This window comes from Vibrio paracholerae (assembly GCF_037672085.1).
GTDB lineage: Bacteria > Pseudomonadota > Gammaproteobacteria > Enterobacterales > Vibrionaceae > Vibrio > Vibrio cholerae.
The window spans coordinates 1,048,373-1,163,715 of sequence record NZ_JBBHLM010000002.1; the positions used below are offsets into that span (position 1 = coordinate 1,048,373).

Below are 115,343 nucleotides of genomic sequence, written 5' to 3' on the forward strand. Positions count from 1 at the left end.
CAGCATTATTTTTTACTTATTATGCAAACAGAGCGTAATGGTTTTTCACTCCAACAACAGGATGAATTGTATGCTTTGTTTGATGTTATGAAAAGTGCTCTTTACTCCATGTTGCAATTTCGAAGAGTGGTTGTCGATAAACATCAAGTACAACAAGAAGAGAAGCTCGCATCATTAGGTAAGTTAGCGGCTGGGGTGGCGCATGAAATTAATAATCCTCTTGGGTTTGTGATGAGCAACTTTAGTTTTCTTGATGAATATATCACTCAAATTAAACAGCATCCGAAGATTCATGCCATTGTTGATCCGAAATTGCATGAGATGATCGCAGATAGTGAAGCCATTCTAATGGAGAGTTTTGAAGGGTTGTCGCGCATTAAAAATATAGTATCCAGTTTGAATGTATATTCACACAGCGAGGAAAATATGGCCTATATTGATATGAGAGACGTACTTAACTCTACTTTAGCGCTGATTGTTGGAGATTTGAAGTTTCGCGCCCAGATTATTTATCCGGAACCTGATAGACCTTATTACATTCGTGGAAGCTACAACAAATTACAACAAGTGTTTCTCAATCTGATCATAAACGCAGTTCAGTCTTTTATGAATCAGAAAGATGGTGTGATACGCATTGAAATCAATGATATCCCTTCGCAAGGTAAGAGTACTGCACAAATTCAGGTACTGATTGAAGACAATGGAAAAGGAATCAGCTCAGAGCACCTTGGAAAAGTTTTTGATCCATTTTTTACTACTAGGGATGTGGGCGAGGGAGCGGGCTTAGGACTGTCCGTTGCGCGTGAAATCATCAGCGAACATCATGGCAAAATCAAACTCCGCTCTACAGAAGGATTGGGTACATGCGTCTTCGTTACTTTGCCGCAGGCGGCTCATGCACAAGGAGGATCCTGATGCCAACCAACCGATCTATTTTATTAGTCGATGATGAGCCTGCGGTATTGAATGCTCTGAAACGGTCACTGCGCTCTTATTTTCCACATGTTTATACTGCCAATAATGGCCAACAAGCACTAGAGCTTCTAGCGAAGCATCCGATCCAACTCGTGATTTCGGATTTTCGTATGCCGGGAATGAATGGCGCGGACTTAGTTATTGAGATTAATCGACGTTATCCGCAAATAATGTCACTCATACTGTCTGGCCAGGCTGATATCAGTGGGCTGTCTCGAGCCTTAAATGAAGGGGGGCTGTATAAATTCTTACTCAAGCCTTGGGAGCCGGATTATTTATTACAAACAATCTTGCAGTGTTTCAGTGAAAAAGAGCATCGAGAGGAGTTCGATCCTGTTTCTGGTTTGAAAACGTTACAAGCACTAAATAAGCAAATTTCTCTGCTTCAGTCATTGGCGGATCATCCCTATTTAGTATTAGTTATTGAGTGGACGTTGCCCTTTGATGATCAGCAACGGATTGATATCTCTCAACATATTACCCAACAGATTTCAGAGTCAGAGAGTCTTTATCAACAAGGCTCTCGCTGGTTTTGGGTGACACATCGTCTCACCTTTTGGTATCAGTATTTATTTCGACTTCACAAAAGCTTCCAAGTTACCTCATTTATGGGGAGTGGGATTACCGCAGCACCCGTTTGGAGGATTGTGGATATTGAATTTTGGAAAGAGATGATGAATCAGTCAGAGTTTAAGGATGCGCAATCTGCTTCTCTTATTGAAGATCTGCCTATTTATTGGTACGGCAAGGAAGCAGATGGTACAGAAATTAAACAGTTACTTAGTATTTATCGTGATTTGATGGATAAGCGTTTTTGTGCTTTCTATCAACCACAGGAAAATATTGTCTCTGGGGAAGTGGTGGCATTTGAAGCCTTGGCGAGAAGGGTACTTGATAATGGACTGTATTCAATGCCAGATAGTTTCTTTCCAATATTGGAGAAATATCAGCTTATTCCTGAGCTGACTGCCGTCATGGTGCGCGATATATTGACATTTTTAACCCAAAGTGCTGCTGTTCTGCGGAGTGTTACGATCGGAGTGAACGTCCCAGGCAAAATGCTTATTGACGGTAGTTTTTATCGTCTGCTGCTGGATATTGCTGCACAAGTACAAGCTGAACACATATTGGATCGACTCTCAGTTGAGATAACGGAGCATGATTTGATAGCGGATTTTGATGCCGCTAAGCGCGAGCTTTATAAGCTAAAAGCACTAGGAATTCGCTGCGCTTTAGACGATTTTGGTAAAGGATACTCAGGCTATGAGTATTTGTGTGAAATTCCGTTTGATATAGTAAAAATTGATGGGCGCTTTATCCAAAGTTTAGGTAGTTCGGATTCGAGCACAGTGATAGTACAATCTATGATCTATAGCATTAAATCACTGAACATGCAGGTAATTGCTGAGTGGGTAGATTTAGAATCGCAATACCAAATTTTACAAGAAATGGGATGTGACATGGTACAAGGGTATTTAATTAGCACAGCATTAGCACCAGAACTTGTACTAACACTAATGAATCTAAATGAAACAGGGGATTAGTCTAATGCAAATAGATGATATGCAGGATGAAAAACTAAATATCCTTTTACTTGATGATGAGAGTGATATTTTGAAAGCTTTACAAAGAGTCTTACGAATGGATTATAGTGTTGTGACATTTAATTTTGGTGCCGAAGCCCTTAAGTATTTAGAAGAAAATACAGTTCATATTATTATATCTGACATGCGTATGCCTGAAATGGATGGTGCAGAGTTTTTGGCTAAAGCGCGAGAAATGAAGCCGGACACAATACGATTGTTGCTGACGGGTTATGCTGACATACAATCAACTGTACGAGCTGTCAATGCTGGAGGAATTCATACTTACATAAGTAAGCCTTGGGATAACGAAAATCTTAAGCTTATTGTTGGTAAGGCTGCAGAGTTTTATCGTATTAGTGTGGATAGACAGAGGCTGAGTGCGGAGTTAGAACAGCGAAATCGCGAGTTAGAATCTGTGAACCAGACTTTAGCTGAAAATAATATCAAGCTTTCACAATTTAACCAGGAATTGGAGGCTAAGGTTCAAGAACGTACACTTGCACTACAAGGTTCAAATAAACGCTTAGAAGTCTCGCTCGCTTCACGTAATAAGACATTCAAAGATATTTTGGCTATGGTGACCGCGATTATCCAGCATCGCACGGGGTTTCCAGCGGATCATGCAGAGCGGATTGCAAATCAAGCCAAATCAGTGGCACTCAAGTTGAAACTACCCGAAGCGGTTGCCAGCCATGTCTATTTATGCGGACTCATGCATCAAATTGGCCTGATTGCTGAAACCAGTAATGACTGGAAAGTGGTCAAGGTGCACCAGGACTCGGAGGTACCAATCACTCCCAATGTGAATCCAATAATGGGCGCAGAAATTGTGGGACGAATTAAGCGCTTTGAACCGCTGATGGAAATTATCCGCCATCAAGATGAGCTGTATGATGGCACGGGGAAGCCGGATCATTTACGTGGTGAGCAAATTCCTATCGGTGCGCGGATTATTAAAGTCGTCAAAGATTACGACTTTTTCGTCGCAGGAGCGAATAACCCAAGACGCATGCATACTAAAAGTGCGCAGGGCTATTTGCGTCAGCAGTCCGAAGTCTATTACGATCCTAAAGTTGTGGAAGCCTTTATTACGATTGTGAGTTCGGTGACTCGAATAGAAGAGGGCATGGAACTTTGTGTCAGCCTGAGCGAAGTGCGTCCGGGTATGGTCATCAAACGTGATATCTATCTACCCAACGGCAATTTAATGCTGACGGCTGGCAACGCGATGAGTGAGTCTTTATTACGTAAACTCAAAGAGTTAGAGCAAGAGATGAATATGCCGATCCCCGTTTATATAGGATAAGGATTCGTCAGGTCGTTACGGTTTGTTGGGGGCTAACGGTAGAGTAATTAACACTCGGGTGCCTTGTCCCAGTTCACTAAAGAGTTGTATGTCGCCATCGTATTTTTTGATGCTGCTGTAGGCCTCGGTTAAACCGAGGCCTACGCCTTTACCCACATCATGAGTGGTAAAGAAAGGGTCAAAAGCGTGCTGTTTTTGTTCGATACTCATACCGCGGCCAAAATCGCGTACCTCAATTTGTAACTGTTGATGATCATGACGCAGCGAAAGTTCGATACGGATCATCGGGTCATCGGAGGCGTAAGCTTGATAAGCGTTATTTAAAATCGCACTCAACGCGGCCACAAAATCGTTGCTGTAGCAATAAATCAACGGTGGATAGAGGGTTTGTTCTTTCCAGACTACCCACTCTCGCAATCCGCAAATTTGAATGGCTTGTTCCACTAAGCTGAGTGGAGAAACCCAACTGCTGTCATGGGGCGCGGGTTCGGCTTGGCAACGCTGAACTTTATCGACTATCGTTTTTATCCGGTCAACACAGTGCAGTGCATCTTTAAGGCTTTCCTCAATACCAGAAAAACTCTCTTCGAGATAAAGCGCATTTTTGGTTTGAGTAAACTTGTCGTGATAATCGCTTCCGCTAAGCAGTGAATCAATCTGTTCAAATCCTACTTTAATCTGGTTAAAGTCTTGTTGAAGTAACTGTAAATGGCTTTTCAGTGCGCCGTTTGGGTTGTTAATTTCATGGGCAAATCCTGCGGCCAATGTACCGATCGAAATCATTTTCTCGGTTTCGACCAGCTTATCTTTCATCAAGGTTAACTTGGTATTCATCTCTTCAAGTTGCTGATTTTTTGCAAGTAGAGTTTCCGTACGCTGGTTCACTTTATCTTCAAGCTCCAAATTCCACTGCTCGAGTTGATGCTGGTAATCTCGCATGGTCGCTTCTGAGTGACGTAGTGATTGCACCATTTGTTGAAAAGAGCGGGCAACGCGACTGATTTCATCATGACCTTGAATTTCAAGCAGGACTTCACGATTGCCGAAAGTGATTTGATCGGTCGCGGTTTTGAGCTCAGTTAAACGGCGGGTTAAGGCATTCCCTAACAAGTAAGAGAACAGGGCAACTAAGCCCATTTCTCCTAGCACAATCAGTAGTGTCCATTTACGGGCGTGGGCGAGTTGCTGTTCAAGATAAGAGAGGTCAAAACCGATAAATACGGTACCAAACAGGGTATCGCTCACCTCAATCACATCCGTGATGGGATAGATGGATTGGAGTTTAGAAAAATCTCGATCGTTAATCGTGTGGTAAGCATCGAATAAAGTAGGGTCACCTTTAAAGGTTAAAAGTTTCCCATGGGGATTTTCGACCGCGACATAGACAATATCTTGATTGGACATCATTAACGTGGCGATAGAGTCGATACTGGCTAAATCGTAAGCCAGTACTGGGTTTTTCACCATAGTGGTAAACAGAGCAATGGTCGTTTGGGCGCGCTTTTGTAATCCCTCATAGTTGGTGGACTCAAGATAGCTTAGGGTGAAGGTGATCAAAATCGTCAGCAACAAGGCCTCGATCAACGCCACACCAAGCATAGTCTTTAAGCGTATCGACATCGCTTATTCCTTAAGCAGATGAGAGAGGGTTTGGATATCTAATTCGCGGATGTCGTCCCAATCACTGTCTTGCGCGGCTTCAACGCCTGAAAAACCAATCGCTTGAAGTTGCAAGCGTCCTTTCTCGGTTTGAGCAAGGTTGACTAATGCATTTTGCACAGCAGATACCTGAGCTGGATTCAACCTTGGATGATAGGCGAAGGCATGAGGTGTAAAACTGGGGCTTTCCCACAATATTCTCAGTTGGCTGGTGATGGACTTCGGAGCATTATCAAAGGTGCGTTTGATGCCGCCACCTGCGACAAAAAAGCCATTGGCTACGTTCAAGTAAACGGAATCATGCGATGAGACATATTGAGACTCAATATTTATTCCTTCTTTTTTTAATAGTGCTTGAGGAATGATGGTGGCTGCAAATGCTGCGGGAGAGGGAAACGCGAGACTTTTTCCATCGAGATCTTGTATGGACTTTATCGGGCTCTCCTTGGCTACCACTATGATGCCTTGTAGCTTCTGATCTTTTTGCTTGGCCAGCGCGACATACCCCGGCTGTTGATGAAAGAAGATGTAGTGATAAGGATTCATGTACACCAAATCATACTCGCCATTCAACACTCGCTGTTCAAATTCAGGAATAGTCACCGCGGTATGAAACTCAATAGAGAAGCCTGTCGTTTCAGACAGGTTTTCTAGAATCGGCACCCAACGCTTCGCTAATTCCTCAGGGGATTGTTGTGGCACGACACCAAAAGAGAGGGTGGAAGCCCAAGTGAGAGATGACATACACCAGACGAACACAAACCAGCAGTAGCGCATAAAGTTACCTTAGGGTTTCTAATACTAATGGGTTAAGTATAGAAAATGGTTGATCAGCTTGATGATTATTTTCTGGTAAAGAAAATTGTGGTTAGAGTTTATTCGATCTGTTCAGCAAAATTTACGTTTTTACTCGAGCTTCATTGATACGTTTGAAGGAGGTTCACAAGTCTCTTATTTATACCAAACGATTGCTTAAAAATTAGGTTTGACACTGCTCACGTTTTTGTATGGTGAGATAGCGCATTGTCATTAAGAGTTGGTGTGTTTGTGTACAAAATGTTAAATAGATCAGAGTTATCTAGCATAATGCGCTGTACATTGAGGGCGCACTAGATAATCTGGCACATTGTCTGTTTAGGCCAGCTTCCACGCTCTAATCCGCTAGAGATAATCATGAGTGGTGAAGTTTTTTACTAATGTCTGAGAAAACCAAAGAGGATAGTCTGTTTTTAAGACATTTTTATGGCAAATTAATTCAATGATTGCTAATGTGTGCCGCAATCCCTGTCAGGTGTAAGTTGTTTTTGTTTAAAACTTATACGACAAACGACAACAATCAGCCGTTCTGAATACCTGACATGGAAGTCATGGATGCAATATTAAAACTTGGAGTTTATGCATGTATAAGAACAAAATCACCCAGGCACTGCTGTTAGGTGCTGGTTTAGCGGTGGCTACCACGTCATTCACCTCTTTTGCAGCGAATGTTCCTGCTGGTACCAAACTTGCTCCTGTTCAAGAGCTGGTTCGTGGTAACGGTACTGAAGTCGCGTCGCTTGATCCACACAAAACTGAAGGTGAACCAGAATCCAACGTAATTCGTGATCTGTTAGAAGGTCTGGTAAACCAAGACGCTAACGGTAACGTGGTTCCGGGTGTCGCTGAAAGCTGGGAAACGACAGACAACAAAACCTTTACTTTCCATATTCGTAAAGATGCGAAATGGTCTAACGGTGACCCTGTTACTGCGCAGGATTTCGTTTACAGCTTCCAACGTGCCGTTGATCCTGCAACCGCTTCTCCTTACTCTTGGTATATGGAATACACCAAGATAAAGAATGCGAAAGAAATCATTGCCGGAGAGAAAGACAAATCAACACTGGGCGCGAAAGCAGTTGATGATCATACTCTGGTTTTTGAATTGGAGACTGCTGTTCCTTACTTCGTGATGATGATGGGGCACACAACGGTGAAACCGATTCACAAAGCGACAGTAGAAAAATTTGGTGATCAGTGGACCAAACCTGAAAACTTTGTCGGTAACGGTGCTTACGTTCTCGACAAGTGGGTGGTTAACGAGCGTTTAGAGCTCAAGCGTAACCCTAAATACTGGGACGACAAGAATACTGTTTTGAGCAAAGTGACTTATCTGCCCATCGAGAACCAAGTGGCAGAGATGAACCGTTTCCTATCGGGCGAAATTCAGATAACCAAGGAACTGCCACTTGAGCACTTCCAACGTCTGAAAAAAGAGCATCCAGAATCTGTTCAAGTACAAGGCCTGCTTGCAACTTATTACTATGGTTTCAATACTAAGAAGCCACCATTTGACGATGTTCGCGTACGTCAAGCACTCTCTTACGCGATTGACCGTGACGTTATCGCCAATGCTATTTTAGGCCAAGGCCAAAAACCGGCTTACTTCCTGACTCCGGAAATCACCGCAGGATTTAGCCCAGAAATGCCAGCTTACGGCAAAATGACTCAGAAAGAGCGTATTGCAGAAGCGAAGAAACTGCTGGAAGAAGCGGGTTACAACAAATCTAACCCTCTAAAATTCACTCTGCTGTACAACACCTCAGAAAACCACAAGAAACTTGCAACTGCGATCCAATCTATGTGGAAAACCTCTCTGGGCGTTGATATCGCACTGGAAAACCAAGAGTGGAAAACCTACCTAGATACTCGTCGTCAAGGCAACTTTGATGTGACTCGTGCAGGGTGGAATGGCGATTACAACGAAGCTTCGACTTTCTTGACTTTGATGTTGTCGAGCAACTCATCAAATGACTCCCAATATCACAGTGCTGAATACGACGCCGTGATTGAAAAAGCGAAGAAGTCAACTTCTGAAGAAGAGCGTCAAAAACTCTATGCGGATGCAGAGAAGTTGTTGGCTCGTGATATGCCAATCGCGCCAATTTACCAATACGTAAGATCGCGTCTTGTTTCTCCAACCGTCGGTGGCTACCCATCGAATAACGCGGAAGACAAGATCTACGCCAAAGATCTTTACATCAAAGCTCAATAATAGAGCCATATTCCTAACGAGTTGAAGTTGCAGTGATGACTGCAACTTCATTAGTTGGGGACAAAACAATAAATAACGTAGACGCTGCATGTGAAATTCACGTGCAGGGTCTTTGCATTTCCTTGTCACAGATTGAAAGAGTGAGCTTATGCTTAAATTCATAGCAAAAAGGATATTTGAAGCAATTCCAACTATGTTGGTGTTGATTACTATATCTTTCTTTCTTATGCGCTACGCGCCAGGTAACCCATTCTCTTCAGAACGCCCTCTGCCGCCAGAAGTGATGGCCAACATCAATGCCAAATATGGTCTAGATAAACCTGTTTCTGAACAGTATTTAACCTACTTGACTAACATTGTTCAGGGTGATTTTGGCCCATCGTTTAAGTACAAAGACTATACGGTGAATGAGCTTATCGCCAGTGCACTGCCTGTTTCCGTGAAAATTGGTCTCGCCGCTTTTGTGTTTACTGTGATCATGGGGGTAACGGTCGGAACCATTGCCGCCTTGAAGCAGAATACTTGGGTTGATTACACCATTATGTCCACCGCTATGCTCGGCGTAGTGATGCCCTCGTTCGTGTTGGCGCCAGTGCTGATCTATCTTTTTGCTATCCAATTTAGTCTATTCCCTGCCGGTGGCTGGCAAGGCGGCGGTTTCGAGTATATGGCGTTGCCGGTTTTGGGTATGTCACTGCTCTACGTTGCGACATTTGCTCGTATTACTCGTGGTTCGATGATTGAAACCTTGAACAGTAACTTCATTCGTACCGCACGTGCGAAAGGTTTGAGCTATGGCTATATCGTGGTCAAGCATGCGTTAAAACCTGCACTGTTGCCCGTGGTTTCTTATATGGGACCCGCTTTCGTCGGTATCATCACAGGTTCGGTTGTTATTGAGACGATTTTTGGTTTGCCCGGCATTGGCAAGCTCTTCGTTAACGCCGCCTTCAACCGGGATTATTCTCTGGTGATGGGGGTAACGATCCTGATCGGTTTCCTATTTATTCTGTTTAACGCGATTGTCGATATTCTCCTCGCTTACATCGATCCGAAGATTCGCTACTAATAGGACTTAGATAATGTTGACGAAAAAAGAAAATTTAGCGGCGATTGAAAACTTCTCACAAAACCTTGAGATTCAAGGTCGCAGCCTGTGGCAAGACGCGCGCATTCGCTTTATGCGTAACAAAGCCGCGATGGTCAGCCTGTTTTTTTTGATGTTAATCACCCTGGCAGTCGTCTTTCTGCCGATGTTTTCCGCTTACAGTTATGAAGATACCGACTGGTATGCCATGCACGCCGGACCTTCAGCGGAGCACTGGTTTGGTACTGATGCTCTTGGGCGCGACCTCTTTGTGCGCACGCTCGTGGGTGGTCGTATCTCATTGATGGTCGGCATCATGGGGGCATTGGTCGCAGTACTGATCGGTACTTTGTATGGCGCGGCCTCAGGTTTTATTGGTGGCCGTACTGACCGTGTGATGATGCGTATTCTGGAAATTCTGTACGCTATCCCATTCATGTTCTTGGTGATTGTACTAGTGACGTTTTTTGGTCGTAACATCGTGCTGATCTTCGTCGCGATTGGGGCCATCGCATGGCTGGATATGGCGCGTATTGTGCGCGGCCAAACTTTGAGCCTACGTAGCAAAGAGTTTATTGAAGCGGCACATGTGTGTGGTGTGAGTAAGTGGAACATCATTACGCGCCATATTGTGCCAAACGTATTGGGCATTGTAGCGGTTTACTCCACCCTGCTGATCCCAAGCATGATTTTGACCGAATCTTTCCTTTCTTTCCTTGGTCTTGGTGTTCAAGAGCCGATGACAAGCTGGGGCGCGCTATTACAAGAGGGCGCTAACACAATGGAAGTGGCTATTTGGCAACTGCTGTTCCCCGCCGCATTCATGGTGTTGACCTTGTTCTGCTTTAACTATGTCGGCGATGGTCTGCGTGACGCGCTCGATCCAAAAGACAGATAAACCAAGAAGAATAAAAAGGAAGCAATGATGAGTTTATTAGATGTCAAAGATCTGCGCGTAGAATTCTCTACCCAAGACGGTATTGTCACCGCAGTGAACGATCTCAATTTCTCTCTTAAGCAGGGAGAAACCTTAGGTATTGTGGGCGAATCCGGTTCCGGCAAGTCACAAACCGTATTCGCCATCATGGGGCTACTCGCCAAAAACGGCAAAATCACCGGTAGCGCGAAATTTGAAGGTAAAGAAATCCTCAACTTGCCAGAGCGTGAACTGAATAAAGTGCGCGCTGAGCAAATCGCGATGATTTTCCAAGACCCAATGACCTCACTCAACCCTTACATGAAAGTGAGCGATCAGCTGATGGAAGTGCTGATGCTGCACAAAGGTATGAGTAAAGCGGAGGCGTTTGAAGAGTCAGTACGCATGCTGGAAGCGGTAAAGATCCCAGAAGCGCGTAAGCGTATCACCATGTATCCGCATGAGTTTTCAGGCGGTATGCGTCAACGGGTGATGATCGCGATGGCCCTGCTGTGTCGCCCGAAACTGCTGATTGCCGATGAACCGACCACCGCACTCGACGTTACTGTTCAAGCGCAAATCATGGAGCTGCTTAACGAACTGAAACGTGAGTTCAATACCGCAATCATCATGATCACCCACGATCTGGGGGTGGTGGCTGGCTCTTGCGATAAAGTGCTGGTGATGTATGCCGGCCGTACTATGGAGTACGGTTCAGTAAACGATATTTTCTATAACCCAAGCCACCCTTACGCAGAAGGTTTGCTGAGCGCGATCCCGCGCTTGGATACCGAAGGGGAAGTGTTGCCGACGATTCCGGGCAACCCACCTAACTTGCTGCGTTTGCCTGTCGGCTGTCCTTATCAAGAACGCTGCCATCGCGTGACGGATCGCTGTAAGCGAGAAGCTCCGATCTTGCTGCCGTTTGGTAACGGCCGTCAACGTGCGTGTTTTTCTGATTGGGAGGCTTGGACAAAATGAGCGTAGAGAAAAAATTATTACTGGACGTTAAAGATCTTAAAGTCCATTTCAACATTACCCCGAAATCGGCATGGCCATGGACCAAACCCGTTACCTTGAAAGCGGTCGATGGGGTTAACGTGCGTCTGTATGAAGGCGAAACCTTAGGGGTAGTGGGTGAATCCGGTTGTGGTAAATCGACGTTTGCACGCGCCATTATTGGTTTGGTGCAAGCGACTCACGGTGAAGTGGTGTGGTTAGGTCAGGATTTAACACGTATGCAGGAAGTCAAACGCCGTGCAACGCGTAAGCAAATCCAAATGATCTTCCAAGACCCTCTGGCATCGTTAAACCCGAGAATGACGGTCGGTGATATCATTGCCGAGCCACTGCAAACCTTCTATCCCGAGCTTTCCAAGCAAGAAGTAAAAGATCGGGTAAAAGAGATGATGGCCAAGGTAGGGTTACTGCCTAACGTGATCAACCGTTATCCGCATGAGTTTTCAGGCGGTCAGTGTCAGCGTATCGGTATTGCTCGCGCGCTGATCCTCAAACCTAAGATGATCATCTGTGATGAACCGGTTTCCGCTCTAGATGTGTCGATTCAGGCTCAGGTGGTTAACCTTCTCAAAGAGCTGCAAAAAGAGCTCGGTTTAAGCCTAGTATTCATCGCGCACGATCTCTCGGTGGTAAAGCACATCTCAGATCGCGTGTTGGTCATGTATCTGGGCAATGCGGTAGAGCTGGGCGTTTCTAAAGAGCTGTTTGCTAACCCTAAACACCCTTATACCAAGGCATTAATGTCTGCAGTGCCTATTCCTGACCCCAACATCGAGCGCAATAAGACCATTCAGATGTTGGAAGGGGATCTGCCTTCACCGATGAACCCGCCATCGGGTTGTGTGTTTCGCACCCGCTGCCCGCAAGCCACGGCAGAGTGTGCGAAGACGAAACCAGTGATTAAAGGTTCGGATATTCACTCAGTCTCTTGTTTATACGCTGAGGCATAAATTCAGCCTGTGACGGGCCAAGCGCGATTCCTCGTTCGGATCGCGCTTTTTTTGTATTCGAATATTTTGAACAACACGACCAATCGCCTTGGGTTAAGTGGCGTGCCCAGTTGCTTATAATGCCTAAAAGATGAAGATTGGGGGCAAGATGGGCAAGCTAATTAAAGGCAAATGGCACGATGTTTGGTACGACACCAAACAACATGATGGTGAATTTATACGCGAAGATGCAGGGTTTCGTGACTGGGTGAAAGCGACGCCTGATGCGCAATTTGCTGCAGAATCTGGCCGTTATCATCTCTATGTCTCTTTGGCGTGTCCGTGGGCACATCGCACCTTGATTTTTCGTGCTCTCAAAGGACTGCAAGCGCATATTGATGTGACGATTGTCTGTCCGGATATGCTCTCACATGGTTGGCAGTTTGGCATTCCAGAGCCGCTGTATGGCTACACTCAACTACATCAACTCTATACCCATGCTAAAGCCGATTACACCGGACGAGTCACAGTGCCTGTGTTGTGGGATAAAAAGCGGCACACGATTGTGAGCAATGAATCTTCCGAAATCATCCGCATGTTCAACAGTGCGTTTAATGAGTTAACGGGCAATCAAACCGATTATTACCCTCAAGCGCTGCGCACAGCGATTGATGAGTGGAATGAGTTCATCTATCCCAACATCAACAATGGGGTATATCGTTGTGGTTTTGCGACCACGCAAAAAGCCTATGAAGAAGCGTTTGAAGCGCTGTTTGCGGCGTTGGATAAAGTTGACCAGCATCTGGCAACGCATCGCTATTTAGCGGGAAACCAAATCACCGAGGCGGACTGGCGCTTGTTTACCACCTTAGTGCGTTTTGATGCAGTGTATGTCGGGCATTTCAAATGTAACCGTCAGCGTATTGCGGATTACCCACATCTGAGCGGTTATTTAAGGGAGTTATACCAAGTTCCCGGCATCCAAGAGACGGTCGATTTTTATCACATTAAACGCCATTACTATTTCAGCCATACCACGATCAATCCCACTCAAGTGGTGCCAGTCGGGCCGCAAGTGGATCTACTCAGTCCACACCAGCGTGAACGAATTGGTTGAAAAGGGTAGAGAGCAATCTATAAAGCGCATAAAAAAGCCCCCGAATTTCGGGGGCTTTTGCCTATTTGTCACCAGAAAAGCTTACTGAGACTAGCGCTTATTTCTGCTCTTGACCCGCTTGGATAGCCGTCAGGGCGATGGTGTAGACGATATCGTCAACCAATGCGCCACGAGACAGGTCGTTAACTGGCTTACGCATACCTTGCAGCATAGGACCGATAGACACCAGATCCGCTGAACGTTGTACCGCTTTGTAAGTCGTGTTACCTGTGTTCAGATCTGGGAATACGAATACGGTCGCTTTACCTGCCACTGGCGAGTTAGGCGCTTTAGAAGCCGCTACGTTTTCCATGATTGCCGCGTCGTATTGCAAAGGACCATCAATCACGAGATCTGGACGTTTCTCTTTGGCGATGCGAGTTGCTTCGCGCACTTTATCAACGTCTGCACCTTGACCAGAAGTACCGGTCGAGTAAGAGATCATCGCTACGCGAGGCTCAATACCGAAGGCCGCTGCAGAGTCTGCAGACTGGATAGCAATCTCAGCCAGTTGCTCTGCGTTTGGATCTGGGTTGATCGCACAGTCACCGTATACCAGTACCTGATCAGGCAGCAGCATAAAGAAGATTGACGAAACCAGAGACGCATTCGGCGCAGTCTTGATGATTTGTAGTGGTGGACGAATAGTGTTTGCTGTGGTGTGAACTGCACCCGAAACCAAGCCGTCAACTTCGTTACGCTCAAGCATCATAGTGCCGAGAACAACGGTATCTTCCAGTTGCTCGCGCGCCACCACTTCAGTCATGCCTTTGCTCTTACGCAGTTCAACCAGACGTGCCACGTATTTCTCTTGTGCCACTTTTGGATCGATGATTTCGATACCAGAGCCGAGTTCAACACCTTGCTGAGCAGCAACACGCTTGATCTCTTCTGGGTTACCCAGAAGTACACACTGCGCAATACCGCGCTCAGCACAGATGGCTGCTGCTTTGACTGTACGTGGCTCATCGCCTTCTGGCAGTACGATACGCTTGTTCGCGCTACGAGCCAACTCAGTCAACTGGTAACGGAAGGCGGGGGGGCTCAAGCGACGAGACGCTTGCGCACCTTCAGTCAGAGAGTCTACCCATGGGCCGTCAATGTGGCTTGCCACGTGTTCGCTGATGAATTCGATACGCTCTTTGTCATCGGCTGGAACTTCAAGGCTGAAGCTTTGTAGGTTCAGCGACGTTTGCCAAGTGTTGCCTTGCGCTTTGAAAATTGGCAGACCCGTGTCAAAAGCAGGCTTACATAGGCTAACCAGTTCACGTGGAATATCGTAGCCGCCAGTCAGCAGCACTGCACCGATTTCCACACCGTTCATTGCTGCGAGTGCCGCAGCTACAATCACGTCAGGACGGTCAGCAGAAGTTACCAGTAGTGAGCCCGGTTTGAAGTGCTCAATCATATTCGGAATAGAGCGAGCACAGAAAGTGATGCTCTTGATACGACGAGTATTAATATCACCTGGGTTAATGATTTCTGCTTTCAGGTGTTTGGCCATATCAATGGCGCGCGTCGCAATCAGGTCAATGCTCCATGGCACACAGCCCAACACACGAATTGGGCTGGTGTTGAAGATCTGCATCACTTCAAGGTTAGCTTGTTTCGCATGGTCAGCATCATCAAAGATTTCTGATAGGTCAGGGCGAGTACGGCCAGCTTCATCTACTGGTGCATTCAGCTTGTTGATGATAACGCCAGAGATGCTCTTATTTTTGGTTCCGCCAAAGTTAGAGCACGCGACTTCAATGCGCTCTTTAAGTTGCGTTGGGTTATCAGTACCTGGAGTAACAACGAACACAATTTCTGCACCGAGAGTGTTGGCGATCTCCGCGTTCACTTGATTAGCAAAAGGGTGTTTACGAGTAGGTACCAGACCTTCGATCAGAGTCACTTCCGCATCTTTATTGACTTGGTTATAACGTTCAACCACGGTTTCCAGAAGGACATCCATTTTTTCGCTGCCGATCAGTGTCTCAGCGGCGGACATACTCATAGACTCACCGATCTTGATGTCGCTATTGCGGCTCATGACAGTAGAAGTCAGGTCAGGTTGGTCATCGCCAGTACGTGGCTGCGCGATAGGCTTATAGAAAGAAACGCTAACCCCTTTACGCTGCATTGCGCGCAGGAGACCCATGCTCACGCTGGTCAGACCGACGCCAGCGCTGATTGGGATAAGCATAATAGTACGGGACATTGGTAAAGTACCTCAACACTATTGATACCAATCTAAGGTGCTTAGATTGAAAGTGACAAAGCTCAAACGCAGGACAGGCTTACGCTGAGCCCCTAAATGACACTGGCTAACCTGAGTTAGCCAGTGTAAGTTGTATTAGATGTTGGTCAGACGAGCAGTATCTTCTGCAATCACTAACTCTTCGTTAGTGGCGATAACCATCGCTGGGATACGGCTGTCAGCAGTGGTGATCACACCTTCACCGCCAAAACGGGCTTTCAGGTTTGCTGCGCTGTCAACGGTGATACCGAAAATCGCTAGACGGTTCAGAACCATTTCACGGATTGGCGCAGAGTTTTCACCGATACCACCAGTGAAGGTGATCGCGTCCAGACGGCCGTCTAGGCTTGCTGTGTAGCCAGCAACGTATTTCGCTAGGCGGTGACAGAATACGTCCATTGCGCGAGTTGCTTCTTCTTTTTGGCCGTAGTTGTCTTCAACGAAACGGCAGTCAGAAGTCACTTCAGTCAGACCCAACAGACCCGATTCTTTGGTCAGCATGGTGTTGATTTTCTCAACTGAGTAACCCAGCGTGTCGTGCAGGTGGAAAATGATCGCAGGGTCGATATCACCACAACGAGTACCCATCACCAGACCTTCCAGTGGAGTCAGACCCATAGATGTGTCAACCGATTGGCCGTTTTTGATCGCACACACAGAAGCTCCGTTGCCTAGGTGGCAGTTGATGATGTTCAGTTCGTTTGCTGGTTTGCCTAGACGCTCAGCCGCTTCACGTGCGATGAACAGGTGAGACGTACCGTGCATGCCGTAGCGACGAATACCGTGCTCTTTGTACAGGTTGTATGGCAGAGCGTACAGGTATGCTTCTTCTGGCATTGTTTGGTGGAACGCAGTGTCGAATACCGCAACATTTTTCAGCTCTGGGAACGCTTTTTGCGCCGCTTTGATACCGATGATGTGTGCTGGGTTGTGCAGTGGAGCGAGTGCTGCACAATCTTCGATGCCTTTCAGTACAGCGTCGTCAATCAGTGCAGATTGAGTGAACTGCTCACCACCGTGTACCACGCGGTGACCGATCGCTTTCAGTTGAGCTGCCAGTTCTGGTTTAGAAGCAAGAATAGTTTCAACGATGAAAGACAGAGCTTCATCGTGTGCAGCGCCTTCGCCCAGTTGAGCTTCGTGCTTGCCGTCCAATTTCCACTTGATACGAGCTTCAGGAAGGTGTAAACATTCAGCAAGACCTGAAAGATGTTGTTCACCGCTTTGAGCGTCAACAACTGCGAACTTAAGTGAAGAACTACCGCAGTTTAAAACTAAAACCAGCTTAGACATGAGTGACTACCTGTAATAATCGGTTGGGATAAAAAAATCAGTACCAAGAATAGATGACGCATGGATGAATGCGCCCTAATCTCGGTCAATAAAACGTCAATTTCCGTATCGTGAGACGTGACAAAGTCAGTATAAGTCGTCGATGCAATCCGTGCAGGAATCGTCTCAACGTTGCCTAAATTGTAAATAAGGGCAACAATGAGATTGAGAGTCCGCAAAGCATAGCGATAATGGACAAATATAACAAAAAAAATTTGAATCAATATTAGCTTTTGTCAAATTTTTGCGTCTTTTGTTGAATCATTCAACTAAATTTTAGTGGATTAGGCAAAGAGCAGCGAGGAAGTGGGTATGGATAATAAAGTCGGCATAGTGCATAGCCTAAAAGATGGCCAGAAGTACATGGATATTTGGCCGATGCGCAAAGAGTTAAATCCACTGTTCCCGGAACAACGCGTGATTAAAGCGACGCGCTTTGCGATTAAAGTGATGCCTGCGGTCGCGGCGATCAGCGTGCTGACACAAATGGTGTTTACCAACACGCAAGCCATGCCGCAAGCTATTGTGGTCGCTTTATTTGCTATGAGCTTGCCACTGCAAGGCATTTGGTGGCTCGGTCACCGTGCCAATACCCAATTGCCTCCGGCGCTTGCGAGCTGGTATCGCGAACTCTATATGAAGATCGTCGAAACTGGTTTTGCACTGGAGCCGATCAAAAGCAAACCACGCTATAAAGAGCTCGCGCAAGTGTTGAATCGTGCGTTTCGGCAACTGGATGATACTGCGCTAGAACGCTGGTTTTAAGGCTGCCGCGTAGGCTATTTGTCCCATCAGTGTGACCAACGAATATCGAATAGCATATCGAATAGTTGGTCACAGAAACTTGCCGTGTGCCAAGTCAACCTATCCCATTAGGTCAAGATCAGTTAGCGCTGAGTGTAGCGACTGCGAGACGTTCTTTCTTTGTGAGCAGAGGCCGCTTTCGCCTGAGATTTCAAAATAGAGTCTACCGTTAAGGGCATCGGCTCTTTCGGCTGTAGGCCGTGAGGGAAAGTTCGTGCGCGTGGCGGGAGAGTAAACTCTTCACTAGAAGCGCGAGGCATGCGTTTAAAGCGATAGAGATAAAAATTCTCTAGTTTTTCTCGTGCCCACTCGGTCTTGTTTAAATATTTAACACTGCTGGCAATCGAAGGCTTGGTATGAAAGCAGTTAAAGCGCATTGCGGTATCTAAAATATCCCAGCCATAAAAATCCACCAGCTCTTGCAGTAAGGTTTCTAACTTAAGGCCGTGCAATGGGTTATTTTTTTGTAGTTCGATTCTTTCTTGATCGGTCATCATTATTATCGGCTCCTAAGGGTAAATAGGGTAGGTATACCAAGATTTGGCAGATATGAGCCATGTACTTGTTGATCCCTGCGAGGCGGCGCATTCTAGCAGAGTTGATCATACATCCCTATGGTTATCTGTTATGGGGATCATCTTTTATGGTGTTACCTTAATCATAGAGTCTATCTGGTCTTATGAGCGTGAACTTGCCTACCATCCTCTGTCGCTCCACGTCGTTTGAGAAGAGAGATAGTTAACTTCACTTCCATTTTCGACATTGACCAAATTCTGAGCTTTTTTCTGTTATCTAACTGTTAAATCCTACTTCCCTTTGCCTAAAGTTACTGGTAATAATGTTGTCAGCGACACCCTAAGTGTCCAATAACAATTATTAAAGCTACACCCACACACAACATCATAAAAACTATGCTTTATATCAAGGAGTTAAGATGAGAGCAGGCAAAGTTATTGCTACCGCCGTTCTAGCCGGAGCTGCACTACTGTCTTCCCAGAGTATCATGGCCAAAACAGCCAAAGTCGCGGTATCGCAAATTGTGGAACATCCCGCTTTAGATGCGACACGGCAAGGGCTACTCGATGGATTGAAAGCCAAAGGCTATGAAGAGGGCAAAAATCTAGAGTTTGATTACAAAACCGCGCAAGGCAACCCTGCGATTGCGGTTCAAATTGCCCGTCAATTTGTCGGTGAAAACCCAGATGTCTTAGTCGGTATTGCGACACCTACCGCCCAAGCACTGGTTTCTGCCACCAAAAACATTCCTATTGTGTTTACCGCAGTGACTGACCCTGTTGGGGCTAAGTTGGTAAAACAACTTGAACAACCGGGCAAAAACGTGACGGGTTTGTCAGATTTGTCTCCGGTTGAACAACATGTTGAACTGATTAAAGAAATCCTACCTAACGTCAAATCAATTGGCGTGGTGTACAACCCAGGTGAGGCCAATGCGGTCAGCCTAATGGATTTACTCAAACTCTCGGCGGCAAAACATGGTATTAAGCTAGTCGAAGCGACTGCGCTGAAAAGTGCTGATGTGCAATCAGCCACCCAAGCGATTGCTGAAAAGTCTGATGTAATTTATGCCCTGATCGACAACACGGTTGCCAGTGCAATCGAAGGTATGATTGTGGCGGCTAACCAAGCCAAAACTCCCGTCTTTGGCGCAGCGACGTCTTATGTAGAACGCGGCGCGATTGCTAGCCTAGGGTTTGACTATTACCAAATCGGTGTGCAAACCGCGGACTACGTGGTTGCTATTTTAGAAGGTAAAGAGCCGGGCTCGCTTGATGTTCAAGTGGCAAAAGGTTCGGATCTTATGATCAACAAAACCGCAGCAGAACAGTTAGGCATCACCATTCCTGAAGCCGTACTTGCGCGTGCAACCAGTACCAAATAACTAAGCTCTATCCAAATGACTAGGGGCTTACGCGTTAGCTCCTAGTCGGAAGCGTATATCCCAAGGAGTTGGGGTATTTCCACTTCTGTAAGCAGAAAGGAGTATGTATGTCTGCTTTTGCCTTTTTTGGCGCTTTGGAGCTTGGCTTGTTGTATGGCTTGGTAGCTTTGGGCGTGTATTTAACTTTCCGAGTGCTCGATTTCCCTGATTTGAGCGTCGACGGCAGTTTCCCAATGGGCGCTGCGGTGGCGGCTACTGCGATTGTGGCTGGAATTAATCCATGGGTGGCAACAGGATTAGCCATTCTTGCTGGCGCCGCTACCGGTTGGGTCACGGCTTTTCTGAGTGTGAGATGTGGCATTTTGCATCTCTTGGCCTCGATTTTGACCATGATTGCTGCGTTTTCCATCAACATCCGCATTATGGGACGTCCTAATCTGGCCCTATTGGGTGAAGATACTATTTTGACCCCGTTTGAAACCCTCGGTGATCCAGTGTTAATCCGTCCACTGGTGGTGGGTGTGTTGGTTGTCATCTCTGCGTTGTTAGTGGTTCGGCTCTTAAACAGCGATTTCGGTTTAGGGTTGCGAGCTACAGGCGTCAACGCTCGTATGGTGGCAGCCCAAGGGGCAAGCACCGCGTTTTACACGTATTTCTGTTTGGCTCTGTCTAATGGTTTTGTCGGTTTTGCAGGAGCTCTATTTGCGCAAACCAACAGTTTTGCGGATGTCACTTCTGGTGTCGGTACCATTGTTGTAGGTCTTGCAGCGGTCATTTTAGGGCAAACCCTGATCCCCGGTCGCAAGATCTGGGTCGCTGTCGTGGCGGTCATTGTCGGCTCTGTGCTGTACCGTTTAGCGGTTGCCTTCGCACTCAGTTCAGGCATGTTTGGCTTACAAGCGTCCGATCTTAACTTGGTGACAGCCGTGTTAGTGGCTTTGGCGTTGATCATGCCGAAGATTAAAAGGAATTTAAAATCAAAAAAGCGTAACGCACCTGCTCAGAAGCCCGAAGTCTCTCAGCAGGGAAGCGTGTCAGGAGATGCAGTATGATCCGTTTGCAAGATATTCAGGTGACGTTTAACCCTGGCACGATTCTGGAAAATCGCGCATTACGCGGCGTATCGCTAGAGGTTCCGGAACACCAATTTTTAACCGTGATTGGCTCTAACGGGGCTGGGAAGTCGACGCTACTCGGTGCGGTTACTGGTGAAACGCCTATCGTGGGCGGTCAGGTGCTAATTGATGAGATTGATGTAACCAAACAGAGTGTGGATCAGCGTGCGAATCTGTGTGCTCGCGTGTTTCAAGACCCATTAGCGGGAACCTGTGGAGCCCTGACCATCGAAGAGAATATGGCGCTCGCTTATATGCGCGGTAAAAAACGTGGTTGGAGCTTGGCGCTCTCAAACCAGCGCCGGAAGTTGTTCCAAGAACGCATCAGCATCCTCGGTTTGGGGTTAGAAGATCGTCTCGGTGACAATATTGGTTTGCTCTCAGGTGGCCAGCGTCAGGCGGTGAGTTTGGTGATGGCGACACTGTCAGAAAGCAAGCTCTTGCTCTTAGATGAACACACGGCGGCACTCGATCCTCGTATGGCGGCATTCATTATCGATCTCACGAAAAAAATCGTTAAAGAGTTCAATTTAACCGTGATGATGGTGACCCACTCGATGAAAGATGCTCTGGCTTGTGGTGATCGCACCGTCATGCTGCATCAAGGTCAGATTGTCTTGGATGTCACAGGGGAACAGCGCGCGAATATGGGCGTTCCTGAGCTACTTGAGATGTTTTCTAAAGTGCGTGGAGAAGAGTTGGCAGACGATAGTTTGCTACTGAGTTAAGTGCCTGTTTGAATAGAAAACGGTGAGGAAAAAGAGACGGATGATGAACAAGCGCTAACACTGTTTTGTGTTTTTTTGGCATAATCGCCGCAACGCAATATCCCTACCCATCATAAGCGTTATCGGTTTATGGTGGGTTTTTCATTTCTAGAGGTTAGCAAGGTCGTTATGAATAAGCGCATGAGTTTAACTTGGATTATCTGTGCGCCATTGTTTGTTGTTTTTGTGCTAATCGCTTCATTCTTTCAGCAATATCTGGAAGAGCTGAACCAAAAAATTGATGATTCCTACGCGAGTATCCATAGGCAACTCGATCGTGCAGAAAAAGGAGTGACAGCATTGGATTATACTTTCATGCACAATCAACCTCCTGCAGAGAATGTATTGTTCAGACATTCGGCTCGTGTTGTCGATAATGTTTGCCAAATCAAACCGATAGATGGGCTGGTTCTGGCTCAAGGGCCTAGTTCTAATTTTGCCGTCCCCAAATTAAATTTGAGTTATATGTTGATCGGAGACGCCTCTTTATGCGATTCCAAACCAAGTCATGATCCCAGTTTACAAATCAAACTCTCCATGGCTCCTATGCTCTCGTTTTTGCATGACATGGATGAATATATTTATGGTGTGCATTATGTGGATACCAGCGGTTATATCATTTCATCGCCGGATACCATCAGCGAAAAGGTAACCTATCAGCAAATTAAAGACTTTATCAGCGAGAGTCCTTTGTGGAGCCATGCGATTGCTGCCCCCAATATGATTGCCGTTGATGGGCCTTACCGCTCAGTAATCAGAGAGCAACATGAGTGGTTATTAACACTGATACTGCCCGTTTACCATGACGCGGATTATCAAGGACTTGTTGCGGTGGATATTGGCATAAGTGAGCTATTGAAGCGAATGCCACATTTAGCATCAGGATTTGGAATTATCGATCTTGAAGAGAGGCCACTCCCCTCTAAAGCTTATCGCCCTTATCCATTAGCAAGTCATTATGCGGATTATCACCAGATAATATTTTATCAACTGGATATCAAAGCTGAGCTATTGAGTTTCTTGCAGCATAAAAAAGGTAACTTATTGGTTGCTGCTTTAATCTACTTATTCTTTACTGGCATACTGATTTACCTCAACACACGTTGGGAACGTAAACATTTCGAAGAATTAGCAGCACGTGATCCGATGACGGGTTTACTCAATCGACGTGGTATGGAAAGCTTTCTGAAAGGCAAACGCCACAGTCAATATTTAGCCATTGCCGTGTTGGATATCGATGACTTCAAACAGATCAATGATACTTATGGTCATGATATGGGGGATAGAGTGATCTGCTACATTGGTGAGCAGATTGAAAACCATATTCGTAGCTCAGATGCCGTAGCACGCTTTGGAGGCGAAGAGTTTGTGGTTTATGTCACAGCAAAAGAAAAAGAGCAGATCACGAGAATTATGCAGCGCATTTTTGATGCGGTTTGCCGCGAGTCCCCTTTAATACTAGAGCCAGGTTTTACCGTCTCCGGTGGGATAGAGGTGGTTGAAAGTACAACCGATCGCAGTTTTGAAGATTTGTTTAAAGCCGCTGATGAAAAGTTGTATGTGGCGAAAACCAGCGGCAAAAATCAGTTGGTTTACTAATCAGTTGATTTACTGATCCGTTGTTTTACTCATTAGACAGGTAGCTCGGCCGCAGCATGATGGAGTTGATCGCGATAGCGATGTAACTGATCAACGATCGGCTCGACTTGAGTCAACGTACGTAACTCACCAAACAGCTCATTAGCCTGAGGGTAGGCGTGGCGCAGATAAGCAAACCACTGCTTAATACGGTTTGGGTAGTATTTGCCTTTGTCACCACGCACTTCAAATTGCGTATAGCGCAGCAACAAATCCACCACTTCATTCCAAGGCATGGCGGCGTGGTTGTGTTTGACCACATTGCCTAAATTCGGCACGTTGAGCGCGCCGCGGCACACCATGAGTGAATCGACACCTGTGGTTTGGATGCAAGCTTGACCATCGGCGTAATTCCACACTTCACCGTTAGCAATCAATGGAATACTGCATTTTTGGCGGATCTGGTCAATGTAATGCCATTTGATTTCGCTGGCTTTGTAGCCTCCGGCTTTGGTGCGCGCGTGCACAGTGAGCTCATCAGCTTTGGCTTGCGCTACCGCATCGACAATTTCAAAACAATCTTCCGGATCTTCCCAACCTAAGCGAATTTTCGCCGACACAGGAATGTGCGCAGGCACCGCGTCACGACACGCTTTGACCACCTGATAAATCAACTCGGGATGCTGCAAAAGAGCCGCGCCGCCTTTGCTTTGATTGACCATTTTGGCAGGGCAACCGAAATTCAGATCGATGCCATAAGCCCCAAGTTCAGCCGCGCGAATCGCGTTTTCGGCCATCCAGTGTGGGTCTTGCCCAAGCAGTTGCACCTTGACCGGAGCACCGGACGGGGTTTTAGAACCCTGTTGCAATTCAGGGCAGAGGCGATAAAACACATGATCAGGCAGCAGCAGATTCACTACGCGCACAAATTCGGTGACGCAGAAGTCGTAGTCATTGATTTGTGTCAGCATGTCACGCATCAAATGATCTAACACGCCCTCCATTGGGCCTAAAATAACTCGCATAGTGATGAATACCGGCTAGCGCTGAAGAAAAGGGAGCGAGATTGTAGTAGTAGCACCGCTAAATGTCACCCATCCTTTATGATTCAAGTTCAGCGCGACGACCTGCCACTTCTTTAGCTTTGAGTATATAATGCGGCGCAACTTTACTTGTCTTAAGTGTTTCCTATGAATTATTCCCTGATCGATCTCAGCGCGATTGAATGCCCTGAGTCGTCTCTGTTTATTGAAGGTGTGGTGCTTGCCGCTAATTTTGCGACTCGTCCGCTCGACCCTGAGCAGTGGCTACCCGAGCTGTTTGCCGAGCAACACCCGGCGCTATTACAACCCGTGACGGAGCAAATTCATCGCCAGTACCAACAGCTTAAAGGCAATAGTTACGATTTGTTGACGCTGTTGGTTGAGCATGCACCTTCGCGTGAGCAAGGTTTGGCGGATTTTGCGGAAGGCTTTATGCAATTATGGCCACAAGTTGAACCCATGTGGCAGCAAGGCGCATTTGCAGATGGTTCGATCCGCATGCTGCAAGCATTATTGACCACCTTGATGTTGGCGATTGATGAAGCGCAAACCCAAGCGCAAATGCGCGAAGCGGGCTATGAACAAGTTCCTGCGCTCGCCGATTTGATCGAGCAACTGAATGTAATGGTGCACGAAGTCGCGCTTGCGGCGGATGAAGCCATGCTCGGTGCTAAAGCACAAAGTGTGAATCCGTTTAAAGGCATTGGCCGCAATGATGCTTGCCCTTGCGACAGTGGTAAAAAATTCAAACAGTGTTGTGGGCAATAGTTTATTACACATCACTGACACGTTAGAGAAGGCAAACGCTTAGGCTTTGCCTCTATTATCCCTCTCATCGCTAAATTGCTTGGAGCAGAGTCAGCATGAACAAATGGTTAGCCCTGTTATTTTGTAGTTTCTCGGCCATTGCCGCCCCTAAAGATACCTTAAGTGAGCGTTTAGCCATGAGTGAAGGCTTTAGTGCGAGCTTTAATCAGCGAGTATTAAGCCCTGAGGGCAAAGTGATCCTAACCGGAAATGGCAAGGTCGATATTGCTCGTCCAAGCCTATTTCGTTGGGAAGCCCAAACGCCGGATGAAAACTTACTGGTCTCCGACGGTACAACCTTATGGCATTTTGATCCTTTCGTGGAGCAGGTCACCTTGTACCGCGCCGAAGAAGCGCTAGAGCAGACGCCTTTTGTGCTGCTCACTCGTAATAAAGCCAGCGATTGGGATGCCTATCATGTGGAAGAAAAGGGTGATGTATTTACTCTCACGCCTACTGCGCTGGATTCAAACCAAGGCCGTTTCCAAATCACCATCAGTGAGAAAGGGGTGGTGCAAGGTTTTAAAGTGATTGAGCAAGATGGTCAGCAGAGCGAATTTACCTTTAGTAAAGTGAAGCAGCAAAAGCCAAACGCCAGCGTATTTACCTACAAAGTGCCGAAAGGCGTGGAAGTTGACGATCAGCGTAACTAAATCAGCACCAAGGAAGCGAGTCGAGTGAGTAATTACAGCTTAGATTTTTCCGGCGACGAAGATTTTCGTCCGTTAGCTGCCCGTATGCGTCCACAAACCGTGGAGCAGTATATTGGTCAGCAACACATCTTAGGGCCGGGAAAACCGCTGCGACGTGCATTAGAAGCGGGGCATATTCACTCGATGATTCTTTGGGGGCCTCCGGGCACCGGAAAAACGACTTTAGCCGAAGTGGCAGCCAACTACGCCAATGCGGAAGTGGAACGCGTATCGGCAGTGACGTCCGGAGTCAAAGAGATCCGTGCCGCGATCGAAAAAGCGCGTGAGAACAAACTCAGTGGTCGCCGTACGATTTTGTTTGTCGACGAAGTCCATCGTTTTAATAAATCGCAGCAAGATGCATTTTTGCCGCACATCGAAGATGGCACAGTCACTTTTATTGGCGCAACCACGGAAAACCCTTCTTTTGAGCTTAATAACGCGCTGCTTTCCCGCGCGCGGGTTTATAAGCTTACCTCGCTCAATCCACAAGAAATTCTGCAAGCCCTGCATCAAGCGATTGCCGATACTGAACGCGGGCTTGGCAAAGTGGCGGCGGTATTTGCTGATAACGTGTTGGATCGCTTAGCAGAGCTGGTCAATGGCGATGCGCGCATGTCACTCAACTATCTTGAGCTGCTGTATGACATGGCTCGTGAGGATGATCAGGGACGCAAACAAATTGATTTGCCTCTGCTTGCCGAAGTAGCCGGTGAAAAAGTGTCGCGCTTTGATAACAAGGGCGATATTTGGTATGACCTGATTTCCGCTGTACACAAATCGATTCGAGGTTCCGATCCCGATGCGGCACTGTACTGGGCTGCGCGGATGATTTCCGCAGGCTGTGACCCTTTGTATATCGCGCGCCGTCTGCTCGCGATTGCCTCTGAAGATGTTGGTAATGCCGACCCGCGGGGCATGCAAGTGGCGCTTTCTGCTTGGGATTGCTTTACCCGTGTCGGGCCTGCAGAAGGCGAGCGCGCGATTGCTCAAGCGATTGTTTATTTGGCGTGCGCGCCGAAAAGCAATGCGGTGTATACCGCGTGGAAGCAAGCGCTGTCGGATGCGCATAATCTGCCTGAGTTTGAAGTACCGCCGCATCTGCGTAATGCTCCAACGCGATTGATGAAAGATCTCGGTTATGGCGAGGAATACCGTTACGCCCATGATGAACCGGGCGCTTATGCTGCAGGGGAGTGCTATTTCCCACCAGAAATGAGTGGAACTCGCTACTATCAGCCTACTCAACGCGGGCTAGAAACTAAGATTGCTGAAAAGTTAGCGTATCTGGCGGATTTGAACGCAAAAAGCCCACAAAAGCGCTATGAAAAGTAGTGCCTTTTGGTTATCTTTGGCAGGGTAAATTTCAATACGCGTGGCTTTGGCTAAAAAGGAAGCACACGCGCTTTCTCGCAACTCTTAAAGCATAGGATTAGCAATGCTGGATTCTAAATTACTTCGTACTGAGCTGGACGAAACAGCTGCAAAATTGGCACGTCGCGGTTTTAAACTCGACGTGGAGACTATCCGTACTCTTGAAGAACAACGTAAGTCCATTCAAGTAGAAGTTGAGAATTTACAATCCACGCGTAACTCCATCTCCAAGCAAATCGGTCAACTGATGGCGTCTGGCGACAAAGCGGGCGCAGAAGCGGTTAAACAACAAATCGGCACTTTGGGTGACGATCTGGATGCGAAGAAAGTGGAATTGGATGCGGTCATGGCGCAGTTGGATGCGATCACTCAAACCGTGCCTAACATTCCAGACGATGCTGTACCAAACGGTAAAGATGACAGCGAAAACGTAGAAGTTTCTCGTTGGGGCACCCCAAAAACCTATGATTTTGAAGTGAAAGATCATGTGGACTTGGGTGAAATGGGCGACGGTCTGGATTTCGCGAGCGCTACTAAGATCACTGGTGCGCGTTTTGTGGTGATGAAAGGTCAATTTGCTCGTCTGCACCGTGCTATCGCACAGTTCATGTTGGATCTGCACACCGATCAACACGGCTACACTGAGCTGTATGTGCCTTATCTAGTGAACGCAGAAACGCTGTTCGGTACAGGCCAATTACCAAAATTCGGTCAAGATCTGTTCCACACTGAGCCTCTGACTGAGAAAGCCAGTGATGAAGAGCCACGCCGTCTATCACTGATCCCAACCGCAGAAGTGCCAGTGACGAACTTAGTGCGCGACACCATTTTAGATGAAGCTGAACTGCCTCTGAAAATGACCGCACACACTCCATGTTTCCGTTCTGAAGCGGGTTCTTATGGTCGTGATACTCGTGGTCTGATCCGTATGCACCAGTTTGATAAAGTGGAACTGGTACAAATCACTCGCCCTGAAGACTCTATGGCGGCATTGGAAGAGCTTACAGGCCATGCAGAAAAAGTTCTGCAACTGCTGGGGCTGCCTTACCGTAAAGTGATTCTGTGTACGGGCGATATGGGCTTTGGCTCTTGCAAAACTTACGATTTGGAAGTTTGGGTTCCAGCGCAGAAGACGTACCGTGAAATCTCTTCTTGTTCAAACATGTGGGATTTCCAAGCGCGTCGTATGCAAGCGCGTTTCCGCCGTAAAGGTGAGAAGAAGCCTGAGTTGGTGCACACGCTGAACGGCTCTGGTCTGGCGGTGGGTCGTACCATGGTCGCGATTTTGGAAAACTACCAAGAAGCCGATGGTCGCATTGCGATTCCTGCGGTACTGCAAAAGTACATGGGCGGTTTAACCCATATCGGTTAATCCCGTTTTCCTCTAAAGGGAAATCAGCGCTCAAAGAAATAAGAACGAAAAAGCCGACGTGATGATGTCGGCTTTTTTATGCTTGTCGTTTGTTGCGCAGCGTATTGTCTATTGTTTAAAGCAGTCTGGTTGGCTTAACGCGGCTGCAATTCCATCCACCAGTTTTTGCAGATGTTCAGGTTGACTAATATAGGGTGGCATTAGGTAAATCAACCGACCAAAGGGGCGGATCCAAACCCCATGCTCCACAAAGAGAGCCTGAATCACTTCCATATTGACCGGAAGATTCGTCTCCACCACTCCAATTGCGCCTAGCCAACGAGTCTGTTTTACCAGTGGAAAATTATCGAGTTTAGGTAGATGTTCGGCAAAAAACGCTTCGATATTCGCGACTTGCTGTTGCCAATCGCCTTGCTCAATCAGCGATAAACTCGCGCTTGCTACCGCGCAAGCCAGCGGATTGCCCATAAAAGTAGGGCCATGCATAAAACACCCCGCTTCCCCCGCACAAACGGTATCGGCCACTTGTTGGGTAGTGAGGGTAGCGGATAGCGTCATATAGCCGCCAGTCAGCGCCTTGCCCACACAGAGAATATCTGGTTGAACTCCCGCATGTTCACAAGCAAAGAGTTTGCCTGTGCGGCCAAAGCCGGTCGCAATCTCATCCAAAATCAGCAGTACACCAAATTCGTCACACAAAGCTCTAACTTGGCGTAAAAACTCGGGGTGATAGATACGCATACCACCAGCGCCTTGCACGATAGGCTCAAGAATTACGGCGGCAATCTGGTGGTGGTATTGAGTCAATTTGGCACGAAAATCGGTAATATCACGCTCATCCCACGCATCAAAAAATCCACCTTCTGGCGAATTAGCGAAAATATGCTCGGGCAGAAAACCCTTGTAAAGGCTGTGCATGGAGTTATCTGGATCGGTCACTGACATCGCGGCGAAGGTATCTCCGTGGTAGCCGTGGCGTAGGGTGAGAAACTTTGCTCTCGGCTGACCTTTACTGTGCCAATACTGTAGCGCCATTTTTAGGCTCACTTCCACCGCAACCGAACCTGAATCGGCGAGAAACACTTGTTGTAAATTGTTGGGCGCGAGCTTGAGCAGCTTTTGGCAAAGCTCAATCGCCGGTTGATGAGTTAACCCACCAAACATGATGTGTGACATCTGCTCGATTTGCTGGCGCGCTGCTTGATTGAGCTTAGGGTGATTGTAACCGTGGATCGCCGCCCACCAAGAGGACATGCCGTCGACTAAGCTGCGCCCATCCTCAAGCGTGATCATTACCCCATCGGCTCGGCTCACCGGATAACAGGTCAGAGGTGTTAAGGTCGAAGTGTAGGGATGCCAGATATGGCAACGGTCGAAGGCTAAATCCATCATCATTCCAAAATCAATAAAAGATTATTTAGTAATCACATGTAAACCTTGTGATTTTCTTGTTGTTGACAGTCTAACGCCTGTCAGTAGACTAGCCAAGCATAAAACCAATAACCCCAATAAGGATTACACGTGGAAGTTCGTCATAACTGGACGGTCGCTGAGGTCAAAGCGTTACTGGATAAACCTTTTATGGATCTGCTGTTTGAAGCGCAGCAGGTGCATCGTCTTCATCATCCGCACAACCATGTGCAGGTCAGCACGCTGCTGTCGATCAAAACCGGCGCTTGTCCAGAAGATTGCAAATATTGCCCGCAAAGCGCTCACTATCGTACGGATGTAGATAAAGAGCGCTTGATGGAAGTCGAGCGCGTATTGGATGCGGCGCAAAAAGCCAAAAATTCAGGCTCGACCCGTTTTTGTATGGGCGCGGCGTGGAAGAATCCGAAAGAGCGTGATATGCCGCTGCTCAAAGAGATGATCCGCGGCGTCAAGGGTATGGGGCTAGAGACCTGTATGACGCTGGGTATGCTAACGCCAGATCAAGCGCAGCAATTGGCGCAAGCGGGGCTGGATTATTACAACCACAACCTTGATACCTCTCCGGAATTTTACGGCAACATCATCACCACACGCACATACCAAGATCGCCTAGATACCTTGTCGCACGTGCGTGATGCCGGGATGAAGATCTGCTCGGGGGGCATTATCGGCATGGGTGAAAGCACCAATGACCGCGCCGGATTATTGGTTGAATTGGCGAACTTGCCGACTCATCCGGAAAGTGTGCCGATCAACATGCTGGTCAAAGTGAAAGGTACACCATTGGAACAAGTCGATGATGTGGAACCCTTTGATTTTGTGCGTTTGATTGCGGTAGCGCGCATTATGATGCCGAAATCTGCGGTTCGCCTTTCAGCAGGACGCGAGAAGATGAATGAGCAGATGCAGGCGCTGTGCTTTATGGCAGGAGCCAATTCGATTTTCTACGGTTGCAAACTGCTGACCACCCCCAACCCAGCGGAAGACAGCGATATGCTGCTGTTTAAAAAGCTAGGAATTAACCGCGAACAAGTGGCGCAAAAGCCCGATGAAATCACGGAAAATGAGTTGCTGGATAGAGTCGTTGAACGAGTAGCCGCGCGCCCAACCACCAGCGATTTATTTTATGACGCTGCGCTTTAAGTCGCGGATTGAGCAAGCTCTGAGTGAACGTGAACATTCAGGGCTGACTCGCCGTCTTCAGCTTTTAGATCGAAGCGCTCAAGGCGAACTGATTCAGCAAGATCGTACTTACCTCAACTTCTCAAGCAACGATTACCTTGGTTTAGCCAGTGATGCTGAGTTAGTGCATGCTTGGCAAACCGGTCTGGCGCGCTTTGGTGCTGGCAGTGGCGCTTCGCCGATGGTGACTGGTTTTAGCTCCGCTCATGCCGAGTTAGAGCATGAGTTGTGTCACTGGCTTGGTTACGAACGAGCAGTCTTGTTCAGCTCTGGCTTTAGTGCCAATCAAGCCCTGCTGTTTACTCTGCTCGAAAAAGAGGACTTGCTGCTGCAAGACAAACTCAATCACGCCTCCTTGATGGAAGCGGGCATGTTAAGTCCAGCAACTATGAAACGCTTTAAGCACAATGATACTGATCATCTTCGCCAATTACTGAATGAGCAGAGCAACAGCTTAGTGGTGACGGAAGGGGTGTTTAGTATGGATGGTGATTGCGCACCCTTGGCACAAATTGCAACTTTGGTGAAACAGCGCGCGTGGTTGATGGTGGATGATGCGCACGGCATTGGCGTGCTTGGAGAGCATGGGGCGGGGAGCTGTCAAGCAGCAGGGATTCATCCCGAGATTCTGGTCGTTACTTTTGGTAAAGCCTTTGGTTTAGCTGGAGCTGCGGTGTTGTGTGATGCACACGTTGGCGATTATCTGACGCAATTTGCACGCCACCATGTGTATTCCACCGCTATGCCTCCGGCACAAGCGCATGCTCTGACTCATGCTGCGCGGATGATCCAAAGTCAATCTTGGCGCAGAGAAAAATTGGCTGAGCTGCTGGCGTGTTTTGATGAGCAGTGCCGCAATATTCCGGGTTTTGTGGCAACACAAACGCCCATCAAACCTTGGTTGTTGGGCAGCTCTGATTCGGCATTGAGTGCATCCCACGAGCTCAAGCAGCAAGGCATTTGGGTCAGTGCCATTCGACCACCCACCGTGCCTGTAGGCTCTGCGCGTTTACGCATCACGATAACGGCGGCGCATACCCAAGCGCAGATACGCCGCTTATCAGAGCAGTTAACACATGTGATGGAGAAGGACACATGAGCATGACAGCCACGGAGCTTTGTGTTGAATTAAAAGATAAAAGTGCGATTGCGCAGGCCTTTGGCAAAGCTGCCGCGCACTATGATCAGCATGCGGCTTTTCAGCGCGATGTCGGATTGCGTTTACTGCAAAAAATGCCCAGTTGTTTGAAGGGGCTGCGAGTATTGGATCTCGGTTGTGGTACCGGTTATTTTTCAGCCCTGCTGCGCGAGCGGGGAGCGCAAGTGGTGTGCGCAGATATCTCACATGCCATGCTTGAGCAAGCAAAGCAACGCTGTGGTGATGAGGGAATGAGTTACCAGTTAGCGGATGCCGAGCAACTGCCTTTTGCATCTGCTTGTTTTGACATGGTGTTTTCAAGCTTAGCATTGCAATGGTGTGAAGATCTGTCGCTGCCGCTGAGCGAAATTCGCCGTGTGCTGAAGCCCCAAGGTCAAGCCTTCCTCTCCACCTTGTTAGACGGTTCGCTGTTTGAACTCGAGCAAGCGTGGCGCAGCGTTGATCATCATCGTCATATCAATCAGTTCATTTCCATCAATCAGGTAAAAATTGCGTTAGCGCAAGCCGGATGTGCGCAACATCACTTAGACTTAGCGGCAATTACGGTTTGGTATGAAACTGCCTTTATGCTGATGCGCGATCTAAAAGGGATCGGCGCCAATCATGTCAGTGGACGTTCAACGGGGCTAATCAGTCGCCGAACGTTGGCAAAAGTGGAATTGGCCTACCAATCATTTCGTAACCAACAGGGTCTTGTGCCTGCCACATATCAGGTTTATTTAGGGGTTATTCACCGATGAGAAATGCAATTTTTATCGCAGGGACGGATACCGACGTTGGGAAAACAGTCGCTTCGAAAGCGATTCTTCAGGCGCTCGCGACACACAGTATCGCTACGATTGGCTATAAGCCAGTCGCAGCGGGGAGTGATAAAACTGAGTTTGGCTATCGCAATTCCGATGCATTGCATCTGATGAAAGCCGCGACCGTCGATATGCCGTATGAGGACGTCAATCCTTATGCCTTAGTACTTCCTACTTCACCACACATCGCCGCTAAGCATGAAAATGTTACGATTGATTATGCGCTGCTAAGCAATAAGCTCTCGAAACATAAGCAAAATGCAGAGTTCGTCGTGGTAGAAGGGGCAGGAGGTTGGCGAGTGCCTACTTCCGATTCCGATTGTTTATCCACTTGGGTGAAACAAGAGCGTTTACCGGTCATCTTGGTGGTTGGAATTAAACTCGGTTGTCTGAGCCATGCGATTTTGACCGCAGAAGCGATTCGTGCCGATGGGTTAGAGCTGGTGGGCTGGATTGCCAACCGGATTAACCCGGGGACTGAACACTATGCAGAGATCATTGAGCATTTAGAAGGGCGACTCGGTGCACCGAAATTGGGGGAAATCCCTTATATGCCTAAGGCTAAACGTCAAGAGCTAGGCAAGTTCATCCAACTGGATCACTTGTTAGAACCCGGCACCGTGGCATAACGACGCTAAATAACAAAAGGCTGCTCAAACATGAGCAGCCTTTTTAGTATCAGATTGTATGGAAGTTGAGTGTGCGAGAGGCTATTTCTCTGCGCTCAAACCCATTAAAGAGTGTTGAGTATCGACGATCTGCTGCTGCAGCGTCTGCTCTTTGGTTTCTAACCCAAGTTGAGCGCGAGCTTCTTGTTCACTGATACCTAAATGACAACAAAGTAAATCAATCGCCATTTGGTAGCTATGTGCTTCAGCCATGTGTTTTCCTTTGTTTGTGGTTAAATTCCTTCGACTCACGCACTCTATGCCTTCATTACGGCTATCTCAATACGACCAAAGTCTATACCCTTGCATCTTCTAGGCTGCTCAGCCTTTGCCGAACAGAAGCTGGACATTAAATGTTGCAATTTACTACTTAACCTTGTTTTTCAAATGGAAGAACATATGTTGTAAATAAGAACAAACGATGTGTGGTAAAGTCGCACATCGCAACCGCTGAGAAGTTTCCTTCGGAGATTAAGTCATGAAACGTATATTGTTATTCTTAGCAACCAACCTTGCTGTCGTATTGGTGCTTAGTGTTGTTTTGAATATTGTTTATGCTGTCACGGGCATGCAGCCAGGGAGTTTGTCTGGTCTGTTGGTGATGGCGGCTGTGTTTGGTTTTGGCGGTGCATTTATTTCACTGCTGATGTCAAAAAGTATGGCCCTACGCTCAGTGGGTGGTGTTGTCATTGATACTCCGCGCAATGAGATGGAACATTGGCTATTGGAAACGGTACGTCGCCAAGCAAACCAAGCGGGTATCGGTATGCCAACGGTGGCGATTTATGATGCGCCAGATATGAATGCTTTTGCGACTGGTGCCAAGCGCGATGATTCTCTGGTCGCGGTATCAACCGGTTTACTGCACAACATGACCCGTGATGAAGCAGAAGCCGTACTGGCGCATGAAGTTAGCCACATTGCTAACGGTGACATGGTCACCATGACGCTGATGCAAGGTGTGGTGAACACCTTCGTGATCTTCTTGTCACGCTTTATTGCCAATATCGTGGCTTCACGTAATTCAGAAGAAGGAGAAGGCAGTAATATGATGGTTTATTTCGGCATCTCTATGGTGCTTGAATTGGTGTTTGGTTTCTTAGCCAGCTTCATTACCATGTGGTATAGCCGCCACCGTGAGTTCCATGCTGATGCGGGTGCCGCTCAGTTGGTCGGTAAACACAAGATGATTGCGGCGTTAGAACGTCTGAAAATGGGTCAGGAGTCGCATCTTGAAGGTTCGATGATGGCGTTTGGCATCACAGGTAAACGCTCTCTATCCGAATTAATGATGACTCACCCACCCCTTGAAAAACGTATCGCAGCACTGCGCAATATGTAATCTCTTCCAACCAGCCTTCGGGCTGGTTTTGTTTATCTTGATTGATAGTCTTCTTGAGCTTGTTTTCTTAACGCTCTTTAGTGATCCCTTACATTCTGAGTTTCGTAACATGAAGTATAAAGTTGTACAGAAAAAATCTTGTACAACTTTACAAACTCAACTATGGTTGTAATGCATTATACGAATCTTAAATTTGTATAACTTTAGGGATGAGCATTATGGACGTACAACACGTCGCGCAGTTTTATCAACAATTAGATAAAAGCCAATTACATAGGCTGATTGAAATCTATCATCCTGATGTGGTGTTTGAAGATGCTGCACATCGCATCGAAGGGTTTGACGCCCTTTACCAGTATTTTTTGAATCTTTACCAAAACGTCCATACCTGTACTTTTACCATTCATGAGCAGTATGCAGTCAATGAGGGCGCTTTTTTGGTCTGGACCATGCATTTACGTCACCCAAAATTAGCCAAGGGCGAACAGGTGGATGTGAAAGGCGTGAGCCACTTGCGCTTTGCCGAGGGCAAAGTGACCTACCATCGCGATTATTTCGATATGGGGGAAATGCTTTATGAGCAGTTGCCTGTGCTTGGGCAAGTTATCCGCGCGATCAAGCGGAGACTAGGACAATGACCGCGGTGTTCATTACCGGTGCGACCTCCGGAATTGGTAAACAACTGGCGTTGGATTATGCCAAACAGGGTTGGCAAGTGATTGCGTGTGGACGTAATCAGCCGGTGTTAGACAGCTTACATACACAATATGCCAACATTTTTCCCTTGGCGTTTGATGTCACCGATCATCCCGGCACAAAAGCAGCATTAGCGCAGCTTCCATGTCAGCCGGAACTCTGGATTTTAAATGCAGGCGATTGTGAGTACATCGACGATGGCAAGATGGATGTCACACTGATGGCACGTGTGTTCAATATCAATGTGCTTGGCGTAGCGGCGGTGATTGAAGGTATACAGCCACATTTGTCCCGTGGTCACCGTGTGGCGATTGTTGGCTCGATTGCCAGTGAGCTGGCCTTGCCGCGAGCAGAAGCTTATGGCGCTTCCAAAGCGGCCGTCGCTTATTTAGCACGAACGCTTCAACTCGATTGGCGTCCGCTTGGTATCGAAGTCACCACCATTTTTCCGGGCTTTGTCGCCACGCCACTCACGGATCGCAATACTTTTGTCATGCCCATGATCATCACAGTAGAGCGTGCCGCCCAGGAGATCAAAGCTGGCTTGGCGCGCGGTGTGTCACAACTCTATTTCCCTAAACGATTTACTTGGCTGATTCGGTTACTCGGTGCTTTGCCTTATGCATGGCAAGGCCGCTTAGTTCGACGTCTGTTGAAGGCTTAATAAGGATTTTTTTGATGAAAATTGCAATTATCGGCTCGGGCATTTCAGGTTTAACCTGTGGCTACTATCTGCACCGTTATCACGATATCACCCTATTCGAAGCCAACGACTACATTGGTGGGCACACTGCGACGGTGGATGTTGAGCTGGCGGGTAAGCCATACGCAGTGGATACGGGCTTTATCGTTTATAACGACAGAACCTATCCCAATTTCATCAAAATGATGGATGAGATTGGCGTACAAGGTAAACCGACGCAGATGAGCTTTAGTGTGCGTAATGATGCTAACGGTTTGGAGTACAACGGGCATACCCTGACGACCTTATTCGCTCAAAAACGTAACTGGCTGAATCCAAAGTTTTATCGTTTTATCGCGGAGATTTTACGCTTTAACCGTTTAACGAAAGCGTGCGTCGATAATCAATTGGCGAATGAGCAAACCTTAGGTGATTTTCTGGCTCAGCATCAGTTTTCTGAATACTTCTGTGAAAACTACATTCTGCCCATGGGGGCGGCGATTTGGTCTTCCTCTCTGGCGGATATGCGAGCTTTCCCTCTGATGTTTTTCGCGCGTTTTTTCCTAAACCATGGCCTACTGGATGTTACTAATCGTCCGCAGTGGTATGTGATCCCCGGCGGTTCGCGCAGTTATATTGCGCCTTTAACCCAAGGATTTGGCGAACGCATCCGCCTCAATAGCGCGGTCACTCAAGTGAAGCGTTTACCAAGTGGGGTAGAAGTTGTGGTCAATGGTCAGAGTGAGCGTTTTGATGAGGTGATTTTTGCTTGCCATAGTGACCAAGCTCTTGCCATGCTCAGTGATGCAAGTTCCACCGAACAACAACTGCTGTCTGCACTCGCTTATCAGGCGAATGAAGTGGTGCTCCATACGGATACTCGTCTGCTGCCCAAACGTAAAGCGGCTTGGGCAGCTTGGAATTACTGGTTGAAAGGTGAAGCCAATCAAGAAACGCGCTTGCCATCTTTGACCTACAACATGAATATTTTGCAGCATATTGAAGCGCCAGAGACGTTCTGCGTCACACTCAATAGTAGTGAGGACATTGACCCGAGCAAGATACTGCGCCGATTTACCTATCATCACCCTGTGTTTTCTCGTCCTGCGATTGAAGCGCAGCAGAAAAAAGCGCAGATCAGCGGTGTCAACCATACTTGGTTTTGTGGCGCATACTGGCATAACGGTTTTCATGAAGATGGGGTACGCAGTGCGCTGGATGTGGTGACCCAATTGGAAGCTTACGCACAGCGCAGTGAGCAAGGAGCGGCCTAATGCCTGTGCCCCAAGATAGCGCCGAGTGGCAAAGTTGTTTGATGGTTGGACAAGTCAGACACAGACGTTTTACGCCAGTCGAGCACGCACTCAACTATCCGCTGTTTATGCCTTGTATTGATTTAGATGAATGGCCACAGTTGGCGGATAAAGTGTGGGGATTGGGTGAGCGTTGGTGGCATTGGGCGCGTTTTCGTCGTGCAGATTACCTCGGGCAAGGCCCGCTCAAACAAGCAGTACTTGATAAGGTCGAGCAACTGACGGGAGAGCGAATAGAAGGCGGCAGGGTGGTGGCTTTGCTGCATCTGCGCTATCTCGGAATTTATTTTAGCCCAGTCAACTTTTACTATGTCTACGATAGCGAAAAGCGTTGGCGTTATCTGTTGGCTGAAGTCAGCAATACCCCGTGGAATGAGCGCCACTACTATGCGGTTCCAGCACAAACAGCATTAACCTCAGAAGAAGCTGTCGTGATTGAGTGGCAGCATGCGAAAGCATTTCATGTTTCGCCATTCAATCCCATCGAACAGCGATACTACTGGAAAATAAAGCCCTTAACCCGCGCGCTGATGATCCATCTTGAGTGTCATCGTAGTGATAAAGAGTTTGATGCTACCTTAGCGATGCAGGCTGAACCCTTGAGCGCAGGCAATTTATTACCTCGATTGATCAAAACGCCGATCATGGCAGTAAAAGTGGTATTGGGCATTTATTGGCACGCTTTCAAATTGTGGCGCAAAGGTGCCCCGTTTTATGCGCACCCAGACCAAACTCAGAACAATAATAAGGAGCAACCTCATGTTAAATAGCTCATCGATGGAAATATCCCGCTCTCTCACCAGTTGGCAGAAAGGTGCCCGCAGTATTATTCACCGTGCATTACAGTATCTCGAAGGCAATTTAACGGTGATAGAACATTTTCCCGCTCAAACCCAAACCACGCATGAACAATTTGGCCAAGATAAGCCCGATGCCATTCATGCCGTGATTGAAGTTAAACACCCGGATTTTTACAGCCGAGTACTGAAGGGCGGGAGTATTGCTGCTGCAGAAGCTTACATGGAAGGGTGGTGGGAAAGCCCTAATCTGACAGCTTTGATGCAGTTGATGGCTGCCAACCTCAGTACGCTGGATAAGCTAGAAAGTCAAAGCAGTCCTGTGACGCAATGGTTAAACCGTTTCACTCACTGGCTCAAACGCAACACCATAGATCAAGCCAAAGACAATATTCACCAGCACTATGATTTGGGGAATGAGCTTTACCAACTGTTCCTCGATGAAGAGATGCTTTACTCCAGCGCGCTGTTTACCCAACCTGAGCTCTCACTAGAGCAGGCGCAGCAAGCCAAAATGCAGCGTTTATGTGAGCAACTACACCTGAAACCGACCGATCACGTGTTAGAAATTGGTACGGGTTGGGGCGCGATGGCGATTTACATGGCGCAGCACTATGGCTGTAAGGTCACCACCACCACCATTTCTGAAGAGCAGTATGCCTACGCACAGCAAAAAATTACGGCACTTGGGCTAAATAACCAAATTACCCTGCTCAAACAAGATTACCGTTTGCTGAGCGGTCAGTATGACAAGTTGGTCTCGATTGAAATGATTGAAGCGGTGGGTAAGGCCTACTTGCCGACGTTTTTGAGCCAATGTTATGCGCTACTGAAGCCGCGCGGCAAAATGGCGATTCAGGCAATCACCATTGCCGATCAGCGCTATGAAAGCTACAGCAATAACGTGGACTTTATTCAGAAATACATTTTCCCCGGCGGTTTTTTGCCTTCGATCAGTGTGTTGACCGAATTAGCCACCAAACGCACTGGGTTGGTGTTGCGTAACTTGCATGACATCGGCATGGATTACGCACTGACGTTGCAACACTGGCGTGACCGATTTGAGCAGCAATTGCCGAAAGTGCGTGACCTTGGGTATGACGAACGTTTCATCCGTATGTGGCGTTATTACTTTTGTTACTGCGAAGGTGGCTTTTTAGCCCGTAGCATCAGTACCGTGCACATGACTTTTGAACGAGATTAATCATGGCGTTAGTGGCGATATCATTATGGTTTGACCTGCTCTGGGCACTGGCTGTCTTGGGACAGCAAACCTGGTTATGGCTTACCGCATTACTGGTGGTTGCCACCTATGGCTTAACGGCTATCCAGCGCCATCCGCTGTTTGAAAAAATGGTGTGGATGGCGGTGGTTGGCATCATGATAGACAGCAGCAATATGCTGCTTGGGTTACTCACCTTTGCCGACGATCAATTTCCACTTTGGTTGGTGGCACTCTGGTTTGCGTTTACTTGGTATGCAGGCCACTTACTGCCGCAGCTTAACCAATATTCCCACACTCTTCTGTGTCTCGCCGGAGGCGTTTTGGGAAGTTTAAGTTATTGGTTTGGTTACCGAATGGGTGCGGTTGGTTGGGAATACCCCACCTTTATCGTCATGTTGGCACTGTTTTTGGAATGGATAGGTATCACTTGGTTACTGTTGAAGGTAATGAGGCATGAAAAAAGGACTGATAACCCTATTCGTTTTGCTCGCGAGCGGACTTGGTTACGCCGCCGTCGTTAATGCGGCGCAAGCGGAGCATAAAACTCTCCAACGATGGGCAGAATGGCCAGTCGTCGGGCAGGCCACCCTTTCATGGCTGTGGCTGGATATCTACTCCTCGCAGTTGCGAGCGCCTGATGGCCTGTATCATGAGTCGCAAGATGTCTCGCCACATCCTGTGGCCCTTGAGATCCGTTATTTGCGCGATATCAGCAGTAAACAGTTGGTGAATGCCACAGAGGATCAGTGGCGAAAACTTGGATTCACCACACCGCAAACCAAAGCGTGGTTGAAGCAACTGCAGCAAATATTGCCGGATGTTGTGACGGGAGATCGCTTAGTGTATGTCTCTGATGGGCAACGCGGAGCGTTTTTCTTTAGCCACCAGCAAGAGACGGAACGTTTGGTAGGCAGCATTGATGATGAAGCATTTAATGATGCTTTTCTCTCCATTTGGCTGTCGCCGCAAACGGAATATTTAACCTTGCGTAATCAATTGATAGGAATGAATCGACCATGAGATTGGCTAAATGTTGGCTATTATTACTCTGTATCTGGCTTAGTGGATGCTCGGCAGAGATTGATGATTATCGTGAGACGACGCCTAAGTTTGATCTTTTCAATTACTTTGTCGGAACGACACATGCGTGGGGTATGGTACAAGACTATACCGAGAAGCAGACGCGCCGTTTTGAGGTGGTAATTGAAGGTCGGATTGAGAATAACCAACTGATTTTAGTCGAAGACTTCGTGTTTGATGATGGAGAGAAGGATCAACGGATCTGGACGATTAACCGAACGGCTGATGATGAGTACGAAGGACGAGCGGATGACATTGTTGGAACGGCTCGCGGTAAAGAAGTGGGTAATGCACTACAGTGGCAATACGATTTTGTGTTGCAACGCGACAGCGGCGATGTGCAAGTACACTTCGATGACTGGTTGTATCGACAAGATGACAAGCGGGTATTCAACTTAACCAAAATTCGCAAATTTGGTCTTGAAGTCGGTCGGATCACACTGTTTTTTGAAAAGCAGGAGTGAAATGGTCTGGTATAAACCAAGTCAATAAGTCATAGATAAGTAAAAGGGGAGCCGTTGCTCCCCTTAGTCATTTGGTCTCTCTTGTCGAGATTACAGCTTGTCGGTCAGCTCAATCGCATAGCCAATGTAGCTGGCTGGTGTCATGGCTTTCAAGCGCGTTTTCTCTTCCTCTGGCAGTTCTAAACCATCAATGAATTGACGCATCGCTTCGCCATCTACTCGCTTACCGCGAGTCAGCTCTTTGAGCTTCTCATAAGGCTTTTCAATGCCGTAGCGGCGCATCACAGTTTGGATTGGCTCTGCCAGAACTTCCCAGTTGTGATCCAGTTCTGCAAGTAGTGCGTCACGGTTCACTTCCAGCTTGCTGATGCCTTTCAAAGTTGAGGTATAAGCGATGATGGCATAGCCGACACCCACACCGAGGTTACGCAGCACGGTAGAATCCGTTAGGTCACGTTGCCAACGAGAGATAGGCAGCTTTTGCGCTAGGTGCGTAAACATCGCATTCGCCAGACCCAAGTTACCTTCTGAGTTTTCAAAGTCGATTGGGTTGACTTTATGTGGCATGGTTGAAGAGCCAATTTCACCCGCGATGGTTCTTTGTTTGAAGTGGCCCAGAGCAATGTAGCCCCAAACATCACGATCAAAGTCGATCAAGATGGTGTTAAAACGTGCAACCGCTTCAAACAGCTCAGCAATGTAATCATGCGGCTCGATTTGCGTGGTGTACGGGTTCCAGTCTACGCCCAAAGATTCTGTGATGAACTCTTCGCTGAATTTATGCCAATCTACCGTTGGGTAAGCAGAAAGGTGCGCGTTGTAGTTACCCACCGCGCCGTTGATTTTGGCTAGGATTTCTACGTTAGCGATCTGCTTGTATTGGCGCTCCATGCGGTAGGCCACGTTCGCCATCTCTTTACCCATGGTCGATGGAGAGGCTGGCTGACCGTGAGTACGAGAAAGCAGCGGAATATCGCGGTACTCTTCGGCCAGTTTGCGAATCGCGTCAATCACGTTGCGAATTTCAGGCAGGATCACCGTGTCACGCGCTTCTTTGAGCATCAACGCATGTGAAGTGTTGTTGATGTCTTCGGAAGTACAAGCAAAGTGAATGAACTCGTTGACGGCATGCAGCTCAGGCATGGCCGCTACTTTCTCTTTCAGGAAGTATTCCACGGCTTTTACATCGTGGTTGGTTGTGCGTTCAATCTCTTTGATACGCAGTGCATCCGCCTCACTGAAGTTGGCGGCAATCGCATCAAGGAATTGATTCGCTTCGGCACTGAATGCAGGCACTTCTGCGATCTCAGCAGTGGCGGCTAGCTTTTGTAGCCAGCGAATTTCAACGATAGTGCGGTACTTTAGGAGACCAAACTCACTGAAGATACTGCGTAACGCAATCGTTTTACTTCCGTAGCGGCCATCTACCGGTGAAACAGCAGTCAATGCTGACAGTTCCATGTTCTTCTCCTGAATATTGAGTTAAAGGTGTGAGTAATTCGAGTGGGTAGTCATCACTTAGATTCGCGCTAACAAAATCTGCGCTTGTTCGATCATCTGTTTACGACCGAAAATCAGGTGACGACGGCGTCCACCAACCTGACGCCACAATACGGCGCAGCGGATCCCTGACAGGAGTAGGGCGCGCACTTTGTGCTGGTTAGCGGTTTGCTGTAATACGGCTGGAGTGCCAGTCACTTGAATGCGCGGGCCAATTGGGCTAATCACATCAAGGTAAATGCTGGCGAGGTTACTGATCATTTGATCATCAAATAAGTCAAAATGGTCAAGCTGACGCTCAATCATTTGAATGCGGTCACCGAGTTGGCTCATGGCATCGCGGCGACCACTTAATTTACGCTCAAGCGCCATTAGGCTGATCAGGTAACGGGTGATTTCGCTACCTGATGGCGTGCTGTCAATCCCTTTGACCAAGCACTCTAAGCCGAGCTTGAGCTGACTTTCGTGACCGAAAACTTCAAGCGTGTTACTTGGATTGGTACAAGTAATCGCTTTGAGCGACGTTTCAAACGCATCAGAATCACAGTACCCATTTTGGGCGACTTGCTGCACAAGTGCCACTGCCTGACAAATGCCAGCGAAAGCGATGGTACGGTCGTAAATTGCGTTAGCCACGTAAATCTCCTAAAAATTGACTTTAAATGCGCTCTTCAATAATGCCGCCACCAAGGCAGATTTCACCTTGATAAAAGACGGCGGATTGTCCCGGAGTCACGGCCACTTGTGGCTCGTCAAACATCACTTTGATGCGATCATCACTGAGCGGAATGATGGTACAAGCGATGTCACTTTGACGATAACGCGTCTTCACGCTGCAACGTACAGGTTCAGTGATTGGGGTGCGATCAACCCAATGTAACTGAGCCGCAACCAAACCATGCGATTTGAGGAGAGGATGATCCGCGCCTTGTACCGCGATGAGTACGTTGCGTTTGAGATCTTTATCCGCCACATACCATGGCTGTTCGCTGCTCTCTTTCATACCACCAATGTGCAGACCTTTACGCTGTCCGAGAGTGTGGTACATCAAGCCTTGGTGCTCACCAATCACTTTGCCTTCCGGGGTCTCAATTTTACCCGGTTGGGCTGGCAAATAGCGAGATAAGAAGTCGGTAAATTTGCGCTCACCGATAAAACAAATACCGGTTGAATCTTTCTTCTTCGCGGTAATTAAGCCTTGTTCTTCGGCAATGCGGCGTACTTCAGGTTTTTCTAGTTCACCCACGGGGAATAGGCTACGCGCCACTTGCTCATGGCTCAGCGTATAAAGGAAGTAGCTTTGGTCTTTATTACCGTCTAAACCGCGCAGCATTTGCGGTTTTTCGCCATTCTGCGGGAAGGTGCGACGCACATAGTGCCCCATGGCAATGTAGTCCGCATCCAGCACTTCATCAGCAAATTCTAAGAAGGCTTTAAATTTGATCTCTTTATTACACAAAATATCTGGGTTAGGAGTACGTCCCGCCTTATATTCCGCTAGGAAGTATTCAAATACGTTATCCCAGTATTCTGCTGCGAAGTTAATGGTATGAAGTGGGATGTCGAGTTTGTCACACACCGCCTGAGCATCGGCAAGATCTTCCGCCGCAGTACAATACTCTTCGTTATCGTCTTCTTCCCAGTTTTTCATAAACAGGCCTTCCACTTGGTAACCCTGTTGTTTGAGAAGATAGGCTGAAACAGAGGAATCAACCCCTCCAGACATACCGACAATCACTTTCTTTTGGCTGTTTGCGCTGTGCTCTACAGACATCACTTATCTACCACTTGAGGAACTTGGACGAGGATTCTAACAGAAAGAATTTTTCGAGGACAGATCCGAGACGCTAATCACACTTCCCCAAACGTAAGCGCTATGTTGCTAACCTATTGAATCACTTGCGCTCCAAGCGCTAAGAGAACAGAGTGAAATAAAATCCTCAACGTGCAAACGTTTGCGTTTTTTTCCTTTATTGCTGCACTAAAAGGTGCGCGGTAGAATCGGCGCTCCTTTCATCCTTGAACCCAAGTAACCTTTATGAAATTTCCTGGCCAACGCAAATCTAAGCATTATTTTCCGGTTCACGCGCGTGATCCTCTGGTCATTCAAGCGCAAGAAAATAAGAAGATGTCGCGCACCCACATTATCGGTATTGATCAAACCCTAGTGGATATAGAGGCCAAAGTCGATTCAGATTTGATTGAACGTTATGGTTTAAGTAAAGGACACTCATTAGTCATTGATGATCAGGCTGCAGAAGCGTTATACAACGAATTAAAAGAGCAGCGTTTGATTACCAATGAATATGCGGGTGGAACTATAGGGAATACGCTGCATAATTACTCCGTGCTTGCGGATGATCGCTCCACACTACTGGGTGTGATGAGCCAAGATATTAAAATTGGCAGTTACGGTTATCGCTATCTGTGTAACACTTCTAGCCGAATGGATCTCAACTATTTACAAGGTGTAGATGGTGCGATTGGCCGCTGCTTTGCCTTGATTACCGAAGATGGTGAACGTACTTTCGCGATCAGCGAAGGTCAAATGAACCAATTACGCCCAGACAGTATTCCTGAAAAAATATTTGCTAGTGCCTCTGCATTAGTGATCACGGCTTATTTAGTTCGTTGTAAAGACGGCGATCCAATGCCGGAAGCAACAATGCGTGCCATAGAGTATGCAAAAAAATATGATGTGCCTGTGGTATTAACCCTAGGTACTAAATTTGTTATTCAAGATGATCCTAAATTCTGGCAAGATTTTTTACGTGATCATGTTTCTGTGGTGGCAATGAATGAAGATGAAGCATTAGCTTTAACGGGAGAAAGCGATCCGCTCGCAGCCTCAGATAAAGCGTTAGATTGGGTTGATTTAGTACTGTGTACCGCAGGCCCTGTCGGTTTATTTATGGCGGGTTACACCGAAGATTCCGCTAAACGTGAAACGTCATTACCGTTATTACCGGGATCGGTCCCAGAATTTAATCGCTATGAATTTAGCCGTCCCGCACGTAAAGAGAGTTGTATAAATCCTATTCGTGTTTATTCACATATTTCACCGTACATGGGTGGACCTGAGAAGATAAAAAACACCAATGGTGCTGGAGATGCAGCATTATCCGCTCTATTACATGATATGGCTGCCAATAAATACCATAAAGAAAACGTCCCTAACTCAAGTAAGCATCAACATGAGTTTTTAACCTATTCTTCTTTCTCTCAAGTTTGCAAATACTCTAACCGTGCAAGTTATGAAGTATTGGCGCAGCACTCACCACGTCTTTCACGTGGTCTTCCTGAGCGAGAAGATAGCCTTGAAGAGGCTTATTGGGAAAGATAACAAAAAAAGGCTCCTTCGGGAGCCTTTATCATTTGGATTTCTAGCAGAATTACAGAGCGAATTCTTCCAGTGATTTACCTTCATCCAGTGCTTTTTGGATCACTGAAGGGGTACGGCCTTGACCTGTCCAAGTTTTCTCTTCACCGTTGGTGTCAATATACTTATATTTTGCTGGACGAGGTGCACGTTTACCTTGGCCTTTTGCTTTAGTTTTGGTTTCGCCTGAAAGCGCAGAAATAAGCGCCTGAAGGTCGATACCATCTTTAGCAATTTGCTCAGCAATTGCGGCTAATTTTGCTTCTTGCTCTGCACGAGCAGCAATTTCTTCTGCTTCTGCTTCTTTACGCTCTTGAACCACGGTAGTTAATTTATCTAACGCTTCTTCAAGTTGCTCAATAGTCAGTTCGCGTGCATAAGCACGTAGGCTACGAATATTTAATAAAGTCTTAGTGATTTCCGACATTACCATTTCCTGTTCACAATTTGGATAACGAGTTAATACTAAACCTAGCTTATTATACTGACAAGTTTTCGCTACAAATATTAAGGCAAAATAGTAAGAAAGTAAAAATATAAAATGATGTTTATTTAATGCATTTACTATTTAGAATACTGCAGACGCATATAAAAGCAGCTGCAGGAACTTATCATGCAGATAAATAATATTAGTTCTATATATCAAGCCTTGCGGTGTTTTTATGAAATAAGTATCAATGAAATGATTGATTTGTGAGCTGTGGCACTTGTTTTTCTCACTGGAACCTAGTTGCATTGATATTTTTGTTAAGTAAAATGTCTCTCACCTAATGCGAAAAACAGACTAAATGAGCCAAACGAATTGGCAGATTAGGATGAAGTTTTCGCCGTAGAGGAGCGGTTACGAAAAGTATCCACAGTTGGGGTGATGCCAATGAATTGTGGAGAAAGGCGTTGCCGCCGAAGTCAACTTGCCCATCAACGCAGTTGGCTGGGGTTACATTCAATAGGTGTAACACTGCCATAGTCTATATTGTTGTTAAACTATGGAGCGCTACTGTAGGGTTGGGTGAAGTGTTCGCTTCCCTTTCGCTTAGTTCAACATAAATTAAGTTGACATGATGTCGCTTGATTTGTCTGCAGTAGATCTCTAACCATTTTTTACTGGTTTAGGAAGATCATGAATTTAATCGATTTTGCTTCTTCGCCACTCTCTGTTTTACCACCGCTGGTGGCATTGAGTTTGGCTATTGTCACTCGCCGTGTACTCCTTTCTCTTGGCGTGGGGATTTTTTTAGGTGCTTTACTGCTGGCTGATTATTCTATTGGTCAGTCGTTGCAATATATCGCAACACAAGTGGGTAGCGTGTTTGTTAAAGAGGGCGCGATCAATGCTTGGAATATGAGTATTGTCGGCTTTTTACTGTTACTGGGTATGATGACTGCGCTACTAACGTTGTCGGGCGGCACTCGCGCTTTTGCTCAGTGGGCACAAGTCCGAGTGAAAAGCAAACGTGGCTCTAAATTACTGGCGGCATTTTTAGGCGTATTCATTTTTGTTGACGACTATTTTAATAGCCTAGCTGTCGGTTCTATTTCTCGCCCAGTGACGGATCGTTTTTACGTTTCGCGCGCCAAACTCGCTTACATTCTGGATTCCACTGCTGCGCCTATGTGTGTGGTCATGCCCGCCTCAAGTTGGGGCGCGTATATCATGACCATCATCGGTGGCATTTTAGTTTCGCACGGTATTGAGGAGTATTCCGCATTAGGCGCTTATCTTCGCCTAGTACCGATGAACTTCTATGCGATCTTTGCATTGTTAATGGTATTTGCGGTGGTGTGGTTCCAAATGGATATCGGCCAGATGCGCAAGCATGAAATCGCCGCTTCTCAAGGTCGTGGTTTTGATGAAGATCCGAATACAGATACGCAAGAGGCTCACGAACTCAATGAAGAGCTTGATATTCGTGAAAGTGAACGCGGTACAGTACTCGATCTCGTGTTGCCGATTGTGTTTTTAGTCGTTGCGACCATTGGTGCGATGATTTGGACTGGCGCAAGTGCATTAGCGGAAAGTGGTCAGTCGTTTGATATTTTTGGGGCGTTTGAAAATACCAATGTTGGTACTTCATTGGTATATGGTGGATTAGTCGGTCTGGCGATGGCTTTTGTGACCGTGTTGCGCCAAAAACTACCGACGGCTGAAATCGCAAAAACCTTATGGATTGGTGCGAAATCGATGTTTGGTGCAATTTTGATCCTGATTTTTGCGTGGACCATAGGTTCTGTCATCGGTGACATGAAGACCGGTGCCTATCTCTCTTCTCTCGTACAAGGCAATATTGACCCACATTGGCTTCCGGTCATTCTGTTTGTGTTGTCTGGTGCGATGGCGTTTTCTACCGGTACATCATGGGGCACTTTTGGCATCATGCTGCCGATTGCGGGTGACATGGCTGGCGCTACAGATATTGCACTTATGCTGCCGATGCTCGGTGCGGTGCTTGCCGGTTCCGTATTTGGCGATCACTGTTCGCCGATTTCAGATACCACGATTCTCTCTTCGACGGGAGCACGTTGTCATCATATTGACCACGTTGCGACTCAACTGCCTTACGCGTTGGCGGTTGCGCTAGTGTCAGCGATTGGTTACGTGGTGCTGGGAATTTTTGCTTCACTCGGGCTGGCTTTAGCAGCCGCATCCGTGAGCTTTGTCGTGGTTTGCTTAATTTTTGCAGCACTGTCAAAAGCCAAAGTGAGCAAACAGGTGTCTGCGTAATTCGCATCGCTATAGAGATAAGAGGCCAGCCGGCCTCTTTTTTTATCGCTAACCTTAATTGCAGCTTTGAATGGAGGTGATGATCTCTTAAAGCCGTCATAAAAAAATAACCAGAAAAGTGTCAATTTGTGGTTGAAAAAAAAACTTAGCTTGGTTAGTGTGAAGGCAGTTCTCAAACAGACAGAAACCACTAAGTATGCGTAATTTCGTAATGAACATTCATCACCATCATCATCCCTAAGGTGTCTTTCGGGAGATGTACGCATACCCGGGGGACAGGAATCTCCCGGAGTTGAAATCAGAGCCATAAAAAGATTCTAACCCTCGGGAGACCAAACCTCCCGAGGGTTTTTCGTTTTAAGCTTTGGAAAAATTATTAAATTCAACAAATTGCAAAGGAAGAATGACATGCAAACACAACGACTAAGAATCGCGATACAGAAAAAAGGCCGCCTGAGCCAAGAGTGCCAAGAACTGCTGAAAAAATGCGGTGTGAAATTCAACATCATGGGCGAGCGCTTGGTGGTTCATTCACTGAATATGCCGATTGACCTGTTGTTGGTGCGTGACGATGACATTCCAGGACTGATCATGGATGGGGTGGTGGATTTGGGTTTTGTTGGGGAAAACGTGCTTGAAGAAACACGTTTAGATCGCCTAGCACTCAACCAACGTAACGAATTTACCACCCTGCGTCGTATGGACTTTGGTGGTTGCCGTCTGTCGATCGCGATTGAAAAAGATGCTGAGTATCGTGGACCGCAAGATCTGAATGGTAAGCGTATTGCCACCACTTACCCTCAACTGCTTAAAGCTTATATGGATCGCCAAGGCGTGGATTTCAGCACCTGTATGTTGACGGGGTCGGTTGAAGTTGCACCGCGCGCGGGGTTAGCGGATGCGATTGCGGATCTGGTCTCCACTGGCGCGACCTTGGAAGCCAACGGTCTTAAAGAAGTGGAAGTGATTTTTGAATCCAAAGCGACGCTTATTCAGCGCCCAGGTGCTTTTGCTGCCGATAAAGCCGCGCTGATCGATAAACTCCTCACTCGCATGCACGGCGTACAACAAGCCAAAGAATCGAAATACATCATGCTGCACGCTCCGGTTGAGAAGCTGGCGCAAATCAAAACCTTGTTGCCCGGAGCGGAAGATCCAACAGTGCTTCCCTTGTCTGCCGACAAATCCAAAGTCGCGGTACACATGGTGAGCTCAGAAAATCTTTTTTGGGAAACCATGGAGCAGCTGAAAGCCCTCGGAGCTAGCTCAATTTTGGTGTTGCCGATTGAAAAAATGATGGAGTAAGGCGATGAGAACTGTTGTTTGGCAATCGTTGAGTGAAGCTCAGCAAGAATCGATTTTAGAACGTCCTGCGATTACGGAAGGAGCAAACATCACCGCTGCGGTCGCACAAGTGATTGCGAAAGTGCGCAGTGAGGGTGATGCCGCCCTGTTTGAATTAACCGAAAAATTTGATCGTGTAAAACCCACCTCACTGCGCGTATCTCGCGAAGAGATGGATGCCGCTGCCGCGCGTTTGTCGGAAACAATGAAACAGGCACTAGAGCAGGCATACAACAACATCAGCAAATTCCACAAGGCGCAAAAAGTGCAGCCAATCAAAGTGGAAACCATGCCCGGAGTGGTGTGTGAGCAAGTGACTCGCCCGATCAATAAAGTGGGTCTGTATATTCCGGGTGGCAGCGCACCGCTACCATCAACCGTACTAATGCTCGGTGTGCCTGCGCAAATCGCCAGTTGCCGTAAAGTCGTGCTCTGCTCACCGCCGCCGATTGCTGATGAAATTCTCTACGTCGCTAAGCTTTGTAACATCGATGAGGTGTACAACCTAGGCGGCGGCCAAGCGATTGCAGCGATGGCTTACGGTACGGAAACGGTCACTAAAGTTGACAAAATCTTTGGCCCCGGTAACGCCTATGTGACAGAAGCAAAACGCCAAGTGAGTAACGATTTTCGCGGCGCAGCGATTGATATGCCTGCAGGACCTTCAGAAGTATTGGTGATTGCTGATGAAACGGCGGATGCCGATTTTATTGCCGCCGATCTCCTCAGTCAGGCAGAGCACGGCCCAGATTCTCAGGTGGTGTTGGTGACGCCATCTCCTGTATTAGCCGATCAAGTGACGGACGCGGTACAAAAGCAGCTTAAAGTCCTTTCGCGCGCCAGCATTGCTGAAAAAGCGTTGGCTTCCAGTCTGATCATTATTGCTGAATCACTCACCCAAGCAGTGTCAATTTCTAACTACTACGGCCCTGAGCACTTGATTGTGCAGACGCGCAACCCGCGTGAGTTGGTTCCACTGCTCGATAACGCAGGCTCCATTTTCCTTGGCGATTGGTCGCCAGAATCGGTAGGCGATTACGCTTCAGGTACTAACCATGTGCTACCCACTTACGGTTACACCCGCACCTATTCCAGCTTAGGTTTGGCCGATTTCAGTAAACGCATGACAGTGCAAGAACTGACCGCTGATGGCTTGCAATTGCTCGCGCCCACCGTCGTCACGATGGCAGAAGCGGAAGGGTTAGACGCGCATAAACGTGCGGTTACGATTCGAGTAGAAAAATTACAGAAGGCTCAATAAATTATGGAAAAACTGGCTCGTCAACAAATTCAGGCGTTAACCCCATACCTTTCTGCGCGTCGTATTGGTGGTAGTGGTGATGTTTGGCTCAATGCCAACGAATCGCCTTTCAATAACGAATACAAAACCGATTTTGCGCGCCTTAATCGTTACAGTGATTGCCAACCTAAGGCGATGATCCAAGCTTACGCCAATTACGCTGGAGTACAACCGGAGCAAGTACTGACTTCGCGCGGCGCGGATGAAGGGATTGAGCTTTTGATCCGTGCGTTTTGCGAACCCAATCAGGACGCGATTCTGTTCTGCCCTCCAACCTATGGCATGTATGCGATCAGTGCAGAAACCTTTGGTGTTGAGCGTAAAAAAGTGCCGTTGACAGCCGATTGGCAACTCGATTTACCGAGCATTGAAGCCAATCTGGATCGCGTTAAATTGGTGTTTGTGTGTAGCCCGAATAACCCGACTGGGAACTTGGTGAAACGTGCCGACATCATCAAACTGCTGGAGATGACCCAAGATCGCGCGATTGTGGTGATGGATGAAGCCTACATCGATTTCTGCCCAGAGGCATCGACGGTTGATTTGCTCGCCCAATATCCGAACTTGGCGATTCTACGCACACTCTCTAAAGCTTTTGCTTTGGCGGGACTACGCTGTGGCTTCACGCTTGCCAATGCTGAACTCATCAATGTGTTGCTCAAAGTGATCGCGCCTTATCCGGTGCCGGTGCCGGTTGCCGAAATCGCGGTGCAAGCCTTATCACCTGCAGGTCTCGCGCGCGCCAAATACCAAGTGTTGGATCTCGGCGCGAATCGAGCTTACCTACAAGTGGGGCTCTCTATGGTTCCGGGTGTGCAGGTCTTTGAAGGTTGGGGTAACTATCTCTTAGTGAAATTCCCTGATGGTGATGCACTGTTTAAAGCGGCGTGGGAGCACGGCATTATTATGCGCAATTCACCGATTGAGAACTGTGTGCGTATCAGTGTTGGCAATCGCGAAGAGTGTGAAAAAACCGTCGCGTTTATTCGCAACTACTACCAGTAATTTTGTTTACAGCAGCTCGCTGCGCGGGCTGCTGATGAAAAGGACATTCTTGTGAGCAAACAACAAAAAATTCTTTTTATCGACCGCGACGGCACCTTAATTGTTGAGCCGCCAGTGGATTTTCAAGTTGACCGTTTGGACAAACTCAAACTTGAGCCTTATGTGATCCCAAGCCTGCTCAAGCTACAAGAGGCGGGTTATCGTTTGGTGATGGTGACCAATCAGGATGGTTTAGGCACTTCAAGCTACCCGCAAGCCGATTTCGATGCGCCGCATAACATGATGATGGACATTTTTGAATCGCAAGGCGTGAAGTTTGATGATGTGCTGATTTGCCCGCACTTTGAGCGTGATAACTGTTCGTGCCGCAAACCGAAACTTGGCTTGGTCAAAGAGTATCTGCAAGGTGGCAAAGTCGATTTCAAATCGTCAGCCGTGATTGGCGATCGCATGACCGATCTGCAACTGGCGGAAAATATGGCGATTCGCGGTATTCAATACCACCCGCAAACTATGGGTTGGCTGGATATCGTTAAAGATCTCACCACCAAGCCACGTGTTGCCCAAGTGGTGCGTAAAACCAAAGAGACCGATATTCAGGTTCTAGTCAATCTTGACCAAACTGGCGGCAACCAAATTGAAACGGGTTTGGGCTTTTTTGACCACATGCTGGATCAAATCGCAACCCACGGCGGTTTCCAACTGCAACTGAAAGTGGTGGGCGATCTGCACATCGATGATCACCACACGGTGGAAGATACCGCTTTGGCTCTGGGTCAAGCACTGCGTGAAGCTCTGGGTGACAAGCGTGGTATTGGGCGCTTTGGTTTCACATTGCCGATGGATGAGTGTTTGGCACAGTGCGCGTTGGATCTCTCGGGCCGTCCGTATCTGAAATTTGATGCGAGCTTTAGCCGCCCGCAAGTGGGCGATCTGTCGACTGAGATGGTATATCACTTCTTTCGCTCATTGACCGATACCTTGGCGTGCACTCTGCACCTTTCATCCAGCGGCGATAACGATCACCACATCATTGAAAGTCTGTTTAAAGCGTTTGGGCGCACACTGCGTCAAGCCATCATGGTGCAAGGTAACGATCTGCCGAGCAGTAAAGGGGTGCTCTGATGACTCAAAATGTGGTGATTATTGATACCGGCTGCGCCAATATCTCCTCGGTCAAATTCGCCATTGAACGATTAGGTTATGCGGTGACGATTTCGCGCGATCCGCAAGTGGTACTCGCGGCAGATAAACTGTTTCTGCCCGGAGTTGGCACCGCGAGCGAAGCGATGAAAAACCTCACCGAACGTGATTTGATCGAGCTAGTGAAGCGGGTTGAAAAGCCATTGCTTGGCATCTGTCTTGGCATGCAACTGCTTGGCAAATTGTCCGAAGAAAAAGGCCAGAAAGCCGATGAGATTGTGCAGTGCTTAGGGTTAGTCGATGGCGAAGTCCGTTTGCTGCAAACCGGCGATCTGCCGTTGCCACACATGGGCTGGAACACGGTGCAAGTGAAAGAGGGGCATCCACTGTTTAACGGTATAGAACCTGATGCGTACTTCTACTTCGTGCACAGTTTTGCTATGCCCGTTGGCGATTACACCATTGCCCAGTGCGAATATGGTCAGCCGTTTAGCGCAGCGATTCAAGCAGGGAACTATTACGGGGTGCAATTTCACCCTGAGCGCTCTTCAAAAGCGGGCGCACGCTTGATTCAAAACTTTCTTGAGCTTTAGGGACAAGCGCTGGTCAAAGCTGGCGCAATACAAGGAACCACAATGATTATTCCCGCATTAGATTTGATTGAAGGTCAGGTTGTGCGTCTGTATCAAGGTGATTACGGACAAGTGACCGAATATAAAGTAGACCCAGCGGAGCAGTTTAATTTGTACCACCAAGCTGGGGCAGGTTGGTTGCACTTGGTGGACTTAACTGGCGCGAAAAATACCGCAGCACGCCAACTGGATTTGATTGCTCGCCTGCTCGCGAGCACACCCGCCAATATTCAAATTGGTGGTGGAGTACGCAGTGAACAAGACGTGGTGGATCTGCTTGAAGCAGGTGCGCAGCGCGTGGTGGTGGGCTCAACCGCGGTTAAACAGCCGCAATTGGTCAAAAGCTGGATGGAAAAATACGGCGCTGAGAAAATTGTTTTAGCGTTGGACATCAACATTGATGAACAAGGTACGCGCAAAGTCGCGATTTCTGGCTGGCAGGAAGATTCCGGCGTGACGATTGAAGCTTTGATTGATGACTACTTAACGGTTGGCTTAAAGCACGTACTGTGTACCGATATTTCCCGAGATGGCACGTTGGCCGGCTCGAACGTTGAGCTGTATCGCGATCTCTGCCGTCAATACCCACAAGTGCAGTTCCAATCGTCCGGTGGCATTGGTTCTCTCGCCGATATTGAGGCACTGAAAGGCACCGGTGTAGCGGGTGTGATTGTCGGGCGCGCGCTATTGGATGGCAAATTTACTGCGCAGGAGGCATTCGCATGTTGGCAAAACGGATAATTCCTTGTCTGGATGTACGTGATGGACAGGTAGTGAAAGGCGTTCAGTTTCGTAACCACGAAATCATTGGAGACATTGTGCCACTGGCCAAACGTTACGCCGAAGAAGGCGCGGATGAGCTGGTGTTTTACGATATTACCGCTTCCAGTGATGGCCGCGTTGTCGATAAAAGCTGGGTCGCGCGAGTCGCGGAAGTGATCGACATCCCTTTCTGTGTCGCAGGTGGGATCAAGTCGGCGCAAGATGCTGGGCGAATCTTGGAGTTCGGTGCAGATAAAGTGTCGATTAACTCACCTGCTCTGGCGAATCCACAACTGATCACCGATCTTGCGGATCGCTTTGGCGTGCAATGTATCGTGGTTGGCATCGACTCTTATTTTGATAAAGAAACAGGTCAATATCAGGTTTATCAGTTTACCGGTGACGAAAGCCGCACCCGAGCGACTCAGTGGCAAACTTGCGATTGGGTGCAAGAGGTGCAAAAGCGCGGCGCTGGGGAAATCGTACTGAACATGATGAACCAAGATGGTGTGCGCAATGGTTACGATCTTGAGCAGCTCAATTTAGTGCGCTCGGCGTGCCGAGTTCCGCTGATCGCCTCCGGTGGTGCAGGGGCGATGGAACATTTCGCGCAAGCCTTTACTCAAGCGAACGTCGATGGTGCTTTAGCCGCTTCGGTGTTTCACAAGCAGATCATCAATATCGGTGAACTCAAGCAGTATCTAAAACAACAAGGAATTGAGGTGAGACGATGAATCCAGCAAGCCCATTTGCCACGCTAACCGACCGTATTGATTGGCAGAAAGTCGATGGACTTGTGCCCGCGATTGTGCAGGATTTTCAGTCCAGCCAAGTCTTAATGATGGGGTATATGAACCCTGAGGCGTTGCAAAAAACCCTCGATACTCAACAAGTAACCTTTTTCTCGCGCAGCAAACAGCGTTTGTGGACCAAAGGGGAAACCTCAGGCCATGTATTGCAACTGAAAAATATCGCGCTGGATTGTGACCAAGATACGCTACTGGTGAAAGTGAACCCAATTGGCCCAACCTGCCACACAGGCACCGTGACCTGTTGGGATGGTGATGCACAAGAAGAGTCACAAATGGTTTGGCTTCATCAGTTGGAACAACTGTTGGCAGAGCGCAAAAATGCCGATCCCAGTTCTTCTTACACTGCCTCTTTGTATGCGCGTGGCACCAAACGTATTGCGCAGAAAGTGGGTGAAGAAGGGGTTGAAGTCGCGTTGGCGGCGACGGCAGGGGATAAGGAGGAGCTGATTTGCGAATCCGCCGACTTGATGTATCACTTGTTGGTGCTGCTACAAGAGCAAGGCTTAGCCATGAATGATGTGATCAATAAGCTGAAAGAACGCCATAAGTAATTGGTAGACGAGTTTCTCCAACCAAACAATAACGCCCCATTATTGGGGCGTTATTGCCTTCCTACTTGAAGCTGCAGCGGTGTTGGCTGCATTCGTTCACCCCAATCACATAGTGTATCTGTGCTCATGGGAATTCACTCATCTGCCGCCTACCTGCAACTCCAAGTAGCTTGGCTATATATCGTTGATTAATCAGAGTGTTAGAGCGTCACTTCCCGCCACTCTCCGGGCTGCAAATCTCCCAAGCTCCAATCGCCCATGGAGTAACGAATCAAACGTAGAGTCGGGAAGCCGATGTGCGCCGTCATGCGTCGCACTTGGCGATTACGCCCTTCCATTAAAGTAATGGCTAACCATGTGGTCGGAATTGCTGCGCGAAAGCGCACCGGCGGATTGCGTGGCCAAAGCGTGGGTTCGGGCATGATTTCTACTTTCGCCGGTAAAGTCGGGCCATCTTTTAAGGTCACTCCGTGGCGCAATGCCTCAAGGTCGCTCTCTTGTGGCGCGCCTTCAACTTGCACCCAGTAAGTTTTTGGCGCTTTGGACTGCGGCTGAGTTAATCTGGCCTGCAAAATTCCATCATTGGTTAAAATCAGTAGTCCTTCACTATCGCGATCCAAACGGCCTGCGGCGTAAACATCCTTAATTGGGATGTAGTCGGCCAAGGTTTTTCTTCCATCCCCATCGGTAAATTGGCTTAAAGTGTCATAAGGTTTATTAAACAGGATTACTTTACGCTCAGCAGGAGAAAGGGGGCGCTTAGGTGACAAAGCCGTTTGAGTGGCATTTTTTTTCTTGTTAGCAACACTCTTTCGATTTGCTCTCGTTGGTGGATGGCCAGCGTTTTTCGCGGCTCTTTGTTTAAAATGCGACTTTCGTTGATCGGAAGAAGAGGAGGTGGCATCGCTGGACAAGCGAGATGACATGTTAAGCACCTTGCAAAAATGTAAATAAACTGTGTTTGAAAGTTTTCCGCAGAGGCGAGATCGGCTATCATTTGCGCGCCCTGGAAAAGGTTTAACGAACAAGATAATAGACTATTGTCTTCAATTTGTTTAATTATAAATACCTTCACTCAAGGACGAGCTCGAAGGCGGCTCAACGTCATTCGAACACAGGATTTGCAAGAGTGAGAAGATCGTACTCAGGTTGAGGGGATGTCGCCGACTTGAGAACGGACAGTCACACAGTGTCATTGCATCCAATGGTGCTGTTAGAACAGATAGGGAAAGTTCATGCCTACCAATAAACCTACCATTATTTATACCATTACTGATGAAGCCCCAGCGCTGGCAACGTATTCATTACTGCCGATTATTCAATCATTTACTGCTTCATCAGGCATTAACGTAGAAACACGCGATATTTCATTAGCTGGCCGTATTCTGGCTAATTTCCCTGAGCATTTGACCGAAGAACAACGTATCAGCGATGCGTTGACTGAACTGGGTGAGCTAGCAAAAACGCCTGAAGCGAACATCATTAAACTGCCCAATATTTCTGCTTCTGTTCCTCAACTCAAAGCGGCGATTAAAGAGCTGCAAGACAAAGGCTATGCACTGCCAAATTATCCAGAAGAACCGAGCAGCTACGAAGAAGAAGCGATCAAAGCCACTTATGACAAGATCAAGGGTAGCGCGGTAAACCCAGTGTTACGTGAAGGTAACTCCGATCGCCGTGCGCCAGCCTCGGTGAAAAACTACGCCAAGAAAAACCCGCACTCCATGGGCGCTTGGAGTAAGGATTCAAAATCACATGTTGCAAGCATGAGCGATAAAGATTTCTTCGGTAGCGAGAAGTCGATGACGGTGAGCGGCGCAACTAAAGTGGCGATTGAGTTCGTGAGTAAAGAGGGTGCAGTGAAAGTGCTGAAAAAGCCTTTTGCGCTGCAAGATAAAGAGATCATCGATACCAGCGTGATGAGCAAAAAAGCGCTGATTGCCTTCTTTGAAAAAGAAATCGCGGATGCGAAAGCGCAAGACGTGCTGTTCTCACTGCACATGAAAGCGACCATGATGAAAGTCTCGGACCCCGTGATTTTTGGCCATGCGGTGAAGGTGTACTACAAAGCGGTTTTTGATAAGTATGGTCAACTGTTCGATCAACTGGGTGTGGACGTTAATAACGGTCTAGGTGATGTCTACGCGAAAATTCAATCGCTGCCAGAAGCGCAACGTGCAGAAATTGAAGCGGCGATTCAAGCGGTATATGCGACTCAACCCGCTCTGGCGATGGTGGACTCTGACCGCGGTATCACCAACCTGCATGTCCCAAGCGATGTGATTGTTGATGCGTCTATGCCAGCAATGATCCGTACTTCAGGCCAAATGTGGGGCCCTGATGGTAAGCAGAAAGACACCAAAGCGACGATTCCCGATCGCTGCTACGCAGGCGTTTACCAAAGCGTCATCGATTTCTGTAAACAGCACGGCGCGTTTGACCCAACCACTATGGGCAGTGTGCCCAACGTGGGTCTGATGGCACAAAAAGCAGAAGAATACGGCTCACACGATAAGACCTTTATTCTGGATGCTGAAGGTGTGGTACGTGTGATTGACGAAGCGGGCAAAGTGCTGCTGGAACAAAGCGTGGAAGCGGGCGACATCTTCCGCATGTGTCAGGTAAAAGATGCGCCAATCCAAGACTGGGTAAAATTGGCGGTAACTCGTGCTCGCGCTTCCAACACGCCAGCCGTTTTCTGGCTGGATCCTGCACGCGCTCATGACGCTGAGCTGATCAAGAAAGTGAATCAGTACCTACCTAATCACGATACCTCTGGTTTGGAAATCAAGATCCTGTCACCGGTTGAAGCCACGCAATATTCACTTGTGCGTATGAAGGCGGGACAAGACACTATTTCTGTAACAGGTAACGTGCTGCGTGATTACTTGACCGACTTATTCCCAATCCTTGAACTGGGTACTTCAGCGAAAATGCTCTCTATCGTTCCGTTGATGAACGGCGGTGGCTTGTTTGAAACGGGCGCGGGCGGCTCTGCACCGAAGCACGTACAACAAGTACAAAAAGAGAACCACTTACGTTGGGATTCACTGGGTGAGTTTTTAGCGCTAGCCGCATCTCTGGAGCACTTGAGTGTGGTCACTGGCAATCGCAAAGCACAAGTGTTGGCGGATGCGCTTGATAAAGCGACGGGTAAGTTCCTCGATATGAACAAATCGCCTTCACGCCGTGTCGGTGAAATTGACAACCGTGGTAGCCATTTCTATTTGGCGACTTACTGGGCGCAAGCACTGGCTGAACAAACGGCAGATGCAGATCTCGCGGCTGAATTTGCTCCGATTGCAAAAGCGCTTGAAGAGAAAGAAGCGCAAATTGTCGCAGAACTGAATGGCGCGCAAGGCAAGCCTGGCGATTTGGGTGGCTATTACGCACTTGAGTTTGCGAAGGCGGCTCCGCTTATGCGTCCTAGCTCGACCTTCAACGCGATCATTGACCGTTAATCTAGCTCAGACACCAAAACAAAACCCGCCCCATTGGGCGGGTTTCTATTTTTGTGCTTTGCAAATTGCCAAAACACGCTAGTGTGGCAATGAATCCACTATTTTGCGGATTGTCCCTCGATTGGCACAACGCAGCTCGCGTGGTATCCCTTAGGACCTTGCTCCACCTGATAAGAAACCTGTTGACCGGCTTTGAGTGTACGGTATCCGTCCATCTGAATGGTTGAGTAATGAGCGAAAATATCTCCGTCTTCACCCTCCGGGCAAATAAAACCGAAGCCTTTGGCATTATTAAACCATTTCACTGTACCTGTAGCCATGCTATACATCCCTCATGCATTTTATAACTGATGTTTTAAGAGAAACGTCAATCTGTCCCCAGGACTTCCTGACTTCTCAAAAGTGAATAGCGATTCAGCCTATGCTTAACGTTAGTCACTAATTGACCAATTTAGACGATGATTGAACGCAGTCAATAGGACGAACGTATAAAAGCACACAGTTTGATATGCAAACTCAATTTTGCCATTGCAATTATATAAATTTGTCATTTGCAAATCGCGAAGCAAATTATTAACAAGCTTGCATATTGGTGTCTGTAAAGTAAGCAATCGCGCTATTCGTGATCGCCATTCGCAATGTTTTATTTGCAGCGTTACAATTGCTGCATTAGTCTCTAAGTAAGAGGCGAAATTCATTAAAGTGCGGATGCCGTCAGTGAGTTTAAACGGTTAGTTTTACAGCACTTTATAGTTGAATTCTCTGTAAGAAGCCCTCAAATATTGAAGTGTCATGAGTAAAAACTTTGAATGGATCTCTCCAGACTTTGATTTGCTGGAGAAAGAAAAGACGGCGGTTAAGCCACCATCTATGTATCACGTGGTGTTAAACAACGATGATTACACACCGATGGACTTTGTAATTGAGATTCTTGAGCGCTTTTTCTCTATGGATATAGAGAGAGCGACGCAAGTGATGCTCAAAGTGCATTACGAAGGAAAAGCAATATGTGGCACGTTTACTGCAGAAGTTGCAGAGACGAAAGTCGCTCAAGTAACGATGTACTCAAGGGAAAATGAGCACCCACTTTTGTGCACGATGGAGCAAGCTTAAACTTGCCTGGCAATGTGGTTGTTCCTTAAGGAGGCCTTATGCTTAACAAAGAATTAGAGTCGAGTCTAAACGGCGCGTTCGCTCGGGCACGAGACAAAAGACATGAATTTATGACCGTCGAGCACCTCCTACTTGCATTGTTGGAAAACGATGCAGCGCGGGAAGCCCTGTTAGCCTGTCAAGCCGACATCGATGTATTACGCCGTGAGCTGGATACTTTTATCGACCAGACCACGCCCCTTATCCCCAAAAATGACGAAACTCGCGAGACCCAACCGACGTTGAGTTTCCAACGCGTACTGCAACGCGCGGTGTTCCACGTGCAATCTTCCGGTCGAAGCGAAGTGACGGGAGCCAACGTGCTGGTGGCGATTTTCAGTGAGCAAGAGTCGCACGCGGCCTATCTGCTCAAGAAAAATGACATCAGCCGCTTGGACATTGTCAACTTTATTTCGCACGGCATTACCAAAGCGTCTAACCATAGTGAAGACTCTTCTTCCGATTCGTTTGGCAGCAGTGACTCTTCTGAAGAGGTGAGTGCTGACGAACGTTTGGAAAGTTTTGCCACCAATCTTAATCAGTTAGCAAAACAAGGCCAGATCGACCCACTGATTGGCCGTGACAAAGAGTTGGAACGTACGATTCAAGTTTTGTGTCGTCGTCGTAAAAATAACCCACTGCTGGTGGGAGAAGCGGGTGTCGGCAAAACTGCGATTGCGGAAGGCTTGGCATGGCGAATTGTTGAAGGCAATGTGCCGGAAGTGATCCAGCGCAGTGTGATTTATTCACTGGATATTGGTTCGCTGTTAGCGGGCACCAAATATCGTGGTGATTTCGAAAAACGTTTCAAATCAATTTTGAAACAGCTTGAGAAAGAGAAAGACGCCATTCTGTTTATTGATGAAATTCACACCATCATTGGTGCGGGTGCCGCTTCTGGCGGTCAAGTCGATGCGGCGAACCTAATTAAGCCTCTGCTCAGTAGCGGGAAACTGCGTTGTATCGGTTCAACCACCTATCAAGAGTACAGCAACATTTTTGAGAAAGAGCGTGCGCTATCTCGCCGCTTCCAAAAGATTGATATTGTTGAGCCTTCATTGGACGATACCACCAAGATTTTGATGGGATTGAAAACCAAATACGAAGCTCACCATGATGTGCGTTATACCAATAAAGCGCTGCGTGCTGCGGTTGAACTTTCAGCCAAATATATTAACGAGCGTCATCTGCCTGACAAAGCGATTGATGTGATTGATGAAGCGGGTGCGCGTGTCCGTTTGATGCCAGCAAGCCGTCGTAAGAAAACGGTCGGTGTGGCGGAAATTGAATCCATGGTCGCCAAAATGGCGCGGATCCCAGAAAAATCCGTCTCCTCTTCTGATAAAGACATCCTGAAGAATCTGGATCAGAAGATGAAAATGTTGGTGTTTGGTCAAGATGCGGCGATTGATGTCCTGACAGAGGCGATAAAGCTGACCCGTGCTGGATTAGGCGCAGAACATAAGCCAGTCGGTTCTTTCCTGTTTGCAGGCCCAACTGGGGTTGGTAAAACAGAAGTGACTCTGCAGCTTTCTAAGCTGCTCGGTATCGAACTGCTACGTTTTGATATGTCGGAATACGGTGAGCGCCATTCGGTAAGCCGTTTGATTGGTGCACCTCCGGGTTATGTGGGTTATGACCAAGGTGGGTTACTGACGGACGCCGTGATTAAACACCCGCACTCGGTTGTTTTGTTGGACGAAATTGAAAAAGCGCACCCCGATATTTTTAACTTGCTATTGCAGGTGATGGATAACGGTACTCTGACGGATAACAACGGCCGTAAAGCCGATTTCCGTAACGTGATTCTTGTGATGACCACCAACGCGGGTGTGGCCGAAACGGTGAAAAAATCGATTGGTTTGATCCAGCAAGATAATAGTCATGATGCGATGTCGGAAATTAAAAAGGTGTTCACTCCCGAATTCCGTAACCGTCTTGATCACATTATCTGGTTCAATAGCTTAGATGAGCGTGTGATTCATCAAGTGGTCGATAAATTTATCGTGGAACTGCAAGCTCAGTTGGATGCGCGTGGTGTTTCTCTGGAAGTTTCGGAAGATGCCCGCCACTGGTTAGCGGTGAAAGGTTATGACCGTGAGATGGGCGCTCGTCCGATGGGACGTGTGATCCAAGAACAACTGAAGAAACCACTCGCCAATGAGCTGTTGTTTGGCTCGTTAGTCGATGGTGGCACAGTGAAAGTGACGCTGAGTGATGACAGACTGGCTTTCGAGTATTTCGGTACTCGCGAAGAGGTGGTTCACTAGACATCTCACAATACGCAAAAGGCACCGCAAGGTGCCTTTTTTGATCCACAGTATTGGATAACTCCAATTTAACTGAGCAAGATAAAGATGGTGCCCGTTAAGGTCATTAAGATATTGGCAATCGCGTAGGTACCCGCGTAGCCCAGTGCTGGAATGGTAGACTTAGCGTATTCATTAACCACATCCATCGCCGGAGCACAGGTGCGCGCGCCAATAATCGCACCAAATAAGAGAGCGCGGTTCATCTTTAGAATGTAGGCACCTACCCAATAAGCGAACACGACAGGCACGACGCTCACTAAAAAGGCTAAGCCGATCACTTGCACACCTACTTCGGAGAGATGTTGGAACATTTTGCTACCAGCATTGAGCCCAATTCCGACCATGAAGATGGCCAGACCAAGGTCTTTGACCATATTGAGTGCACCTTGCGGAACATAACCGAAAGTCGGGTGGTTGGCTCGCAAAAAGCCCAAAGTGATACCAGAGAGCAGTAGCCCCACCGCATTACCTAAGCTAAACGAAACTTGGCCAAAGGTCATGGTGACCAAACCAAACAGAATGCCAAGAATAAAAAAGCTACAGAAGGCAAGCAGGTCGGCCATTTGGCTGTGTACTGAGATAAAACCGATTTTATCTGCCAGCCCTTTTACTTTGCTTTTCTCGCCGCTAACTTGCAGGACATCGCCTTTGGCGAGCACGATATCCAGATCCATCGGCATTTCGATTTGCGCACGAACGACTCGGTTAAGGAAGCAGCCGTATTCCGAAAGATTAAGATCGGAGAGACGTTTTCCCGCAATGCTGTCACTTTTTACCACGATCTCTTCTTCTGAGATTCGTAGGTCGAGCAAGTTACGGTCAAACACTTCTTTGCCGTTGCGAAAGCTCGGGTCAAGACGAGCGTGGCTATCAGGGAAACCTACGAGAGCAATTTCATCCCCTTCTTGCAAAATGGCATCACCATCAGGATGAGCCAAAATGCCATGTCGGCGGATCCGCTCAATATAACAACCTGTTTGACGATAGATACCCAGCTCGCGCAGATTACGGCCGTCGATCCAGTTAATCAGTTCTGGTCCGACTCGATAGGCGCGGATGATCGGCAGATAGACCTTACGCTGACTGCCTAACCCTCGTTCTTGCGCGATTTGTTGAGCCGAATCGGACAGGTTTTGCTTTTGCAACTTAGGGAGTAATTTAGCAAACATGATCATGCTGATAAGGCCGATCAAGTAGGCCATCGCATAGCCGACCGAGACATTATCTAGAATCAGTGACAAATCCATATGTCTTGGTACCGCGGCAAGTCCAGAATTGAGCGCATCCTGAGCTCCAACCAGTACGGGCGTTGAGGTTAATGCGCCCGCCATCATCCCGGCGGCTAAGCCATAATCCAGATTAAGATAGTAACCACCAAAGTAGGCAATCCAAGTCGCAGTGATCAAAACCACTAAGCTTAGAATTAAGTAGTGTTTACCATCGCGGAAGAAAATACCAAAGAAGTTAGGACCCGCTTCAATGCCGACACAATAAATAAAGAGCATAAAGCCGATGGTTAATGCTTCCGGTGTAAAGGAAAAACCAAGATGTCCCATGATCAGAGAGGTGATGAGCACTCCAATCGAATTACCTAATTGGAAGCTGCCAAAGCGAATTTTCCCGAAAGAGAGACCGATGGCGAGGACAACAAATATCAGCAAAATTGGATTTTGCTCTAGCAACAAAACGACGTCGATGTTCACGATTTAACTCAATTCACGCGTGACAAGAGGGGAAATAATAAAATTTTGGGAATTGTATCCGAATATTGCAAAAAGATAAGTGAATTTTTGCGCGGATGCGCATTATTTGGAGCGAAATAGCTAAAAAAACCTAAGTCTGCAGACGCTCGTACTAACAAAAAAGCCTGCGATATTCACAGGCTTTTTCGATTTATCATCTTATTAGTCAAATAGACCTAGATTCTCTTTTGCGTACGCTTCGAAGTCAGTGCAGCCGCCGATGTGTTGTTCATCGATGAAAATCTGTGGAACGGTTTCGACTGGCTTGCCGATGGTTTTTTCTAGATCGGCTTTAGTGATGCCTTCGGCGTGGATATCAACATAGCGGTAGTTAAAATCATCACGCTTTGCTTTCAATGTTTCAGCATGCTCTTTGGCACGAACACAGTAAGGACAGCCAGGACGACCAAAAATGACCACAAACATATCTTTCTCCTTCATTTTGTTTGCGGGTACTATGCCCGATTCAAAGGGGGAAATAAAGCGTGATTTTTCCTCTTGATTTAATAGATAAAAACAATGGTTTTACTCTCTGCCTCGCTTTTTCTCACCACTCTTCTTGGCTCGCAGTTATCATGGAAGAGATTGAAAATCCTCAATTTCTATGTGAGGTTGTGCAAGAACTAGCAGGTTTTTTGTGGTTAATTTCGGCAAGTTGCACTGGGTCAAACAAATTTCTCCCATTTGGGCGCAAGCTTAGCACTATCGGATGTGTGAAAGGCCTTGGAGGGAGCATGTTCCAGTTTATGACCGCGACACGGATCATCTTTGGTGAGGGGGCGCTAGAGAGCTCCCTTTCGATAATCAGCCAGTACGGATACAGCGTGCTACTGGTCTCGGGGAAAAACTCTGAGCGCTATGCTCCTCTAACGGCCTATCTACAACAGCAGAACATGCGCTACCAACATGTTGCAGTTTCTGGCGAGCCCAATATCACTATGGTTGAAGAAGCCGCGATGCTCGGTCGTCGCTTTAAACCTGATATGGTGATTGCGATAGGCGGCGGTAGTGTGCTGGATATGGGGAAAGCGGTCGCGGCGATTATCCCCAATCAAGGCAACGTGTATGACTATGTTGAGGTGGTTGGGCGCAGTGTGCCACTCAAAGCCAAACCACTGCCATTTATCGCGATTCCGACTACTGCTAGCTCGGGATCTGAAGTGACGCGTAATGCGGTGCTGAAATCGGCGCAAGACAGAGTCAAAATTAGCTTGCGCAGTCCTGAGATGTTAGCGGACGTTGCGATCATTGATCCCACTTTGACTTACGGAACGGATCCTGTGACGTCCGGTCGAGGAGCCATGGATGTGTTTACTCATCTTATGGAAGCTTACGTGTGTGGAGAGCCCAATCCTCTAACCGATATGATTTGTGAGGAAGGGTTACGGCGTTTAAGCCGAGCGATGATCGCGGGCTGCTTGCGCGATGATAAAAAAGCACGGAGTGATCTATCCTTCGCTGCCATGCTGGGTGGAATGGCGACAACCAATGCCAAATTAGGGGCCGCTCATGGACTGGCTTCTGCACTGGGCGGCAAATTGGATGCGCCGCACAGTGTGATTACCGCGCGACTTGCGCCGATTGTAATGCGAGAAAATATTGATGTGGCTAAAGAGGCTGGGCGCAGTGATATTCTACAACGCTACAAGATCGTTTCGCGCATTCTGACTGGCCGTAAAAATGCCTGTGTGGAAGATGGCATCTTATGGGTCAATATGATGCTAGAAAAATTATCGATTCCTAATTTGACTGATTTTGGTGTCTGCGCGACCTCTTTTGAACGCGTGGCCGCAGATGCACTGAAATCAACAGCGATTAAAGGTAACCCGATCCCTTTGACCATGGAGCGCTTGACTCACATTCTGCATCAAGTCTGCTCTTGTCTCCCACTTGCGGCGATAGAGCCTCGAGCATCACAAGGTGAGGTGGAGATTCGCCATTTGTTAAAAGAGGAAGGGAGCCATTTGAGCGGGCAACATTGAGCCTATTCCTCCTTACTGGAAGCCATCATTATTCTGACTCAAAATGAAAACGGAGCCACTGGGCTCCGTTATTCTGTCTTTGTGTGTGCCCTAGTAAGGCGGCAGTTTGTCGTAGCGAGAATCTTTCAGCACTTCTTTCACGCGCTTGAGATTTTCTCTAAAGCCTGAACCTCGGCGCAAAGTAAAGCCGGTTGCCAATACATCGATCACGGTCATTTGCACTACGCGACTTGCCATTGGCATATACACGTCTGTGTCTTCAGGCACATCTAAGCAGATCGATAATGAACTGGCTTTATCCAGTGGTGAATCTTTTGCGGTAATCGCAATCACCGTTGCTCCGTTTTCACGAGCAAGATTGGCGATTTCAACCTGACTTTTGGTGCGGCCAGTATGAGAAATCAGCACAATCACATCATTATCAGTGCAGTTGATACAGCTCATTCGCTGCATCACAATATCTTCAAAGCAGCTGATCGGAATATTGAAGCGGATAAATTTATTCTGTGCATCGCGTGCGACCGCAGAGGACGCGCCTAAGCCAAAAAACGAAATACGTTTTGCTTGAGTGAGCAGGTCAACAGCACGGTTGATTTGCACGGGATCCAAACTGTTTTTCGCCACATCCAGACACGCCATGGTCGATTCGAAAATCTTGTGGGTGTATGCGTCTGGGCCATCATCTTCTTCTACGTTACGGTTAACGTAAGGCGTGCCGTTTGCAAGGCTTTGAGCTAAATGCAGTTTAAAGTCCGGAAAACCTTTGGTATCAAGGCGGCGACAAAAACGGTTCACCGTAGGTTCACTCACGTCCGCCATTTTCGCCAGCGTAGCAATGCTGGAATGAATAGCGGTTTGTGGTGATGCCATAATCACTTCGGCAACCTTACGCTCAGACTTGCTAAAGTTTTCCAGGTTTTTTTGAATTTTTTCTAATGTATTCATAGTGTTCACGCAGGCTAGAGAACAACTCGTTGGTCTGGGCTTTGGAAACAATAGGGGAGAAATCAATGGCTTCCAAATGCTAAACCCACCAACGCCAATAAGCCGAGTATAAACCTAAGCGTGATGGATCCAGAAACGAAACTCTCAGAAAGACCGTGAGAATATGACAAGCCTCAATTAAATTTTATAAAAACTACACTTTTTAGGTGTGGTCTGCCCATATCTGGTGCTTCTAACCCATGATTGACGCAAGAATTACAGCAAACTGAAATTTTATTTCTGTTTGCTGTAACTCTTAGCGAAGGATTATTGGTTCAGAATGCATTGGGTTAGATGTTCGATTTGACGCATCAACTTTGGCGCTTGTTGTGCGATTTCTCGTTGTTCATCCAGCACGTTATGCAAAATTTCTTTGGTCGTCAGCGGGTTGGCTAATACCACTCGGAATACTATGGTTGCCAATTTATCCCATTGGTGTGGATTGAGCTGGGTACGTGACACAAAGGATTTACCCGTTTCCCTTTGTTTCTTCTGAATAAACTTAGTGAGTTCGTTCAGTAGCTCATTCAACTGCGCACGCTGTACCCCTTGCGCTTTTTCTAGCGCCATGCGGACATGCGCGGGTAGATAGCGATAAGTCAACAAGCAGAGTTCCGGTTGCGAAACCAACTCAAAGTCAGTTTGCGCATCAATCAGGTCGGCAAAATATCGCGCTTTTTCAATACTTTGATCGATAAGTAGCTGATAGCCTGGGCGGCTAATGATGTGCATGCTGGCGTAAACCAACATCGCCATGCCTGAGCGTGATCCTTCTAGGGTATGGCTACCCAAATCTTTAGAGCCTTGACGCAAAATGTACTGGGCATGATGCTCAATTGAGCGCATCGCATTCGGGTCTTTAAACAAGACCATACCCGCACCCATAGGGATGTAGAGCTGCTTATGAGCGTCAATGGTCACTGAATCGGCCAACTCGACACCATCAAGCAGTCCTCGATAACGGTTTGACATTAACGTCGCGCCGCCCCAAGCCGCATCGATATGGAAGTGGATCTGTTCACGCTGACAAATCTGAGCAATGGTGCGCAGTGGGTCAATATTGCCGGTTTCTGTAGTGCCGGCGACCCCGACCACGGCAAACACTTTGATCTTATTGGCTTTTAACTCGGTGATTTTCTGCTCTAGATCGTGTGGGCAGATACGGTTATGCGCATCAGTTTTGACCGCGACCAAGCCTTCTTGGCCTATACCCAGCACATCGGCCGCTTTTTTCAACGAGTAATGGCCTCGTTCGGAAACCAAAATCGCTAAACCTTCATGGCCGTAGTGGCGCATGGCTTTGAAGAGCCCTGCTTTTTCTACGCCGGGGAAATCGCCTTCTGCTTTAAGCGCATTATTGCGAGCAACCCAAAGTGCCGTAATGTTAGCTATGGTTCCGCCTGAGCAGAATGCGCCGAGTGAGTGCTCAGCACTGTGCATCCACTGTTGATAGAAGTGATCCGTCTCGCCATAAATCAAGCGATGGATCATGCCTAGCACCTGACGCTCTAGCGGCGTGAATGCCTTAGAGGTTTCAATTTTGACCAGATTTTGATTAAGAGCGATCATGATTTTTGACAGCGGCATCAGGAAGTAGGGTAGTGCCGATGTCATGTGGCCAATAAAACTGGGCGATGCGGTGTGCACCGAGTGTGACACCAGAGTATCCAGTAAATGTTGGGTATGATCGGAAACGAATTGAGGCTGTTCGGGGATGTGCGCGTTGGAAAAATCTTTCTCAATCTCTTTGAGCGGCTTTTCTTCTGCCACAATGTGTTTGCGCAAGAAGTGGTTTAAATTGCGAGAAAGCTCTTCATCGATTTTGGTTAATGTTGAGTCTGGACCTTCCGGGACGGTGAAGATCTTGAGCAGAGAATCGAAGTTGACTTGCGCGGATTTGTGTTCTGATACCATACAGCGTCGTTATTATTTTGATTGATGGGCTTCAAGCGGGACAATCTAATTCAAAACGGGAACAATGTCCCGTCTTAATTCGGAAAGCCTTGATTGCATTGGTGTGTGATTATTGGCACTTCATCGCTTCGACTTTTTCAATCGCCTGATTATAGCGATTCAGCGCCGATTCGATCTGCTTAGGGTGACTGAGCAGGTCTGCCAACGCGGAGCGCAGTTCATAATTTTTCGGGTGAGGTGTAGCTTGTCGGTCGGCAAAGGTTACGCTGGCTAACTTGCCAAGCTCATCGCTGCGTGTCGCCAATTGTTTGATTTCTGGCTGTTCTAGTTTTAACCATGATTCAACATGTTGGGTGGTTGCGACTTTACTTGGGTCATGCTGTAAGTAGTAATGAACAGCCGCGCGATTCAAGGCAAAGTGGTGCTGTCTGCCCTCTAAAAACCATTGACTCACTTCGGCTAAATCTGGGTTACGTTCACTGGTCAGTTTGGTGAGATCGGCATACCAGTTCAATGAAGCATCGATGTAGGCATCGTATTTTTGGCTGAAGCAGGTGTTATCCGCATAGGCTGAAGCGGAGACGACCGACATCAGTAAAACAGTGCTCAGGCGTTTCATAATCTTTCCTTTTGAATTGTTATTTTTAGTCGTTCTTGATGGGACTTCATTGAGATAAACCTTAACCCCTAACCCGAAGAGAATTGTTGTACCCAATCATTTAGGGGCGTTAGGTTAAAATATTGTTTACTAAATTGTAAATCTCAAGGCGAAACATTGTAAACGAGCTCAGAGGGAAATCCTGCGATCTAGCTTGCAAGAGAAACAAAGAACAGGATCAAAACCGGCACCAATAGACTCAGAATAAAGCCGCTAACAATCGCCACTGGAACACATTTTACACCGCCAGTGGTTTGAATGACGGGCAGGGTAAAATCCATGGCTGTCGCTCCGGCATAACCAATCGCGGTACAGGGTTTGCGCCGGATCAGCATGGGAATTAACACCAGTGCGACTAGCTCGCGCAGTAGCTCAATCATAAAAGAGGCTCCGCCGAGTACCGGCCCAAAAGCATCGCCGACTAAGATACCGGCTAATGAGTACCAGCCAAAACCTGAGGCCATCGCCAGTGCTTGGTAAATTGGCATGTCAAGTAGCCACGCAGCAATCACGCCACCTAGCCAACTGGTTAGGATGATCACTGCCGCAATAACCATTCCGTGCTTATTTAGCAAGATCTGTTTGAGCGATAAACCACTGTTACGCAGTTGAATACCAATAAAAAACAGCAACAGGAAGAGGATCCAGCCGCTCGCGGATTCGACCCAATGTAAGTCTTGATTCAGTAACACACCCGCCACCAGGCCTGCACCGACCACCAAAATAAGCTTCGCAGACTCCAACATCATGCTTGAGAGCGGGACTTTTTTATGAGTGATATCGGTACTAAGTGGCAGATAGCGATCAACTAAAGGTAAGACTAAGAGGTTGCATGTCCCTAACACCACGAAAAAAACAGCCGTGTATTTGACAATAGTTTGTAAGTTACTTTGTAAGTTATCTAAGCCCGCGAGACTCAGACCCATCAAAAATAAGATGACGTAAACGAGATGCGAGGTTGCTCGACTCAAACGATGGAGATGAGATGGGTTACGAATAATGAATAGGTAACCCACCACAAGTGGTGCAAAAACAAAGATCATCCCTGACAGCATAACATCCTCACAGTGGTACTTCAGATGCCACTGGCACTGATCACATCACTTAGCTTGTTGTTAAATTCCATTTCACTTAAGTTGCTGAGCTGGTAGAGCACTTCAGCGCCTTCAGAGTTGATCTCGACATTGTGATCGTCAATCGCATCATCTTTCTTTCTGAACATCAGTAAGTGATGAGCAATACGAGCAATATCGAGGTAAGTGACTTCTTGTCGCTCGGTTACCAGCTCAGTGTTGCAAGCGACTTCCAAAAAGTCATGGTCAAATCCCCAGTGACGTAACACCAATTGACTGATTGGTGAGCACTGAGATTGGAAAATCTTCAGTGCAATAGTGGGATCCAGATAATTACCATTTTGTAGATATAAATGGTATTCATTGACCAGACAGAAGATACCGATATCCGCCAACAAACCGACTAGCAGTGCCTTTTCTAGCTCAAGGTACTGGTATTTCTTCGCATCCACACACTTAAATGTCTGGGTCACCAGTAACATGGTGGCCCCCATTTCGCGAGAAATGGTCGCACTTTTAAGTAAGATGCGATTGCACTCTTTACTGAGGTTGACGGAGTACTTCAACTGTTCAATAGCTTGCGCCGTCACAATATCACGAACGCGCAAAATGCCAAGACGTGAAACTGCCGTGACAATATCGGTGCACGTAATGTTTCGGCGATTAAACACAACTGAGTTTGCCACGCGAATCACAATCGCAGAGAGCCCAGGATCTTCAATTAAGCAGTCCGCGACATCGGATATGGATGTCGATTCCGCTAAGCACAGGCGCTGAATTTTTAAAACGACATCTGGAATTGGGGGAAGCGAAATTTTCCCGGTACTGATAGAAAGCTCGACCAATTGCGCAAATTCACTTTCCAATCCTTGGATGAGTTTATGTTTGGTTTCGGGTAACCAGTAAAAAGATAGGTGACTCATAAAATACACGATCAAGCAAAGTTGGTAGCATTTTAACTATCGCTAAACTAAATAAGCAAACGGTTCCATGCATTTTACCGATTACGCTGGTTTTTTCGTTGAACTATTGAGCGATTTAATAGATGAGGTTTAAGTATAGAGGAGCAACAAAAAATTGACGCTGTGATACTGGTCTCATAATCTGGCGCAAAAGTATTGCATCGATGTGAGATAAGTCCAGACTTATTTCTCTTCGTAAACTATCATTAGCTTCATAAAACAAGCAAGCTCATACGAAAGATTGAATAGACTTGCTAAACAATTTCATTATTTTCGCTTTATTGCTGCTATCTGGTGATCTTCCTTAATCGGGGAACGAGATTAAAGGATCAATGGATATGAATGAGCAACAGTTTTTCGACTACGTAACTAAGTTTGGCGCCTACCAAAAACGCTCGATGTTTGGTGGTATCGGCTTGTTTCAACACGACGCTATGTATGTGTTGGTCAGTGAAGACCGCATTTTTGTGCGTGGTGGAGAAGAGCTCGACCCTGAGCTCTTGGCCTTAGGGTGCGAGAAATATCGCCATGTTAAAAAACAGACAACGGCAACCGTAAACTATTACGACATCACTGAACTGTATGAGCAACATCACCCTGAGCTAGACTCGATCATTGAACGCTCGATTCAGTTTTCTGTGAATCAGCGGGAATTTCAACGCTCAGCAGCCAGTCGTCGTCTACGGGATTTACCCAATATGCAACTGACTTTGGAGCGTATGGTAAAAAAAGCGGGCATTGACGATGTGGAAACTTTTATGAGCCTCGGTGCGCCAGAAGTGTTTAATAAGGTGCGTCAAGCTTATGGAAGTGATGTCGATGTAAAACTACTGTGGAAGTTTGCGGGTGCGATTGAAGGCATTCACTGGAAACTGCTGCAAGAGCCGCGTAAGCGCCAACTGTTAGAAAGTTGTCAGCAGCGTTAAGTTAAAGCATTACCCACGTTCTCAATCATAAAAAAGCCATAAGCCAGAAATCTGGCTTATGGCTTTTTTACTGTATCGCGACGAACGCTAACGATCAGAAGTTAAAGCGAGCTGTGAACATCAACTGATCGTCGTAAAAGTCGTTTATGCGAGCTTCTGCACCGAGAGAGAACAGCTCGGTTGCGTGGAAGCGTGCGTATACTGAGCCTAGCCAATCATCATTGTTGTCGATAGAGACGTAACCTGCTTTACCGCCCACCTCAAGCTGAGGCCCTAACCACTGACGAATACCAATGTTCAGTTCCATGCCTGTATCGGCGCTAGAGCGTTTGCGATCATCGACTAAACGAAACAGCATTTCACCGGTAAGATCTGCCCAGTTATTGACCGGCGCGTGGAATCCAAATCCGGCCGCGACATCGTAGTCACTTTCAAATTCTGAGTCGATTCGGCCAATCACATGAGCATTAGGGTGAATAGAGCGACTCATCGCAGCACCAAAAGTCATAGGGCTGGCGCCGATGCGCGCTTCTACATAGTCATAGCTAAAGTTGCTCATTACGGTACGGCTATCACGCTCACCTTCAGCCAGTGCCGAGCCAGCGACGAGAAGTAGTGCAGTTGCAACGATTGTTTTACGCATAATTAAGATAAACCTTTATCTTCTGATTAATTCCAAGGCCACTACCTGAAAGTTGCAGTGACTGAAGCCTTAAAATCGACTCCGGGTTCATGATTTGACATCATAAAGCATTGATGTATCAAGCTACTATCAAAAAATGTCAGAGTTTTGTCGTTCATATGAAATTTAAGCAATTAAAGTGCCAAATTCCTTATTCGCCAAAGCTCATTCTTTTAGCGGCGATCGCATTTAGAATTTTTTCTGCATCAAGAATTTGAATCCAAGGCATTAGGTCCTCTTCGTTCTCAATCACGTAATGAGTCAATTGCTCTTTTACGGATTGGCGCAACTGTTCACCATGCCAAGGCTTAGCAATATAAAAGTGTAAACTGGCATGGTTAACGGCTTGAACGGTATCTTCCAACCCTGCTTGGCCAGTGAGTAACATCTTACGCGTTTTGGTGGTATCGGTTTCTTGGTTGAGTTCAATAAGAAATTGAATGCCAGTCTGTTCCGGCATGATGTGATCACACAGGATCAGGGCGAGGGGGATCGCCTCTTGGCGATAATCCTCAATCACGGATTTCGCTTCCGCAACCGATTCGGCCGCTTCAATAATGAAATGCTCTTCAAAACAGTCGAGATCTTGCACCACACTGTCGAGCACTTCTCGTTCATCATCCACACATAAAATCAAAAATTTGTTCATGGCTTGCTCCTTGCCAAGGTGGGTGCGGGTGCGATTAAAGGCAGCCACACCGTCATGGTGGTGTAGTGGTTAGGTTGGGAGTCGACATCAATCCAGCCTTGATGTTGCATAATGATCTGTTGACAGACAGATAGGCCAATCCCAAGACCAAAGTTACCTTCTCGTTTGGTGGTGTAGTTGAGGGCAAAAATCTGTTGCTGTAACTCTTGTGGAATGCCGCAACCATTGTCGGTAAAGCGAATTACGGTGTAGTCGATATCTTGGCGACGCTGTTGCTCGGTTTCAATTCTCAATACGCCATGCTCAGGAAAAGCATCAATCGCATTTGATATGAGATTGGTCCACACTTGCTGTAGCGCAATCGGCAGACAATAGATTAATGGTAATTGTGCGTATTCTTTTTCAACACTATGCCGTTTTAGGCGATTTTCAAAAATGACCAGGGTATCTTCTATCCCTTCATGGATATCGGAGAGCCGATAACTTTCATCGTCAGGACGTGCATACCCCTTAAGGCTTTTCACCATGTCAGCAATCCGCTGTGCACAAACATGGATTGAACGCAGAGTGCTGCCTGTGAGGTGATAGCTTTCCAACTGTTCAAGTTGTTTTTGTGCCATCTCTGGTCGACTTTGGGCGAGTTGGATCATGGCCTCATCGTCATCCAAGCCCAATTTGACCATTTTTTTGGCGATTAAACGGTGATGGATAAGCTCTTCTAACTGTTTAGCTTTGTGACGCTCTTCGGAAGTGGAGATCGGCTTAGCCTGCATGGCTTTTTGCAATAATTGCGCACCTAATTGCTCGGTTGGCGCTCGCTCTTCACCTTCAATCAAGTGCCCAATATGGCTGGATAAGGTTTCAGTACCGCGCAAAATGGCTGCGACCGGATTATTCAACTCGTGGGCAACGCCTGCCACCAGTTGTCCTAACATCGCCATTTTTTCACGCTCCATCAATTGTTGGTGGGCAGACTCTAAAGACTCCAACGTTTTTTGCAGTTCAAGTTTCGTGGTAATGCTGCGTTGCAATCGACGATTAAAATGGCGCAGAAGTAAGTTGGTAAACAGCGGCAGCAGACTGGTGTCGTTGTGCATGACTTTGGCGAACACATCACGATCAAGTTTTATCACTTCAGTCTGGGTTAGGGTGATCGCAGTCGAAAAAGAGGGTTCGCCAGTCACAAATGACATACCGCCAATAATATTGCCTTTTTTATGGCGTACCACTTCACGCTGTTGGCCAAGATCGTCTCGTTTATATAAAGCCACTTCGCCTTCGGTGATGAACCATAAGAAACGGTTAGGCTCGCCCTCTTCGGTCAGTAAATGCTGCGCGGAATAGGTTCGGCACGCTTGAGTCTCGTCTTTCTCATCAAAAAACTGGTACAGCGCACCAATCACTTTTTCGGCCAATTCACCATCGGATAAGCGGTGATAATCCGTGATGAATCCTTCACGGTAGCTGCGCATCTTATTATCGATGTGCGCGCGTAACAGACGCTGCTGATCCAACACTGTGCTGTAGCTCAAGATATTGTCTTTATCGTGTTCAAGTATAAAAGAGGTCAGTTCTTGTAAAGCCGTTTTGCGTAGCACATTATCTTGCAGTGGCTTAGTCAAGCAGTAGTCTAAACGACCTTCGTTGACCGCGCTCAGAATGGCTTGGATATCTTGTCCACCACTCACCAAAACTTTGCGGGCGTGTTTGGTGTGCGCCACTTTATCTAATCGAATCAAAAAATCCGCGCCATTGAGCGCTTCGTGATGGCTAGCGATGACTAACGCGGCGATCTGTTCACGTTGTTCAATAAATTCAAGCCACTGCTGAGCTTCATCAATGGATTCAGCGCTGCATAGGTCGAATTTACTGGCAAATCCAGACAGCTCTTGACGCCATTGTTCAATACTGACCGGATTGTTATCTAAAATGAGCAGAGCGTAGCGATTCACAACCTTTTCTCTAGCAAGGGTTCACTTTATTACTTTAGCAGGGATGACGCTGATGAAGTGGGAGCAGGGTTGGAGAATTTTCAATCAAACTTGTTGCAATTCAATACTCTGATTTGATTCATACTTTTCCCGTTGTTTGCACAAATGTTGACAATTATTTGTATCTTGTACGAGTTTCGTCACCTAAACTAAGGACACTCAATCCCAAGGAAATGTTTGACTATGAAATCAATAAAAATGATCGGTGCAGTGGGTGGGGCTGTTGCGCTAGGTTTGTGTTGGCCACTCGCGGTGGGCCAAATCGGTGAATCTGCGATCAAAGATGGCCTCAACAATTTTGAAAGCTCATCAACCAAGGCTGAACTGGTTAACTATCAGCGCGGTTATCTGTCATCACAAATGCAGACGCGCTACAAAATCACAGACCCGACGATTGTGGCTCAGCTAGAAGCAGAAGGTATTCCAACCGAAATTTTGGTCGACAGCACGCTGACTCATGGTCTGATGGGGGTTTCAGCGGTATCAACATTGCCGCAATTCCCTGAGTTTCCACTGCAGATTCTTTCGAATACTAAGTTAAACGGTAACACCGATTACACAGTGAAGCTGGAGCAATGGAACTACGTATTCCAAGGTGAAGAGCCGGTTACGGTGACCATTGAGCCTGCGCAAATGAGCGGCTCTTTGACGACTTTGGGTGAAATGACGTTCCAACTTAACGTACCTAAGATTATTTTGGATTTTGAGAACCAAGCACAAATAGTGCTCAGCCAAATCACTGGTGATGGTCAAGGCAAAGAGAGTGATGGTTTGTGGCTAGGTGCACAGAATTTTAAGCTAGATAAGTTGAGTGTCGATCAAGAGGGACAAACGGAGTTTGATATGGTTGGTTTTACTTACCATTTCACCTCCGGGTTGGATACTACACAGACTCGTTTTACCACGGCTCACAAAATGAAGATTGCCGATGCGAAATACAGCGGCGGCGAGTTTAAAGAGTTCGCTTTAGATTTCACGTTGGGGGATTTGGATACCACGGCCACTAAAGCGCTTTCTAAACTTTATCAAGGTGCGCCAGAGATGACCGAGCAGGACGTTGATCAGATCTTGCCACAAGTGGAAGCACTGTTCAGTAAAGGATTCTTCGTTTCAGTGGATAACTTCTCGGCCAATATTTCCGGCGGTGATTTTGCATCGAACTGGCGACTGAATGTACCTGAAGGGACGGAAAATCTATTGCAAGATCCGATGGCGGTGATTCCCACGCTGACGGGGCAGACCAAAACCTATATTTCCAACCAGTTGGTGACGGCTTTCCCATTTATTGCACAAGGGATTGAGCAGCTCATGATGATGGAAATGATGACTCAAGATGATAAAGGCTACACCCTACAAGCTGAAATCAAAGAGGGTAATGTGGTGTTCTCGAACGGGAAAACCATGCCACTCGTCATGTTGTTAATGCCGCTGATGATGTTGCAAGGCTAAAAACTCGCGCGGCAGTTCATTGCTTGGGGAAAGAGGCGTTAAGGCCTCTTTTCTCGCTTTTTATCTGGCGTAAAAAGTGGTATTAATCACAACACTTTTCGTTAGCAGGAGCAATGAACACATGGAGCACAACACCGATACGGTTTATAACTTTAGTGCAGGTCCCGCCGCCTTGCCTAAGGCTGTGATGCTGCAAGCACAAGCGGAGTTTGTAAACTGGAATCATCTTGGCACTTCGGTGATGGAAATTAGCCACCGTAGTAAGCCATTCATTCAAGTAGCCGAGCAGGCTGAGCGCGATCTGCGCGATCTTCTAAATATCCCAGATAATTACAAAGTACTGTTTTGCCAAGGCGGAGCGCGTGCACAATTTGCAGCGGTACCGCTTAACTTGTTAGGGAATGCAGAGACCGCAACCTACATTGATGCAGGTTACTGGGCGATGAGCGCAGTGAAAGAAGCGAAGAAATACTGCACTGTCGATGTTTTTGACGCCAAAATTGAAAAAGAAGGCAAAATTGCCGTGTTGCCTGCGAGCGAATGGCGCATTGCGAACAACGCTGCCTATGTGCACTTCTGCCCGAATGAAACGATTGATGGGATTGAAATCAACGACTTGCCTGTCACAGACAAACCGATCGTTGCCGATATGTCTTCTACCATTTTATCTCGTGAAATTGATGTATCGAAATACGGCGTGATTTACGCCGGAGCGCAGAAGAATATTGGCCCTGCGGGGATCTGTATCGCCATCGTGCGCGATGATTTGCTGGATTTGGCTAGCGATCTGTTACCGGGAGTATTGAACTACAAAATTCTGGCTGAGCAAGAGTCGATGTTTAATACCCCGCCTACTTTTGCTTGGTATCTCTCCGGCCTTGTTTTCCAATGGTTGAAAGCACAAGGTGGCGTCAAAGCGATTGAAGAAGTGAACCGTGCAAAAGCGGCGCTGCTTTATGGCTACATTGATTCATCCGATTTCTACCGTAACGAGATCCATCCCGACAACCGCTCGCTGATGAACGTCCCATTCCAACTGGCGAAACCCGAGTTGGATGATACCTTCTTGGAACTGGCTGAAGCGCGTGGCTTGGTGTCATTGAAAGGGCACCGTGTTGTGGGGGGGATGCGTGCCTCTATCTATAACGCGATGCCGCTAGAGGGTGTGCAAGCGCTGGTCGATTTTATGAAAGAGTTTGAAGCGCAATACGCTTAATGGCATGTGGTTGATAGCTCACGAAAAAGGCTTCCATTCGGAAGCCTTTTGTCATGTTAGCGCGGTAAATGAAATTAGGATTACTGCGCTATCGGTGAGTGAACCCCAAACTTACGCACCGCATAGGCTACGCGTTCGGCGGGAGTCGGATAGAACAGTGAGGAACCTAAACTTTCAATGTGCTGTAAACGTGGCAAGAGTCCTGCGCCATTGGCAATTTGAATCGCGAGTCCGGGACGAGCGTTGAGCTCTAACACCATCGGCCCTTCTTCTTTATCCAGTACCATATCGGTTCCGAGATAGCCTAATCCGGTCATCTCCCAAGCACTGGCAGCTAATGTCAGCAGCCTTTCCCAGTGTGGGACAACTAAAGTGGCCAGCTCTTTGCCCGTATCAGGGTGATGAGTGACGGGTTTATTAAATTGCACGGCACGCACCGCTTGACCGGTAGCGATATCAATTCCCACACCTACCGCACCTTGGTGCAAGTTGGCTTTACCATCCGAAGCGGAAGTGGAGAGGCGCATCATCGCCATGACCGGATAACCTTTGAACACGATGATCCGTACATCGGGCACGCCTTCATAACTGAACCCCTCAAAACAGTCATCAAACTGAATTAAGTTTTCCACTACCGCGACATCATTTTTGCCGCCAAGAGAGAAAAGTCCGGCAAGGGCATTACTGATATGGCGTTCCACATCCTCTTTATTCATAGTCGAACCGGATGGTTTGGAGTAAATTCCATCTTGGTGAGAGGTCACTACCAGAATACCTTTACCACCACTGCCGCGAGCAGGTTTAATCACAAAGCCCGGCCAGTTTTCGACCATCTCATGGATGTGTTTCACTTCGGCTTGATTGCTGATAACGCCAATCAGTTTGGGAACTGTACATCCTGCACGCTGCGCAATCAGCTTAGTTTGCAATTTATCATCCACCAATGGGTACTTGGAGCGATCGTTATAACGTCCGATATAAGCGTGGTTACGCTTATTCATCCCCATGATCCCTTTGCGGCGTAGCTTAAAAGGGGAGGTGTAATCCGAGAACGAAAAGGAGAACAACCCCATTACTTCTCCTCCACCAACGGCTTGAAGCGACGCAGCTCAGAAATTCGATAACCGGTGTAAGTTCCTAATAGTAGGATTGCCGCGAGAACAACCAGCTGTAACCCAATGAAATTAAAGGTTAAGTGTTGTACATACGTGTTGGTCATCGCCAGATAGATCAAAATAGCGGTAAACAGTGAGCCACCGCCTTGCAGCAGCACCTCTTTAGCACCTTCTTCTTCCCACAGAATCGACATCCGCTCAATGGTCCACGACAGAATAATCATCGGGAAGAACGTGATAGTTAAGCCTTCGGTTAAACCGACTTTGAACGCCACCACAGTAAACACCGAAATAATCAAAATCACGGTGATGATCACGGCTGAAATCCGTGCAACCAGTAATAGATTGAGCTTGGAGAGGTAGCTACGAATGATTAAGCCAGTACCCACAATCAGCAGAAAGCCGACAATACCCGTGGTGAGCTGGGTTTGTACAAAGGCAACCGCGATCAAGACGGGCATGAAAGTACCCGAGGTCTTGAGTCCGACAATCACGCGCAAAAACACCACGATCAAGGCACCAATCGGGATCAACATGATGGTCTTAAACATGGCTTGCTCTTCAAGCGGCAAGCTATGGATTGAGAGATTGAGTAAACCGTCTGCTTCAACTTTGCTGTCGGTGGCTTGTTGAGGCGTAACCTTTTGAGAAATCATGCTGAACATGACTTGGCTATTTTGCCCACCGACTACATCGAGTAGAGAGACGTTGGATTCATCCCATACCAGCAGATTCGGATGGGTTGGTTGGGTGCCGGTTTCTGGGTTAAACAGGATCCAAGCGCTGCCATTCCATACTTCATTCATATGTTGAATCGACTGACGGCGGCGACCATCTTCTAACTGGATCACGCCGACCACTTTATTGGGCACGAGTGCGTAAGAAAGCAGTTTTTGCGTTGCCTCGACTTTACTTATCTTATTTAGCAGCAAGGAGGCGTTTTGACTTTCGCTATCGTTGAGCCCTTTAATTAGCTCGCGAGTAAAGGTTACGTGATCCGCTGATCGTTGAGAAGCTCTGTCGATCAAGGCGATAGCGGCTGACTCTTCGGGGCCATCAAAGGCAGGCTTTACAATCGGTTGTGTTGGCGGAATTTGTACTGCTTTGGCTTGTGGGTCGACCAGAAATTGCGCTTTGTAGTAGATGGTTTGTGGGCCGCTCGCTTGACGAATCGACCACTCAATACGGCGACCCGATTCGGTATTCAGGTAAGAAATGCCGTAACCCGGTGAGGACGCGGTTTCGTTGATCAGGGTATAGCCTTCTTGTGTGAGCGGTGCGGCTAGGGAAACTTTGGCCTCTTTACCTTGTGCGGCAAACTCGATTCTGGCTTCAACATCCCATACTTGACGCGTTTCTCCGGGTGTCCATGGCACACCATAATCTTGGTGGCGGAGTACGCTTAGCGTTATACCCACAGCAAACAGTAGGAAAACTGAAATATAAAATGGAATTTTAGACGTCATAGTTTACCTATTTAATTTTGCTATGAATGTACTTACGACTGACATCAACAACGGCAATATCACGGATAAATTCGCGGCCAAGTAGCACCGGGTGTGTCATTTGAGTTCGGTCTGCTAGGGTAAACTGTGCTTTCTCATGGATAGAGCCCAGTTTTACCCAAAGTTCCACGACCGCGCGGCGCTCGGTATTTTCGTTGGTAGATTGACGAATGCGTACGTAACGTAAAACGGGTGCTTCAATCCAGTTGGCGTCTGTTTTAGGATTTTTCTCATCAGCAAGGTGGAAACGCACCCAATTTTTACCATTACGTTCGAATTCTTCAATATCGACGGCATTGAGTGATGAGGTGGCGGCACCCGTATCGATACGAGCATCGAAAGTTTGCTTGATAGCATCAATGGTGACGCTTTCAATTTCTCCCAGCACCACCTCTTGGCGAGGTTTGGTGATGGCCACTTTTTTATCATTAGACGGCTTAACGGTAGGGGTTCGTTTCGGGGCAGGCGGTGGCGGCTGTTTAATTTGGCTAACTTGATTTTTTAATTCAGTAATTTGATTTTCAAGGCTTTCAATATAATCATTCTGCAGGCCTATTTGTGATTCTAAGTTAGTCATTTTTTGGGTCATATTGGCTTCTGAGCTTTGAATCGCGGTGAGCGTCGCTTGATGATATTCATCGCCATTGTTGAGTGCGCAGCCTGAAAGCAAACTCAATACGGCAAAGGGTGCAATTCGCTTAAACATTTGCGACCTTATTATTTTCTAATGAGTGATTGTATAGATAAATTATAGCAAAGGATGCTTAGCGCATCCTTTACCAAGGGTAACGTGATACCCGAATAAGCGAGTTAAAACTGTGTCAATTATGGCTTTTTGGCAATCAGAATGGCACGGCGCGGCGCCGGATAGCCTTCAATCGTTTTGCTTGGGTCTTGCGGATCTACATAATCGGGCAATGAATTGTGTGTCATCCACTCCGTGGTTCGCTGCTCACCGAGTGAAGTCACGTTTTCATCAACAATTCTCACATCGATAAATCCCGTTTTTTCTAACCACACTTTAAGGGCCAATGCAGAAGGGAAGAAATAGACGTTACGCATCTGGGCGTAGCGATCAAACGGCACCAGTACCGTATGTTCATCTCCTTCTACGACTAAGGTTTCCAGGATCAATTCACCGCCAGCAACCAACTGATTTTTCAGTTGCAGCAGGTGATCGAGTGGTGAGCGACGGTGGTAAAGCACGCCCATGCTGAACACAGTATCAAAGGCGTTGAGCTCCGGCATCTGTTCAATACCGAGTGGCAAGAGATGAACGCGTTGGTCATCGCCCAGCAGTTTACGTACCGCTTCAAACTGGATCAGAAACAGCTCGGAAGGGTCGATGCCAAACACTTGCTGCGCGCCTTCACCCAACATACGCCACATGTGATAGCCGTTGCCACAACCCACATCAAGCACCAAACGGTTTTCCAGTGGTGAGATGTGTGGCAGTAAGCGATCCCATTTCCAGTCAGATCGCCATTCGGTATCAATATGAATGCCGTGCAGATGGTAAGGACCTTTACGCCAAGGATGAAAGGTTTTGAGCACCGCTGCCAATTTCTTCTGTTCACCTTGTGCGAGTGGCTCATAGTTATGTGCCGCTACCGCATTTTTCAGATCAATCACCTCCGGTTGACCGACTGGAATTTTCTTGAGGTTACGCATCCAGCGGTCGAGATCGCCGTGCTGCTTAGCTTGCCAATCCGTCAATTGCTGAGGTAGCGTGTTGAGCCACAACTGTAACTGCGGATGTTGAGCGATCTGTTGGTAAACGTTGGAAAAGTTAAACATGAAGCTTAATACCTAAACAAGGCTCTCTGCCGATCTTGTATGGTTTGGCTTGATTAAGCCGTTAACAAACAAAACATTTAAGGCAGAAAAGCGAAAAATTATTTAATAGCGAACATAGAGCCAAAGTTAAAGCACTGGAACCAGACTTCAAAGCTTGAAAAGCCCAGCGTGGCAAAACGCTGTTTGTGGGTCTGGATGGAATCAGGGCGCATCACATTTTCAATCGCGCTGCGTTTTTGGCTGATCTCCAGCTCGCTGTATCCGTTGGCACGTTTGAAATCGTGGTGCAAATCGATCAGCAGCTCGTGGGCTTCTTGATCCGAAAACACAAATTTTTCCGACAAGATCAAGATGCCACCCGGGCGTAATCCGGCGTAGATTTTTTCTAGCAGCGCGTAGCGATCATCCGGCGCGAGAAACTGCAAGGTAAAGTTGAGCACTACGACGGAGGCGTTTTCAATCGCGATATCGCGAATATCCGCTTCGATCACCTGCACTGGTGTGTCAGAGCGATAAGCGTTGAGGTGCAGCTTGCAGCGTTCCACCATGGCCGCTGAGTTATCGACCGCAATGATTTGGCAGCCTTCTTGTTTGATATGGCGGCGCATAGAAAGGGTTGCCGCACCCAGTGAGCAGCCTAAATCGTAAATCGTGGAATGAGGCTTTACAAAGCGCTCAGCCAGCATGCCAATTGCGGAGATGATGTTGCTGTAACCCGGCACCGAACGTTGGATCATGTCTGGAAAAACTTCAGCCACGCGCTCGTCAAAGGTGAAATCACCGATTTTATCGATGGGTGCGGAAAAGAGAGTATCTTTTGGGTTCATAGCAGACCTCATGGCAGCGTCTTGTTCCGGCTCCTTTGGAGCTGGCTCAATAAAAAGCGCGTATTTTATGAAAAATCGCAGCGTCTGTCATTAAACACATCGCCTTTAGGGTAAATCAGCCGTACCGGATCGTGAGTTCAAAACATACTCAGCTGTGGCTGTTCGGGCATCGCGGGAAATGGCGCCAGATCAGGCAGCGCGATAGTCTGTTGTAATTGTTGGTAAAGTTGCACCGCCAGCTGAGGCGCGAAATCATTATCCGGTGTATGAATCATCAGATAAGGCTGCTTACCTTGCGCAATCCACTCGGGCAGTTTATGTAGCCAAGCACCGAAAAAGGGTAGGTTAGCCTCAATCTCAGGATGGCCGATAAAACGGATCATCGGATGCTTGGCGGTGGCAATCGCATGAACTGGCACTTTCGGTTTTTTCTGCTGCGCATCAATCACCGCCTCGGTATTCGGCAGCGCCGAAAAAACGGGGCGACTGTCCATAATAATGCGATCAATGTTTTGCTCAATCAGCCATTGGTTGAGCGCTTTTTCCGCTTCGCCTTTGCCAAAAAAAGCCAAATGACGCACCTCCACACCGAGCGGAAAATCGGCTGGAAACCATTCTCGAAAGTTTTTCAATTGCGCCAGATGTTCAGGCCCAAATGCAGCGGGCAGTTGAATCGTCCACATACCAATTCGGTCGTGTAAAGGCTGCATTAAACGCAAAAAGCTCAGCAGCTCTTCTTTGCAATCGCGCAGTAAATGCTGGTGGGTAATGCTTTTCGGCAGCTTAAAGGTAAAGCGAAAGTCGTCCTGAGTGGCTGCGCGCCAGTTGAGTACAGTACTGGGCGTGGGCGACGCGTAAAAAGTGGTATTCCCCTCTACGGTGTGAAAAACGCTGGCGTATTTCGCAAGGCGTTCAGAGGCTTGTGTGCCGCTGCCATAAAACTCACTCTGCCATGCAGGGTGAGACCACAGGGTTAAACCGAGTCGCAAGGGAAGAGAGGGCGTCACTCTGCTCGGGCTCCTTAAATCATCATCACGAGAGTTTTGAAGAATACGAGATTTTAGCGCTATAATCAGCGCCTATTTTTCCCTTCTGGTTAGCCTTTAATCTTCGGTTGACGGGATTATTGCGTTAAAAAGCAGCAAGGGGTAAGAAAAGACAACAAATTGTACGTGGGAAGGTCGATCTTAAATCCCTTTCGGCGTATAAATGGAACTTTGCTGAAGAGGCAGTCTGTCGAGTACTCCACGACCTTTCAGCGTTAAATTTGATGACTAATTGAGATTGGGAAATTCACTATGCGTAGCCATTATTGTGGTCACCTGAACAAGTCCTTAGTAGGACAAACTGTAGAGCTGTGCGGCTGGGTTAATCGCCGTCGTGATTTAGGCGGTCTGATCTTCATTGATATGCGAGATCGTGAAGGTATTGTTCAGGTAGTAGTGGATCCGGATATGGCGGATGTATTCGCCGTGGCTAACCAACTGCGTAGCGAATTCTGTATCAAATTGACGGGTGAAGTACGTGCGCGTCCAGAAAGCCAAGTCAATAAAGAGATGGCAACCGGTGAAGTAGAGCTGTTGGCACGTAGCCTTGAGATCATTAACCGCTCAGACGTTCTGCCGCTCGATTTCAACCAGAAGAACTCAGAAGAGCAACGCCTCAAGTACCGTTACTTGGATCTGCGTCGTCCAGAGATGAGTGACCGCATCAAACTGCGTGCAAAAGCCTCAAGCTTTGTACGCCGTTTCTTGGATACACACGGTTTCCTTGATATCGAAACCCCAGTTTTGACTAAAGCGACACCTGAAGGTGCGCGTGACTACCTAGTACCAAGCCGTGTACACAAAGGCAGTTTCTACGCACTGCCACAATCACCACAGCTGTTCAAACAGCTACTGATGATGTCTGGCTTTGACCGTTACTACCAAATCGTAAAATGTTTCCGCGATGAAGATTTGCGCGCTGACCGTCAACCAGAATTCACCCAGATCGATATTGAAACCTCTTTCATGACCGCAGAACAAGTGCGTGCCGTGACGGAGAAGATGATTCGTGAAATGTGGCTTGAACTGCTGAATGTGGATCTGGGCGATTTTCCAATCATGCCTTACAGCGAAGCGATGCGTCGTTTCGGCTCAGACAAGCCAGATCTGCGTAACCCAATGGAGTTGGTGGATGTGGCGGATCTGCTGAAAGACGTCGATTTCAAAGTGTTCTCTGGTCCAGCGAACGATCCAAAAGGCCGCGTGGCTGCACTGCGCATCCCAGGTGGTGCAGCACTGACTCGTAAACAAATTGATGAGTACACCGCATTTGTGGCTATTTACGGCGCAAAAGGCTTGGCATGGCTGAAAGTCAACGATTTGGCTGCGGGCATGGAAGGTATTCAATCTCCAGTGGCGAAATTCCTCACTGAAGAGATCATTCAAGCGATTATCGAGCGTACTCAAGCACAAACTGGCGATATCATTCTGTTTGGTGCCGATTCAGCCAAAGTCGTGGCTGAGGCGCTGGGCGCACTGCGTCTGAAAGCGGGTAAAGAGTTGGGTATTACTAATGAATCTGCGTGGGCTCCATTGTGGGTTGTTGATTTCCCTATGTTCGAAGGTGATGACGAAGGTAACGTGGCGGCAATGCACCACCCATTCACATCCCCTCTGAACCTCTCTCCTGAGCAGTTGAAAGCCAACCCAGAAGAGGCGCTATCAAACGCTTACGATATGGTATTGAACGGCTACGAAGTGGGTGGTGGTTCAGTCCGTATTCATAACGCAGAAATGCAATCTGCCGTATTTGACATTCTGGGTATCACGCCAGAAGAGCAACGTATCAAGTTTGGCTTCCTGCTTGATGCGCTGAAGTTTGGTACACCCCCACACGCAGGTTTGGCATTTGGTCTGGATCGTCTGGTGATGCTGCTGTGCGGCACGGAAAACATCCGCGATGTGATCGCTTTCCCGAAAACGACAGCCGCCGCGTGTCTAATGACGGATGCCCCAAGTCTTGCTAACCAAGCCGCGCTAGATGAACTGGCGATTGCGGTCAAGCTTGCAACGAAAGATAAAGCGTAATCAACGCCTTGCAAAGGGTGGCATGAGCCACCCTTTTTTTTAACCTGCGCAGCACGAGAGCGCAGACAGTAAAATGATATAAACAGGATTTCATCTTTGGCTCAGATGTACTTTTATTACTCGGCAATGAATGCGGGTAAATCGACCACCTTATTGCAATCGGCGTTTAACTACCAAGAACGCGGCATGAACCCACTGATTTTTACTGCTGCGATCGATGATCGTTTCGGCGTAGGTAAAGTGAGTTCTCGGATTGGGCTTGAGGCCGAAGCGCATCTTTTCCATGCCGATACCAATCTGTTACAAGTGATCGCAACATTGCATCAGGCTGAACCTCGTCACTGTATTTTGATGGATGAGTGTCAGTTTCTCTCTAAAGAGCAAGTTTACCAACTGACCGAAGTGGTGGATAAGCTGGATATTCCTGTGCTGTGTTACGGCTTGCGTACCGATTTCCTTGGTGAACTGTTTGAAGGTAGCAAGTATCTGTTGTCATGGGCGGATAAACTGATTGAACTGAAAACCATTTGCCACTGTGGCCGCAAAGCCAATATGGTGATCCGTACCGATGAGCATGGCAACGCCATCAGTGAAGGGGATCAGGTCGCGATTGGCGGTAATGATAAGTATGTTTCAGTCTGTCGCCAGCACTATAAAGAGGCGTTGGGACGCTAAGTGAACCCATCTCCTTCGCGGGCTAATTTTAATTTGCCAGTGACGCAATAAAGAAAAAGCCAGACAGTCAATGTCTGGCTTTTTACAAACAAGAAAGTATAGCGATTAAGCTTCACGTTTTTCCAGCTCAGCCGCCGCTTCTTCAGTGATCATAGAATCCACAATCACCGCACAAGCCGCATCGCCGGTAATATTGAGCGCAGTACGGATCATGTCGAAGATACGATCCAGTGCAAACAGCAGTGGTAGACCTTCAATAGGAATACCCGCAGAGAGCAGAACCGCTACCACAAGGAATGAAGGCCCTGGAACACCCGCTTGACCAACCGCACCCAAAGTCGCCGTCACGATGATCGCAATATAAGCGCCCATGCTCAGGTCAATATTGAACAACTGAGCAAAGAAGATTGCCACCAGACCGTAGTAGATCGCGTTACCTGACATGTTGATGGTTGCGCCCAAAGGCAGTACGAAAGAAGCCGTTGAGTTGCGTACACCCAGATCGTTTTTCACCGTATCCATAGTGACAGGCAGCGTCGCCATCGAAGAGGCAGTAGACAGTGCAACCGCTTGTGGCTTCTTCATTGCTTGAATGAATTTCTTCGCTGAAGTTTTACTGAATACATGGATCATCAATGGGTAAGCCACAAAGCCAAAAATCGCAATTGCTGCTACGTAAACCATGAACAGTTTAAAGACGACCATTAGCGCGCTGAAACCGAAAGTGCCGACAGCATCTGCCATCAAGCCAAATACGCCGATAGGCGCAATTAACATCACTTTATTGATCATCCACACCATAGCATCAACAATAGTGTTCACTGCGTTGATCACTGGGTCACGTTTTTCTTTGGCTTGCTTAGAAATCGCAATGCCTAAAAACAGACAGAAAACTAGGATCTGTAGGATGTTCGCTTCGTTTAGTGACTGGAAAACGTTGGTTGGGATCATACCGATAATGGTTGCCCAGAAGGTTGGCAGCTCACCTTTAGAAGCATATTCAGAAGAGAACATACTTTCGACGCCAGAGACATCAATACCAACGCCTGGCTGGAAAATGGTTCCCATCAATAATGCTAGCGCAACGGCTGCGGCTGACGTGAATGCAAAGTAGCTCAAAGTAATTGCGCCAACTTTACCTGCTGCATGACTGTCACCCAGACCTGCTGCACCAGAAATCAGTGCCACAGCCACCAGAGGAATTACCAGCATTTTGATAAGATTAATAAAAATTGCACCCAGTGGAGCAAATAGTGTCGCATCGTGACCCATTGCTGCACCGACTGCAGTACCTGCGAGCATGGCGATCACCACTTGCACGCCGATGTTGTTTAGTAAACCCTTTGTCTTTAACACTTCCATAACCTCTGTGCTAATAAATTGTAAATTCCTAGTGTTAGCCACTAGTGTCATATCACTAAATGGGCAAAAATTTTGCTCCTGCTTTTTACACGTATTATTTACATTTAGCAATAAGCGAATCGAGTGTTTTCTCAATAGCAGAGTAAAACGAGAGTGATTTGGCGTTTTCAATCGCAAGGAAAACGTTTGCTATTTGGTTTTGTTATGCGGATTGTTGTTTTGATTTGTATTTTGAATGGGTTCTGGGTGGGGTGTGATTGTTAATAAAATGATGCGGCGCACCAAGAGGATACGCCGCATATTAATGATGATTAAAGTTAAATTTGTGTTGCTTGCTTCATGGCGTGAGTGAGTTTTGCCAGCTCAGTCAGCTGCTTAGCTGGGTTATCCAAATGCGTTTCGATGATTTTTACCACCGCCGATCCGGAAATAGCTCCCGCTGCGCCAGCTTCGATCGCTTGTTTAACTTGAGCGGGCTCTGAAATACCAAAACCGAGCAGTGCCGGTGGCGCATCAAATTGTTGCAGACGTTCAAGCAGGGCATGCACAGGCATATTGGCTTTGGTTTCGGCCCCTGTTACCCCTGCGCGTGAAAGCAAATAAGTGTAGCCTTTACCGAGTTGAGCAACTGCTCGTAAGGTTTCATCACTGGCCGTTGGTGGCGCAATAAAGATTGGTTGAATGCCAAACTTCTCGGCGGCCGCCACAAAAGGCTGGCTTTCGTTGGTGGGTACATCGGCAATCAGCACCGAGTCCACCCCAGCTTTTTGGCAGCGTTGATAAAAATCGTCGATACCGCGTGCGTAAACCAAGTTGGCATACATCAGTAAACCAATCGGAGTCTCAGGGTTACGCGTACGGATCTGCGCGATCAGCTCAAAACAGACATCTGGCGTGGTTTTCGCCGCTAATGCACGTAAATTCGCCCCTTGAATCGTCGGACCATCGGCCAGAGGATCTGAAAACGGCATGCCAAGCTCAAGCGCATCCGCCCCTGCATCAATCAAGGTTTGCATGATGGCGAGTGACTGCTCGGGGTTTGGGTCACCAATGGTCACGAAAGGAACGAAAGCGCCTTGCTGCGCAGCGCTTAGGCGTTGAAATAGGGCTTGATAACGGTTCATTACAACGCTCCTTTGTCTTCAAGTAATTTGTGTACGGTGAAGATATCCTTATCACCTCGGCCCGAAAGGTTAACCACGAGCAACTGCTCTTTCTCTGGCTCGGCATACGCCATTTTGATTGCATGCGCGAGAGCGTGTGAAGACTCCAGAGCTGGAATAATGCCTTCGCTGCGAGCCAACGCTTGGAATGCATCAAGCGCTTCATCATCGGTAATGCTTTCGTATTCGGCGCGGCCAATCGCGTGGAGGTGAGCATGTTGTGGCCCCACCGATGGGAAATCCAGCCCTGCAGAGACAGAGTAAGACTCTTCCACTTGACCATGTTCATCTTGCATCAAGGGCGCTTTCATGCCGAAGAAAATGCCGGTTTTACCGTGTTTAAGTGGCGCGCCATGTTGGTGGGTATCTATGCCTTTACCTGCTGGCTCAATACCGATCAAACGCACCGATTCTTCTTCGATGAAATCGGCAAACATACCAATCGCGTTTGAGCCACCACCAACACAAGCGATCACTGCATCGGGCAAACGACCTTCACGCGCTAGGATTTGGTTTTTGGTTTCTTCGCCAATAATGCGTTGGAATTCACGCACTATGGTTGGGAATGGGTGCGGGCCCGCCGCCGTACCGAGCAGGTAATGCGCAGTTTCATAGCTGGCTGACCAGTCACGCAGCGCTTCGTTACAAGCATCTTTTAGCGTTGCTGAACCTGAATGAACAGGGATAACAGTGGCACCCATTAAGCGCATACGGAACACGTTTGGGCTTTGGCGCTCAACGTCTTTTGCACCCATGTACACGCGGCATTTTAGGCCAAGCAGTGCACAGGCTAATGCGGTCGCCACACCGTGTTGACCTGCGCCTGTCTCAGCGATGATTTCATGTTTGCCCATGCGCTTGGCGAGCAGGGCTTGACCCAAAACTTGGTTGGTTTTATGCGCGCCGCCGTGCAGCAGATCTTCACGCTTCAAATAGAGTTTGGTTTTGGTGCCTTTGGTGATGTTTTGCGTGAGCGTCAGCGCAGTGGGGCGACCTGCGTACTCTTGCAGTAGGCTCATAAATTCAGCGCGAAAAGCATCATCCTGCTGGGCATCAATAAAAGCTTGTTCCAGTTGATCGAGCGCGGGAACCAAAATTTGTGGCACAAACTGCCCACCGAATTCGCCAAAATAGGCGTTTAATTTAGCCATGCTTACATTCCTTTCTTATGCATGTTGCCATGCTGATAATCTAATAATTCCGTAACTGTTGGAAAACCTGTTGCAACTGGTTGGCGTCTTTTCTACCCGGAGCGCTTTCCACGCCAGAGTTGAAATCGAGTCCGCGGCAGCCAAGTTGCGCCGCTTGGGCGACATTCTCGGCGCTCAAGCCGCCGGCGAGCATCAGGTCGCTATGTTTTGGCAGCAAACGCCAATCAAAACTGTGTCCTGTGCCACCACTCTGTTCGCCGATTTTGGCATCGAGCAGATGCCTATCGATGTGCTCTGGCAGTAGCTCAGGTAAAGCATCACTCACGCCATACGCTTTCCAAATTTCAATCGATTCTGGAAGGGAAGCGCGCAGTTCACGCACATACGCAGAATTTTCATCACCGTGCAGTTGCACCGCAAATAAGCCCAATTGGGTCGCGATATCGGCGACTTGCGCGGTTGGGTGATTTTGAAACACGCCGACATACTGTAGCGGTGCGCCGCTCATGGTCAGGCGCGCTTGTTCTACATCGACAAAGCGTTTGGATTTCTCAACAAAAATCAATCCACCAAAAACGGAACCGGCTTGGTAGGCTTTCACCGCATCATCAGCATGAGTCAAACCGCACACCTTGTGTTCGCCGAGCACAATTTTTCGCACCGCCAGTTCAAGATTGCTTTGCGCCATCAGCGAGCTACCAATCAAGAAACCATTGGCAAATTGAGCCAAATCACGCACCTGCTGATGAGTGTAAATGCCGGATTCGGAAATAATGATGGTGCCTTGTGGAATGAGCGGCGCCAACTGCTTGGTGCGATTCAGGTCGGTGGTCAAATCACGCAGATTGCGGTTATTGATGCCGATGACTTTCGCTTGCAGAGCAATCGCGCGCTCTAGTTCTTGCTCATTGCTGACTTCGGTGAGCACGCCCATACCAAGGTCGTGCGCCACAGCGGCCAGTTCACGATATTGATCATCGTTGAGCACCGATAGCATCAGCAAAATCGCATCCGCTTGATAATGACGCGCCAGATAAACCTGATACGGGTCGACCATAAAATCTTTGCACAATACAGGCTGAGTCACTTGAGCGCGCACTTGCGGCAAAAACTCAAAACGACCTTGGAAATATTTCTCGTCAGTCAGTACCGAAATGGCACTGGCGTACTCGCCATACACAGAGGCGATGTAATCGAGATCAAACGCTTCGCGGATCAGCCCTTTTGAAGGTGAGGCTTTTTTGCATTCGAGAATGAATACGGTGTTATCGCCGCTCAAGGCTTGATAGAAATCGCGCTCTGAGCGAGTCAGTAATGGGTGAAAGCTCGCAAGTGGTTGCTTGGCTTTGCGCTCCTCAATCCATTGGTATTTATCGTTGACGATTTTGACCAGCACTTGCGCCATTTGCGCGGTTTGTACGGAAATATGCTCAGACAACTGCTCGGACATTCTGCTTAACCTCGTTGTGCTAACTGCTGAACCAATCCATAGGCTTGGCCCGATTTCATCACGGCGATCGCTTGTTGGGTGTTGGCTTTCAGATCTTCTTGACCAAATAGACGCAGAAGAAGTGCAACGTTGACTGCCACTGCCGCCATTTGTGCTGCTGTACCATTGCCCGTTAGGATCTGGGTGATGATGGCGCGATTCTCTTCCGGCTCTCCACCACGGATCGCATCCAGTGGGTAACGGCTAACACCAAAATCTTCCGGAGTGAGCGTGTACTCAATCAATTCGCCTTGGCGAATTTCTGCTACTTGCGTTTCGCCATGAATCGCGACTTCATCAAGACCTGAACCATGCACCACCGCTGCGCGTTTCAGACCCATTTGTAACATGGTTTGCGCAATAGGACGAACCAAATCCTTGCTGTAGACGCCCATCAATTCAATATTGGGACGGGCAGGGTTAATCAGGGGGCCTAAGATGTTGAAAATGGTGCGAGTTTTCATGGTTTGACGCACCGGCATCGCATGGCGCACACCGCTGTGATACTGAGGGGCAAACAAGAAAGCGACACCGAGATCATCCAAGGCTTGACGCGAATCTTGCGCGCTCATGGCAAGGTTGATCCCAAATGAGCTGAGCAGATCGGAAGAGCCGGATTTGCTCGATACCCCACGGTTGCCGTGTTTGGCGACTTTCACGCCACACGCTGCGGCGACAAATGCGGCGGTGGTTGAGATGTTGATGGTGTTTGAGCCATCGCCACCGGTACCGACGATATCGGCAAAGTCGTAATCAGGACGCGGAAATGGATTGGCGTTGGCGAGCAGGGCTTTAGCCGCACCCGCGATTTCATCTGGCGTTTCGCCTTTGATTTTCAGCGCAGTCAGTACCGCAGCCATCAATACAGGATCCATTTCACCGCGAATAATTTGGTCGAAAAGCTGTTGGCTCTCGGCTTGCGTAAGCCCTTGCTGTTCATAGAGTTTATTAATAATGGTTTGCATAACATTCTCTCCCTGTGCGGTTACGCGAATTGAGTCTGTGCTGGCGTTGCAGACAATGCCCAATCAATGGCATTGGCCAGCAAGGTAGCGCCGTGGGTGGTCATGATCGATTCTGGGTGAAATTGAAAGCCGCAGACTTTGTCAGTTTCATTAACCACCGACATTACCAAGCCATTCACTTCTGCCGTCACGGTCAGTGTTGCCGGTACTTGCGTTGCGACCAGTGAGTGGTAACGTGCAATCGCCAGTGGAGAAGGGAGGCCGCGATAAATCGCGTGGTTTTGGTGCTCCATCATCGACACTTTACCGTGGATGATTTCACCCGCGCCAGCAACCACACCGCCGTAGGCTTCGACGATGGCTTGATGCCCTAAGCAGATACCAATCATCGGTACCTTGCCTTTCAGGCGTTGCAGCAGCTCTGGCATACAGCCCGCTTCAGACGGTGCACCTGGCCCGGGGGATAACACAACCACAGGATTATCCAGTTGCTGCAGCGCTTGCTCGATAGCATCCGCAGAAAGGTTGTTGCGATAAATCGTTACCCCATGGCCGAGTGAGCGAAACTGATCCACTAAGTTGTAAGTGAAGGAGTCAAAGTTATCGATAAACAGAATATTGGCCATGATCATTCCTTACCTTGATGAGCATATAAAATGGCGGAGATTACCGCTTGCGCTTTGCCGCGCGTTTCATCGGCTTCGGCTTGTGGGTCGGAGTCGTAAACGACACCCGCGCCGGCTTGAACTTGGGCGATACCGTTTTCCACATAAGCAGAGCGGATCACGATACAGGTATCCAAATCGCCTTCACCCGTGAGATAACCCACCGCGCCGCCGTAGCTGCCGCGACGCGCTTGTTCCACATCGCGGATTAACTGCATCGCGCGAATTTTCGGTGCGCCAGTTAGCGTGCCCATATTCATGCAAGCTTGATATGCGTGCAGCGCATCCAGATCTTCACGTAACTGACCTACCACGCGCGACACCAAGTGCATCACATGGCTGTAGCGATCTACTTGCAGCAAGTCAGCGACATGGCGAGTACCGGCTTGGCTAATGCGCGCGACATCGTTGCGTGCTAAGTCAACCAGCATCATGTGCTCGGCGTTCTCTTTTTTATCGGTGCGCAGTTCAAGCTCAATGCGGCTATCGAGGTCAAAATCGATGCTGCCATCGGCGCGCTTACCGCGGCGGCGAGTCCCTGCAATCGGGTAGATTTCCACTTGGTTGGTGTGCATTTCATACTTGAGCGCGCTTTCGGGGGATGCGCCAAACAGGGTAAAGCGTTCATCTTGCATATAGAACATGTAAGGGCTTGGATTACTCTGTTTCAGCCGTTGATAAGCCGCGAGCGGTGAAGGGCAAGGTAGGCAAAAACGGCGCGAAGGCACAACTTGGAAGACATCGCCTTTGACCACGTACTGCTTGAGGTCACGCACGATATCGCAAAACGCTGCATCGCTAATATTGGTGGTCACTTCCACATCAGATAAAGATTGCGCACTCGGCAAAGGCAATTTTTGATTCACTTGCGCACGAATTTCACGCATCCGGCTTTTGAGTTGGCTGTGCAGCGCATCGCCCGGTTGGAATTGGGTGGCTTGCAGTTGGCAAGTTTCACGCTGATGATCAATCACCATCAGAGTTTCTGCTACATAAAACACGTAATCAGGGCATTGATTGTCGGCTGGTGCTTCACCCAGCGGCTCAAAGTTAGCCACTAAATCGTAGGCAAATAAGCCACCTAAAAACAGCGCAAATTTACCGTGGTCAGTGAGATCAAAACTGTGCTGCACTAAACGTAGCGCATCGAAAGAAGACGCTTCGCGCAAGCGCGAGTCTTCATCCAACGTATCACAGGGGGTAGAGAAGGTTAGGGTAAGTTTCGCTTTCTCTATTTTGCATGGAATCCGATCTGTGAGGTTGCCATGAATGATGTTAAGCAAGGCTTGGCCGTTTGCACTGAGCGCATGATAGGTCACTTGATGGCCTTCACACACAATGCGCACGGCCGCATCCACTAACAGAAGGCTTTTCAGATTTTGCTTGGAATCGATTTCTGCAGATTCCAGCAGTAAACAGTCGCTGCGCCCAGCGCAAAGAGCATGAAATAAAGCCGTAGGATCTTGCGTATAAGGCAGTTCACTGTGTAGCACCTCAAGCGGCGCGGTTTTTTTTATGTTGATGGCCTTATTCATAAGACCTCCTTAACCATGATTCGATTGTGCACTGATCACCGCGATGAGAAAGTAGTTAAACAGCAGTGATAGGTGGAAAAACCAATAAAAAGCCCGCTCAAGTTGGCGGGCTAGGTGTGTGAGTATCTAAACTTAGAAATACACGTGAGCCCACCAAGAACTTGTCCAAGTGCGCCACCAAGCCAGTTCAGCATCCGCTGGACTGAAATTGGGTTTATGGTTTGGGTTAAATTCTTGTAACATAGTGAGCCCTAACAGAGAGTCTTGCATTTGCGTACTAGTTAACTAGTGCAGCGATAAAAAGTCAAGCCTAAAAATCAGGCAAATAAAAAATATGAGAATTGACCTGCATAGTCATACTACCGCTTCTGATGGACGGTTTACCTATCAACAATTGATCGATCGCGCCGTCAGCTTTGAGATTGATGTTTTGGCGATCACAGACCACGATACCGTGGCTGCGTTGGCGGATGCTCGTGCTTACATTGCACTGCAGCAATATCCGCTACAATTAGTGAACGGCATTGAGATTTCAACGGTTTGGCAAAATAAAGACATTCATATTGTCGGTTTAAACATCGACCCAAATAGTGAGGCATTGGGCCAGCTGATTGCGCGGCAGCAGCAGCATCGAGTTGAGCGTGCTGAACTGATAGCCCATCGTTTACAAAAAGCGACGCGTGAGGGAGTGTTACAAGAGGTTCAACATATTGCCGATGGTGCGCCGATCACGCGTGCCCATTTTGCAAAATGGTTGGTGGATAATGGTTATGCAACCAACATGCAGCAAGTATTTAAGAAATACCTCACTCGTGATAATCCGGGTTATGTACCGCCTAACTGGTGTTCAATGAGTGAAGCGGTGAGCGCGATTCACGCCGCTGGTGGACAAGCCGTATTAGCGCATCCGGGACGATATGACTTGACGGCGAAATGGCTTAAGCGCTTAATGACCGCGTTTGTTGAAGCGGGTGGCGATGCCATGGAAGTCGCCCAACCGCAGCAATCACCACAGGAAAAACGAACCTTGGGTGATTACGCAATGGAATACCAACTACTCGCCTCCCAAGGCAGTGACTTTCACTATCCTTCTCCTTGGATGGAGTTGGGCCGAAATCTTTGGTTACCTGCCGGAGTAGAACCTGTATGGAAAGATTGGGGCTTATCCCCAAGCAATAGAGTCGAGAGACTCGATGAAGAGGAATAACCATGAGCCAGTTTTTTTATGTTCATCCTGAGAACCCTCAAACCCGCCTAATCAACCAAGCGGTCGCGATTATTCGCAATGGTGGGGTAGTGGTTTACCCAACCGATTCTGGTTACGCACTGGGCTGCCAGCTTGAAAATAAGCACGGCATGGAACGCATTTGTCAAATTCGTCGCCTCGATGACAAGCACAACTTTACGCTATTGTGCCGTGATTTGTCTGAGATTGCTCTGTACGCGCGTGTGGATAACACCGCGTTTCGCTTATTGAAAAACAATACTCCAGGACCTTACACCTTTATTTTCAAAGGAACCAAAGAGGTTCCCCGTCGTCTGATGAATGAGAAACGAAAGACGATTGGGATTCGAGTTCCGAATAATAAAATTGCTTTGGATCTGCTTGAAGCGCTCGGTGAACCGCTGATGTCGACCTCGCTGATTTTACCGGGCAACGATTTTACTGAGTCTGATCCAGAGGAAATTCGCGATCGATTAGAGCACGCGGTGGATGTGATCCTCAATGGTGGCTATTTAGGTCAGCAACCCACCACAGTAATTGATTTTAGCGACGATGAAGTGGTAGTGGCGCGTGTCGGAGCCGGTGATCCGACCCCGTTTCAGTAGTTGAATGAGGTGGCCGCGAATCGCTGACAAAACGGATGCTTTTATCCGCAAAATTTGCGATACTACGCGGCCGCGATTTTAACATCGCAACCCGTCATTCGACGTCTGAGAAGACGACACATAGGTAGATAAATGAGCGAAAAGTTACAAAAAGTTTTAGCACGTGCTGGTCATGGTTCTCGTCGTGAGCTTGAAGCTCTGATCCGAGCTGGGCGTGTAAGTGTTAATGGCAAGGTAGCTATACTGGGTGAACGCCTAGAAGAGGATAACGCTGTCGTGCGCATCGATGGGCACGTTGTGTCTGTAAAAGCGCAAGAAGAGGTGATCTGCCGAGTTCTGGCTTACTACAAACCAGAAGGCGAGCTGTGTACCCGTCATGATCCAGAAGGTCGTCGTACGGTATTTGACCGTCTGCCGAAAATTCGTGGTTCACGCTGGATTTCTGTTGGCCGTTTGGATGCCAACACGTCAGGTTTACTGCTGTTTACCACCGATGGTGAATTGGCTAACCGTCTGATGCACCCAAGCCGTCAGGTTGAGCGTGAATATCTAGTTCGCGTATTTGGTGATGTGACGGAAGATAAAGTTCGTAATCTAGTGCGTGGTGTACAGCTAGAAGATGGTATGGCACGTTTTGAAGATGTAATGTACGCTGGTGGCGAAGGCATCAACCATACTTTCTACGTGGTAATCAATGAAGGCCGTAACCGTGAAGTGCGTCGTCTGTGGGAATCACAAGGTACGACAGTAAGCCGTCTGAAGCGTGTTCGTTACGGTGACATTTTCCTCGACAAAAAACTGCCTCGCGGCGGTTGGATGGAACTCGATCTCAAGCAAGTGAACTATCTGCGTGAGCTAGTGGAATTGCGTCCTGAGAAAGAAACGGTGCTGAATATGGCGCCTGATGCCGCAACGCGTAAGCGTGAGCGCACTCGTAGCCAAAAAATTCGTCGTGCGGTTCGTCGTCATGAAGAGCGTATTTCTACACCGGCAGGCCGCAGTGGCAAAGCGCCAGCGCGTCGCAAACCCGGTAGTGGCGAGTCGAGCACACGCAATAAAGTGGCTAACCAGCAACAAAGCTCGCGTAAGCCGCGCGGATAAGAACGCGCCGTCTAGTATCCTCTAGATAATCTAGCCTATAAAAAAGCCAGTCACAGTGACTGGCTTTTTGCTGTTTATTGTTTGACGCTGTTTATTGTCTGAGATTGTGCTCTGCGCTGCATGCTTACGCCCCTCAGCGAAGAGAGGCGGGAAGCGTTACAGCTTTTGTGTCAGCTTGTGATAACGACCGTGCTGGGCGAGGAGAGTATGGTGATGACCATATTCGACCAACTGGCCCTGTTCAATCAGCGCAATCGCATCCATCTGTTCAAGGTTGACCAGACGATGAGTGATAAACAGCACGGTTTTGTGACCGAAATGACCATGCAACAGTTGCATGATGTGCTGCTCGGTTTGCTTGTCCAACCCTTCGGTCGGTTCATCAAGCAGTAAGATTGGAGCGTTATGCAGTAGTACTCGCGCAATGCCGATCCTACGTTTTTCTCCACCGGATAACTGACGGCCACCTTCGCCAAGCCAAGTATTGAGCGCGGCATCTTGTAGCAATTTATCTAGACCGACTTGTTGCAGAATATCACTGAGCACTTCATCGGTTGCGTCCGGTTTCGCCAGTTTCAGGTTATCGCGCAGCGTGCCATTGAGAATATCCACCCGTTGACTGACCACGCTGATGGCGGCACGAAGATCGCTCTCGCGCCATTCTCGAATGTCTGTTCCACCAATCGTGATCTGACCCTGCTGTACATCCCAATAACGGCAAAGGAGTTGAATTAAGGTCGATTTTCCTGAGCCGGTTTGGCCGACAATCGCCACTTTCTGACCTTGAGCGAGAGTCAAAGTAAAGTCATCAATGGCCTTGGGTTTATTCGCTTGGTAAGCAAAGTGGACGCCGTTGAATTCAATGTTGTATTGGCCATTATGCGCGGTTGGTTGCGCGGTAAATTCGACCTCAGGTTTGGCTAGAATGATCTCATTTAAGCGGCGAGCCGAGGTGAGAGTCTGCCCCAAATGCTGGAATGCGCCGGCAATAGGCATCAATAACTCGACGCTGGCCATGGTTGCAAAAGCCACCAGTGCAATCAGCGGATCCGGAGTTTGCCCACCCACGCCATCGGCGGCCAGCCAGATCATCAGTACCAGTGTCCAACCATTGGCAAGTAACAGTAACGATTGAGCCAGTCCTGAGACTTGTGCGTTAACGTATTGGTTACGAAGCAGTTTGTCTTGCGCCGTCAAGATTGCCTGACGATAGGTTTGTTCTGCGCCGAAAATGGTTAGTTCACTGTAACCTTGTAACCAATCTAGCGTGCGAACGCGCAATTCCGCTTTATTCTGCGTTAAGTGTTGACCATTCTTTTTCCCCAAGCGGTAAAAAAGCGTGGGCCACACTAGCAGAACCAGTAGCAAGATAGCGCCTAAGGTCATGCCAAGCTGCAGATCAAACCAAGCAATCAGTGTGGTGAGAGCCCCAATACCCAGCACGCCGACCGTGACTGGATTGATTAAACGTAAATAGACATGGTCCATGGCATCCACATCGGCCACGATGCGGTTGAGCATATCGGCATCGCGCACCGCGCTCAGACGTCCCGGGATAAGCGGTGTCAGTTTCTCAAAGAAAAACACTCGCAAATCAGTAAGCAGTTTGAAGGTGGCGTTGTGAGTAACGACACGCTCGCCCCAACGACCCGCGGTGCGCCCCATGGCAAAACCGCGCACAAAGGCGCCGGGCAGCATGTAGTTAAAGGTTTCTCGGGCAATACTGAGTCCGGCCACTGCGGCCGCAGACAAAAACCAGCCGGATAACGTCAGCAGTCCAATCGAAGCGAGAACGGTCAGCAGCGCCAGCAGCATGCCAAGGGTAAGACCGAACCAGTGTTTTTTATACAGTTTTAGGTAAGGCAGCAGGTCACGCATCGAGATCCCCTTTGTTGGCAGCTTGTAGCGCTTGGTTAGCGGCTAACATAGTGGCAAATAAACCAGATTGCTGGCTTAAGTCTTCAAAATGTCCTGCTTGTACCAGCAAGCCATTTTCCATCACCAAGATCTGCTCGACCGATTGCAGCGGTTGCAACTGGTGAGTGACAAATAACGCAGTGCGTTGCTGAATGCTTTCGGTCAGTCCACGCATCACATATTGCTCACTGCGCGCATCTAAGCTTGCCGTGGGTTCATCGAGTAACCAAAAGCGGCCATTTTGCAAAATAGCGCGAGCGAGGGCGATGCGTTGGGCTTGACCCACGGAAAGCCCCGCAGAGCGATCACTGATCGGGTAATCCAAACCCTGCTGCTCAACAAACTCTTGGGCATAAGCTGCTTGCAGAGCCTGTGTGACTTGCTCATCGGCGATATTGTGTTTGCCTAGCGTCACGTTGTCGCGAATGGTGCCGTGCAGCAGCAGAGGATTTTGCCCAACCCAACTGATGGTTTGTCGCCACTGCGGATGATCTAACTCGCGCAGTTCAATGCCGTTAATGGTTAAGCTGCCTTGGTAGGGCATAAAGCCCAAAATGGTATTGATTAAGCTGGTTTTGCCTGCGCCACTTGGCCCGACGAGAGCGGTAGTTTTGCCGCTTTGCAACGTAAATGAGAGCGGGCCTGCTAAGCGTTTGCCTTGTGGGCTAAGAACGACCAGATCATTGGCGATAATTTCAATATCGTCATTATCGGTGAGATGACGCTCGCCACTGTGTAAGGTATCCACTTCGGTTTGCAGAAAATCGACGATCGATTCGGCTGCGCCCACCGCGAGTTGTTTCGCGTGGTAATAGGTTCCGAGATCGCGCAGCGGCTGATAAAACTCCGGAGCAAGGATTAACACAAATAACCCAGCAAACAGAGTGACACTCGCGCCGTAATAACCGAAGTTGAGTTCACCAATGTAGCTAAAGCCAAAGTACACGGCGGTCAGTGCAATGGAGATTGAGGTGAAAAACTCTAATACTGCAGAAGAGAGAAACGCGATCCGCAGTACATCCATAGTGCGATGGCGAAACACTTCTGAAGCGCCGCGCATGTGCTCGGTTTCTGCTGTGGTGCGATCGAATAGACGAATGGTGGTCAGGGCTTGCAAGCGATCATAAAAATGCCCGGATAAACGCTGCAGAGCTTTAAAGTTTTTCCGGCTGGCATCGGCGGCTTTAATGCCGATTAACGCCATAAAGAGTGGCACCAATGGCGCCGTGATCAAAAAAATCAGTCCTGCCGCCCAGTTCACTGGGAAGACGACCGCAAGGATCACAAACGGTACCAAAACCGAAAGAGACATCTGAGGGAGATAGCGAGCAAAGAAGTCGTGCATGTTTTCGACTTGCTCAAGCATTAAGGCTGCCCATGAGCCGGCCGGTTTGCCTTTGATATAGGCTGGCCCTAAGTCGCGTAACTTGTCTAGGATTAGCTGTCGAATATAACGGCGGATCTCTTCTCCACAACGAAAGCCAGCGATTTCGCGTCCCCAAGAGCAGAGCGCACGCACGGCAATGAGTGCAGCCAAGCCAAAGAAGTGTGGAATGAGCAGATGTTTATCGACCTGTTCAATAATCAGCTGATGCAGAATTGATGCAAGGAGTGCGGCTTGCGCCACCAGAAATAGGCTTGATAACACACCCAACCCAACAGCTATTGCGAGCCAGCGCTTAGCCAGTTTGCTTTGCTGCTTGAGCCAGAGATTCAAGCTACGCTGTTTTTTCTTGTCCATTTTGAAAAGGCTTAATGAGAATAATAATTGTAATAGGCCGCCAGTATACAAAGAAAAGCCCGGCGGTTATACCCGTCGGGCTTGGCAAAAATAAAAACTGGCGTTACGCGAAGCGTAAGTTATTTACCCTGGCTATCTAGGTAACGTTCAGCATCGAGTGCTGCCATACACCCGGTTCCGGCAGAGGTAATTGCTTGACGGTAGTTATGATCCATCACATCACCCGCGGCAAACACACCCTCAATGCTGGTCTGGGTTGCATTACCTTCAAGGCCAGATTTGACGACTATGTAGCCGTTTTTCATTTCAAGCTGACCTTCGAAAATTTGCGAGTTTGGCTGATGGCCGATGGCAATGAATACCCCCATCACATCCAAGTTTTCCGTCATATCTGACTGGGTATCTTTCAAACGCACGCCTGTCACGCCCATCTCATCGCCCAGTACTTCATCCAAAGTGCGGTGCGTGTGCAGAACAATGTTGCCATTCGCCACTTTATCCATCAGACGATCGATCAGAATTTTTTCACTGCGGAAGCTGTCACGGCGGTGGATCAGATGCACTTCTGAGGCGATATTCGATAGGTAAAGAGCCTCTTCAACCGCAGTATTACCACCACCGACTACTGCCACTTTTTGGTTGCGATAGAAGAAACCATCACAGGTTGCACAAGCGGATACACCGCGACCTTTGAACGCTTCTTCTGATTCTAAACCGAGGTATTTAGCAGAGGCACCAGTAGAGATGATGAGGGCATCACAAGTGTACTCTTGGCTGTCGCCTGTCAAACGAAATGGGCGAGAAGAGAGATCAACCGAGTTAATGTGATCAAAAACAATTTCAGTATCGAAACGCTCAGCGTGCTTTTTCATGCGCTCCATCAGTGCTGGGCCGGTTAAGCCTTCGGCATCGCCTGGCCAGTTCTCGACTTCTGTCGTCGTGGTGAGCTGACCACCTTGCTGCATACCAGTGACCAGCACGGGTTTTAGGTTGGCGCGCGCAGCGTAAACCGCGGCAGTGTAACCCGCAGGGCCGGAGCCAAGGATAAGAAGTTTGCTGTGTTTCACGTTACTCATGAAGTACTCCGATAAGGACGAAAGGGAGTTAACTCATGGCTTGAATTCGGAACTAAGACGCAAGCCAATGAAAATAATTGGACTCGATTGTAGGGAATATGGATGGCGAATAAAAGTGGTTCGCTGAGCATAAATCGTAATTGTTTATACCGTTACGACGTGAAGCTATCTCGGCATATACCCTTCCTACTTGCCGCCTACCTGCAACTCCAAGTTGTTTGGGTATAGCTCGTGTCGGTTCCACCTGATTCTCATGTTAGAGCGGGAGCCATGATGCATGGTTTTATGCTAATAGGCTGTCAATCTTCCTTATTTTCCATAAGGCAGTGAAAGCCTCTGGTTTTGCCTATCTTCAGGTTGCGCTTTTGGATGTAGACACTGTTATTTTCAATTTATAAAGAATATAAAAACAAAATTTCAATCCTGATGGTTGATTGAGTCAAAAAATATTGTTTTTGCAAAATAATCGATTAGTCTTAATTGTAAATAAAATGTGAAATTTACGGTGGTATGACTAACCCATTAAGGAGTCGATGATGTTACGTTCTCACCCCAATACCCTACATATCACTAAACTGAGTCATTCAGCGATTCATCAACTCGCTCCCTCTTTTGCGCAGTTACCGCATACCAATCATGCGGACGGGCAGTATCGGCTACGTCGTTACTCCGTGATCCGCTTCATTGATGGGCAAGTGGTTGAATTGGACAAGCATGACTTTATGCAGACCGATCAAATTAACCATTTTCAAGGCAATGTGGTGCGCCGTTTCGAACCGTTACTCAGTACTACTTTAAAAAGTGACGGTATGCGTGAGTTGTGCGCGCTGTTTATGGAAGCCAACACACTTCCCGATGGGCAGGAAATTGAGATCCATCAGATGCGGATCGCTGCGGTATTCGATGAAACCTTAGTCGCGCCGGAAGGGGTACATCAAGATGGGTTTGATCATATTGCGATTGTTGGCATTGATCGCCACAACATTGTGGGTGGCGAAATCATGCTCTATCTCAGTAGTCATGAAGCGCCATTTTTCCGTAAAGTACTGGAAAATGGCGAAGTTGCGATGTTGGCCGATAGCCAACTGTGGCACAACGCTTGCCCGATCCGCACGGTGGATCATCAACAAGAAGGGCATATGGATGTTTTTGTTTTGACTGCGAAGGATGGCCGCCATGCGCTTCACTCCTGAGTCAGTGCGTCAGCAGTTTCCTGCGCTAGCGCAAATCGTCAATGATAAGCCTGTGGTGTTTTTCGATGGGCCAGGTGGTTCACAAGTGCCACAATCGGTGCTGGATGCCATGGTGGCTTATTTAGGTCGTTACAATGCCAATCTTGGTGGGCACTACTTTTCGAGCCAGAAAACCGTGGAGTTAGTGCAAAGTGCCCGTGAGCATGTGCAAGCGCTGCTTAATGCCCCCACCCCTGAGTCGGTTGTCTTTGGGGCAAACATGACGTCGCTGACTTTCCAGTTTAGCCGTGCGATCAGCCGTGATTGGCGAGTAGGCGATGAGGTGATTGTTACCGCATTGGATCACTATTCGAATGTCTCTAGCTGGCAACAAGCGGCTCAAGACAAAGGCGCAATAGTGCATCAGGCTCGCGTCAATACGGCGGACTGCACCTTAGATCAAGCGCATCTGCTTTCGTTGATTAATCCACGCACCCGTTTAGTGGCGGTGACTTTTGCTTCCAATACCACGGGATCATTGGTTGAACTTGAAGCTATTATTGAGGCGGCGCATCAGGTCGGGGCGATGGTGTATGTCGATGCGGTGCACTATCTGCCGCATCACCTGCCGGATGTGCAGGCGCTGGGCTGTGATTTTCTGGCCTGTTCGGCCTATAAATTTTTTGGCCCTCACGTCGGGATTGTGTATGTAGCGCCGCAGTGGCAAAACACGATTCTGCCTTATAAAGTTGAGCCCGCAACTAATCAAGAGCCGGGACGTTTTGAAACCGGAACGCTCAGTTTTGAAGGACTGGCTGGCGTTATTGCTGCGGTGCAATATTTGGCGCAGTGGGGTGACCCGAATTCTCGATTACGTGAACGTTTGGTTGAGAGCTATCAGCAATATCAGCAGCATGAACAGCGCCTCAGTGAGTATTTTTTGCAAAAGCTCAGTGATATGCCAGCGCTGAAACTGCATGGTTTGCAACTGGCAGATGCCGCGAAGCGAACACCGACATTTGCGCTGACGTGTACTGACTGTACACCGCAGTCTATGGCGAAAATGCTCGGCGAACAGAATGTGTGCGTATGGAATGGTCATTTTTATGCGCTTGGGCTGGTTCGTCAATTGGGGCTTGAGGAGAGTGGAGGAGTACTACGTATCGGTCTGATGCACTACAACACCACAGAGGAAATAGATCATCTATTTGCTTTCCTACGCGATGGTTTACCACACCTTGCACATTCTTTTCAGTAAGTCGTAAACCCTTCTAGATATCTTTCACTTCTAGCGATATGCCTTTTCTACTGATGTTGACTCAGTGGGAAGGGTATACCCTTCCTACTTGAAACTTTAGCAAAAGGTGAAATGCCTCTGAAAAAGAAATCTTGGAATACTCTAGTCGATGACAAAACCGCATCTAACCGCTATTTTTTGGAAGCAATCTCTCTTTATTGAGCGTCATGTATTAAGGGAGAGCGTGTTAATGATGTGGCTTGACGCTGGAGTAGGTTGTGAAAGTGCTGCCAAGAGTGTTATTAGGGTTAGTCGCGGTCACGATTGTGACCGTATTGCTGTACTGGCAGTTTGGTTCTGCGAAACGAGTGTTGATTGAACCTCAACACTATGCCTATTTCACCACCAACGATCAAACCGCTGGCGGCACATCAACCAGCGCCTTATCCCTCAATGGCAATACTGCCAAAGTGGACTGTGAATTGAATGCCAGTCGCTACGCGTGGCCATATTGTGGCATCTCTATTCACCTTAATCCCGACCCACAACGTGGCCTCGATTTGAGTGATATCCATACCATACGTCTTAACGTGGACTTGCAAGGCCCCGCTGCAGAACCTGCGGCAATGCGTCTGTATTTACGTAATTTCAATCCGATCTACTCTCAGCTTGATGATGAATATACTCATAAATACAACGGATTAGAGTTTGTGCCAGGCGTTGGGAAAGGTGTAATTGATATTCCCATTCGCAACTTGCAAGTAATGACGTGGTGGTTGGTTGATAACCGTATTGCCATTGAGCACTCCGCTCCTGAGTTTTCCAACGTCAATAAAATTGAATTTGCGACCGGTTCAGCCAGTCCACTAGGGCAATATCAATTGACCCTGCATCAAGTGGAATTGATTGGGGATTATGTGGCTGGAGAGAAGCTGTTTCTCGCGATGTTGATCATGTGGGCGGTGGCAGGAGCATGGCTCTCTGCGCTCGAAATTCGTCGTAATCGCCGTGAGGTTTTACGTGCTCGTATGCGCCAAGAGCACTTACAGCGTTTGAATCATTCATTGCATGAGCAAAACATAAAGTTTGTCGAAATGGCGCATCGTGATGCATTAACGGGAGCCATTAATCGGCATGGCATTCGCGATTGGTTGCAAGATCAAGCGCGCTTAGTGCGCTGGCAACTCAATCACGTTAGCGTACTGTTCATTGATATTGATTACTTCAAACAAGTCAACGATGTGTACGGACACAGTCTAGGGGATGATCTGCTGCGTGAGTTTGCTTTGGTGATCAGCCGTGAAATCCGAGAGAGTGACAAATTAGTGCGTTGGGGTGGTGAAGAGTTTGTGGTGTTTTGCGCGCAGACAACCCTTGAGCAAGCGATTGAGCTTGCAGAGCGGCTTCGAGCGAAAATCGCCGACCACAGCTGGATACACGGAGGTGCGATCACGTGCAGTATTGGTATTGCCCAAATGGGCGACGAGCGGATTACGGAAACCGTTTCACGCGCCGACGAAGCGTTATACCGAGCTAAACGGCTTGGCCGCAATCGAATCGAAGTTCACTATGGATTAATGGCCAAAAGCAGTGATGGAGAAAAAGGGTGAGGACGGCACCAAGTCGTGTCTATCTAGACTAAATTCAATCATTAAGAATGTTGCCGCAGGGTGCGCGACAACATTCAGGGGCTTGATTATCGAGACAGATTTATTCAGCGTTATTCGATGAGGTGTCATTTGCAGTTGACTCGGTGTCACTCTCAACGATGATCGGCTCTTTGGGACCGAGAAACTTAGGCTGAGTGTCCAAAACGAACAGATCAAAGACCGCATAAGCGCGCGCAAAGACTTCTCGTAACCGAACTTTAAAACCAGAATGGCTGCTTGGACCCGGCACTGCTAAGCAGGATGCTTGAATATCTTGGTGGCGAGCAATAAACAGCGCACGCTCACAATGAAAGCGCTGAGTGATAATCAAGAAATTATCGGTATCAAAAATTTCCTTGGCGCGCACAATCGAATCGAGAGTACGAAATCCCGCATAATCTAAAGAAATATTCTCCGCCGGAATGCCTGCGCGCAATAAATCACGTTTCATGGTCCACGGTTCATTGTACGAACGGTGTGCGTTATCACCACTGAGCAGAAAATTGCGGACCTTTCCTTGTTGATAGAGCTCTATAGCCGCATCAATGCGGTTGGTGTAGTACTCGTTGAGAGTCTTGCCTATGTATTTGCTGGTGCCCAATACCACGGCAACCTGAAAAGGCGGAGTATTTTGCGCATCATTAATAATGTTATTTTGTGTTTGCCAAGATACCCAGCGATCGATCGCGAGTAAACCTGTGACAACCAAAATACCCAGCCACAGCAAAGTTTTACTGAGTTTACGCCAAGGCAGTCGTTGCAAGCGAGTTAGCGCAGAGAAAACGACGGTGCGTAGAGTTAGATTTGATGGTTTCTTTGTGCCCATAGGCCTATCACAACAAAGCAGCTTACGATAAGGGTCAGCATCATGCCGGATTCCAGTTGCGCGAGTGTCCGAGCAACGTAAGGGCTGGCCTTAACAATGATTAAACCGTATCCAAACGCGTTAATAAAGATAAACACTAACGAGCGTACCAGAAAATGTTGATTCCGTAATACTCTACGCAAAAAGGCATTGATCTCACCACCGAGCATAACCAAAGTGCAAGCGACCAGTGCAATCGAAATTTCGCTCAGGTAGGGTATGAGAGTTTGACCTGCAGGAGCAAGATAAGTAAATAGTTGCATTAGATTAGAAAGCCCCTGAATGCAGGGGCTTCTCCGCATAAATTAAAACGCAGTGCGCTTGTAACGGCGGTAAACGGGTTGCCAGAAGTGTTGTTCAATTGAAGCTTCTAGTGCTTCATCGGTGACTTCTGGAGCAACACCCTGTTCAATTGCTTTTTTCGCTACTGCGAAAGCAATCTTCTTCGATACCGAGTGGATAGATTCCAGTGGTGGCAGTAATGGCCCATGACCATTGATAGCCATCGGTGAGCAGCTTGCCAGGGCTCGGCTTGATTCCATCAACATTTCATCGGTAACGCGGCGTGCGTTTGCTGCCAAAACCCCTAAACCGATCCCCGGGAAAATGTAGCTGTTGTTACATTGTACAATCGGGTAGGTTTTACCTTCATGCAACACAGGATCAAATGGGCTACCTGTCGCGACCAAAGCCTCACCGTTAGTCCAACGAATAATGTCGCTTGGCAGAGCTTCAACACGGCTTGTTGGGTTCGATAGCGGGAAGACAATAGGGCGTGGGCAATGTTGATGCATCTCTTTGATGATCTCTTCGCTAAACAGGCCGGGCGCGCCAGAGACTCCCACCAACACGGTCGGTTTGGCATTGCGGATCACATCATGCAGTGAATAGCCGTTGTTTTCCGTTGTCCAATGTTGCGTGTTGGCTTTTTTCTGCACTAAGCGCTGTTGGAAGTCGAGCAAATTTGGCATGCCTTCTTCGAGCAGGCCCCAGCGATCCACCATGTAAACTTGTGAACGCGCTTGTTCATCGCTAATGCCTTCAGACACCATCTGCGCAATGATTGCTTCCGCGATACCGCAGCCTGCAGAGCCCGCGCCCAAGAAGGTAATACGTTGCTGTGAAAGCTGGCTACCCGCCGCTTTACAGGCAGCAAGTAATGAGCCCACCGTGACCGCAGCAGTGCCTTGAATGTCGTCGTTAAAACAGCACACGCGATTTTTGTAACGCTCAAGCAGCGGCATAGCGTTCTTTTGGGCAAAGTCTTCAAACTGGATCAACGCATCTGGCCAGCGACGTTGCACGGCTTGCATAAATTCCTCGACAAAGTTGTCGTAGTCTGGGCCAGTGATACGTGGGTGACGCCAGCCCATGTACATAGGGTCAGCAAGACGTTGCGGGTTGTTCGTACCCACATCCAAAACGACAGGAAGCGTATACGCTGGGCTAATGCCACCACAAGCGGTGTAAAGTGACAGTTTACCGATAGGAATACCCATACCGCCGATACCTTGGTCGCCAAGGCCGAGAATACGCTCGCCATCGGTCACCACAATCACTTTGACGTTGTGGTTGGCGGCATTGTTCAGCAAGTCATCGATACGATCGCGGTTAGCGTAAGAGATAAACAGACCGCGGCCCCGGCGATAAATGTTCGAGAAGTTCTCACATGCCGCACCAACAGTGGGGGTGTAGATGATTGGCATCATCTCGGAAATATGGTTCTGCACCAAGCGGTAGAACAGAGTTTCATTAGTGTCTTGAATGTTACGCAGATAAATGTGTTTATCCATGTCGCTTTCAAAACCACGATACTGTTGGTATGCGCGTACCACTTGTTCTTGAATGGTTTCCGTCGCTTCGGGCAGTAAACCTTCTAGGTTAAAAGAAGCACGTTCTTCTGCACTGAAGGCACTACCTTTGTTGAGCAGAGGAGTACTGAGAAGAGCTGGGCCTGCGTAGGATATATACAGCGGACGTTTATCGTTATTCATGTTCAGCCTATTGATTGGTAGGGTAGAAGTGCAACGCGAAAATGATACCGACTTGCTGGTTGGATTGTAAATAGACAAACGGCTTGCATCTATTGATTATCCTGCTTCTGTGCGCAAGCACAGCGTTTAAAACAAGTTAATCGCTTTCGAAATGGGCGATTTATGTGCAACGAGTTAACCAAGAGAACAAAAGCGATCCAGACCATCGTCTAATAATTAGGTTTCATTGCCCTACTGCACTATTTTGTTTGAATAAGAAAATATTAATCAACAAGGCACATATCATTTTAAAAATGTAGGCACAGTGTTGCTAAATTGGTTTTTATATAGCATTAGAAACCGATTGCGCATCATAACAGACCGTTTTTTTATATCGCATTGCTATATAGCGATGCTTGGTCAATAGTTGCAACACAGTGTTGCCAATGGCGTCGGGGGACAAAATGGAAAAAGCAAGGATTAGCGCAGTGTTTGATTACACCACCTTTTTGGGGGCATCTTGCGCGAAAAAGTGGACTTTTTCGGAAGCAATAAGCTCCTTTGCCCCAGTGTTTGGGATTGTTTGGTTTGATGCGATAAAAACGGGACAGAGTCCGCAAGAACGCCTGTGGGATGTTGCGCTCAAAGAGCTTTCCACCCGTTCGAGTGATGAATCGAATGTGATCACTTTAGTGAAGTTAGCCAAACAAGAAGGCATTGATGAATTAACCTTAGTCATGCCTTACGCCTTGGATGAACAGCAGTTAACCAGGATTCAAAGCAAAAGCGCTGCGCATATTGAATCTACCAATCAAGAAGAGTTTTTGATCAAGCTTTAAAGAACTTATCTGGTGCGGTGAGTAGAAGAGCACTCAATAGAAGTGTAATTAAGGGGCTATACCCTTGCTACTTGCCGTGTACCTGCAACGCCAAGTGGTTCAAGCAAATAAGCCCCTTAGTTTTTCATCCGTTGCTGGCTCGTGCTTGCCGCTGGCTTATGATTCAAAGCAGCGAGGCATAACAAAAGCCGCAGATGGAGTTTATCTTTCAATCAGCCCATATTCTTTATCTAGGATTGCGATGATTTCCTGTTTTGGCTGATGACTCAGATGGATAGGTTGCCCCGTGATCTTTTCAGCAATACCCAAATAGGTCCGCGAGATATCCATTAACGCTTCCAGCGGTAAAGCATTGTCACGCGCGAGCGCTTCACGTTCAGGCATGCGATCTTTATTGAGTAAAATGTCTGGGTCTGGGAAGTAGTTTAGCAAAAATTGGCGGAATCCCTCTTTGGAATTTTCGACAATCTTGCCTTGCTGATATTGCTGCGCATCCCAAATGCGTGATGAGTCAGGGGTGCCTACTTCATCCATATAGATCAGTTTTTGCTGTCCTTGCTGATCTGCCACGTAACCAAATTCAAATTTGGTATCGACAAAGATTTGTCCCACGTTTTTTAGCGCTTCGCTGATCACAGCAAAACCTTGCTTGAGCAGAGTTTCGTAATGGTCAATGTCTTGTGGTTGATTGAAGTTGAATGCTGCGTAATTGGCTTCAATATCTTGGCGCGAGATATTCACGTCATCGGCTTCTGGCACGCCGGGGATGCCGCGCAGAATACCTTTGGTCGACGGGGTCATCAGTAGCTCTGGCAGTTGGCTGTCCTTCTCTAAACCTTCTGGTAGGGTAATACCACAAAACTCGCGCTCACCTTTGGCGTAAGCACGCCACATTGAGCCAGTAATGTATTGACGGCAGATAGCTTCAATTTTGATAGGACGGGCTTTTTGTACAATCCACACAAAAGGGTGAGGAATGTCGAGAATATGACTCTCTGCCAAACCATGTTGCTTGAACAGTTTGAACCAATGATTCGAGATAGCATTGAGCGCCGCACCTTTACCCGGTACACCATGGACACCGCCTTCCGCGTGCCAAATGCAATCGAAGGCTGAAATACGATCACTGATGACCATAATGGCCAGCGGGGCATCTTCTGCAACCGGATAACCTTTTTCTTTAATTAGGCGGCGGCTATCTTGCTCGGTTAGCCAGTAAACCGAGCGAACTTTACCGCTATGTACTGGCTGATGGGTACGAATGGGGAGGTCGTCATTGACGGCAAGGACTTGATCTGCAAGGCTCATTGAGACATTCCTATCTGAATTCAAACATCGTTTTAGCGATTTCGCTGAGTGAAAAACCGCGGGCTGAGCGCATGATACCAGAACTAATTTATGCTGCCAGACAAAAAGCAAACGTTTGCTTAAATTTATCCCTGCCAGATTGTTTAAGTAAAGGTGGTTTATGGATCAGTGCAGTGAATGCGTGGTTTGCTTAATAAAAAACAGCTCACAGCCATGCTGCTTGGCAAAGTGCATTAACTGCTTTTGAGTCACGCTATCTATCGCATTGGATGCCACAATCGCACTGGCGGTTCGACAGGCAATCGCCTTTGCGACAATCTCTGCTTCAGTGTGGCAGGTTGATGCTTTGAGATGGATAACCTTGCCACAATCGATCTGATGCTCATGGAGTGATTGACGGTTTGGACGTTGACATTGAGCGGTATAGAGAATCCATTGTGAGCGTTCTGACAAACTGGCCAGTCGTAGCATCAGATTTGCCTCGCCCAGATCATTCTTTGCACGTAATGCGTTGAGTGTGTGCGAGCTATGTAAGCCAAAATGTTTGAATTCAGTGTGTAGCATAATACTGTTTCTCCATACATGCTGTATGTAAATACAGTATTATTGGTTGGTTGTTTTTGCAACTGGTTTTTGGATAAAAAAAGCACAGAAATTCGATTTGTTACACGACATTTTTTATTATCTATCTGATTTTTATTAATTTTAGTTCTTGTTGATAAAGGTGGAAAAAAGTAGGGATGTGCGGTTTTTGTGAGCAATGCCACGGAAGCCGTGCGGCGGCTTATACAGGTATGTGCGGAGAAAACAGAAAAAGCGCCAGAAGGCGCTTTTTCAAGTTGAAGGGGATGCAGTTTATCGAGCTGCTTGTTGCCTTTCTCGGAATGCCATCTCGGCTAAATTAAATTGCCTTACATCCATCCGGGCAAACTCATTGCAGTTTTCACAAGAATGATGGGCTTTACCATCCACATATTCATGTCTTGTCAGTAGTTTTGGCTGTTTACACCAATCACAGATGCCTTCTACGCTAAACATTGTCTTCTCTCCCACCTAAATCAGGCGTAAATTTCGCGCGGATTATGGCACGTCTAAATAAAAAAAGTTAACTATTTGTAATTATGGATGAGAAGGAGATCGATTGCGCATAGGCTGATTTTTCAAGCCTTGGGTCGGAATTTTCAGATGTTATGCTTGTTTCTGTAACGATTTATTAACTGAATCGATCACGATTTTTACCGCGCTATTTAAGCGCTTCATCTCTTCTTCGCTGCCATGCAGGTCTGGGTGATAAATTTTCGATAACTGTTTGTAGCGCAGCTTGATCATTTTGACGTCAGGCCGTTGGTTTTGGTGAAAACCCATTAAGGCGTAAGCCATCGCGACTTTTTGGCCGTTAAGGTCGCTGGTTTGGTTCTGTTGTAGTCGTTTACACTCTTGATAGAGATGGTCTAACTGCTGTTTTTGCCTTTTGAT

104 protein-coding genes, 2 pseudogenes, 1 riboswitch and 2 other annotated features (2 of these 109 running past the window's edge) are annotated in these 115,343 nt (G+C 47.7%); of the genes and pseudogenes, 57 read left to right on the forward strand and 49 right to left on the reverse strand.

The genetic code is table 11. From position 1 onward, the window contains the following. The 3 genes in view from R4537_RS10170 to nosR are tightly spaced (at most 4 nt apart) and all read left to right on the forward strand, a layout consistent with a single transcriptional unit that may run on beyond the window. Positions 1 to 915, forward strand: partial view of a sensor histidine kinase gene (locus R4537_RS10170; RefSeq protein ID WP_407047520.1) — the 3' portion only. 357 nt of this gene lie to the left of the window's left edge; 915 of the gene's 1,272 nt are visible here — the last part of the coding sequence; the start codon falls outside the window, past its left edge; the stop codon is at positions 913 to 915. Continuing rightward, positions 915 to 2,519 (forward strand): EAL domain-containing response regulator, encoded by a 1,605-nt coding sequence (locus R4537_RS10175; RefSeq protein ID WP_071177754.1) that lies wholly within the window; start codon positions 915 to 917, stop codon positions 2,517 to 2,519. Before R4537_RS10170 ends, R4537_RS10175 begins: the two co-directional genes overlap by 1 nt. Positions 2,520 to 2,523: 4 nt before the next feature. Then, complete coding sequence (gene nosR, locus R4537_RS10180) at positions 2,524 to 3,867, forward strand: response regulator c-di-GMP phosphodiesterase, NosR family (protein WP_071177823.1); 1,344 nt, start codon at positions 2,524 to 2,526, stop codon at positions 3,865 to 3,867. A 15-nt stretch (positions 3,868 to 3,882) separates the two neighbouring features. Here the strand turns inward: nosR and R4537_RS10185 are convergent, their stop codons facing one another. Beyond that, on the reverse strand, positions 3,883 to 5,487 hold the full coding sequence (locus R4537_RS10185; RefSeq protein ID WP_071177755.1) for a sensor histidine kinase: 1,605 nt from the start codon (positions 5,485 to 5,487) through the stop codon (positions 3,883 to 3,885). A 3-nt stretch (positions 5,488 to 5,490) separates the two neighbouring features. Then, positions 5,491 to 6,303 carry a phosphate/phosphite/phosphonate ABC transporter substrate-binding protein gene (locus tag R4537_RS10190; protein ID WP_071177756.1) on the reverse strand — a complete coding sequence of 271 codons (813 nt, stop codon included), beginning with the start codon at positions 6,301 to 6,303 and terminating at the stop codon, positions 5,491 to 5,493. Positions 6,304 to 6,925: 622 nt separating this feature from the next. Here R4537_RS10190 and R4537_RS10195 point away from each other — a divergent pair. The 6 genes from R4537_RS10195 (at position 6,926) to R4537_RS10220 (ending at position 13,626) form a co-directional block, all read left to right on the forward strand. After that, on the forward strand, positions 6,926 to 8,557 hold the full coding sequence (locus R4537_RS10195; protein WP_071177757.1) for an ABC transporter substrate-binding protein: 1,632 nt from the start codon (positions 6,926 to 6,928) through the stop codon (positions 8,555 to 8,557). A 148-nt stretch (positions 8,558 to 8,705) separates the two neighbouring features. After that, complete coding sequence (oppB, locus tag R4537_RS10200) at positions 8,706 to 9,626, forward strand: oligopeptide ABC transporter permease OppB (protein WP_071177758.1); 921 nt, start codon at positions 8,706 to 8,708, stop codon at positions 9,624 to 9,626. A gap of 13 nt (positions 9,627 to 9,639) precedes the next feature. After that, on the forward strand, positions 9,640 to 10,542 hold the full coding sequence (gene oppC, locus R4537_RS10205) for an oligopeptide ABC transporter permease OppC (RefSeq protein ID WP_071177759.1): 903 nt from the start codon (positions 9,640 to 9,642) through the stop codon (positions 10,540 to 10,542). 27 nt (positions 10,543 to 10,569) lie between these two features. Continuing rightward, complete coding sequence (gene oppD, locus R4537_RS10210; protein WP_000054410.1) at positions 10,570 to 11,541, forward strand: ABC transporter ATP-binding protein; 972 nt, start codon at positions 10,570 to 10,572, stop codon at positions 11,539 to 11,541. After that, entirely contained in the window at positions 11,538 to 12,530 is a 993-nt protein-coding gene (oppF, locus tag R4537_RS10215) for a murein tripeptide/oligopeptide ABC transporter ATP binding protein OppF (RefSeq protein WP_000110064.1), read from the forward strand. Before oppD ends, oppF begins: the two co-directional genes overlap by 4 nt. Before the next feature lie 148 nt (positions 12,531 to 12,678). Continuing rightward, on the forward strand, positions 12,679 to 13,626 hold the full coding sequence (locus tag R4537_RS10220) for a glutathione S-transferase family protein (RefSeq protein WP_071177760.1): 948 nt from the start codon (positions 12,679 to 12,681) through the stop codon (positions 13,624 to 13,626). Positions 13,627 to 13,723: 97 nt separating this feature from the next. Here the strand turns inward: R4537_RS10220 and pta are convergent, their stop codons facing one another. Both pta and R4537_RS10230 read right to left on the reverse strand, forming a co-directional pair. Further along, on the reverse strand, positions 13,724 to 15,868 hold the full coding sequence (pta, locus tag R4537_RS10225) for a phosphate acetyltransferase (RefSeq protein WP_071177761.1): 2,145 nt from the start codon (positions 15,866 to 15,868) through the stop codon (positions 13,724 to 13,726). Positions 15,869 to 16,003: 135 nt separating this feature from the next. Further along, entirely contained in the window at positions 16,004 to 17,200 is a 1,197-nt protein-coding gene (locus tag R4537_RS10230) for an acetate kinase (RefSeq protein ID WP_000041130.1), read from the reverse strand. 351 nt (positions 17,201 to 17,551) lie between these two features. On the opposite strand from R4537_RS10230, the gene yfbV reads away from it, so the two are divergent. After that, positions 17,552 to 18,004, forward strand: a complete 453-nt coding sequence (gene yfbV, locus R4537_RS10235; protein WP_000369218.1) for a terminus macrodomain insulation protein YfbV — start codon at positions 17,552 to 17,554, stop codon at positions 18,002 to 18,004. A 122-nt stretch (positions 18,005 to 18,126) separates the two neighbouring features. Here yfbV and R4537_RS10240 read toward each other — a convergent pair whose 3' ends face one another. Beyond that, entirely contained in the window at positions 18,127 to 18,537 is a 411-nt protein-coding gene (locus R4537_RS10240) for a VF530 family protein (RefSeq protein WP_000131948.1), read from the reverse strand. A 440-nt stretch (positions 18,538 to 18,977) separates the two neighbouring features. Between R4537_RS10240 and R4537_RS10245 the strand changes: the two genes are divergently transcribed. The 4 genes from R4537_RS10245 to R4537_RS10260 all read left to right on the forward strand — a co-directional run bounded on the left by R4537_RS10245 (position 18,978) and on the right by R4537_RS10260 (position 23,424). Beyond that, complete coding sequence (locus R4537_RS10245) at positions 18,978 to 19,943, forward strand: ABC transporter substrate-binding protein (RefSeq protein WP_071177762.1); 966 nt, start codon at positions 18,978 to 18,980, stop codon at positions 19,941 to 19,943. A gap of 107 nt (positions 19,944 to 20,050) precedes the next feature. Beyond that, on the forward strand, positions 20,051 to 20,995 hold the full coding sequence (locus R4537_RS10250; RefSeq protein ID WP_001272067.1) for an ABC transporter permease: 945 nt from the start codon (positions 20,051 to 20,053) through the stop codon (positions 20,993 to 20,995). Beyond that, entirely contained in the window at positions 20,992 to 21,786 is a 795-nt protein-coding gene (locus R4537_RS10255) for an ABC transporter ATP-binding protein (RefSeq protein WP_000620368.1), read from the forward strand. The genes R4537_RS10250 and R4537_RS10255 overlap by 4 nt, the downstream gene beginning before the upstream one ends. A 168-nt stretch (positions 21,787 to 21,954) precedes the next feature. Next, positions 21,955 to 23,424 carry a sensor domain-containing diguanylate cyclase gene (locus R4537_RS10260; RefSeq protein WP_071177763.1) on the forward strand — a complete coding sequence of 490 codons (1,470 nt, stop codon included), beginning with the start codon at positions 21,955 to 21,957 and terminating at the stop codon, positions 23,422 to 23,424. Between the two features lie 32 nt (positions 23,425 to 23,456). Here R4537_RS10260 and dusC read toward each other — a convergent pair whose 3' ends face one another. Further along, the gene (gene dusC, locus R4537_RS10265) at positions 23,457 to 24,428 is read right to left on the reverse strand and encodes a tRNA dihydrouridine(16) synthase DusC (protein ID WP_071177764.1); all 972 of its coding nucleotides are present in this window, start codon (positions 24,426 to 24,428) and stop codon (positions 23,457 to 23,459) included. A 165-nt stretch (positions 24,429 to 24,593) separates the two neighbouring features. Between dusC and R4537_RS10270 the strand changes: the two genes are divergently transcribed. The 4 genes from R4537_RS10270 (at position 24,594) to serS (ending at position 28,691) form a co-directional block, all read left to right on the forward strand. After that, positions 24,594 to 25,214 (forward strand): YecA/YgfB family protein, encoded by a 621-nt coding sequence (locus R4537_RS10270; RefSeq protein WP_071177765.1) that lies wholly within the window; start codon positions 24,594 to 24,596, stop codon positions 25,212 to 25,214. 95 nt (positions 25,215 to 25,309) lie between these two features. Beyond that, positions 25,310 to 25,906, forward strand: coding sequence for an outer membrane lipoprotein periplasmic chaperone LolA (lolA, locus tag R4537_RS10275; protein ID WP_001045820.1), 597 nt, complete (start codon positions 25,310 to 25,312; stop codon positions 25,904 to 25,906). 24 nt (positions 25,907 to 25,930) lie between these two features. Then, positions 25,931 to 27,280 carry a replication-associated recombination protein A gene (locus R4537_RS10280; RefSeq protein WP_000073970.1) on the forward strand — a complete coding sequence of 450 codons (1,350 nt, stop codon included), beginning with the start codon at positions 25,931 to 25,933 and terminating at the stop codon, positions 27,278 to 27,280. Positions 27,281 to 27,383: 103 nt separating this feature from the next. After that, on the forward strand, positions 27,384 to 28,691 hold the full coding sequence (gene serS / locus R4537_RS10285; protein WP_071177766.1) for a serine--tRNA ligase: 1,308 nt from the start codon (positions 27,384 to 27,386) through the stop codon (positions 28,689 to 28,691). A 108-nt stretch (positions 28,692 to 28,799) separates the two neighbouring features. Here serS and bioA read toward each other — a convergent pair whose 3' ends face one another. Next, the gene (bioA, locus tag R4537_RS10290; RefSeq protein ID WP_071177824.1) at positions 28,800 to 30,080 is read right to left on the reverse strand and encodes an adenosylmethionine--8-amino-7-oxononanoate transaminase; all 1,281 of its coding nucleotides are present in this window, start codon (positions 30,078 to 30,080) and stop codon (positions 28,800 to 28,802) included. 132 nt (positions 30,081 to 30,212) lie between these two features. On the opposite strand from bioA, the gene bioB reads away from it, so the two are divergent. From bioB to bioD, 4 genes are read left to right on the forward strand one after another with little or no spacing between them, the layout of a single operon-like run. After that, positions 30,213 to 31,265: a biotin synthase BioB gene (gene bioB, locus R4537_RS10295; protein WP_071177767.1), complete on the forward strand. Its 1,053-nt coding sequence runs from the start codon at positions 30,213 to 30,215 to the stop codon at positions 31,263 to 31,265. Further along, on the forward strand, positions 31,249 to 32,403 hold the full coding sequence (gene bioF, locus R4537_RS10300) for an 8-amino-7-oxononanoate synthase (RefSeq protein ID WP_071177768.1): 1,155 nt from the start codon (positions 31,249 to 31,251) through the stop codon (positions 32,401 to 32,403). The genes bioB and bioF overlap by 17 nt, the downstream gene beginning before the upstream one ends. Then, positions 32,400 to 33,203: a malonyl-ACP O-methyltransferase BioC gene (bioC, locus tag R4537_RS10305; RefSeq protein ID WP_071177769.1), complete on the forward strand. Its 804-nt coding sequence runs from the start codon at positions 32,400 to 32,402 to the stop codon at positions 33,201 to 33,203. The genes bioF and bioC overlap by 4 nt, the downstream gene beginning before the upstream one ends. Then, a complete protein-coding gene (bioD, locus tag R4537_RS10310; RefSeq protein ID WP_071177770.1) occupies positions 33,200 to 33,895 on the forward strand; it encodes a dethiobiotin synthase in 696 nt (231 codons plus the stop codon). The genes bioC and bioD overlap by 4 nt, the downstream gene beginning before the upstream one ends. 81 nt (positions 33,896 to 33,976) lie before the next feature. On the opposite strand, the gene R4537_RS10315 is transcribed toward bioD, so the two are convergent. After that, positions 33,977 to 34,147: a hypothetical protein gene (locus R4537_RS10315; protein WP_071177771.1), complete on the reverse strand. Its 171-nt coding sequence runs from the start codon at positions 34,145 to 34,147 to the stop codon at positions 33,977 to 33,979. 265 nt (positions 34,148 to 34,412) lie between these two features. Between R4537_RS10315 and htpX the strand changes: the two genes are divergently transcribed. The 9 genes from htpX (at position 34,413) to R4537_RS10360 (ending at position 41,533) form a co-directional block, all read left to right on the forward strand. Further along, entirely contained in the window at positions 34,413 to 35,276 is an 864-nt protein-coding gene (htpX, locus tag R4537_RS10320) for a protease HtpX (protein ID WP_000821684.1), read from the forward strand. A gap of 218 nt (positions 35,277 to 35,494) precedes the next feature. Further along, complete coding sequence (locus R4537_RS10325) at positions 35,495 to 35,914, forward strand: nuclear transport factor 2 family protein (RefSeq protein ID WP_000383062.1); 420 nt, start codon at positions 35,495 to 35,497, stop codon at positions 35,912 to 35,914. Further along, positions 35,911 to 36,636, forward strand: a complete 726-nt coding sequence (locus R4537_RS10330) for an SDR family oxidoreductase (RefSeq protein ID WP_071177772.1) — start codon at positions 35,911 to 35,913, stop codon at positions 36,634 to 36,636. Before R4537_RS10325 ends, R4537_RS10330 begins: the two co-directional genes overlap by 4 nt. A 14-nt stretch (positions 36,637 to 36,650) precedes the next feature. Beyond that, the gene (locus R4537_RS10335) at positions 36,651 to 37,928 is read left to right on the forward strand and encodes an NAD(P)/FAD-dependent oxidoreductase (protein ID WP_071177773.1); all 1,278 of its coding nucleotides are present in this window, start codon (positions 36,651 to 36,653) and stop codon (positions 37,926 to 37,928) included. Next, entirely contained in the window at positions 37,928 to 38,737 is an 810-nt protein-coding gene (locus tag R4537_RS10340; RefSeq protein ID WP_071177774.1) for a DUF1365 domain-containing protein, read from the forward strand. Before R4537_RS10335 ends, R4537_RS10340 begins: the two co-directional genes overlap by 1 nt. Then, a complete protein-coding gene (locus tag R4537_RS10345) occupies positions 38,727 to 39,968 on the forward strand; it encodes an SAM-dependent methyltransferase (RefSeq protein ID WP_071177775.1) in 1,242 nt (413 codons plus the stop codon). Before R4537_RS10340 ends, R4537_RS10345 begins: the two co-directional genes overlap by 11 nt. Positions 39,969 to 39,970: 2 nt before the next feature. Next, entirely contained in the window at positions 39,971 to 40,510 is a 540-nt protein-coding gene (locus R4537_RS10350; protein WP_001229551.1) for a DUF2878 domain-containing protein, read from the forward strand. After that, on the forward strand, positions 40,473 to 41,009 hold the full coding sequence (locus R4537_RS10355) for a chalcone isomerase family protein (protein ID WP_175463820.1): 537 nt from the start codon (positions 40,473 to 40,475) through the stop codon (positions 41,007 to 41,009). Before R4537_RS10350 ends, R4537_RS10355 begins: the two co-directional genes overlap by 38 nt. After that, entirely contained in the window at positions 41,006 to 41,533 is a 528-nt protein-coding gene (locus tag R4537_RS10360; RefSeq protein ID WP_071177777.1) for a DUF3833 domain-containing protein, read from the forward strand. The genes R4537_RS10355 and R4537_RS10360 overlap by 4 nt, the downstream gene beginning before the upstream one ends. 90 nt (positions 41,534 to 41,623) lie before the next feature. Here R4537_RS10360 and purB read toward each other — a convergent pair whose 3' ends face one another. Genes purB through mnmA form a run of 3 tightly spaced genes read right to left on the reverse strand, consistent with a single transcriptional unit; the run spans position 41,624 to position 44,807 of the window. Then, entirely contained in the window at positions 41,624 to 42,994 is a 1,371-nt protein-coding gene (gene purB, locus R4537_RS10365; protein ID WP_071177778.1) for an adenylosuccinate lyase, read from the reverse strand. Positions 42,995 to 43,051: 57 nt separating this feature from the next. Further along, entirely contained in the window at positions 43,052 to 43,669 is a 618-nt protein-coding gene (hflD, locus tag R4537_RS10370; protein ID WP_071177779.1) for a high frequency lysogenization protein HflD, read from the reverse strand. Between the two features lie 22 nt (positions 43,670 to 43,691). Next, positions 43,692 to 44,807, reverse strand: a complete 1,116-nt coding sequence (gene mnmA, locus R4537_RS10375; protein ID WP_029628203.1) for a tRNA 2-thiouridine(34) synthase MnmA — start codon at positions 44,805 to 44,807, stop codon at positions 43,692 to 43,694. A 264-nt stretch (positions 44,808 to 45,071) separates the two neighbouring features. Here mnmA and R4537_RS10380 point away from each other — a divergent pair, with 264 nt between their 5' ends. After that, positions 45,072 to 46,376, forward strand: a complete 1,305-nt coding sequence (locus R4537_RS10380) for an inosine/guanosine kinase (RefSeq protein ID WP_071177780.1) — start codon at positions 45,072 to 45,074, stop codon at positions 46,374 to 46,376. A 49-nt stretch (positions 46,377 to 46,425) separates the two neighbouring features. On the opposite strand, the gene R4537_RS10385 is transcribed toward R4537_RS10380, so the two are convergent. Continuing rightward, positions 46,426 to 46,839 carry an H-NS family histone-like protein gene (locus R4537_RS10385; RefSeq protein WP_001290202.1) on the reverse strand — a complete coding sequence of 138 codons (414 nt, stop codon included), beginning with the start codon at positions 46,837 to 46,839 and terminating at the stop codon, positions 46,426 to 46,428. Positions 46,840 to 47,234: 395 nt separating this feature from the next. After that, positions 47,235 to 47,417: riboswitch (Lysine riboswitch) on the forward strand. Positions 47,418 to 47,532: 115 nt separating this feature from the next. On the opposite strand from R4537_RS10385, the gene R4537_RS10390 reads away from it, so the two are divergent. From R4537_RS10390 to hisIE, 9 genes are all read left to right on the forward strand, one after another. After that, the gene (locus R4537_RS10390) at positions 47,533 to 49,134 is read left to right on the forward strand and encodes a Na+/H+ antiporter NhaC family protein (RefSeq protein ID WP_071177781.1); all 1,602 of its coding nucleotides are present in this window, start codon (positions 47,533 to 47,535) and stop codon (positions 49,132 to 49,134) included. A 219-nt stretch (positions 49,135 to 49,353) separates the two neighbouring features. Continuing rightward, positions 49,354 to 49,487 (forward strand) — a sequence feature (His leader region). Between the two features lie 55 nt (positions 49,488 to 49,542). Then, positions 49,543 to 50,439: an ATP phosphoribosyltransferase gene (gene hisG / locus R4537_RS10395; protein ID WP_001194704.1), complete on the forward strand. Its 897-nt coding sequence runs from the start codon at positions 49,543 to 49,545 to the stop codon at positions 50,437 to 50,439. A gap of 4 nt (positions 50,440 to 50,443) precedes the next feature. After that, positions 50,444 to 51,739 (forward strand): histidinol dehydrogenase, encoded by a 1,296-nt coding sequence (gene hisD / locus R4537_RS10400; protein ID WP_071177782.1) that lies wholly within the window; start codon positions 50,444 to 50,446, stop codon positions 51,737 to 51,739. Positions 51,740 to 51,742: 3 nt separating this feature from the next. Continuing rightward, positions 51,743 to 52,783 carry a histidinol-phosphate transaminase gene (gene hisC, locus R4537_RS10405; protein ID WP_071177783.1) on the forward strand — a complete coding sequence of 347 codons (1,041 nt, stop codon included), beginning with the start codon at positions 51,743 to 51,745 and terminating at the stop codon, positions 52,781 to 52,783. A gap of 51 nt (positions 52,784 to 52,834) precedes the next feature. After that, the gene (gene hisB, locus R4537_RS10410) at positions 52,835 to 53,908 is read left to right on the forward strand and encodes a bifunctional histidinol-phosphatase/imidazoleglycerol-phosphate dehydratase HisB (RefSeq protein WP_071177784.1); all 1,074 of its coding nucleotides are present in this window, start codon (positions 52,835 to 52,837) and stop codon (positions 53,906 to 53,908) included. Then, positions 53,908 to 54,519, forward strand: a complete 612-nt coding sequence (gene hisH, locus R4537_RS10415) for an imidazole glycerol phosphate synthase subunit HisH (RefSeq protein WP_000193249.1) — start codon at positions 53,908 to 53,910, stop codon at positions 54,517 to 54,519. Before hisB ends, hisH begins: the two co-directional genes overlap by 1 nt. 42 nt (positions 54,520 to 54,561) lie before the next feature. Then, on the forward strand, positions 54,562 to 55,299 hold the full coding sequence (hisA, locus tag R4537_RS10420) for a 1-(5-phosphoribosyl)-5-[(5-phosphoribosylamino)methylideneamino]imidazole-4-carboxamide isomerase (RefSeq protein WP_000586508.1): 738 nt from the start codon (positions 54,562 to 54,564) through the stop codon (positions 55,297 to 55,299). Next, positions 55,281 to 56,054 (forward strand): imidazole glycerol phosphate synthase subunit HisF, encoded by a 774-nt coding sequence (gene hisF, locus R4537_RS10425; RefSeq protein ID WP_071177785.1) that lies wholly within the window; start codon positions 55,281 to 55,283, stop codon positions 56,052 to 56,054. The genes hisA and hisF overlap by 19 nt, the downstream gene beginning before the upstream one ends. Beyond that, on the forward strand, positions 56,051 to 56,683 hold the full coding sequence (gene hisIE / locus R4537_RS10430; protein ID WP_001067502.1) for a bifunctional phosphoribosyl-AMP cyclohydrolase/phosphoribosyl-ATP diphosphatase HisIE: 633 nt from the start codon (positions 56,051 to 56,053) through the stop codon (positions 56,681 to 56,683). The genes hisF and hisIE overlap by 4 nt, the downstream gene beginning before the upstream one ends. A gap of 200 nt (positions 56,684 to 56,883) precedes the next feature. Here the strand turns inward: hisIE and rluE are convergent. Together rluE and R4537_RS18705 are read right to left on the reverse strand one after the other, a co-directional pair. Continuing rightward, positions 56,884 to 57,477 (reverse strand): annotated as a pseudogene (rluE, locus tag R4537_RS10435) (23S rRNA pseudouridine(2457) synthase RluE); the annotation flags it as partial. Between the two features lie 47 nt (positions 57,478 to 57,524). Next, positions 57,525 to 57,711, reverse strand: a pseudogene (locus R4537_RS18705) (pseudouridine synthase); the annotation flags it as partial. A 207-nt stretch (positions 57,712 to 57,918) separates the two neighbouring features. Here R4537_RS18705 and R4537_RS10440 point away from each other — a divergent pair. Further along, complete coding sequence (locus R4537_RS10440) at positions 57,919 to 60,144, forward strand: NADP-dependent isocitrate dehydrogenase (protein WP_071177787.1); 2,226 nt, start codon at positions 57,919 to 57,921, stop codon at positions 60,142 to 60,144. 98 nt (positions 60,145 to 60,242) lie between these two features. Here R4537_RS10440 and cspD read toward each other — a convergent pair whose 3' ends face one another. After that, the gene (gene cspD / locus R4537_RS10445; protein ID WP_000190603.1) at positions 60,243 to 60,464 is read right to left on the reverse strand and encodes a cold shock domain-containing protein CspD; all 222 of its coding nucleotides are present in this window, start codon (positions 60,462 to 60,464) and stop codon (positions 60,243 to 60,245) included. Positions 60,465 to 60,936: 472 nt separating this feature from the next. On the opposite strand from cspD, the gene clpS reads away from it, so the two are divergent. Next, a complete protein-coding gene (clpS, locus tag R4537_RS10450) occupies positions 60,937 to 61,257 on the forward strand; it encodes an ATP-dependent Clp protease adapter ClpS (RefSeq protein ID WP_000041728.1) in 321 nt (106 codons plus the stop codon). Between the two features lie 38 nt (positions 61,258 to 61,295). Beyond that, positions 61,296 to 63,566 carry an ATP-dependent Clp protease ATP-binding subunit ClpA gene (clpA, locus tag R4537_RS10455; RefSeq protein ID WP_000932413.1) on the forward strand — a complete coding sequence of 757 codons (2,271 nt, stop codon included), beginning with the start codon at positions 61,296 to 61,298 and terminating at the stop codon, positions 63,564 to 63,566. Positions 63,567 to 63,634: 68 nt separating this feature from the next. Here clpA and R4537_RS10460 read toward each other — a convergent pair whose 3' ends face one another. Both R4537_RS10460 and R4537_RS10465 read right to left on the reverse strand, forming a co-directional pair. After that, positions 63,635 to 65,311: an aspartate:alanine antiporter gene (locus R4537_RS10460; protein WP_071177788.1), complete on the reverse strand. Its 1,677-nt coding sequence runs from the start codon at positions 65,309 to 65,311 to the stop codon at positions 63,635 to 63,637. Between the two features lie 201 nt (positions 65,312 to 65,512). After that, complete coding sequence (locus R4537_RS10465) at positions 65,513 to 65,776, reverse strand: GrxA family glutaredoxin (RefSeq protein ID WP_000498418.1); 264 nt, start codon at positions 65,774 to 65,776, stop codon at positions 65,513 to 65,515. A 308-nt stretch (positions 65,777 to 66,084) separates the two neighbouring features. Between R4537_RS10465 and R4537_RS10470 the strand changes: the two genes are divergently transcribed. Then, positions 66,085 to 67,332 (forward strand): iron-containing alcohol dehydrogenase, encoded by a 1,248-nt coding sequence (locus R4537_RS10470; protein ID WP_071177825.1) that lies wholly within the window; start codon positions 66,085 to 66,087, stop codon positions 67,330 to 67,332. A 90-nt stretch (positions 67,333 to 67,422) separates the two neighbouring features. Here the strand turns inward: R4537_RS10470 and R4537_RS10475 are convergent, their stop codons facing one another. From R4537_RS10475 to R4537_RS10495, 5 genes are all read right to left on the reverse strand, one after another. Beyond that, complete coding sequence (locus tag R4537_RS10475) at positions 67,423 to 68,277, reverse strand: MurR/RpiR family transcriptional regulator (protein ID WP_001093848.1); 855 nt, start codon at positions 68,275 to 68,277, stop codon at positions 67,423 to 67,425. A gap of 306 nt (positions 68,278 to 68,583) precedes the next feature. Next, positions 68,584 to 70,230: a pyridoxal-dependent aspartate 1-decarboxylase PanP gene (panP, locus tag R4537_RS10480; RefSeq protein WP_071177789.1), complete on the reverse strand. Its 1,647-nt coding sequence runs from the start codon at positions 70,228 to 70,230 to the stop codon at positions 68,584 to 68,586. Between the two features lie 109 nt (positions 70,231 to 70,339). Next, complete coding sequence (locus tag R4537_RS10485) at positions 70,340 to 70,849, reverse strand: hypothetical protein (RefSeq protein WP_000826868.1); 510 nt, start codon at positions 70,847 to 70,849, stop codon at positions 70,340 to 70,342. A 188-nt stretch (positions 70,850 to 71,037) separates the two neighbouring features. Beyond that, complete coding sequence (locus R4537_RS10490; protein WP_000948497.1) at positions 71,038 to 71,943, reverse strand: LysO family transporter; 906 nt, start codon at positions 71,941 to 71,943, stop codon at positions 71,038 to 71,040. A gap of 20 nt (positions 71,944 to 71,963) precedes the next feature. Beyond that, entirely contained in the window at positions 71,964 to 72,884 is a 921-nt protein-coding gene (locus R4537_RS10495; protein WP_000019000.1) for an HDOD domain-containing protein, read from the reverse strand. A 377-nt stretch (positions 72,885 to 73,261) separates the two neighbouring features. Here R4537_RS10495 and R4537_RS10500 point away from each other — a divergent pair, with 377 nt between their 5' ends. Further along, positions 73,262 to 73,849: a TfoX/Sxy family DNA transformation protein gene (locus R4537_RS10500; protein WP_001005366.1), complete on the forward strand. Its 588-nt coding sequence runs from the start codon at positions 73,262 to 73,264 to the stop codon at positions 73,847 to 73,849. A gap of 94 nt (positions 73,850 to 73,943) precedes the next feature. Here the strand turns inward: R4537_RS10500 and R4537_RS10505 are convergent, their stop codons facing one another. From R4537_RS10505 to R4537_RS10515, 3 genes are all read right to left on the reverse strand, one after another. After that, entirely contained in the window at positions 73,944 to 74,492 is a 549-nt protein-coding gene (locus R4537_RS10505) for a hypothetical protein (RefSeq protein ID WP_001232640.1), read from the reverse strand. 190 nt (positions 74,493 to 74,682) lie between these two features. Beyond that, a complete protein-coding gene (locus R4537_RS10510; RefSeq protein ID WP_071177790.1) occupies positions 74,683 to 75,180 on the reverse strand; it encodes a response regulator in 498 nt (165 codons plus the stop codon). Then, positions 75,177 to 77,132: an ATP-binding protein gene (locus tag R4537_RS10515; RefSeq protein WP_071177791.1), complete on the reverse strand. Its 1,956-nt coding sequence runs from the start codon at positions 77,130 to 77,132 to the stop codon at positions 75,177 to 75,179. Before R4537_RS10515 ends, R4537_RS10510 begins: the two co-directional genes overlap by 4 nt. 222 nt (positions 77,133 to 77,354) lie before the next feature. Here R4537_RS10515 and R4537_RS10520 point away from each other — a divergent pair, with 222 nt between their 5' ends. After that, positions 77,355 to 78,620, forward strand: a complete 1,266-nt coding sequence (locus R4537_RS10520) for a DUF945 family protein (protein WP_071177792.1) — start codon at positions 77,355 to 77,357, stop codon at positions 78,618 to 78,620. A gap of 121 nt (positions 78,621 to 78,741) precedes the next feature. Further along, entirely contained in the window at positions 78,742 to 79,836 is a 1,095-nt protein-coding gene (gene serC, locus R4537_RS10525) for a 3-phosphoserine/phosphohydroxythreonine transaminase (protein WP_000400866.1), read from the forward strand. 80 nt (positions 79,837 to 79,916) lie between these two features. On the opposite strand, the gene R4537_RS10530 is transcribed toward serC, so the two are convergent. From R4537_RS10530 to R4537_RS10555, 6 genes are all read right to left on the reverse strand, one after another. After that, positions 79,917 to 80,909, reverse strand: coding sequence for an alpha-L-glutamate ligase-like protein (locus R4537_RS10530; RefSeq protein WP_071177793.1), 993 nt, complete (start codon positions 80,907 to 80,909; stop codon positions 79,917 to 79,919). Then, a complete protein-coding gene (locus tag R4537_RS10535) occupies positions 80,909 to 82,417 on the reverse strand; it encodes an inactive transglutaminase family protein (RefSeq protein WP_000202056.1) in 1,509 nt (502 codons plus the stop codon). The genes R4537_RS10530 and R4537_RS10535 overlap by 1 nt, the downstream gene beginning before the upstream one ends. 7 nt (positions 82,418 to 82,424) lie before the next feature. Next, positions 82,425 to 83,162 (reverse strand): ATP-dependent zinc protease family protein, encoded by a 738-nt coding sequence (locus R4537_RS10540; protein ID WP_000476332.1) that lies wholly within the window; start codon positions 83,160 to 83,162, stop codon positions 82,425 to 82,427. 119 nt (positions 83,163 to 83,281) lie between these two features. Beyond that, on the reverse strand, positions 83,282 to 84,253 hold the full coding sequence (cmoB, locus tag R4537_RS10545) for a tRNA 5-methoxyuridine(34)/uridine 5-oxyacetic acid(34) synthase CmoB (protein ID WP_071177794.1): 972 nt from the start codon (positions 84,251 to 84,253) through the stop codon (positions 83,282 to 83,284). A gap of 98 nt (positions 84,254 to 84,351) precedes the next feature. Continuing rightward, positions 84,352 to 85,080 (reverse strand): carboxy-S-adenosyl-L-methionine synthase CmoA, encoded by a 729-nt coding sequence (gene cmoA / locus R4537_RS10550; RefSeq protein ID WP_001068382.1) that lies wholly within the window; start codon positions 85,078 to 85,080, stop codon positions 84,352 to 84,354. A 137-nt stretch (positions 85,081 to 85,217) separates the two neighbouring features. Beyond that, complete coding sequence (locus R4537_RS10555) at positions 85,218 to 86,087, reverse strand: DUF72 domain-containing protein (RefSeq protein WP_071177795.1); 870 nt, start codon at positions 86,085 to 86,087, stop codon at positions 85,218 to 85,220. A gap of 291 nt (positions 86,088 to 86,378) precedes the next feature. Between R4537_RS10555 and aspS the strand changes: the two genes are divergently transcribed. After that, positions 86,379 to 88,154: an aspartate--tRNA ligase gene (aspS, locus tag R4537_RS10560; RefSeq protein WP_057644349.1), complete on the forward strand. Its 1,776-nt coding sequence runs from the start codon at positions 86,379 to 86,381 to the stop codon at positions 88,152 to 88,154. A gap of 96 nt (positions 88,155 to 88,250) precedes the next feature. Continuing rightward, a complete protein-coding gene (locus tag R4537_RS10565; protein ID WP_071177796.1) occupies positions 88,251 to 88,829 on the forward strand; it encodes a thymidine kinase in 579 nt (192 codons plus the stop codon). Between the two features lie 105 nt (positions 88,830 to 88,934). Here R4537_RS10565 and R4537_RS10570 read toward each other — a convergent pair whose 3' ends face one another. The 8 genes from R4537_RS10570 to trpL2 all read right to left on the reverse strand — a co-directional run bounded on the left by R4537_RS10570 (position 88,935) and on the right by trpL2 (position 97,429). Beyond that, positions 88,935 to 90,191 carry a dicarboxylate/amino acid:cation symporter gene (locus tag R4537_RS10570; RefSeq protein ID WP_000453409.1) on the reverse strand — a complete coding sequence of 419 codons (1,257 nt, stop codon included), beginning with the start codon at positions 90,189 to 90,191 and terminating at the stop codon, positions 88,935 to 88,937. A 317-nt stretch (positions 90,192 to 90,508) separates the two neighbouring features. Then, positions 90,509 to 91,315, reverse strand: coding sequence for a tryptophan synthase subunit alpha (gene trpA / locus R4537_RS10575; protein WP_071177797.1), 807 nt, complete (start codon positions 91,313 to 91,315; stop codon positions 90,509 to 90,511). After that, a complete protein-coding gene (trpB, locus tag R4537_RS10580) occupies positions 91,315 to 92,505 on the reverse strand; it encodes a tryptophan synthase subunit beta (protein WP_001096413.1) in 1,191 nt (396 codons plus the stop codon). Before trpB ends, trpA begins: the two co-directional genes overlap by 1 nt. A gap of 40 nt (positions 92,506 to 92,545) precedes the next feature. Continuing rightward, positions 92,546 to 93,955: a bifunctional indole-3-glycerol-phosphate synthase TrpC/phosphoribosylanthranilate isomerase TrpF gene (gene trpCF, locus R4537_RS10585; RefSeq protein ID WP_071177798.1), complete on the reverse strand. Its 1,410-nt coding sequence runs from the start codon at positions 93,953 to 93,955 to the stop codon at positions 92,546 to 92,548. Between the two features lie 5 nt (positions 93,956 to 93,960). Continuing rightward, the gene (trpD, locus tag R4537_RS10590) at positions 93,961 to 94,959 is read right to left on the reverse strand and encodes an anthranilate phosphoribosyltransferase (RefSeq protein WP_001193368.1); all 999 of its coding nucleotides are present in this window, start codon (positions 94,957 to 94,959) and stop codon (positions 93,961 to 93,963) included. Positions 94,960 to 94,979: 20 nt separating this feature from the next. Continuing rightward, the gene (locus R4537_RS10595) at positions 94,980 to 95,585 is read right to left on the reverse strand and encodes an aminodeoxychorismate/anthranilate synthase component II (RefSeq protein WP_071177799.1); all 606 of its coding nucleotides are present in this window, start codon (positions 95,583 to 95,585) and stop codon (positions 94,980 to 94,982) included. A 2-nt stretch (positions 95,586 to 95,587) separates the two neighbouring features. Beyond that, positions 95,588 to 97,159: an anthranilate synthase component 1 gene (locus R4537_RS10600; protein ID WP_071177800.1), complete on the reverse strand. Its 1,572-nt coding sequence runs from the start codon at positions 97,157 to 97,159 to the stop codon at positions 95,588 to 95,590. Positions 97,160 to 97,242: 83 nt separating this feature from the next. After that, positions 97,243 to 97,345: a sequence feature (Trp leader region), on the reverse strand. After that, positions 97,292 to 97,429, reverse strand: coding sequence for a tryptophan operon leader peptide (gene trpL2 / locus R4537_RS10605; RefSeq protein ID WP_001880954.1), 138 nt, complete (start codon positions 97,427 to 97,429; stop codon positions 97,292 to 97,294). Its footprint overlaps the feature before it by 54 nt. A gap of 64 nt (positions 97,430 to 97,493) precedes the next feature. Here trpL2 and rnm point away from each other — a divergent pair, with 64 nt between their 5' ends. The 3 genes from rnm (at position 97,494) to rluB (ending at position 100,090) form a co-directional block, all read left to right on the forward strand. Next, a complete protein-coding gene (rnm, locus tag R4537_RS10610) occupies positions 97,494 to 98,366 on the forward strand; it encodes an RNase RNM (protein WP_071177801.1) in 873 nt (290 codons plus the stop codon). A 2-nt stretch (positions 98,367 to 98,368) separates the two neighbouring features. Then, the gene (locus R4537_RS10615; protein ID WP_000077258.1) at positions 98,369 to 98,989 is read left to right on the forward strand and encodes an L-threonylcarbamoyladenylate synthase; all 621 of its coding nucleotides are present in this window, start codon (positions 98,369 to 98,371) and stop codon (positions 98,987 to 98,989) included. A 132-nt stretch (positions 98,990 to 99,121) separates the two neighbouring features. After that, positions 99,122 to 100,090, forward strand: coding sequence for a 23S rRNA pseudouridine(2605) synthase RluB (rluB, locus tag R4537_RS10620; RefSeq protein WP_001291237.1), 969 nt, complete (start codon positions 99,122 to 99,124; stop codon positions 100,088 to 100,090). Between the two features lie 156 nt (positions 100,091 to 100,246). On the opposite strand, the gene cydC is transcribed toward rluB, so the two are convergent. From cydC to trxB, 3 genes are all read right to left on the reverse strand, one after another. Continuing rightward, the gene (cydC, locus tag R4537_RS10625) at positions 100,247 to 101,968 is read right to left on the reverse strand and encodes a heme ABC transporter ATP-binding protein/permease CydC (protein ID WP_071177802.1); all 1,722 of its coding nucleotides are present in this window, start codon (positions 101,966 to 101,968) and stop codon (positions 100,247 to 100,249) included. Continuing rightward, positions 101,961 to 103,748, reverse strand: coding sequence for a heme ABC transporter permease/ATP-binding protein CydD (gene cydD, locus R4537_RS10630; protein ID WP_071177803.1), 1,788 nt, complete (start codon positions 103,746 to 103,748; stop codon positions 101,961 to 101,963). The genes cydC and cydD overlap by 8 nt, the downstream gene beginning before the upstream one ends. 119 nt (positions 103,749 to 103,867) lie before the next feature. Beyond that, positions 103,868 to 104,824 (reverse strand): thioredoxin-disulfide reductase, encoded by a 957-nt coding sequence (gene trxB, locus R4537_RS10635; protein WP_071177804.1) that lies wholly within the window; start codon positions 104,822 to 104,824, stop codon positions 103,868 to 103,870. Positions 104,825 to 105,360: 536 nt separating this feature from the next. Here trxB and R4537_RS10640 point away from each other — a divergent pair. The 3 genes from R4537_RS10640 (at position 105,361) to R4537_RS10650 (ending at position 108,843) form a co-directional block, all read left to right on the forward strand. Then, on the forward strand, positions 105,361 to 106,017 hold the full coding sequence (locus tag R4537_RS10640) for a 2OG-Fe dioxygenase family protein (RefSeq protein WP_000946297.1): 657 nt from the start codon (positions 105,361 to 105,363) through the stop codon (positions 106,015 to 106,017). Further along, entirely contained in the window at positions 106,001 to 107,254 is a 1,254-nt protein-coding gene (locus tag R4537_RS10645) for a cysteine desulfurase-like protein (protein ID WP_071177805.1), read from the forward strand. Before R4537_RS10640 ends, R4537_RS10645 begins: the two co-directional genes overlap by 17 nt. Positions 107,255 to 107,511: 257 nt before the next feature. Then, complete coding sequence (locus R4537_RS10650; protein WP_071177806.1) at positions 107,512 to 108,843, forward strand: GGDEF domain-containing protein; 1,332 nt, start codon at positions 107,512 to 107,514, stop codon at positions 108,841 to 108,843. Positions 108,844 to 108,943: 100 nt separating this feature from the next. Here R4537_RS10650 and R4537_RS10655 read toward each other — a convergent pair whose 3' ends face one another. Genes R4537_RS10655 through R4537_RS10665 form a run of 3 tightly spaced genes read right to left on the reverse strand, consistent with a single transcriptional unit; the run spans position 108,944 to position 111,741 of the window. After that, positions 108,944 to 109,708 (reverse strand): SanA/YdcF family protein, encoded by a 765-nt coding sequence (locus R4537_RS10655; RefSeq protein ID WP_071177807.1) that lies wholly within the window; start codon positions 109,706 to 109,708, stop codon positions 108,944 to 108,946. Then, positions 109,681 to 110,010, reverse strand: coding sequence for a DUF3392 domain-containing protein (locus R4537_RS10660; RefSeq protein ID WP_001175902.1), 330 nt, complete (start codon positions 110,008 to 110,010; stop codon positions 109,681 to 109,683). The genes R4537_RS10655 and R4537_RS10660 overlap by 28 nt, the downstream gene beginning before the upstream one ends. A gap of 42 nt (positions 110,011 to 110,052) precedes the next feature. Then, the gene (locus R4537_RS10665) at positions 110,053 to 111,741 is read right to left on the reverse strand and encodes an NAD-dependent malic enzyme (RefSeq protein ID WP_071177808.1); all 1,689 of its coding nucleotides are present in this window, start codon (positions 111,739 to 111,741) and stop codon (positions 110,053 to 110,055) included. Between the two features lie 467 nt (positions 111,742 to 112,208). On the opposite strand from R4537_RS10665, the gene R4537_RS10670 reads away from it, so the two are divergent. Then, positions 112,209 to 112,559, forward strand: a complete 351-nt coding sequence (locus R4537_RS10670; protein WP_000460958.1) for a hypothetical protein — start codon at positions 112,209 to 112,211, stop codon at positions 112,557 to 112,559. A gap of 201 nt (positions 112,560 to 112,760) precedes the next feature. Here the strand turns inward: R4537_RS10670 and R4537_RS10675 are convergent, their stop codons facing one another. The 4 genes from R4537_RS10675 to R4537_RS10690 all read right to left on the reverse strand — a co-directional run. After that, on the reverse strand, positions 112,761 to 113,867 hold the full coding sequence (locus tag R4537_RS10675) for a phosphoribosylaminoimidazolesuccinocarboxamide synthase (protein WP_000050051.1): 1,107 nt from the start codon (positions 113,865 to 113,867) through the stop codon (positions 112,761 to 112,763). Between the two features lie 165 nt (positions 113,868 to 114,032). Continuing rightward, on the reverse strand, positions 114,033 to 114,431 hold the full coding sequence (locus R4537_RS10680) for a helicase (RefSeq protein WP_071177809.1): 399 nt from the start codon (positions 114,429 to 114,431) through the stop codon (positions 114,033 to 114,035). A 291-nt stretch (positions 114,432 to 114,722) separates the two neighbouring features. Then, the gene (locus R4537_RS10685; protein ID WP_071177810.1) at positions 114,723 to 114,905 is read right to left on the reverse strand and encodes a hypothetical protein; all 183 of its coding nucleotides are present in this window, start codon (positions 114,903 to 114,905) and stop codon (positions 114,723 to 114,725) included. Positions 114,906 to 115,055: 150 nt separating this feature from the next. Beyond that, positions 115,056 to 115,343 carry the end of a J domain-containing protein gene (locus R4537_RS10690; RefSeq protein WP_071177811.1) on the reverse strand. It continues 729 nt past the right edge of the window, so 288 of the gene's 1,017 nt are visible here — the last part of the coding sequence; its start codon lies off the right edge, out of view; it ends in the stop codon at positions 115,056 to 115,058.

What these genes read in the sequence shown, in the direction of transcription:
- R4537_RS10175 (WP_071177754.1), top strand. Translation starts at nt 915, where the DNA reads ATGCCAACCAACCGATCTATTTTATTAGTCGATGATGAGCCTGCGGTA.
- nosR (WP_071177823.1), top strand. Translation starts at nt 2,524, where the DNA reads ATGCAAATAGATGATATGCAGGATGAAAAACTAAATATCCTTTTACTT.
- R4537_RS10185 (WP_071177755.1), bottom strand. Translation starts at nt 5,487, where the DNA reads ATGTCGATACGCTTAAAGACTATGCTTGGTGTGGCGTTGATCGAGGCC.
- R4537_RS10190 (WP_071177756.1), bottom strand. Translation starts at nt 6,303, where the DNA reads ATGCGCTACTGCTGGTTTGTGTTCGTCTGGTGTATGTCATCTCTCACT.
- R4537_RS10195 (WP_071177757.1), top strand. Translation starts at nt 6,926, where the DNA reads ATGTATAAGAACAAAATCACCCAGGCACTGCTGTTAGGTGCTGGTTTA.
- oppB (WP_071177758.1), top strand. Translation starts at nt 8,706, where the DNA reads ATGCTTAAATTCATAGCAAAAAGGATATTTGAAGCAATTCCAACTATG.
- oppC (WP_071177759.1), top strand. Translation starts at nt 9,640, where the DNA reads ATGTTGACGAAAAAAGAAAATTTAGCGGCGATTGAAAACTTCTCACAA.
- oppD (WP_000054410.1), top strand. Translation starts at nt 10,570, where the DNA reads ATGAGTTTATTAGATGTCAAAGATCTGCGCGTAGAATTCTCTACCCAA.
- oppF (WP_000110064.1), top strand. Translation starts at nt 11,538, where the DNA reads ATGAGCGTAGAGAAAAAATTATTACTGGACGTTAAAGATCTTAAAGTC.
- R4537_RS10220 (WP_071177760.1), top strand. Translation starts at nt 12,679, where the DNA reads ATGGGCAAGCTAATTAAAGGCAAATGGCACGATGTTTGGTACGACACC.
- pta (WP_071177761.1), bottom strand. Translation starts at nt 15,868, where the DNA reads ATGTCCCGTACTATTATGCTTATCCCAATCAGCGCTGGCGTCGGTCTG.
- R4537_RS10230 (WP_000041130.1), bottom strand. Translation starts at nt 17,200, where the DNA reads ATGTCTAAGCTGGTTTTAGTTTTAAACTGCGGTAGTTCTTCACTTAAG.
- yfbV (WP_000369218.1), top strand. Translation starts at nt 17,552, where the DNA reads ATGGATAATAAAGTCGGCATAGTGCATAGCCTAAAAGATGGCCAGAAG.
- R4537_RS10240 (WP_000131948.1), bottom strand. Translation starts at nt 18,537, where the DNA reads ATGACCGATCAAGAAAGAATCGAACTACAAAAAAATAACCCATTGCAC.
- R4537_RS10245 (WP_071177762.1), top strand. Translation starts at nt 18,978, where the DNA reads ATGAGAGCAGGCAAAGTTATTGCTACCGCCGTTCTAGCCGGAGCTGCA.
- R4537_RS10250 (WP_001272067.1), top strand. Translation starts at nt 20,051, where the DNA reads ATGTCTGCTTTTGCCTTTTTTGGCGCTTTGGAGCTTGGCTTGTTGTAT.
- R4537_RS10255 (WP_000620368.1), top strand. Translation starts at nt 20,992, where the DNA reads ATGATCCGTTTGCAAGATATTCAGGTGACGTTTAACCCTGGCACGATT.
- R4537_RS10260 (WP_071177763.1), top strand. Translation starts at nt 21,955, where the DNA reads ATGAATAAGCGCATGAGTTTAACTTGGATTATCTGTGCGCCATTGTTT.
- dusC (WP_071177764.1), bottom strand. Translation starts at nt 24,428, where the DNA reads ATGCGAGTTATTTTAGGCCCAATGGAGGGCGTGTTAGATCATTTGATG.
- R4537_RS10270 (WP_071177765.1), top strand. Translation starts at nt 24,594, where the DNA reads ATGAATTATTCCCTGATCGATCTCAGCGCGATTGAATGCCCTGAGTCG.
- lolA (WP_001045820.1), top strand. Translation starts at nt 25,310, where the DNA reads ATGAACAAATGGTTAGCCCTGTTATTTTGTAGTTTCTCGGCCATTGCC.
- serS (WP_071177766.1), top strand. Translation starts at nt 27,384, where the DNA reads ATGCTGGATTCTAAATTACTTCGTACTGAGCTGGACGAAACAGCTGCA.
- bioA (WP_071177824.1), bottom strand. Translation starts at nt 30,080, where the DNA reads ATGGATTTAGCCTTCGACCGTTGCCATATCTGGCATCCCTACACTTCG.
- bioF (WP_071177768.1), top strand. Translation starts at nt 31,249, where the DNA reads ATGACGCTGCGCTTTAAGTCGCGGATTGAGCAAGCTCTGAGTGAACGT.
- bioC (WP_071177769.1), top strand. Translation starts at nt 32,400, where the DNA reads ATGAGCATGACAGCCACGGAGCTTTGTGTTGAATTAAAAGATAAAAGT.
- bioD (WP_071177770.1), top strand. Translation starts at nt 33,200, where the DNA reads ATGAGAAATGCAATTTTTATCGCAGGGACGGATACCGACGTTGGGAAA.
- R4537_RS10315 (WP_071177771.1), bottom strand. Translation starts at nt 34,147, where the DNA reads ATGGCTGAAGCACATAGCTACCAAATGGCGATTGATTTACTTTGTTGT.
- htpX (WP_000821684.1), top strand. Translation starts at nt 34,413, where the DNA reads ATGAAACGTATATTGTTATTCTTAGCAACCAACCTTGCTGTCGTATTG.
- R4537_RS10325 (WP_000383062.1), top strand. Translation starts at nt 35,495, where the DNA reads ATGGACGTACAACACGTCGCGCAGTTTTATCAACAATTAGATAAAAGC.
- R4537_RS10330 (WP_071177772.1), top strand. Translation starts at nt 35,911, where the DNA reads ATGACCGCGGTGTTCATTACCGGTGCGACCTCCGGAATTGGTAAACAA.
- R4537_RS10335 (WP_071177773.1), top strand. Translation starts at nt 36,651, where the DNA reads ATGAAAATTGCAATTATCGGCTCGGGCATTTCAGGTTTAACCTGTGGC.
- R4537_RS10340 (WP_071177774.1), top strand. Translation starts at nt 37,928, where the DNA reads ATGCCTGTGCCCCAAGATAGCGCCGAGTGGCAAAGTTGTTTGATGGTT.
- R4537_RS10345 (WP_071177775.1), top strand. Translation starts at nt 38,727, where the DNA reads ATGTTAAATAGCTCATCGATGGAAATATCCCGCTCTCTCACCAGTTGG.
- R4537_RS10350 (WP_001229551.1), top strand. Translation starts at nt 39,971, where the DNA reads ATGGCGTTAGTGGCGATATCATTATGGTTTGACCTGCTCTGGGCACTG.
- R4537_RS10360 (WP_071177777.1), top strand. Translation starts at nt 41,006, where the DNA reads ATGAGATTGGCTAAATGTTGGCTATTATTACTCTGTATCTGGCTTAGT.
- purB (WP_071177778.1), bottom strand. Translation starts at nt 42,994, where the DNA reads ATGGAACTGTCAGCATTGACTGCTGTTTCACCGGTAGATGGCCGCTAC.
- mnmA (WP_029628203.1), bottom strand. Translation starts at nt 44,807, where the DNA reads ATGTCTGTAGAGCACAGCGCAAACAGCCAAAAGAAAGTGATTGTCGGT.
- R4537_RS10380 (WP_071177780.1), top strand. Translation starts at nt 45,072, where the DNA reads ATGAAATTTCCTGGCCAACGCAAATCTAAGCATTATTTTCCGGTTCAC.
- R4537_RS10385 (WP_001290202.1), bottom strand. Translation starts at nt 46,839, where the DNA reads ATGTCGGAAATCACTAAGACTTTATTAAATATTCGTAGCCTACGTGCT.
- R4537_RS10390 (WP_071177781.1), top strand. Translation starts at nt 47,533, where the DNA reads ATGAATTTAATCGATTTTGCTTCTTCGCCACTCTCTGTTTTACCACCG.
- hisG (WP_001194704.1), top strand. Translation starts at nt 49,543, where the DNA reads ATGCAAACACAACGACTAAGAATCGCGATACAGAAAAAAGGCCGCCTG.
- hisD (WP_071177782.1), top strand. Translation starts at nt 50,444, where the DNA reads ATGAGAACTGTTGTTTGGCAATCGTTGAGTGAAGCTCAGCAAGAATCG.
- hisC (WP_071177783.1), top strand. Translation starts at nt 51,743, where the DNA reads ATGGAAAAACTGGCTCGTCAACAAATTCAGGCGTTAACCCCATACCTT.
- hisH (WP_000193249.1), top strand. Translation starts at nt 53,908, where the DNA reads ATGACTCAAAATGTGGTGATTATTGATACCGGCTGCGCCAATATCTCC.
- hisA (WP_000586508.1), top strand. Translation starts at nt 54,562, where the DNA reads ATGATTATTCCCGCATTAGATTTGATTGAAGGTCAGGTTGTGCGTCTG.
- hisF (WP_071177785.1), top strand. Translation starts at nt 55,281, where the DNA reads ATGTTGGCAAAACGGATAATTCCTTGTCTGGATGTACGTGATGGACAG.
- hisIE (WP_001067502.1), top strand. Translation starts at nt 56,051, where the DNA reads ATGAATCCAGCAAGCCCATTTGCCACGCTAACCGACCGTATTGATTGG.
- R4537_RS10440 (WP_071177787.1), top strand. Translation starts at nt 57,919, where the DNA reads ATGCCTACCAATAAACCTACCATTATTTATACCATTACTGATGAAGCC.
- cspD (WP_000190603.1), bottom strand. Translation starts at nt 60,464, where the DNA reads ATGGCTACAGGTACAGTGAAATGGTTTAATAATGCCAAAGGCTTCGGT.
- clpS (WP_000041728.1), top strand. Translation starts at nt 60,937, where the DNA reads ATGAGTAAAAACTTTGAATGGATCTCTCCAGACTTTGATTTGCTGGAG.
- clpA (WP_000932413.1), top strand. Translation starts at nt 61,296, where the DNA reads ATGCTTAACAAAGAATTAGAGTCGAGTCTAAACGGCGCGTTCGCTCGG.
- R4537_RS10465 (WP_000498418.1), bottom strand. Translation starts at nt 65,776, where the DNA reads ATGTTTGTGGTCATTTTTGGTCGTCCTGGCTGTCCTTACTGTGTTCGT.
- R4537_RS10470 (WP_071177825.1), top strand. Translation starts at nt 66,085, where the DNA reads ATGTTCCAGTTTATGACCGCGACACGGATCATCTTTGGTGAGGGGGCG.
- R4537_RS10475 (WP_001093848.1), bottom strand. Translation starts at nt 68,277, where the DNA reads ATGAATACATTAGAAAAAATTCAAAAAAACCTGGAAAACTTTAGCAAG.
- panP (WP_071177789.1), bottom strand. Translation starts at nt 70,230, where the DNA reads ATGGTATCAGAACACAAATCCGCGCAAGTCAACTTCGATTCTCTGCTC.
- R4537_RS10485 (WP_000826868.1), bottom strand. Translation starts at nt 70,849, where the DNA reads ATGAAACGCCTGAGCACTGTTTTACTGATGTCGGTCGTCTCCGCTTCA.
- R4537_RS10490 (WP_000948497.1), bottom strand. Translation starts at nt 71,943, where the DNA reads ATGCTGTCAGGGATGATCTTTGTTTTTGCACCACTTGTGGTGGGTTAC.
- R4537_RS10495 (WP_000019000.1), bottom strand. Translation starts at nt 72,884, where the DNA reads ATGAGTCACCTATCTTTTTACTGGTTACCCGAAACCAAACATAAACTC.
- R4537_RS10500 (WP_001005366.1), top strand. Translation starts at nt 73,262, where the DNA reads ATGAATGAGCAACAGTTTTTCGACTACGTAACTAAGTTTGGCGCCTAC.
- R4537_RS10505 (WP_001232640.1), bottom strand. Translation starts at nt 74,492, where the DNA reads ATGCGTAAAACAATCGTTGCAACTGCACTACTTCTCGTCGCTGGCTCG.
- R4537_RS10510 (WP_071177790.1), bottom strand. Translation starts at nt 75,180, where the DNA reads ATGAACAAATTTTTGATTTTATGTGTGGATGATGAACGAGAAGTGCTC.
- R4537_RS10520 (WP_071177792.1), top strand. Translation starts at nt 77,355, where the DNA reads ATGAAATCAATAAAAATGATCGGTGCAGTGGGTGGGGCTGTTGCGCTA.
- serC (WP_000400866.1), top strand. Translation starts at nt 78,742, where the DNA reads ATGGAGCACAACACCGATACGGTTTATAACTTTAGTGCAGGTCCCGCC.
- R4537_RS10530 (WP_071177793.1), bottom strand. Translation starts at nt 80,909, where the DNA reads ATGGGGTTGTTCTCCTTTTCGTTCTCGGATTACACCTCCCCTTTTAAG.
- R4537_RS10535 (WP_000202056.1), bottom strand. Translation starts at nt 82,417, where the DNA reads ATGACGTCTAAAATTCCATTTTATATTTCAGTTTTCCTACTGTTTGCT.
- R4537_RS10540 (WP_000476332.1), bottom strand. Translation starts at nt 83,162, where the DNA reads ATGTTTAAGCGAATTGCACCCTTTGCCGTATTGAGTTTGCTTTCAGGC.
- cmoB (WP_071177794.1), bottom strand. Translation starts at nt 84,253, where the DNA reads ATGTTTAACTTTTCCAACGTTTACCAACAGATCGCTCAACATCCGCAG.
- cmoA (WP_001068382.1), bottom strand. Translation starts at nt 85,080, where the DNA reads ATGAACCCAAAAGATACTCTCTTTTCCGCACCCATCGATAAAATCGGT.
- aspS (WP_057644349.1), top strand. Translation starts at nt 86,379, where the DNA reads ATGCGTAGCCATTATTGTGGTCACCTGAACAAGTCCTTAGTAGGACAA.
- R4537_RS10570 (WP_000453409.1), bottom strand. Translation starts at nt 90,191, where the DNA reads ATGGAAGTGTTAAAGACAAAGGGTTTACTAAACAACATCGGCGTGCAA.
- trpA (WP_071177797.1), bottom strand. Translation starts at nt 91,315, where the DNA reads ATGAACCGTTATCAAGCCCTATTTCAACGCCTAAGCGCTGCGCAGCAA.
- trpB (WP_001096413.1), bottom strand. Translation starts at nt 92,505, where the DNA reads ATGGCTAAATTAAACGCCTATTTTGGCGAATTCGGTGGGCAGTTTGTG.
- trpCF (WP_071177798.1), bottom strand. Translation starts at nt 93,955, where the DNA reads ATGTCCGAGCAGTTGTCTGAGCATATTTCCGTACAAACCGCGCAAATG.
- trpD (WP_001193368.1), bottom strand. Translation starts at nt 94,959, where the DNA reads ATGCAAACCATTATTAATAAACTCTATGAACAGCAAGGGCTTACGCAA.
- R4537_RS10595 (WP_071177799.1), bottom strand. Translation starts at nt 95,585, where the DNA reads ATGGCCAATATTCTGTTTATCGATAACTTTGACTCCTTCACTTACAAC.
- R4537_RS10600 (WP_071177800.1), bottom strand. Translation starts at nt 97,159, where the DNA reads ATGAATAAGGCCATCAACATAAAAAAAACCGCGCCGCTTGAGGTGCTA.
- trpL2 (WP_001880954.1), bottom strand. Translation starts at nt 97,429, where the DNA reads ATGCAAGACTCTCTGTTAGGGCTCACTATGTTACAAGAATTTAACCCA.
- rnm (WP_071177801.1), top strand. Translation starts at nt 97,494, where the DNA reads ATGAGAATTGACCTGCATAGTCATACTACCGCTTCTGATGGACGGTTT.
- R4537_RS10615 (WP_000077258.1), top strand. Translation starts at nt 98,369, where the DNA reads ATGAGCCAGTTTTTTTATGTTCATCCTGAGAACCCTCAAACCCGCCTA.
- rluB (WP_001291237.1), top strand. Translation starts at nt 99,122, where the DNA reads ATGAGCGAAAAGTTACAAAAAGTTTTAGCACGTGCTGGTCATGGTTCT.
- cydC (WP_071177802.1), bottom strand. Translation starts at nt 101,968, where the DNA reads ATGCGTGACCTGCTGCCTTACCTAAAACTGTATAAAAAACACTGGTTC.
- cydD (WP_071177803.1), bottom strand. Translation starts at nt 103,748, where the DNA reads ATGGACAAGAAAAAACAGCGTAGCTTGAATCTCTGGCTCAAGCAGCAA.
- trxB (WP_071177804.1), bottom strand. Translation starts at nt 104,824, where the DNA reads ATGAGTAACGTGAAACACAGCAAACTTCTTATCCTTGGCTCCGGCCCT.
- R4537_RS10640 (WP_000946297.1), top strand. Translation starts at nt 105,361, where the DNA reads ATGTTACGTTCTCACCCCAATACCCTACATATCACTAAACTGAGTCAT.
- R4537_RS10645 (WP_071177805.1), top strand. Translation starts at nt 106,001, where the DNA reads ATGCGCTTCACTCCTGAGTCAGTGCGTCAGCAGTTTCCTGCGCTAGCG.
- R4537_RS10655 (WP_071177807.1), bottom strand. Translation starts at nt 109,708, where the DNA reads ATGGGCACAAAGAAACCATCAAATCTAACTCTACGCACCGTCGTTTTC.
- R4537_RS10660 (WP_001175902.1), bottom strand. Translation starts at nt 110,010, where the DNA reads ATGCAACTATTTACTTATCTTGCTCCTGCAGGTCAAACTCTCATACCC.
- R4537_RS10665 (WP_071177808.1), bottom strand. Translation starts at nt 111,741, where the DNA reads ATGAATAACGATAAACGTCCGCTGTATATATCCTACGCAGGCCCAGCT.
- R4537_RS10675 (WP_000050051.1), bottom strand. Translation starts at nt 113,867, where the DNA reads ATGAGCCTTGCAGATCAAGTCCTTGCCGTCAATGACGACCTCCCCATT.
- R4537_RS10680 (WP_071177809.1), bottom strand. Translation starts at nt 114,431, where the DNA reads ATGCTACACACTGAATTCAAACATTTTGGCTTACATAGCTCGCACACA.
- R4537_RS10685 (WP_071177810.1), bottom strand. Translation starts at nt 114,905, where the DNA reads ATGTTTAGCGTAGAAGGCATCTGTGATTGGTGTAAACAGCCAAAACTA.